This is a genomic window from Lysinibacillus fusiformis (genome assembly GCF_002845985.1).
Classification (GTDB): Bacteria; Bacillota; Bacilli; order Bacillales_A; family Planococcaceae; genus Lysinibacillus; species Lysinibacillus fusiformis_D.
Genome location: NZ_PDFK01000003.1, coordinates 517495 through 632837, shown reverse-complemented (window position 1 = coordinate 632837; position 115343 = coordinate 517495). Strand labels below are relative to the sequence as shown.

Genomic DNA, 115343 nt, shown 5'->3' with positions numbered 1-115343 from the left:
AAAAACGCCTGAAAATCAACAACTAATTGAGGCGGTGAAGGAAATTTTAAACGCACCAGATTTCCAAGCTGAGGTGGCTGCATTAGGTGATTATGACATTTCCCAAATGGGCCAAATTATGTATGAAACACTGTAATCAAAATTTTATATTGAGTTTAACAACGAAATCGATTATAATTTTACTGGGAAATTTTATGGTCGTTATGTCATAGTAATATTGCATAGCTTCTATGGAATTTTGAACGTATATATGGTGAGATGGATAAATTAGTAGGTAAAACTGCTAGAATATTAGCCCATCATAAAATAGCTTGCGTAGTAACCACGCAACTATTTTATGATGGGCTTTTTTATGTATATAGGTATAAAAAAGAGGAGTTGAATCATGTGACCTGGTCAGTATTACATGTCATTGGTATTATTGCTTATGCGATAAGTGGCGCATTTGTTGCGTTACAGGCCAAATATTCTTTTATTGGTATATTTGTGCTTGGACTTACTACATCTTATGGAGGTTCCATTATTCGCAACGTCGTACTGGATATACCAGTATCAGATATATGGGAGCGGCAATCCTTATTAGTTGTTTTAGTCACGCTGACGACTATTTTATTTGTCAAAAGGAATTGGATTCATCACTGGAACCGCTGGGGCTATTTCTTTGATTCGATTGGCCTTGCTTCCTTTGCAATACAAGAAGGATTGTTAGCGCAAAGCCTCCATCATGATCTAGGTATTATTATTCTAGCTTCTATGTTTACTGGTGTTGGCGGTGGCATGATCCGAGATTTGTTAGCGGGGAGAACGCCGCTCGCACTAAGAGAAGAAATCCATGCTGTCTTAACATTTTTGTGTGGGCTTTGCATCTGGGCAGGGTGGAGCAGCCCACTTCAATTGTCAGTCATTGTTATTTTGATTGTGATCATCCGTATGTTATCTGTGAATAATAAATTGAAGCTTCCTTAAAAATTGTTGGACTTGTCCAAGTTTTTTAGCAGGACACTGAAAGTAGGTGATTGAAGGAATGTTTTAAGCTGTTCAATTTAGTATGTTGTGTTTCTTTATGAAGAATATTCTTCTGCTGATTTGTATTGGAAATTAATCTGAGTGATTGAATGTGTTGGGTATAGAAAACTTCCTAATAAACATACATATCAACATAGTATAATTTTGTTTTAAAAGGACTTCTATAGGGAAGAATCCTTTTTTTTTTATGATTTTTAGTAGTTCTAACAAGACTCTATGTAAATACTCATAGACTAAGAACAACGAATGGTAAATATAACATAATTGGTATTTTTTATAAAATAAGGCAGTTTATTTATTGACTATTTATTCCAGGGTGTTTAATATTGTAATTGGAAAATAGATTTATTTTTATAAGTAAATATCCTTTAATGTAATTTTAAGGAATTTTTACTCTGGGGTTGTGGAGAACATTTTGGGGGCGTGATATGTGATAGAAATTTGTTTAATTAAAGTACCTGTACATATTTCGAATTATTCTGAACTAATGAATTTTGTATGTACAAAAAAAGCAAGAAGAATAGAAGCTTACTTAAATAAAATAGATGCATATAGATCCTTAATAGCTGAATTGTTGATGAAATATTTATTGATGAAGCATTTAAAATGTCATCCTTCTGAAATAAATATCCAAACGAATACATATGGGAAGCCATACTGTATCAATGGAGATTATGAATTTAACATTTCTCATTCAGGTGAATGGGTCATATGTGTCATTGGCAATTGTGATGTAGGAATTGATATTGAAGAGATGAAAGCTAATTACGATGATGAAATAATTAAAAATTATTTTTCACGTATAGAATACGCTTCGTACAAACAAACGCCAACTGAAAGGAAAAAAGAACATTTTTATGATTTATGGACTTTGAAGGAAGCTTTTGTGAAAAATATTGGATTAGGTTTAAGCATTCCTTTAGATTCTTTCTCCATAGAGACTAGTAATAATGAAATTTCAATTGAACAAAATATTAGTCCTTATCCTTATTATTTCAAGCAATATAACTTGATTAATGGTTATAAAATTTCCGTATGCAGTAAAATGAATGAATTTCCATCAGAGCAACAACTAAAGATAAAAGAGTTTTCGGCCTTAGAAAAATATTTTTTGAATAATCTGATATTAGAGGAGGATAAATATTATGAGTAAATTAATACCTCAAGTTTTAAATCTTCTTAAAAATAAAGAACTAACAAAAAATGCAGCGAAACAAATCATTGAATCGGTGAATGAAATTAAAAGTGAGTCTAAACCGAAAGTAGATAAAAAGATCGCAATTATCGGAATTTCTGCGGAATTACCTGGTGCTAAAAATTTTGATGAATTTTGGAATGTTTTAAGCAATGAACAGGACAAAATAACAGAATTAAGTGATAGTAGGAAAGCGTTGTGTGAGGGATTCCTTGTTAATAATATGGAAAAACTTAAAATTTCAAAGGAGAAGCCGTTTTGGGATGCAGCATGGCTAGATGAAATTGATAAATTTGATGCTGGATTTTTTAATATTTCAGCTGCTGAAGCAAAAGTGATGGATCCACAACAGCGTAGATTCCTTCAAATTGCATACCAATGTTTTGAAGATGCTGGTTATGCAGGGAGTCGTATAAAAAATTCAAATACAGGTGTTTACATTTCAGCAGCTATGACCAATTACTCTGAAGGATTGGCTGAATTCACACCATTAAGTGTTCCAGGTAATATTCCTGCTTTTACGGCCTCAAGAATTTCTTATATTTTTAATTTAAAAGGACCGTCTTATGTTGTGAATGCTACCTGTGCCTCTTCAATGTTGGCAATTCACGAAGCCTGTGTGGGTTTAATGAATAATGATTGTGAAACGGCATTAGTCGGTGGTGTTAATATTTTTCCTTATCCAATAAATAGTGAAAAACTTTTTATGAATGCTGCGGGTATTATGTCTGAGCAACAAAAGTGTAAGCCATTTGACGACTCAGCAAGTGGGATAGGAAGAGGAGAAGGGGCAGTAGCGCTGTTATTAAAACCTTTAGATCAAGCAATAGAAGATAATGATAATATCCACGCTGTTATAATTGCCTCTAAAGTAAATAATGATGGTACTTCAGCAGGTATTACTGCACCAAATCCTAAAGCACATGCAGATTTATTAGCCGAAACTTGGGATTTAGCTGGCATTAAGCCTGAGCAAATTGACTATATTGAAGCGCATGGGACAGGTACTCATTTAGGTGACCCTATTGAAATACGAGGCCTTCAAGAAGCAGTTGAACGAAGTAATAATGATAAACAATTTTTGCCAATTGGTTCTGTGAAGGGAAATATTGGCCACTTACTTGATGGAGCTGCAGGTTTATCGGGTGTAATCAAAGCGCTACATGTAATAAAAAAAGGAATAGTTCCACCTACAATAAATTTAGTTGAACCAAATACACATATTGATTTTGTCAATTCTCCAGTTTTTATTCCGACATTACCATTTAATATTAAAAAAAATAAAAAAGAAAATGAACCTATTGTAGCTGGTGTAAGTTGTTTTGGCTTTAATGGTACAAATGTACATTTACTATTAGAGGAAGCTCCAACGAAGACTGAAATCCATAAGAAAGATCATAATAAAAAAGCATATGTTATTCCTTTTTCTGCTAAATCTGAATTATCTTTGCGAGGGACTATTGAACATTTCTCCAATTTAACTGGGGATATGATTAATATAAGTGATTTAGCATATACGATGTGTACAGGTAGGGAGCATCATGAAATAAGAGTAGCCATTATTGCTGAGACAATAGACGATCTAATAGCCGCATGTAAAAATTTAATCAATCTTGATATGGCTAATTGGGAAAAAATTATTGATATGACAACCCATGACGATCACAATATCAAAAAATTGGCAGAAGATTTTATTACAGGTGAAAAATGTAGTTGGCATAAACAATTCCAAGATGAGAAGAATCATAAAATTTCTTTACCTACATACTACTTTGATGAGAAATCTTATTGGTTACAGAGTGAGGCTGGCGTAAAGGCTATAGAGGTAAAAGGAAAAACAAATCTTGAAGAAATCATTCGTTTAGCAGAAATAATCCTAGAAACAGAGAATATTAAGCAGACGGATAGTTTTATATCAGTAGGTGGAAATTCTCTTTCAGGGCTACAATTTATTACTCGTTTGAAAAAACAATTTAAGAGAGACTTTGTATTAGATGATGTATTCCTTACATTTGAACAACTAAGTAAACAATTAAACAATGATCATTCAAAATCAACAGAGGAAATACCTCAAATTAGTGTAGAAAATCATGAATATCCATTATCATACGGTCAAAACAGATTAAGCATTATAGAACAATTAACAGATCAAAAAATGGTTTACAATACTCCGTTTATTTTTAAAGTTAACGGGTTAGTTGACATTGAGAGATTACGCCAAACATTCGATTTACTTTCACAGAGACATGAATCGTTAAGAACAGTTTTTGTAAAGCATGAGAATGGAAATAAACAGAAAATACTGCAAAAACCAAACTATTTATTTGAATACAAAGATTTTCATTTAGAAGATAATGCTGAAGCAAAAGCTATGGATCAAATAAATCGTTGGAAAGAAACTCCGTATGATTTGGAAACGGGACCCCTTTTAAGAGTATTTGTATATAAAACAGGAAAAGATAAAAGTCTGTTTGCTTTAATGATGCACCATATTATAGTAGATGGCTGGTCATTATCGCTATTATCGGATGAACTTTTCACTTTGTACAATAGTAATAATATACATGAAACATTGCCACAAATAGAAAATACGTATGTAGATTTTGCTGCATGGCAACGTGAAAATATAGAAAGTGGTAGATTTAAACAACATGAAGATTACTGGCTTCATACATTAAGCGGAAGTCTTCCGATTACCGAAATCACAGGCGATAAATTAAGACCAAGTACTTTCCGCTATACAGGAAAGCTAAAAAGGTTTGATATTAGTGCTACATTAGCAGATCAATTAAGAACTTTTGCTAATACAAATGAAAGTACATTATACATGGTTTTAGTTTCAAGTGTATTTAAACTTATTAATCAGATGACTGGAGATACGGATATGGTGATCGGGACACCAGTATCTGGAAGATTGAATGAAGAATTAGAGAAAATTATTGGTTTATTCACAAATACTATCCCATTAAGGATTAATTATGAAGAACAGGATGATTTCCTTACATTATTAAGAAATGTCAAGACCATGTTATTGGATAGCTTTAAGCATCAAGAATATCCTTTCGATTTATTAGTGGAGAAATTAGATTTACCTCGAGATACTAGTCGTTCACCTTTATTTAATATAAACGTGGCACTTCAAAATTTTAAATTTAAAAATACGACATCAGCTTTTGACGATGCAGAATTAACACCTATTGTTTCTGAACACAAAACTAGTAAATGGGATCTTGAATTCGAATTCGTTGAATTACCAAGTGGAGAGTTATTCTGCAACCTTGAGTATTATGACGGTGTATATTCATCTAAATTTATTGATTCATTAATTGAAACGTATTTACAAATACTAGAAATGGTTTTACATGAGCATGAATTAAATAACACCGATGTAGAAAATAGTAAAAGTGTTATAAATGGTCAATTTGTCGAAGATGGCAGAAACTTTTTAAATACCATTTTAATGATGGCAGAAAAGAACCCACAAAAAACAGCATTAGAAGATAACGAAGGTTCATTAACATATCAAGAGTTGGTAGATAGAAGTAAATCAATAGCAAGAAAATTATTGAACAGCAACAGTGAAATCAAAAATATTGTCATTATTTCTGACAATAATAGAACAGCCATTTTAGGTATTTTATCTTGTTTAATGAGTAATGTCACATTTATACCTGTATCACCTAAAAATCCAAAAGCAAGAATTGAATCTATTATCAAACAAAGTCAAGCTAACGTTATTATTTCAGAAAAGAAATTCTATTCATTGTGTAATAGGCTGTTATTTGAAAATGACAATATTCAAACGGTTATGGTGTTAGGAGAAACAGATTTAGATCAGTGTGCTGTTGTTGATTCAAGTGAATTAATGAACGAATCTTTGTGGAACTATTTTGCAGAAGGGCAGAAAACAGAAATAGAGGCTAGTGGTTGGAATAGTAGTTATACAGGTGAAGCTTTCAGTTCCTTAGAAATGCAAGAGTATGCGGAAAATGCAGTAAACAAAATAAGAAAGTATTTACCTCAAGATTCAAATGTATTAGAGCTTGGATGTGGCTCAGGTTTGACAACTTTTGCTCTTGCTCCATATACGAAAACATATACAGCTATGGATTTATCTTCCTCCATTATCGAGAGGAATAAACAGATTGCCCAAAAATCTAACTTTAACAATATTCAATTTGACATTTCCAAGGCTCATGCCTTTAAGAAGTTTGAAACAGCATTAGATGCGGTTGTCATTAATAGTGTTATTCATTGTTTCCCGAGCTATGGCTATTTAAAGGTGGTACTTCAAAAAGCTATTGACTCTTTAAAAGAGGGCGGAATCATCTTCTTGGGAGATTTATTAAATATCGATAAAAAAGATGAATTTGTCTCTTCTTTACAAGCATTTAAAGAAGAAAATATGGATAAGAATACTAAATTAGATTGGGATACAGATTTATTTATTAATGAAGAAATTTTAAAAGAGCTTCTCAGTGATATCGGTGCTGATATACAAATTGAATGTTCTGAGAAGACATACACTGTAAGCAATGAGCTAAATCAATATAGATTTGATGCTGTCATCATTGTTAAAGAGAAGAGCGAAAAATATAAACAAAGCAGCTCTAAAAATATGCTAAGTGAAGCAATTCATCTAGACGAGCATGTAGAGATTGAGTTAAATTCTTTTGCTAAAACTTCTCCTGCATATATTCTCTTTACATCCGGTAGTACTGGAAAACCAAAAGGTGTAGTTGTTTCAGGTAAAAACCTTAATAATTATTTGAACTGGGCTACTGCATACTATTCATCTACTGGAAGATCGTTAAATATGCCATTTTTCACTTCAATATCTGTCGATTTAACGATTACTTCCATGTTTATTCCGTTAATAACGGGTGGAAAAATAATATGCTGTGAAGGAGAAATCGATCAGGCTTTTGAAAGTGTAGCCAAAATAAAAGAAACAATAACGATAAAAGGCACACCTAAACAGATCCAGTATTTAATTGAGGATGAGAGATTTGCACCAAATGTAGAGTGCTTCATCCTAGGGGGAGAAGCTTTAGATATATCATTATGTAAAACGTTGAGAGATCAATTCCCTTATGCTCGTATCATTAATGAATATGGGCCAACTGAAGCTACTGTTGGAACGATTTATCATGAAGTAACAGAAGAAGATTTACATTCAGATTATATCCATGCGCCAATCGGATTACCGATTCATAACACTTCTGTTTACATTTTGAACAATCAGAATCAGCTAGTCCCTTCATATGGTGTTGGTGAAATCGTATTAAGTGGTGAGAGTGTTGCCCTAGGCTATTTGGGAGAGCCTAATTTAACTAGAACTAAGTTTATAGCTAATCATATTAAACATTTACACTCAGGCTATTTATATAAGACAGGTGATTTGGGGCAAGTATTGCCTAACGGAAAAATCGTTTGTTATGGACGTAAAGATAATATGGTTAAAATTCGTGGCCATAGAGTGGAGCTAGAAGAAATCGAAAGATATTTGCGAGAAATCCCAAGTATTAAAGATGCTGTGGTTAAATTATATAAAAATGAATCTGGTGAACAGCTGTGTGCTTACTTAGTCAGTCAACAAGAGATTAATCAAAGAGATATTGAAAAGTACCTTTTACGATATTTACCAGAATCTTTAATTCCTACGTATTATCAAAAAATAGAACAAATTCCAATGGCTAATAGTGGAAAAGTAGATAGACTTTCACTGCCAAGCCCTGAATTATACGACGACAGAATAGTTCAGACAGATGATATTAGTAGTTTGACAGAGGTTGAAAGAGAGTTGCTGTCTATACTAAAAGGGATTTTAAGTGACCGTCAATTTAACATTGATTCTGATTTCTTTAAAATTGGAGGAGACTCCATCAAGGCATTAAAGTTTATCTCAAAGGCAAAGGAAAAAAATATTAATTTGAAAATTGACCATATCTTTAATTGTAGAAGTATTCGAAAAATCGCTATGAACACTACTAAAGAAATGGACATTCAAAAAGAATGGCAGGAATTAAGTTCTAAGGAGATTCCACTTGCTCCAATGCAAAGATGGTTCTTCCAACAAACATTTAAACATGCCCACTATTGGAACTTATTAATGTCAGTAGAATTGCCTGAGAAAGTGGATGTGGCTGCTTTAGAAAAGTCTTTCCAATCAATTATTTCGGTTAATGAGAGCTTGCTGACATGGTTTGATGTGAACGAGAGCAAACCAAAGGCTTTTGTTGAACCAAGCTTAGTCAACACATTTAAGCTAATTGTGAAAGATCTAAAATTAACACCTCCAAGTATGTTAAAAGAAGAAATTGAAAAGATTCAATTCCAATTACAAAATAACTTTAATTTTGGAAAGGTATTACCAATAGGAGCAGTAGTGTTCCTAACATCTAAGAAGCCTATTTTAACATTCTTTATTCACCATCTAGTCGTTGACGGAGTTTCATGGAGGGTTCTATTAGAGGAATTAGAAAATAATTATGTAGCTATTGTAAATGGTGAAGATAAGATCAGCTTCCCTATGACGCAATTTTCGGATTGGATAGGAGAATTGTATAAAAAAGAATTACACACGAATTATTCTTATTGGGAAAATATAGATGTGGAAAATGTACATCCATTATGCATTCAGCCTGTCAGAAAAGATTATTTATTTAAGGATCGATATCATGTAACGAAAACGCTAAGTGAAGAAAGTACAAAGCAATTTTTAAATGCTAGAAAACATTCAGAAATTTATAAACCTGATGTTCTTATTGCCGTAACATTTGCTCAAGCGTTTAGTCAACTATTCGGTCAAAAAGATGTGTTATTTAACTTTGAAGGGCATGGACGAGATAGTCGCCAATCAGCATTAGATCTTAGTAGAACAATAGGTTGGTTTACTACGATGTATCCGCTACAGGTGACAATAAATACTGTCGAAGAAATGCTTTACACAGTTGGACAAGCATTGAGCGAAATTGGCAGTGGACTGGACTTTATGATAGCAAGGTGGATCAAAGAAAATAACAACATTACGCATATTCAACCATCAATATTGGTCAATTATTTAGGGGATTTTGATAACGATATTAGTACTTCCACAAATAGTAAAAATGGAGGGAACGGAGTGCTACAGTACTCCTCAAATCTTCCTCAGGCCCCTGCTATTCATCCTGATAATGAACTTTCTAATATTTTGGAAATAAACATTTTTATTTTGGATGGAAAACTTAATCTAAGCTTAGAGGTAGATACACAAGTGATTAGTAATGAAAAAGCTCAACATCTCTTATCTAAGTTTGAAGAAGCTTTGGTTGAATGTAGTGGAAATGCAAAGGAGCCCCAAAGTACATGATAACTTATTTTAGCAAACCAACAAACAGAGGATTTACAATCTTTTTAATGGTTGTAGCTACTCATTTTATATCTTTATTAGGTTCTTCTGTTGCAAGGTTTGGGCTTGGTGTCTGGGCTTACCAAAGTACAGGTCAAGTATCTAGTTTTGCGGTCGTTTTAGTTGCGGGATTTCTACCAGCAATTGTGTTATCGCCTTTTATAGGAATTTGGATAGATAGGAAAGGTCCACGATTATTAATATTACTAGGAGATATTATTGGACTAATTATTTCTTCAATAATTTTCTCCTCCCTTTTACTAGGGAATATAAGTATGGTTCATGTAATTGCTGGTGCTATATCTCTTTCTATAGTTAGCTCTATGCAAACACCAGCATTACAAACATTAGCACCTAACCTAGTGCCAAAGGAAAAGTTATCTAGAGCTAATGGTGTATTTTCCATGGCATCATCGACTAGTGATGTTCTGGGTCCTGTTATTGGTGGTGTAATAATGGGATTTGGAAGTATTATCTATATCATTGGGGCAGAGCTAGTTACTTATTGTATTGCCATTCCTATTCTCTTAATACTTTGGACAAAATTAAGCGTGAAAGAGAACAGTGACAATGAAGATAGCAATGAAAATAACTCCATTTTAGGTGATCTAAAAGATGGTTTCAATTATTTAATCAAGCATAAATCACTTCTTACGTTAGTGTTACTATTTACGGTTTTAAATTTTGCACTAGGGTTCAATCAAGTAGTTGGACAGCCGTATATATTGAGCTTTGGAACCGTTGAACAATTTGGTTTACTAAGCTCTATATATGGAGGAGGGATGGTATTAGGCGGAATACTAATGTCATTCATCAAATTGAAGAAACACATCATATGGTTAGTACTAATTTCGAATTTTGGTATTGGTGTTTTTATAACGTTAACAGGGTTATTCAATAATATGCTATTAATTGCCGTTTTTTGGGGTGGTTTAGGGTTATTACTGCCAGTGGTTAATACAGGTACACTAACTTTAATTCAACTTCATACGGAGCCCAATTTATTAGGAAGAGTTTTTTCAATTGCTAGAACATTCGCTTGGATTTCATTACCCGTCGCTTACATTTTAGGAGGAATACTTGCTGATAAATTAGTTGCCTCAAACGTAAATATTATCCCTTATTTAGGTAGTGGAGAACGAGGAGTGTATGGGACACTACTCCTACTAGCTGGAGGCTTAATTATATTAACTGTGGCAATTTTCGCTCAACTAAAATACATTAAAGACTTTGATAGGAGAGAAGAAAATGATGTACAGCACAATGTCTAAAAAAATATTAAGTTTAGTAGAAGAAAATAAGTTGGATACAAATTTAGCATTAAATTTACTAGATGAAATGGAAAAAGAAACAAGTGAACCACTCGCAATTGTTGGTATGTCTTTAAGATTTCCTAATGTCTCAAACCTGGATGATCTATGGACAGGTCTCATAAATAAAAAGGATTTTGTGACTGAATTTTCAAAAGAGCGTTTTGATTTAATTGTTAATTCTAACCCTAAATTGCATGACATGTATAACCATTTGAAAAATAATTTAACGAATGATCCAAGATCGTATGGCTCATGGCTAACGAACATTGAACAGTTTGACCCTGAACAATTCGGATTGAATGAACATGAAGCTCAATTTATGGGGCCAGCGGAGCGTTTGTTTTTACAGGTTGCATTAGAGTCCTTGTACATGGCAGGATACAAGGAAAATCATCTAAAGGATTCAAATACTGGCGTATTTATAGCGCATACTCCTCATCCTGCATTTGATTATTTAAATTTATTTGAAGAAAAAGATGAGCGGGCTTTTATTTCAAATATACCTGCTAATCTGGGCTATCATTTATCATATGCATTCGATCTTAAAGGTCCAGTTATGACAATTAATACGAGTTGTTCCTCTTCTTTAGCCGCTGTTCATGTTGCTAAAAATGCGCTTAAGCAGGGGGATTGTAACTTAGCGGTAGTCGCTGGAGTGAATTTGAATTTATTTCCTTATTGGGAAGAGGAAGCGCCTGATTATGTTGTAAGAAGCACAAAATATAGATGTTCACCATTTGATGAAAGTGCAGATGGAATTATCGGAGGTGAAGGGGTTGCTGCTATTGTTCTAAAGAGATTATCTGATGCCATAAACGACAATAATCACATTCATGCTGTTCTAAAGGGTTCAAGTATAAGTAGCGATGGTGCATCAAATGGGATGCAAGTTCCGAATCCTGACGCTCAATCTAAAGCAATCATGGATGCTCTGGACGATGCAAAGTTATCATTTAATGATATTGATTTTGTTGAGGCGCATGGCGCAGGTACTCAAGTAGGTGATTTACTCGAAGTAGAGGGACTTAAAAAGGCCTATCTACAAAAATCAAATAAGACTGTTGAATGTCAATTAGGTTCAATTAAGTCGAATTTTGGCCATATGGGTGATGCTGCAGGTATTGCAGGATTAATAAAAGCTGTACTATCCATCGAAAAAAGAACAGTTCCAGGTCTTAATCATTTTGTAGCAGAAAATCCTAAAATAAGCTTCAAAGAAACACCGTTCAAAGTCAGCTCAGAAAATAAAACGTTTGATGAGCATAAAATTTTAAGAGCAGGTGTTAATTCAATAGGCATAAGTGGCACGAATGTTCATGTGGTACTAGAGGAGTATCGACATCATAAACAGGAGCAAGTAACTGAAAAACTGACACCGTTGTTTATTTCAAGTAAAACTCGTAGAGCGCTTTGGGATCAAATAAAAACCTTAGCTAGTCATCTTAAAAATAATGAAAATTACAGTATTCAAGATTTAGCCTATACATTAAATAATAGAAGAAGCCATGAACAGTCTAGAGTATGTATTTTTGCAAGCGATTGTCATGAACTACTTCGAAAAGTCGAAAGATTATTAAATGTAAGAACATTTGAAAAGGTCCCGAAGAATTTTTATACACAAGGCATATTTTTAGCTGATGAACATGAAACACAAGTTGATAGTATTAAAAATCTAGATGAATTTACCGCTTCATCATCAGCAGATAAAGCGCTAATGCAGCGATACTTAGAAGGTAACAATGTTACAGAGGAATGTCGCGAATTATTTAAAGATGGGCAATTACTTCCGTTGCCAGTTAGTATTTTTAATACAAGAAGAATATGGCCATCTAGTAAAGAGGCATTCCAAAATCAGACGAAAGAGCTATTTTTCGAAAAGAAATGGTTATATTATCCTTATGATAAGACGACTACTGATGTAGCATTAAAAGCAGGATCAACTTGGCTTTTCTTTGTGAATAAAGATGATGAAAATATAGTTGAGCTAAAAAATAGAATGGCTGCTTTAGGTATAAAAATAATTGAAGTACTTGAATCAGACAAATTTGTAAAATATACAACGGAACAATATGGTATTGACATAAATTCCGAAAAAGATATGTATAAGCTGTTTGAAAATATAGGTGTGGATGAATTAAGGAATTTAAAAGGGATTATCCATTCTTACACATTCAAGCACTTAGATGAAACAATGGAAACAAAAGAAAATATGGAGAAATCCCAAGAAGAAGGTATTTTCTCACTATTCAATATAACAAAGATGTTATTAGAGTTTGAAGTTACACATCCAATTCAATTAAATGTCATGTCGTCATTAACAGAGCAAGTTCAGGACAATGAAAAAATAATTCCTGCTAGGGTAACAACTTTTGGCTTAGCGAAAGTTATCTCACAGGAACAGCCGACTATTTCATCCTATTCGATCGATCATGATTTAGACGGAAGTTCTCAAGACATTGCTACACAATTATTAAAAGAGTTACAACAAGATAAAGATCATCGCCCAGAATTAGTGGCATTTAGAAAATCAAAAAGATACACAAAAGTTATTGAAAGACAAAGCGATGACTTTAATGGCAATGAAATTATAGTAAGAGCGAATGGAAACTATGTTATTGCAGGTGGTACAGGATATTTAGGTGTTCAATTAGGGAAGTTTTTAAGTGAAAAGCAAAATGTCAATATAATTTTATTAGCTAGAAATTTATTACCAGACCGAATGGAATGGGCAAAGATTATTGAGAATAATCAATCAGAAGATGAAATGTTGATTTATAAACTGATGTCAATTATGGAGATTGAAAGTCGAGGTTCTACAGTTACAATCTTGCAGTGTGATGTGACAGATGAACATGCTGTTAAAGAAACATTTGCGAAAATTAGACAAGATTTTGGTGAAATCAATGGTGCGTTCATGTTAGTCAAACAACTTTACCATCTATGGATAAAAGAATTAACGCTTAGTCAATTCAAAAAAGGTATTCATAACCGAGTAATCGGCACTTATTTAGTGGAAAAAGAATTAAATCCAGAGCCATTAGATTTCTTTATCCTATTTTCTTCAATCTCTTCTTTAATGGGTACAAAATCTGCAAGTGAATGCTGCGCTGTGAATCAATATTTAGACTCAATGGCTGGGTATTTGAATCAAAAAGGAATAAACGGTAAAACGATGAACTTTACGTTAATACTAGACGATAAAAAAGATTTTGGGAGTGATACGGCCATACCTCCAATTGATTTTGTAGATTTCCAAAATTCATTGAACTTATTTTTCACTAAAGGCTATGAATGGAGTCTGATTTCACGTTTTGATTTAGAGCAAGTCCATTATCTTAAACCAGTTATTAAAATTCCATTTGGCGAGCGTTTTTGGAACGAAGTAGAGCGCTTTAATCAGTCAAAAAATAATCAAAACGAAAGTATTTCAACGGAAGAAGTAGTAGTGAAAAGTGAGTTTACACTATCTGAGATTGAAGCGAGTATACGTGAAATTTGGAAAACAGTTTTAGGTATTTCAACGATTAAAGAAATTGATAATTTCTTTAGTTTAGGAGGAAGTTCTTTAAGTGCTTTAAGATTTGTTCATTTATTTAAAAATAAATTCATTGATTTAAAATTTGAAATATCTGATTTATATAGTAATCCTACATTCCAAGACCAAATTGTATACTGCGATCATTTTTATAATGCCAAAGATGAATTAAGCGATATTCTTGAGGCATTTGAAAGTGATGACATTTCATCAGAAGAGGCACTATCTCTACTATTGAATAAGCATTGAGTTGAAAGGAAAATGACTATTAACATTGGGAGGGATATCGTTTGAACACTGCAATTGTATTTCCGGGTCAAGGTTCACAATACGATTCTATGGGACAAGAATTATACAAAAATTATCAAATAGCTCGTGATCTGTATAATGAGGCTAGCGATATATTAGGCTATGATTTATTGAAAGCATGTGAAAATAACAATGGAGAACTTCGTAATACGGTAATAGTTCAGCCTGCAATTCTAGTTTATAGCATTGCCTGCTGGGAGATATTTAAAAAAAATAATGATGTAAAACAACTCTATTTAACTGGACATAGTCTAGGTGAACTGTCGGCAGTAGTTGCTGCCGACGGAATCCCTTTTGCCAAGGCAGTTGAATTAGTAAAGCTTCGTGCAACTGCTATGAGTGAATGTACTCAAGATGGTGGTATGGTTGTTTGTTTTGGACTTATTGGAGAAGAAGTAGAGGCAGTATGTCAAAGAATAGATACTGACAATAATCATGTAACTGTTGCCAACTTTAATTCGACAAATCAAATCGTACTAAGTGGTCATAAAAATGCATTGGAGCAGGCCTCCATTGAGTTACAGAAAAAGGGAGCGGTTACAAAGATATTACCTGTTAGTGTTCCTGCTCATAGTAGACTCATGAAGCCAGCAGAAAAAAGATTTCAAGCAGCTCTGCAACAAACACAGATGAATGATTGTCGATATCCTATATTTTCCTGTGCTTCAGGTCAACTATATAGTAGGGCTGACGAAATAGCAGATCAATTAAGTAGACAGCTTACAGAAAGTGTGAGATGGCCAAAAGTTATGGACGTGCTCATTAATAAAGACGTTGGCACATTTATTGAGATGGGTCCTAAAACGATTCTAACGGATATTATGAAGATGGAATATCCTGTCTATCGGGCGATACCGGTTAACGAGAAAAATGGCATCCATTCTATTTTAAATAATCTTAATGAAAATACATTCAAAATAGAAGAAACTATCCACTTTTTACAAGCGTGTTTAAGAGTTATTATTGGGACTCCTTTTAAAGAGAAAATCGATAAGCAGGACTTTGAGAAAGAAATCCATTCTCCCTATCAGATCATTAAACAGGAATTAAAAGAGATGAAAGAGAGCAAACAAATGACAGTGGAATCTCACAGAGTTGCAAGTTTATCTCAACAATTTTTTTCCATTTTAATGCATAAAGGGTTTCATAAAAATGAAACACTGGAATTTCTAAAATTATCAATCGCAAATCCAAATTTATATTCTAAATATCTAAAAATTAATGCTTCTAAATAATTTGTTAGATTGGGGTAATAGAATGTCAAATTTCTATGAAAGTTTTTTTAGTGAAGAAATCAATTACTATGACGAACAAAGCTTATGGTTCAATCAAAATAAATACAGTTTAAAACAACTGGCTAATAAAGCGTTTAAATTAGCAACCGCAATGCAAGAGAAGGGGATTAAACCGGGTGCTGAACAAAATGTTTTGATTGTTCTTAGAAGGTCACCAGCTCTTCTTGTTGCACATTTATCCACATTTATTGCTGGTGGAGTTATTGTTTGTATCGATCCAGAGACACCAAAGGACAGAATCGACAACATCATTGACGATATCAAACCTAGCATAATAATTACGCATCAGGATATTTATAAGGCAAATGCTTTTCAAGATCAGATCACTTTTAAGCTTGATGATGCTCTTCAACATTTTAACTTGGATCATAAGGAAATTAACATAAATATTCATTTTTCTGTAAAATCAGCTGCTTATATTATCTTTACATCAGGTACTACAGGCAAACCTAAGGGTGTAGTCGTTGAGTGGCAATCTTTAAATCGATTAATCGATTGGCATACAAAAACGTTTGATGTGACAAAAGATTCAATAGTATCTTTAACCTCTTCACCTGGATTCGACGCTTCCATATGGGAGATTTGGGGGGCAATAGCTTCAAGAGCATCTATTTATATGACGACAAAAGATGAAAGACTGAACCCAGAGCTATTAAAAAATACTTGGATAAAGCATCAAGTAACGCATTCATTTGTATCTACGCCAATTGCAGAGCGACTAATGGAACTCGACTGGGATCATAGTCATGTAGCTTTAAAATATCTTTTGGTAGGGGGAGATAAACTAACAAAGTACCCTTCAAAAGATTTACCTTTTCATGTAGTAAACAATTATGGACCAAGTGAAGGGACTGTTGTAAGTACTTCTGGAATTGTGGAGAGAGCGGATGGTAAGGCGAAAAAGCTACCTCATATAGGCTCTGCTTTACCTTATGTAAAGTGTTTTATTTTAGATCGAAATTTACAAATCATTCATGAAGTTGATAGAAAAGGAACATTATGGATATCTGGTGAGGGATTAGCAAGAGAATATATTAATTTGCCGCATGAGACAAATGAAAAATTTAAACAGTTAGACATTGACGGTGAAAATGTAAGAGCCTACAACACTGGGGATGTCGTCAGCAGAGATCTTCAAGGGAAGTTCCATTTCCATGGTAGGGAAGATTTCCAATTAAGCATTAATGGAGTGAGAATTGAATTAGGGGATATAGAGAGTACTCTTCAAAAACATAATAGAGTAAGTCAAGCTATAGCATTACCAATACATATAGCTTCAAATACGCTATTGACAGCATCCATTGTATTAGAAGAGGAATCCTCTATTTCAGAACTTGAATTATTTAGCTATTTAAAAGACAAGCTGCCTAACAATATGATACCAGTTCAACTTATTTTTCATAAACATTTACCGTTGACTAGAAACGGGAAAATAGATCGAGAATTGTTGAACAAACAGCATATTGACTATTTCAACAGAAAACAATTAAGTGAATCCTCAACGAATATAAGTGAGTCTTTGCAGAAGATTATTGATATTTTTTCTTCTACCTTAGACTTAAAATGCTCATCACAAACAGATTTGTTTGAAGTTGGAGGAAATTCCTTAGATGCGGCAGAAATTGCTGTGAAAGTGTCAAAAGCGTTTCATGTTGATTGTTTACCATGGCAAGTACAGCAACAGAGAAAACCATGTAATTTATTGGATATTCTTTCTACTTTACCAGCCCTATCAACAAACAATGAACCTACTGTATATAATAAAAACGAGTGGTTCCCTGCAACGAGTATGCAGAAAGGGCTTTGGTATTTATGGAAAACAAATGAAGGAAATCCGTTTTATAATGTAGGTGCTACTTTTCATATTAACGGACTTTTCGATGAACGTAAGTTTTATAGTGCCTTTGTGCAAAACATTAAGAAAAATGCTGCCTTTTTTGTGAATTTTAGAGAAAATGCCTCCTATGGAATTGAACAAAAAATTAGAAATATAGATGATATAGCAGAGCACGTGGATTATCACATTCAAATCTTACAGGTGAAAAATATGGAGGAGGCACGCTCACTTGCAAAGACAATTTATAATCAACCTTTCCAGTTAGAGAGCGATGTATTGTTTAGAGGGGCAGTCATTCATACAGAGAATGCTGGAGCCGTTTTTGTACTTGTCTCTCATCATATTGTATGTGATGGCTTATCTTTAAAAAATATACTTCAAAATATAGCTAAAGTTTATAATGAGGAAATTACTAGAGATGACATCAAATCAAGTAGTTCTGAAAATTTATATAATAATATAAATAAATTGGTTAATAAATCAAAGGATCAAAATTTAAAGGATTTTTGGGTTGAGCAATCTAAGACATTTAAACTCGCTCAACTGCCTATTCGAGAGAAATCCGAAGAATATATAAGAATTGGAAAGATTTTTGAGATTGAAAGCACTAGAGAGCTAGGTAAAAAAATTGATCAATTTTCGCAGGAGATGAAATTGAGTCAGTTTACAATATTACTAACTGCTTGGGCACTAAATTTAGCAAAATATTGTATGCAGGACACAATAACGATAGGAGTTCCTTATCATGGTAGGACAAATGAAAATTTAAATGATGTTGGCATGTTTGTTAATTTAGTTCCTTTAACGCTTTCATTAAATAAAAATGCCTCCTTTAAAGAGCTCCTGCATGAAATCAGTAACACTGTACATGAAAATATTGCTCATGGAGATTTCTCTATTGTTGATATTGCGGCTAACATTGATAAAAGAGAGTATTTTGATGTAGTAAATAATACATTCAGTCTTAAAGTGAATCTTGAAATGGATTTAAAGAATATCAACACAAGTTTTATCGAGCAAGATACTGGTGGATCAAGATTTCCTTTAAGTTGTTTCTTCAATGTGGAGAACGGAGAAGTAAAAGGACATATAGAATATTCATTTGCTCATTTCACAGAAGTAGAGATTCAATTGTTGGCGAAGAATTATTTTAGATTACTTGCTTCATTAATTAATGAACCAGATAATTTGTGGAGTTCTGCATTTACAAAAGGTTCCATTATATCCGCTAACGATAATGGAGGACTAATACAAAAGGCTAAGCCACTACACTGTCAATTTGAAGAGGCAGCGAGAAAATATAAGGATTATATTGCCATTCAAGAGCTGGATAGAGCTTTAACATATGAACAACTCAATGAAGAAGCAGAAAAATATGCTTCATTACTGCTATCAATGGGTATTGCAAAAGGCGATTATGTGCCTATTTATATGGACAGGGGAATTGATGTCATCGCAGTAATACTAGGTGTTCTGAAGGCAGGCGCAGTATACGTTCCTTTAGATACGGAGCATCCTATAGCAAGAACACAGAAATTATTAGCGAGATTAAATCCAAAAGTTTTAATGGTAAATACAATAGATGAAATACCATATGGAGAATGGGAAATTGTAAATACTTTAGAAAAAAATAGCTTTAAAAATAATGTAAAAGCAATGAGGAGTGTCTCTGTCCATGATCCAGCATATCTTATGTTTACTTCTGGATCGACGGGTGAGCCGAAAGGTGTAGTATGTCCACATTTAGGGGCTTCTTTACGTATTGAATGGCAAAAAAACCAAAATAAGATTAAACCTGGTAATAAAACATTGTTTAAAACGCCATATACATTTGATGTATCTGTTTGGGAAATATTTTATACCCTTTGTACAGGTGCTACGTTAGTTGTTGCTCCTAAAGACTTGCATCGGGATCCTTTAGGTTTATTGAATTTTATTAGTGATAAGTCAATTGACTTGTGTCATTTTGTCCCTTCTGTGTTGCAATTAATGCTCAATGAAATGGACTCTCAAAAAGATTACAATTTACCATTAAAATATCTTCATTTAAGTGGGGAAGCTCTGCCAGCTCCATTAGCTAAAAAAATAAATGAGTTGTTACCACAAGTCGAAGCATTCAATTTATATGGTCCAACTGAGGCAGGGATTGAAGTTACTGTTCAACAGGTAACAAAAGATCACTATAATATTGGTTTTCCATTACCTTATGTAGAAATAGAAGTTGTCGATGAAGCTGGGCTACCAGTTCCAAAAGGTTTTCCAGGTGAATTAATGATTGGAGGGCCTTCTTTAGCAAAAGGTTATTTCAAGGATGAAATAGAAACAAGCAAAGCTTTTGTAGAGCGAAATGGTAAAACCTTTTACAAATCTGGTGATTTGGTAAAAATTTCAGCGAATGGCAGTTTAGATTTTCTAGGAAGAAAGGATTCACAAGTTAAGGTAAACGGTGTAAGGATTGAGATAGAAGAAATTGAAGCGTGTGTAATACAGCAACCACAAGTTAATGATGCAGCGGTAGTATTAGGGAATGATCAAAATAACAAACCATGTTTAGTTTGCTTCTACACTTTAAATTTAAAAGATAGTCTAAGTAGAAATGACTTGAAAAAAGCTGTCTCTAAAGATTTACCGGCAACGTATATCCCATCAATGTTCGTTGAGTTAGATAGATTACCATTAACATCTAGCGGAAAAAGAGACAGAAAACTACTTAGCTTAGAAGCTTCACAATACCTTTCCGATGGTGCTCAAAATAATTTCAGAGAGCCAACAACTGAACTGGAAAAATCAATTGTAGAAATATGGGCTGAAGTACTAAAGGTTAATGAAATAGGTATTGATGATAACTTTTTTGAAATCGGTGGAGATTCCATTAAATCTCTTCAAATAGTATCTAAATTGCGTACCAATGGTATTGACATTACTCCGAAAGACTTTTTGAAGCACCCGACGGTATCAGAAATGTCTCTCATACTTAAATAATATGGAAGGAGGTTAGTATAGAATGCTACAAAATGATAAGAAACTCGCGTTAACACCATTGCAGCTAGTTATGTTAATGGAAACGTTAAAGGACCCAACATCAGATGCATATTGGCAAATTTTATCTTATGAAATTCCTAATTCATTTACATTCGAAGAGATTCAAGATGCTTGGTTAAATACTGCCAAAGCCAACCCAGCATTAAGAACAAAATTTGAGTGGCGGCAAGAGATAGAACCAATCCAAATTATTCAAAACAATGTAGAAGACATCAATGTAGTCGAGGTTAATTATTTAAGGATTCAAGATGAATTTATGAATATAGAGAATTGGTTTAAAAGTGAGATTGGTAGGCTACAGCAAACGATGCTGAATAAGACGCAACAATTTTATCTTATTCAAAATTGGAAACCATCTAAAAACTTATTAGTATGGGTGCATCATCATATCATTATGGATGGTTGGTCAATTGCTCAAACACTTGAAGATTTCTTTAAGCTGTTAAATAAGGATGTCACTTCATTAGCCATTCGTCCAGATATAGAACCTTATTTACATTATATTAGTGATCCAATGTATCAAAAAGGACTGGAAAAATATTGGGGAAATGTATTAAGTGATTTAGCTGAAGCCGAAACATTAGCTATAGAAAAGTCACAACATATTACTCAAAAGCCATTATTCATGTATATCGATAAAGAGTTAAGCAAGAGAGCGGCAGAAAATCTTCATGCCTATAGCATAAAGAATAGAGTTACAACTTCAAGTATTGCTTTAACAATATGGGGCGTGTTAATCAATCGATATCAACATACGAATAAGCTATACGTAGGATCGACTTTTGCATTAAGACCATATCAATTAATAGAGTCGAGTGATATGAATGGAATGCTTATAAACACATTACCCGTCAAAATAGATATAGAAGATGAACTAACATTAAAAGAAGTATGTCTACAGACAATGGATCATCTGCAAGATGTTTCTGAAAACAGCGGAGTTCCGTATTCTAAATTATTACAGTTTGGTGGGGTGTCTGGAGATACAGAAATCTTTAAAACCTCTGTTATTTTCCAAAATTTCAAGGGAACTTTAAATAATAAAAAGAATGGTGATTTGGTTCACCAATATGGAACAAGCTCTGATCCATTATCGGTAACATTTGATATTACGCAAGACTCCATATGCTTACGATTAGGTTGGGATCAACAACGTTATGAGAAAACGGAGCTTCTAAGACTTCTAGATTCACTTGAGTATATATTTGAAAATATAGATAACTATAATAATATGTTGGTCCAAAATATTAACTTAACACAAGGCGAAGAGCTATATTTAAAAAATGTTTTGACGACAGAATTTTCTACTACGTCTGAAAATTTTTCAATTCAATCCATTTTAGGAGACCATAGGGATGATTCCTTAGCCATTTCAGATGGTCAAAGAAATTTAAGTTATCGTGATGTGAAAAGATATAGCAATATTGTGGCAAATCAACTGCTCGAAGAAGGAGTACAGAGCGGGGATACAGTTGCACTGGTAGGAAAGAAAAGTATTGAAACAGCAATCGGTATTTTTGCTGCTTGGACAATAGGTGCGGCATGGTGTGCTATTGATACGAGTATACCTGAAGCAAGAACTAAACGTACATTAGACATATTGCAGCCAAAAACATCATTATTCCTAGATAACATTCCAACCATTATTGAACGTAGTATGGATGAAAAAGAAATGATAAGCGAGGCTTACAGATTTAAATCGGAAGATGTGGCATATTATATTTCTACTTCTGGTAGTACAGGGGAACCTAAAATCGTTTCATTAAAAACAGAAGGGTTGTCACAACTAATCCAAAGCTGGAAACAATTTTATGACCTTTCTAGTGAACAACATGTTCTTCAACTAGGGAGTTGGACATCCGATGTTTTTTTAGGTGATTTGCTGAAGGCATGGTCAACGAATGGCTGCTTGTTCGTTTGCGAGGAAGATAAAAGAATTGATATGGCATATTTAGCAGAAATGGCAGCTAAATATAAAATTTCGTTTTTGGAGTCAACACCTGTTTTAGTAAGGGAATTTATTCACTATTTAAATGAGGTAAATATTATCTTAAAAGATTTAAAAACGATAGTGGTAGGTGCTGATACGTTCAGACTTGAAGAAAAGAATGAAATATGTGACATGCTTTGGGACGGCGTCAATTTTTACAATGGTTATGGTCTAAGTGAATGTACAATTGAGTCTCTAGTTTATACGTGTAATAACAATCATGACAGTTCTAAATCCGGACTTTGTCCAATAGGTAAACCATTACCAGGAACAATGGTGAGAATTGTTGATAAATCAGGTAATTCGGTAGCCCCTGGCATGATAGGTGAACTACACATTGGAGGGAAACAAGTAACAAAAGGCTATGTAACCGAGGAGGGTTTAGTTACCTCAAATAGTTATACTCTGAATGATGTTAACTACTTCCGGACTGGTGATTTAGTTAGGTTGAACGCTAATGGAGTGATTGAATTTTATGGGCGCAGTGATCAGCAAGTAAAAATTCGAGGCTATCGATTAGAATTAGGAGAAGTAGAGAACGCGTTATTATCCCTTCAACCAGGTATGGAATGTTTTGTTATCTGTCTTCCAAGTAATAACGGTGAAAATACTTTAATTGCCTTTATAAGTGGAACAGACCAAAGTATTGAGACCATTAATAGTAGTATCTCTAAGATACTTCCGGATTTCGCTATTCCGAATATTATTGTTCCTTTAGAAAGGCTACCCCGCAATACGAATGGCAAGATTGATAGAGTTTTGCTAAGGAAACAAGCTGAAGAATTACTTAATCAGTTAACCGATACATCGACTATCTCAATGTCAGGAGATATGGTTGATATTGTAAGAGAGACATGGGAAGTAGTTTTAGGAAAAAAGGTACAGTTGAATCGTAGCCTATTCGATCAAGGTGGCCATTCTTTAATTGTACTGAAATTATATAACTTACTTAGAAAAGTGTTGCCTTCGTATGAGTTTGTAGTTGGTGATCTTTTCAGATATCCAACGATTAATCGGTTTGTAGAAGAAATTACGGCTAGAAAAGAAGCTGTGCCTATCCAAGAAAGTACTGTTCCATCTTACAGCAAAATTGAAGTACTTGAAAAAGTGAAACAAGGCGAGCTTTCAGTGGAGGAAGCTATGAAAATAATAGGTGGTCATAGATTGTGAAGATGAAACAAGAAAAAGGATATCTAGTATATAACCCAAATCCACATGCAAAATTAAAATTGCTATGTTTTCATCATGCTGGAGGTTCGGCACTTTCGATGGTTCCTTTAGTGAGAGATTTATCTGAAGATATAGAAGTATGTTTGTTCGAATTACCTGGTAGAGGAATGACTAATGATTTACCGTTTCTATCAACATTTTGTGAGGCAAAAGAATATCTTTTTAAAACAGTATTTCATTATATTGATCGCCCAGCCGTTTTATTTGGTCATAGTTTAGGTGGACTATTTGTCTATGCTTTATCAAGTTTACTGGATGATAAAAGTCAATATATTCAAAAATTAATCATTTCAGCTGCTAGGTCCCCTATAACTGTATCTAATAATGCGACGCATCCTGAAGCTCCGTTTACGAGGCGAACGAGGGAAAGTGTCATAGCAGATATTAGAAGGCTAGGTGGAGTGCCAAATGAGCTTGAGTCTGACTCGAAGCTGTTTAATTCAATCGTTGATGTTACAGGCAGAGATTTTCATTTACTTGATACATTTAAATTCGATGACAAAGCATTTATCAACTATCCAATGGAACTTTGGCTAGGTGCACAAGATTCAGCAGTTCCTGATGAGGAAGTGAAGCTATGGGAGAAAATGACGCTCAATGACTATAAGTGTAAGTATTTTAATGGTGGTCATTTTTACTTAAGTGAGAATGAGGAGCCTGCGAAAGAATTGACAAAGGAACTCATGACTATTTATACCAACATCAAAGGAGAGGTGATTCATGCAGACTAAACTTAAACCAGGTGAAAGAAGACATTATAGGGAAATTGAACTTTGGAAAGATATTACCCAAGAGCAATGGGATGACTGGCATTGGCAATTAACGAACACTATTAAAACGTTAGATGATTTAAAGAAAGTTGTAAACTTAACTGCTGAAGAAGAAGAAGGAGTGAAAATTTCTCTACAAACAATACCTTTGAATATAACTCCTTATTATGCATCTTTAATGAATCCAGATGATGTACGATGTCCAATACGCATGCAATCTGTTCCATTATCTGCTGAAATTATGAAGAGTCACTATGATCTAGAAGATCCGTTGGATGAAGATGAAGATTCTCCTGTACCAGGTATAACTCATAGGTATCCTGATAGAGTATTGTTCTTGGTAACCAATCAATGCTCCATGTATTGTAGATATTGTACAAGAAGAAGGTTTTCTGGACAGGTGGGGATGGCAGTACCTAAAAAGCAGCTTGATAGAGCTATTGATTATATTAGGAATAATAAAGAAGTCAGAGATGTTTTATTATCGGGCGGAGATGCCTTATTAATTAATGACAAAATTCTCGAATATATTTTAAGCAGTTTAAGAGACATACCGCATGTTGAAATCATTCGAATTGGTACTAGAGCACCAGTAGTATTTCCTCAAAGAATAACGGATGATTTGTGTACGATTTTAAAGAAATATCATCCTGTATGGCTAAATACACACTTCAATACATCGATAGAATTAACCGATGAAGCGAAAGAAGCCTGTGAGAAATTGGTCAATGCGGGGGTTCCAGTTGGGAATCAATCTGTTATTCTGACAGGCATAAATGATAGCGTGCCAATAATGAAAAAATTAGTACATGATTTAGTTAAAATCCGGGTTAGACCATACTATATTTATCAGTGTGATCTGTCTGAAGGGATTAGCCATTTTAGAGCGCCTATTTCTAAAGGATTGGAAATAATTGAATCTTTAAGAGGACATACTTCTGGTTATGCTGTACCAACATTCGTAGTAGACGCACCAAACGGAGGTGGGAAGATAGCTTTACAGCCAAATTATATACTTTCTCACAGTCCTGAGAAAGTCGTTTTAAGAAATTATGAAGGCGTTATTTCTTCTTATCCAGAGATAAAGCACTATGAGTCAGGTACAGCCGATAGTTATTTCTCTGAAGTGTATGATTTAAAATCATACGAATCAACAGGCGTTTCAAAGCTTTTAGAGGCTGAACCTTCGAAAAGCTTAGTACCTACAAATCTTCCGCGATATAAATTAAGAGAAAGATATAAAGAAGAGGGGGCGGAGACATTAAAGGATAAAAGAGAAAATAGAGATCTTTTAAAACAAAAGAAAATAGTACAAGCACAGAAAATAAATAAATGCTAGATAGGAGACTAGAGATGGTAAGTTTTTATGGTAGTTTATCTACAGAATTATATGATATAGATAAATATATTGGTAAAACATTTGGCGATGTAGAGTATTATTCAGAAAGGTTAGAAGGCGTTAAGGGAAAGATATTAGAGCCTGCCGTTGGTAATGGACGTATCTTAATACCTCTATTGCATAAAGGGCTAAATATTGAAGGTTTTGACCTTTCTGATGACATGTTACGATTATGCAAAAAAAATTGTGCAGAAAGAGAGCTTTCACCAAATCTATATTCATTAAATATGTGCAATTTTTCTTTGGAACAAAAATATGAGGCGATTATTATTCCGACTGGCTCGTTCCTATTATTGCATCAAAGAGAAGATTCTTTAAAAGCCTTAAAGTGTTTTTATGATCACCTAGAGGATGGAGGCCGCTTAATAGTAGATACTTTTCTTCCTGAGTCGTTTGAGAAGGGTTATGTTTCAACTAGAATATTAAAAAATCAAGACGGTGACTCTATAACGTTGGAAGAAGTATTGGTAGATGTGGACTACATTAATCAATTTACTATTACTCACAATAAATATCAGAAATGGCAAAATACGAAACTAATTGACACTGAGTTAGAAGTTTTCCCATTAAAGTGGTATGGAGTAGAAGAGTTTCGAGCAATTTTACAAGATATTGGATTTAAAGATGTTACGATTTCTGCGGATTATGAGTATAATAAATATCCAACAAATGGTTCAGAGGTATTTACGTATGAAGCTATAAAAAAATAGCAGTTAATAACGACTTTAAATTATAGAACCTCAACATAAAAAAAGGTTGTTCTTAAAGCCCTTAAAAGTTCGATTGGAGAACGATTCGTTTTCCAAATCGAACTTTTTCCTTTTCTGCTGAAAGTAGTAGGGACTTCCTATTTTCAGTAGGTTAAGGGCAACAGCATGCGATGGGGCGAGCCTTGAGGTATATCCCGTCAACCAAAACTGCCCATGATGATAGAAGGAAAAACATCTATATTAATTTAGATATTTTACAACAGACAACTTTATTTGGAAAAGAACGTATACATTTAAAAGAGGCGCCCTTATAAAACTAGAAGGCGCCTAAAACATTTGAGGTAAAAATTCCCTCATGAATCGTTGATTTTTACGTAACCATATTTTTAAAATCATACGGTGTGTTAATAATCTATGCCTTTTATTTGTCCTCGTCTTGGCCTCAATTAAGCTTTGTAGCAGAATACAAGTTTCCGTTGTATAAGCTTGAGGTTCTACGAGAACATCCAGCTTGTAATCAATTAGCCGTGCTGCCTGAATCTTTGCTAGTAAATAGGCAAATTGTGTATTCATTGCGGCATAATTTTCTTCTAATTCTAGCTCAATAAGTGAATAGAGTGTTTGTTCTATTTCAGCTTCAAGTTCTTGGAGTTGCTCATTTGATGGCTGTGTCAATACATATCACCTCTTTACACAACAAGATAACCGATAGCAGCAAATAGAATTCCAACTAGCAAGGTACTGGCAATATAGCTAATGGCTTGTCTCCATTTTTGTTGCTCTATAAGCTGTAGTGTTTCAAACCCAAACGTAGAGAATGTCGTGTAGGCTCCTAAAAAGCCTATGCCTATCAATTGCCACAACCAGTCACCGACATGCAGGGCGAATAAAAAACCAAGTGCAAAGGAGCCTGTACAATTAATAATAAAAGTTGCCCATGGATATGGATGTACAAGTAATTTTCCTAAATAGAATCTTGACAAAGCGCCAAAAATTCCCCCAATCCCGACCAAAATCATACCATGCGCCCCCTTGCAAGTCGTATCCCCAGCCATGCACCTGTTAGTCCTCCTAAAACACTTACGGCAACATAAAGTACAGCCTGTAGCCACTCATTATTTTCAAGGAGGAGCAGTGTCTCTAAGGAAAATGTCGAAAAAGTAGTAAAAGCACCACAAAAGCCAGTCCCAAGTCCTACTACAATCGGTGTGCGTTTTATAAAAGTGGTGAAAAGCCATGCTAAGCAAAAGCATCCAACTATATTTATACAAAGTGTTGTATAAGGGAAACCGTTTGTGCTTGGCCAAATCAGATTAAGACCATATCGACTGATTGCGCCAAAAAATCCGCCGATGCTAACTGCTAAAAATGTCTTCAACGTAAAGACCCCTTACTAAAAATGACTATATTGAAAGTGTATCATGAGATGAAAATTTTAGAAATATTTCTTCTGTTAGCCTTCCTATAAAATGATTTCGTGTAATAATCATTTTGTTATGACCAATAGCTTTGTAAAAGAAACGAGCCTTGAGTGCTTGAATCTTGTGAAGGAACTTTCTTTCTCTTTACCCTTTTTGTTCATTTCATCCTTTTGGTCAATATAAGCGACCTAACATTTACTGTAATGTTAAAGTCAATCAACCACTTATGCCTATGCTTTCCTTTTGGTTCTTTTCAATAATTCAACGCTTTAAAGCACTAACTATTTCCTGAAAATGATAAAAAAATAACAGGGTGATAGTTGACAAATATTTCTATAGTGTGATAATCTTCAAGAACACTATAACAAATAAACCAAGGGAGGGCATGACAATGTTAATTTTATTAGTATCAAATTCAATTACAGTTACATACATTGTCCATGCCTAACGCTTATTTAAGATTGCATAAAAAGGTATGGGTTCAATCCTGCCTTTTATAAGAGACACATGCTCTTTTTAGGGTATGTGTCTTTTTTCATGCCAAAAAGGTTGTAGTGAATACTAAAAAGGAGTGTATGTATATGAGAAACACAGTACAACGAATGATTTTCAAAAAGGAATTTCTAGAAAGTGGGTAGTCATCCACAACAGCATGGAAGAAAGAAGGTTATAATGTATGTTTGATGTGTTAAGTAAATTAGGCTGGTTCTTTAAAAAATACTGGAAGCAATATACGGTTGCCATTGTGGTACTCATGATTGCCAGTGGATTAGAGGTCATTCCTCCATATTTATTAGGCTCCATTATCGATTTATTGACTGCAGGAGAAATGACACCAGCTATTTTAACAAAATATGTATTCATTTTTATTGGGATTATTATTGGGGGCTATCTATTAAATTTTGTGTGGCAATTCCGACTATTTGAAGGAGCTATAAACCTTGAGAAAATATTACGTCGAAATTTAATGCAGCATTTTTTACGCATGACCCCAACGTTTTATGAGAAAAACCGTACAGGGGATTTAATGGCACGAGCAACAAATGACTTAAATGCCGTATCCATGACAGCTGGTTTTGGCATTATGACGTTGATTGATTCAACGATTTATATGGGCTTTATCATTTTTGCGATGGGCTATATGATTTCATGGAAGCTCACATTTTTTGCGATGTTACCAGTTCCTATTATGGCCATCCTCATACAATATTTAGGTAAAATTGTTCATGAACGCTATATGAAGGCTCAAGACGCTTTTGGTGAGCTGAACGATAGTGTACTGGAATCTGTTGCAGGAGTTCGAGTGGTGCGCGCCTATGTGCAGGAAAAAAAGGATGAGGCTAATTTTGCGGATATGAGTGAGATTGTGTATGCCAAAAATATTCATACAGCTAAAATTAATGCATTATTCGGCCCGATTACGAAAGTCGGAACAGGTATTAGCTATGTTGTAGCACTCGGTTACGGGGCTCATTTAGTGGCGATAGAGGCAATGACGGTTGGGCAACTGGTCACATTTAATGTGTATTTAGGATTAGCGGTTTGGCCAATCTTTGCGATTGGAGAGCTCATCAATGTTATGCAGCAAGGGAATGCCTCACTGGATCGTGTGCAGGAAACATTGAACTATGATGCAGATGTTCAAAATATTCCGAATCCACAAATGATTGCGACACCTAATGCAATTGGTTTTGATGCTTTAACATTCCAATATCCAATGAGTCAGGTGAAAAACTTACAGCAAATTTCACTTGCCCTGAAAAAAGGTCAAACGCTGGGCATTGTCGGCAAGACGGGTGCGGGAAAAACAACCTTCCTTCGCCAATTATTGCGAGAGTATCCAATCGGACAGGGGCAGCTTTCCATTGACGGTATCGACATCACCTCTCAAACCAAGGAGCAGATTCTTGATTGGATAGGCTATGTGCCGCAAGATCATGTGCTATTCTCACGTACTATTCGTGAAAATATATTATTTGGGAAAGAAGATGCGACACAAGCTGAATTACAGCAGGCGATTCGTGCCGCATATTTTGAAAAAGATTTAGAAAATTTACCAATGGGCCTTGAAACACTTGTTGGGGAAAAAGGTGTATCTCTTTCAGGCGGTCAAAAACAACGTGTATCTATTGCTCGTGCATTGATTAAAGATCCTGAAATTTTAATGCTTGATGATTCGCTTTCGGCTGTCGATGCCAAGACAGAGGCAAGAATTATTGAAAATATTCAGCGTGAACGTCATGGGAAAACGACGATTATTACTACGCATCGCCTATCTGGTATTCAGCATGCGGATGTTATCATCGTGTTGGATGATGGACAAATCGTAGAGCAGGGAACACATGAGGAACTTCTTTCGCAACAAGGATGGTATAAAGAGCAATTTGACCGTCAGCAGCTAGAAGGGGGTGCCTCATGAGTACGAGTCAACGTTTAACACGCTATGCGATGCATTTTAAAAAGCCGATATTACTAGGCTTATTCTTCCTTACAATCGCCGTATTTACGGAGCTTGTTGGGCCATTTATTGCCAAGCATATTATTGATAATTACATGACAATTGGTCATATTGAAATCAAACCGATTACATGGCTACTACTCGTTTATTTACTGTTAGCCATTGCAACGGCTATATTACGCTATTTTATGTATATCTATTTACAAATTGGTGCAAACCGCGTCATTCAAAAATTACGTAAGGATGTTTTTGAGCATATTCAAACTTTACCAATTCAGTATTTCGATAATTTACCAGCAGGTAAAATTGTTGCGCGTGTAACAAATGATACAGAAGCGGTGCGTAATTTATATGTACAGGTGCTATCCAATTTTGTTACGAGCTTTATTTCCATCATTGGTGTATATATCGCACTCTTTATTTTAAACTGGAAAATGGCAATGCTAGCTTTAACGATGATTCCTATTGTTTACGTATGGATGATTTTGTATCGAAAATTTGCCTCAAAGTATAATGATGTCATTCGTACAAAAATCGCGGACATTAATGCCATGATTAATGAATCCATTCAAGGCATGACTATTATTCAGGCATTCCGTCGTGAGCAGCAAATGACGAAGGAATTTGATGACATGAATAATGAGCATTATGCATACGAACGTAAGCTATTAGTGCTCGATTCAGCCACATCCTTTAACCTTGTGAATACGTTAAGGCTAATTATGTTTACGGTCTTTATTTTTTATTTTGGTACGCAATCATTTACAGCTACCCAAGTGATTTCAGCGGGTACTTTGTATGCATTTGTTGATTATTTAACAAAGCTATTTAATCCAATTACGAACATCGTGAACCAATTTTCTCAGCTTGAGCGTTCTCTAATTGCTGGGAAACGTGTTTTCGAGGTGCTAGATACAGACGGTGAGCCTGTCTCTGAAAAAAGCCTCCCACGATATAAAGGCAATGTCGTATTCGAAGATGTTTCCTTTGCTTATAAAGACAATGAATACGTGCTGAAAAACCTATCATTTGAGGCACATCAAGGTGAAACGATTGCCTTAGTTGGTCATACGGGCTCTGGGAAAAGTTCCATTATGAACTTGTTATTCCGCTTCTATGACCCATCAAAAGGCAAAATTACCATTGATGGCATTGATATCACCTCTGTTCCTCGTCAAACGATGCGTGAACATATGGGAATAGTGCTACAGGATCCTTACTTATTTACAGGTACGATTGCTTCAAATGTCGGCTTAAACAACCCTAATATATCATCCGAAAAAATAGAAGCTTCTTTAAATGCTGTAGGAGGCGAACGGGTTTTATCGAACTTACCTAATGGTTATGATGAGCCAGTGATTGAGAAAGGTAGTACGTTATCCTCAGGGCAACGTCAGCTGATTTCGTTTGCGCGGGCACTTGCCTTCGATCCAGCGATTTTAATTTTAGATGAAGCGACATCGAATATTGATACGGAAACGGAAGAAATTATTCAGCATGCAATGGATGTCCTGAAAAAAGGACGAACAACATTTATTATTGCCCATCGACTGTCTACGATTAAAAATGCCGATCGTATCCTTGTACTTGATCGAGGACAAATTATAGAGAATGGCACGCATGATGAACTGCTAGCACTTGGCGGTATTTATAACAAAATGTATCAAATGCAAGCGAATTCCTTACAATAAAATCTATGGAAAGCTCCACTTCATAAAAGTGGGGCTTTCCTATTTAACTTACATACGGAAAGATATTGACAAAAAACAACAGAACGGACAGCACTACAGCAACGCCACCCCCTGCTATGAAAAGCTCAAATAACCAGTAGGGTACATTATCATGCCAAGAAAAAGCAATAGTAAACCAACATTGCAAAACCAGAACTGTGCTTTGGCGAGATTTGTCTTCGCGGCATCTTTATTAGTCGAATAAATTGAACCAATAAATCTAGTAGTCTTCCAACTTACCACACCGATACGTGTCGTTTTCCATTAAAGCTGAACGGTATCGTGCATAAACAAGCCGAAAGCTAAACCAATAAATATATTACTGAAATCTCTCCCCGTATAGCATCCATTATGCACAGCTCCCTTTTTGTTGTATTTTTTCGGTAAACTGAAATATTTAGTAGAAATTTTTTTAATATGTAAACTTTTCATTGAGCTCTGCGTTGTATAGGCAGAAGGGAGGTAGACATGGTAAATCAATCAATGAATGAGTTTCTGCAGCAAGTAGGATCTCTGCTCTACCGTTATTTGAGAAAACGTGGATTAGCCCATGAGGATGCAGAAGATATCGTCCAAGATACATGTTATAAATTTTTATTACATAGAAATGGGATTCAGTCAGATAAAGTAATGAGTTGGCTATATCGTGTGGCAACCAATCAGTTTTATGATCTCAAAAGAAAAGAAAAGCGTCATCCAACAACAGAATTTGATGAAGTTCAGTTGACTTCATTGATTCATATTCCTGATTTTCAGGTTCTAAAAAAGGAAAAATTAAAGGATATACGAGACACACTTGAAACGCTATCCATCTTGCATCAGGAATTATTAATACTGAAATATGAGTTGGGATTGTCATACAAAGAAATTTCTACCTTAATGAATAAAAATGAAAACACACTAAAAACGCATGTCAGACGTGCTAGGGAAGAATTTACTGAACGATTTAAGGAGGATATATATTATGAATAAAGAACAAAATGATTTTTTGTTTGATGAGAAACAGACGAAAAAAATAATGAGAAAGGCGAAGTTTTGGTCCACAATAAAAATTATTAGCATAACACTCATCGTTACACCCCTTGTTCTAATAGTATTGTGGTATGGTCTTAGGCATTTATCGTTAAATAGTGCTCAAAAAGTAATGGATGACATTCATTTATTTAACGAAATAAGTGCTCCAAATATTCAAATTAGTAATCAGATATATGACTATAATTTGTTTGGAGGCAAAATAAAAACAACAACATATAAGGTACTTGGAGATCAGCATAGACCATATATTTGGAAGCCTATCGAAAGTGATTATAATCTATTTGGAACGCTTACACGAAGTTACGGCTCTAGCTCCATCCAAATAGAAAGTTCAGAATCACTAGCAGAAACAAATCAATTCGAACGGTTTAATGACTACACTGGTGATCGAGAAATGTTTTTTTATCATCCAAAGATTTCATACGATAATTATCAAGATAGTATCAGCCAACTGAATCAATTGGAAAAAAATACTTTAGTAGAACTAGCAATTTCTTTTGACAATGCATATAGTTTTGATGAGATTAAAAGCAAGTTACCTATTGATGTACAAGTAGATTGGTGGTGGGTGGATACCTTTACAGAGGATACCATAAATTTTTTGAAGCAAGGACAGAATACGATTGCAGCCAATTATCCGTACATTTATGGGTTTCAATCAGAGCAATCAAAACCAAAAGCTCGACGTTCTTCAAGTGACGAGGTTGACACCTTTATTCGAAACATTGAGCTTCTTCGTAAAAGCAAGAACTTCGAATGGGAAACAAACCAGGTTTATCAAGCTTTAATAGGGGAAAAAGGAACCATTGATAAAAGTGATGTGAAAATGATAGGGGCAGTAGTTACGGGCACACCAGAGCAATTAGAGTCATTACAAGGACAAGCATACATTAAAGGGTCTATATTTGGTGTAATATCAAATCAGAAATAGAAGTTTTGAAAAGAGTAATCGGCACTATCTTGCAGGAAAGATCAATTTTAGAAAAGCCTATTTTGGATTAACCTTTCTCCAAAATAGGCTTTTCTTTTTATTCGTTTAACAAAAAATAATAGCTAGTTGAATGATTATAAAGTGATAGTAGTGACGGATAAAGGTAAAGCAATTTAGTTTAAAATTAAATAGTTTAATGTTAAACTATTTAGGAATGAAAGAAAAGGAGATGTGTTAGCGATGGGTAAACTACAAGACAAAGTGGTTATCATTACTGGGGGAGCAGGCGGTATCGGTAGTGGGATGGCAAAAGCAATGGCAAAGGAAGGGGCTGTCGTTACAATTGTTGATTTAAATGCAGAGGCGGGTGAGGTAATGGCAAAAGAATTGCAAGAAATCTCACCAAAATCTATGTTTTTGCAGGCGAATTTAATGGAACGCGATCAATTACCAAAAATTATTGATACAGTCGTAGAAAAATACGGTAAACTAGATGTGCTAGTTAATAACGCTCATGCTGCGAAACAAGTTACAATAGAAGAAACAACACAGGCAGATCTTGATTTATCGTTTGGGACAGGTTTTTATCCAACCTTCTATTTAATGCAAGCAGCACTCCCACATTTAAAAGAAACGAAGGGCAATATTATTAACTTTGCATCTGGGGCAGGTATTCAAGGCCATGAGACACAGGCAGCTTATGCCGCAGCTAAGGAAGCAATCCGCGGTATTTCTCGTGTTGCCGCAAATGAATGGGGACGTTTTGGTATCAATGTCAATATCATTAGTCCACTTGCGGATTCACCAGGTGTACAGGCATGGGCAAAAGCACAACCAGAATATTATGAAGCGGTTAGAAGTAAAATTCCACTTGGTCGTTTTGGTGATATTGAGCAAGATATCGGTCGAGTAGCTGTTTTCTTAGCTTCTGACGATTCCCAATACATCACGGGTCAAACGATTATGGTGGATGGAGGTTCACTAATGCTTCATTAGTTCTCGGCGTTCGAGGAGGATTTTTTTGAAACAGACAAATATTTTTAAACTCATTCATATGATTGAACAGGTGAATAATGCCAATATTATACGCTTTACAAAAGCGTTTCCATATCCTTTAGGAATTTCACCGATTTTAGTGTTAAACGAGCTACATGTTAAAGGCCCTCAAAAACAAGCAGAATTAGCTGAAACCATTGGCTATACGAAAGGTGCTATGACAAGCATTGCAGAAAAATTGGTTAAGCTTGGATTAGCGGAAAGACTTTATGATCCATCTGACCGTCGCACCATTCGCTTGCAAATTACGGAAGAGGGGAAAGTAGCTTTGGCGAAGGCTCAATCCATCGGGAAAGAGGTCTTTGTACAGCTTTTTGAAGTATTAGATGACAAGGAAATTGCCCAATATTTGCTGATTCAAGAGAAATTAGTACAGGGAATTCAACAGAAAAATGACTAGCTAATTATCAACTCGCCTCTAAGAAATTTTATAGAGGTGAGTTGATTTTTTTGCTGGATATTTATATTAATGTCATAGGTGGTGGAAGTCTATGGCTTTGAACGGATAGGATACTCAAACTGAAGGATAGAACTCAATATGTGAAGGATAAAACGGGAAAACTAGTGGATAGAGCGCACCTTTTGCCCGATAGAATGGCTTTGAACGGATAGAATTACTCAAAGTGAAGGATAGAACTCAATATGTGAAGGATAGAACAGGAAAACTAGTGGATAGAGCGCACCTTTTGCCTGATAGAATGGCTTTGAACGGATAGGATACTCAAACTGAAGGATAGAATTCAATATGTGAAGGATAAAACGGGAAAACTAGTGGATAGAGCGCACCTTTTGCCCGATAGAATGGCTTTGAACGGATAGAATACTCAAAGTGAAGGATAGAACTCAATATGTGAAGGATAGAACAGGAAAACTAGTGGATAGAGCGCACCTTTTACCCGATAGAATGGCTTTGAACGGATAGAATACTCAAAGTGAAGGATAGAACTCAATATGTGAAGGATAGAACAGGAAAACTAGTGGATAGAGCGCACCTTTTACCCGATAGAATGGCTTTGAACGGATAGAATACTCAAAGTGAAGGATAAAACGGGAAAACTAGTGGATAGAGCGCACCTTTTGCTCGAATAGAATCACTCTAAACAGATAGGGCCCCCGAACTCAATATTTTGTTTAAAATCTAATTGTAAAATAGTTGAATTTATTGAAAATTGTCCAGCTTCATTTTATAATCAAGATGCGGTTCTATTATAGAGACAATCGAGGTGTGAAATGACATTAAAAACATTAGATAACTCATTAGAGGTTTTAAAATATTTTAATAAAGAAAATCCTACATGGGGTGTGCGTGAATTAGCAAAGGAGATGAATATTAGTCATTCTATTATTTATCGAATTTTAGTTACATTCGAGAGTCATGGATTTCTGATTCAAAATCCTGAGACAAAAAAATATGAATTAGGGCTTCGTTTTTTAGAGTATGGTCAGATGGTGAAAGATAAATTAAATCTTTCTGATTTTGTTTTGCCAATTATGAAAAATCTTGCAGAAACCATTAAAGAGTCGGTATTTCTAACTTGGCTAGATGGCAAAGATGGCGTCACCGTGGAAATAGCTGAAGGCTCTCAAACAATTAAGTTTTCGGTGTCAATGGGCACACGAACACCACTACATATTGGGGCTTCTTGTAAAGTCATCATGGCCTATCTACCTGAGGATCGGAAGAAGGAGATTATGGAGCATGGTATGAAAAGATTAACCCCAGAAACGATTACTGACCCCGCAGAAATGATAGCCGATTTAGAAAAAATTCAACAACAAGGCTGGTGCTTCTCGACGGGGGAATATGCTCATTCTGTTTTTGGGCTTGGTGTACCTCTTTTTAACAGCAAAAAAGAAGTAATTGCTTCTTTAACGATTGCAGGACCTATTTATCGTAAACCAACAGAGGAAAAGTTACCTGAAATGGTGAATGTTCTTCAATATGGAGCGATGAATATTCAACGTTATTTCGATCAGTATAGCTTTAAGCTGTATCATGAATAAGCTTGAAACAAGGCTCAAGATAGTTAATATCTATCTTGGGCCTTTGCTCTGATTTCCTTCATGAACGATACAGCCGTGTCTATTTCTTCAAACGTATTAAAATAATGTGGGGAAAAACGAGCCATTTGACTAATCTGATTACGTTCCATAATGGCATTGGCCATAAATGTGCCAGCCTCAATAATGACCCCACGTTCTGCTAATTCATTCGTTAGCTCATCTGGAGAAATCCCTTCTATATTAAACGGCGTAATGGATAATCGATGTGCACTATTTTGCGGACCATATAACACAATACCTGGGATGGTTGAGAGCTGTTCCACTAAATAGTTCGTTAATTGTTGTACTCTTTCATAAATAGAGTGAATACCAATAGCGTTGGCATAGTCAATCGCTGCTCCCAATCCCAAAATACTTGGGATGATTGGACAGCCTGGCTCAAAACGTTTCGCTGTTACTAAAAAAGAATACTCATCGTTTTGATAATCCCACTGGGTACTACCCCAGCCAATCATAATAGGTGTGAGTGCTGGGATAAGCGCTTGGCGCACATATAAAATACCTGAACCCTCAGGGCCGCGCAACCATTTTCGGCCACAGGCAACTAAAAAGTCACAGCCAAGCTCTGCAACATGTATCGGTGTTAAACCAACAGTTTGATTGGCATTAATCAATGTTAATACATGGTGTTGCTGTGCCAGCTGACAAATTTCCTTGGCGGGCTGGAGTGCACCAGCAGCATTGGACATATGGGCAAAGGCAATCAATCTTGTGTGTGGCGTGATGAGTTGCTCCAGCTCTTGTAAATCTACTAGATACTCCGCATTAGTTTTCAAAACTTTTAACTGAACACCTTGTTGCTGAAGGGCAAGCCAAGGCACATAGTTACTTAACATTTCTGTATCGAGCACAATGACCTCATCACCTTGTTCCCATTGCAAGCCCCCTGCTATATAATTAATAGCCATTGAACCGTTTGGCACAAAGGCAATTTCTTCTTTTTTGGCGCCGATAAATAATGCGCTTTTCTCTCGTATACGCTCTACCTGTGCATATATTTCTTGACGAAAAGAGGGTAAGTAGGGACCAATACTCGCTTGTTTTTGAAGATAGCTAGTCATTACATCCACTACTGGCTGGGGCATGGCAGAAGCAGCAGCCGTGTTTAAATAAATATAGTGCTCTAGTAGCGGCATATCTTTTTGTATTTTCATCATATTTAACATTGTGCGCACCAGCCTTATAAAATGATTAATTCTTTCGAATAGGTCATTAAATTCTTATAACCATTTTCTGTAACAATTAAATTATCCTCGATACGAACACCGCCGACATCCTGAACGTAGATACCTGGCTCCACTGTAAATGCCATACCAGGTTTTAATACTAGCTGATTATGCTGCATGATATAAGGTTCCTCATGTGCACTTAAACCAATACCATGGCCAAGTCGGTGTGTGAAATTGTCACCATAGCCTGCGGCGTGAATAATGCCTCTTGCTATAGCATCAATGTCATGTGCTGTCATGCCTGGTTTGATCGCTTCTATTGCCGTTTCATTGGCTTGTTTAACAATGCTGTAAATCGTTTTTAAAGTTGGAGAAATCTCCCCTAAAGCTACCGTTCTAGTCATATCTGCCACATAGCCCTTATAAATGGCCCCAAAGTCTATGACGATCAATTCGCCTGTCTCTATTTTTTTCATGCTTGCTCTGCCGTGGGGAAGCGCTCCTCGGTAACCTGATGCCACAATGGTTCCAAAAGGTGTTCCCTCTGAACCACGTCGTCTCATTTCATATTCTAATTGTGCAGCGACTTCCATTTCTGAAACACCAGCTCGTATCGTTGGCAATGTTGCTTCAAGACTTTCTTCTGCAATTTGTACAGCCTGTCGCATCAAGGCTATTTCATGATGCTCTTTTTTCATACGGAGTTCACGAATGGATTCACCGATGTCACATAAATTGTTATATGTAAGGTGTTCGATTGCTTTTTGTTCCTTTACGTGCATCGTGTCAAATTCCACACCAAGTGTTTGCGACGCTCCCAGCTCTTTTTTTAATTGCCAGATGGCCTGTGTCGGTCCCTCTTCATCTGAATAAGATACGATAGCATTCGCACACTCCGTATCAACTTTTGTTAGTTCTACTTGTGGTACTAGAAAATATAATTGATCGTTAGCCGTGATAGCCACTAACGTTAAGCGCTCACTTTGCTTTAACTGGAGACCTGTAAAATAAGACATATTCGACCCAGGTACAAGGATCGCCACATCAATTTGCTGTTGCTGCATATAGGAAACTAGTTTCTCTCTTCTATTTTGAAACATAGGGTCATTCCTCCTAAAATAAGTTATATTAATTGTTTCTATTATAGATACAGTGTATCTTAAAATTATATATTAATAATAATGAATTTTCAATAAATAAAGTGGACGTCAGCCTAATAGGTGGCTCTAATAGGAAGGGAATTTACAAATGAGGGAATAGTATGCTGTTAATTTAGTAAATACTAGTGTACGTCTTTTTTTCGTCCATTATGCATATAAGTAGACTAGATAAACTTTTTTCCAACTTAATACGTCAAAAAGAGGGGCAAAATTGTTAAGCAAGAAAGGACTAATGTATGGAAAAAAATATGAAACGCTCAAAAGAGAAAAAGAGCAAGAAAAAATTATGGCTGTGGATAGTCGGTAGCCTACTAGCAATATTTTTAATTTTTATAGGTGCTGCTTACTTTACCATCCAAAAAACTATGAATAAAATAAATACACCACTTATTCAAACAACGGATGCTGCACAACTCGAAGAAAAAACAGTGATCAAAAAAGAACCATTCTCGGTTCTCATGCTTGGGGTCGATGAACGAAAAGATGATAGCGGCCGTTCCGATACTATGATTGTGATTACTGTGAATCCTGAAAAACAGACAATGAAAATGCTTAGTATTCCCCGTGATACACGTACAGAAATTATTGGTCATGATACCGTTGATAAAATTAATCATGCCTATGCCTTTGGTGGCGTTCCGATGGCTGTAGATACAGTGGAAAATTTTCTAAATATACCTATTGATTATTATGTGTTTATTAATATGGAGGGTTTTCTACAAATTATTGACACGCTTGGGGGCGTAACCATCAATAATGATATGGATTTAACTTTTGATGAATATCATTTCCCAGAGGGAGAAATTACGTTAGACGGTAATGAGGCACTGATTTTTTCACGTATTCGTTACGAAGATCCGCGCGGTGATTTTGGTCGCCAAATTCGTCAGCGCCAAATTATTGAAGCTGTAATGAAAAAAGCTTCTACACCATCTACGTTATTAAAAGCAACAGATATGCTGAATGTTCTAGGTGATAATGTGCGTATGAACTTTTCTGTCAAAGATCTTATTCAGCTGCAAGGTCTTTATAAAAAGATGGATGCAGATATTGAACAGTTGTCATTTGACGAGGGGGATGGTCAAAGGATTAACCATATTTGGTACTACATTCCGAATGAGGTAGAGCTTGAAGAAATACAAACGGATTTAAAAAATCATTTACAAAAAAGTAAGTAAGTTAGCTATAACTTTGGGCCATGAAGGGAGGGAGATGAATGAATGGGAGGACCCAGGTGCTTAGGTATACAGCACTGAATCATTGCATGCAAAGCTATGTACCTAAACGTAAAGTGCGAAAAAATCCAGTCCAATCAGCGATAAGAGGCCTACAAGTATTGTGTTTAAAATTGTTTATGTAAGAGATAAAAAATCATTCAGGTAGGGCGCATGCCTAGTTGAATGATTTTTTTATGGCTTCATCAATCATTTTTCAATATTTCTTGAGATATCAGAAAATTAAGTGTATACTGACATTAGAAATGGTTAAAGGAGTGATTGTGATGATTATAGGCACAATTTTATTAGCATTTGCATTACCAGTAGGTATCGTATTAGCAGCAGATTTATTAAACGAGCAGCGTCACTCTACTACACTATCTAACCATTCATAATGACCAAACAACTAAAACGTTCATTTTTAGACAATGCTACCTTGTAGCCTTGTCTATTTTTTATGTTATTTCAGCAGGTATCACAGGTTCATTTTTACTCGTCAGCATGAAAAAATCTGGACGCAATTATACGAAAGCTTAGTCGATAAATTGGAAACTATTTATGTGATTCATTCGTCAATAGTATAGAGAAAATGTTATACTATATAAAAAAACAGTATCGGGGAATGAGCATGCAAGAGGAAAAAACATCTAATTTTAAAAAAGAAATACTATCCTACATTAAAATTATTGTCATTACAGCAGTTGTCGTTTTTGGCTGTAAGCAATTTTTATTTGCGCCGATCAAAGTGCAGGGAGCATCGATGTATCCGACGTATCATGATAAGGATATTATTATTGTAAGTAAAACAAGTAAAATCGAACGTTTCGATCAAATTGTTTTCCAATCACCTGTAGAGGATGAGTTATATATTAAACGTGTAATTGGTCTTCCAGGAGATAAAGTCGAAATGAAAGATGATGTATTGTATGTCAATGGCAAAGCGTACAAAGAAGATTATGTCAATCGCCAAACAGAGGATCCTAATCAATTACGCATTACGGAAAACTTTACGTTGGAACAATTAGTGAATGAACAAGAAGTGCCAAAGGGAATGTTTTTTGTGCTTGGTGACAATCGCCTAAAAAGTAGTGATAGTCGCCATTATGGTTTAATTTCCGAGGATGCAGTTTACGGTGAATCAAAATTAATACTATATCCATTTAGCCATTTTCATATTGGTTCAAAATGATGAAAAAGAGGTCACTCCCTTGAGTAGCCTCTTTTTAATTTTGGGGTAAATCTGTACAGCTTTTATACGTGGGATAATAGACACAAATTCTTGAATTTTCAACAGTTTCTTTAATGGGCGACGGCCTACTTTTTGCTGGAGAATGGATTGCTGGTTCTTCAATCGTGAACTCTTCTACTACTAATTCTACGCCATAAAATAGTATTAAAAAATAGCAAACAAATCCTACTATGCGCAAACAATCACCTCTTAAAATAGTTATTGTATGTTAATATGTATGGTCAAATTCGTCGAAATATAAGCAGAAATTCAAAATTTTCTCTCGATTCCACGGTTTTATGATGGCGTTCATTCTATGAAAAAAATCTATTGTCAATGAAATTTTGATGTGCTACTATAGCTAAAGTAAATATTTGATCTGTATAACCTCAATAATATGGATTGAGGGTCTCTACCAGGAACCATAAAATCCTGACTACAAAACTTTGCTTCATTTTTGTAGTCAGGATTTTTTTATTATGTTTAAAAAAAATCTCCTACAAAAATGGAAGTGTAATGAAAGGGAGATTACGATGAATTGGAGAGTTTATATTCTTGCAGTGACAACCTTCGCAGTAGGCTTAGTTGAATTAATTGTTGGTGGAATCCTGCCAAATATTGCAGAGGATTTACATGTATCATTAGCAACAGCAGGACAATTAATCACAATTTTTGCACTGGTTTATGCGATTTCTGCGCCAGTCCTACTATCCTTGACAGCCAAGGTGGAACGGAAGCGCTTATTCCTTATTTCTTTATTTATTTTCACGTTAGGGAATCTAATGACCTTCTTTAGTACAACGTTCATCATTGTGCTAATTGCTCGTATTTTCACAGCGATGAGTACAGCGTTAGTCATCGTATTATCATTAACGATTACTACTAAAATCGTAGAGCCTCGCCACCGTGCCAAAGCATTAGGGCTTGTTTTTATGGGCGTAAGTTCCGCGCTTGTAATCGGTGTGCCAATGGGTATTTTTATTACAGAAGCGTTTGGCTGGCGTGCTGTATTTTTAGGTATTAGTATCCTGTCAACGATTTCAATGGTTTTAATTGCCTTATTGCTTGAAAAAATGCCAATCGGAGAAGTAGTGCCACTGAAGGCACAAATCAAATCATTGGCGAATTTGAAAATCCTAACTGCACAGTTAACTACGCTGTTTATGTTAGCGGGTCATTACATGCTCTACGCTTATTTAACACCATTTTTAGTAGAAGCATTTGATCTGAGTGCCTCATGGATTAGTATTTGCTACTTAATTTTCGGTATTGCCTCTGTTAGCGGGAACGCTATAGGAGGCTGGGTGAGTGATAAAATTGGCACAAGCAAGGCTATTATTTTAATCGTCTCTGCCTTTGCCATTGTGTTATTTACTATTCCTTATACAGTTATTGCCCTGCCACTGTTTTTAGTATTTACGGTTTTATGGGGGGCGTTGAGCTGGGCTTTGACACCACCATTACAAAATTATTTAATTCAGGCAGATCCTCAATCATCTGATATTCAGCAAAGCTTAAATACAGCTGCCCTGCAAATCGGGATCTCCATCGGATCAGCAGTAGGAGGCGCCATGTTTGCTTGGACAGGGTCCGTTATGCACTTAGCAAGCTTTGGTACGATTCTAGTTCTCTGTGCATTAGCTTGTGCCATCTTCTCTATCAAAAGAGCACCTCTTGGTCAGGAGCAGCACGTAGATTATTCATCAGCACATCATAACTCGTAATAGAACAACTGCCTGTAAGGTATTGGGAAAGCCATCCCAATACCTTTTTTTGAATCTATTTTCGAATCGTTTCAAAAATTAAATTCTCTATGGTTTCTTAGCATACTCCAATTCTCTATGGAATAGATTGTTGTAGTTAATGAATTTACAGACTTGAGGAGTTTGAGATTTAAGTGTAAATACTACTTTTTAAAGGAAACCTTCAAATCTTGTAAATGGAAGGAGAACCCAATGACTGAATATCATCAACAATCATCTGCTGAAGTCATGAAAATATTGAACGTCACCACACAAGGCTTGACCGATGATGACGTCAAAAAAAGACAACAAATCTATGGCTATAATGTATTAGAGGAAGGGAAAAGAACAAGTACATGGGCTGTTTTCATGGGTCAATTTAAAGATTTATTGGTCATTATTTTACTCGTTGCGGCCTTCGTTTCCTTTCTACTAGGAGAAGTGGGAAGCACCATTGTGATTATGATCGTGGTCATTTTAAATGCTATTTTAGGCACGGTGCAGCATGTGAAGGCAGAGCAGTCACTAGATAATCTGAAAGCATTGACCTCTCCGATTGCCAAAGTCATGCGTAATCATCAACTAGTGGAGATTTCTTCTGAAGAAATTGTGGTAGGCGATCTTCTGATGTTGGAGGCAGGCGACTACATCAATGCGGATGGCAGGCTACTGGAAAGCCATAATTTACACATCAATGAAAGCTCGCTCACAGGCGAATCGATTGCTGTAGCAAAAAGTACGGACCCTATTCGGAAAAATAATGTAACGATTGCGGATAAGAAAAATATGGTGTATTCAGGAAGCTTTGTGACTAATGGACGTGGCATCGTGATGGTTACTGCGATCGGAATGCAGACCGAAATCGGAAAAATTGCGAATTTACTCGATACGGCCAAGGAGAAGAAAACACCATTACAAATTAGTCTTGATCAATTCGGTGAAAAATTAGCACTAGGCATTACCCTAATTTGTTTAGCTATTTTTACGATTGACCTTATTCGAGGAAGGGCCTTAGTGGAATCCTTTATGTTTGCTGTATCCCTTGCTGTTGCAGCGATCCCAGAGGCATTGAGCTCCATTGTGACCATTGTATTAGCTTTTGGCACCCAGAAAATGGCGAAGGAAAATGCGATCATCCGCAAGCTTTATGCTGTTGAAAGCTTAGGAAGTGTATCGGTTATTTGCTCTGATAAAACGGGTACCTTAACCGAAAATAAAATGGTCGTACAGGAAGTTTTCGTCGACCAGAAAAAGATTCCACACGATTGGCTGAATCCAACGAACCCAGTGGAAAAAGAGCTGATGGTAAAAGCGCTTCTATGTAGTGACGCTGTCGAGCGTGAGCAAAAAGAAATTGGTGACCCTACAGAAATCGCCCTCGTGAAATTAGGGAAACAATATGGTTTAGATGAATTGACAGTTCGCGAGCAATATCCTCGACTGGCTGAAATTCCATTTGATTCAGCGAGAAAGCTCATGAGTACTGTTAATCAGATGGACAAGCAACCTATCATGATTACTAAAGGGGCTTTAGATGTACTTTTACCAAAAGTGACACGAATCAAAACAACAACTGGTATTTTTGAGATGACTGCGCAGCATCGCCAGAAAATTGAAGCAGTGAATCGTGATTTTTCTATGAATGGTTTAAGGGTGTTAGCTATTGCTTATAAGGAGGTATTGCCTCTACAAAAAGTCGATACAAGAGCTGAACGAGATTTAATCTTTGTTGGCTTAGTAGCGATGATGGACCCTCCAAGAAAAGAGTCGAAAGAGGCTGTGGAAAGCTGTATAAAAGCAGGTATTAAGCCCGTCATGATTACAGGGGACCATAAAATTACAGCAACAGCTATCGCTCAACAAATTGGTATTTTACAAAATCCAGCAGAAGCTATAGAAGGACATGCACTCGAAGGTTTAACCGATCAAGAGCTACAAGAAAAAATACATGATTATTCTGTGTATGCTCGTGTTACACCAGCACAAAAAATTCGAATTGTCAAAGCCTGGCAGGATAAAGGGCATGTTGTCGCCATGACAGGGGATGGTGTCAATGATGGGCCAGCCCTGAAACAAGCCGATATTGGTGTAGCAATGGGCGTGACAGGCACAGAGGTTGCGAAAGATGCCTCGTCCATGATTTTAACTGATGATAATTTTTCGACGATTGTCAAGGCAATTGCCAATGGTCGTAGCATCTATACGAATATTAAAAATGCGATTCTGTTTTTATTATCAGGAAATGCGGGTGCTATTTTTGTCGTGTTATATGCCACTGTTTTAGGCTTACCTGTTCCTTTTGCACCTGTGCATCTATTATTCATTAACCTATTGACAGATAGTCTACCAGCAATCGCAATCGGTTTAGAGCCAAATAATAAGAAAACAATGAAGGACAAGCCTAGAAATATCCATACTCCTTTATTAAATAAAGCCTTTACAACACAAGTAGTGCTTGAAGGTATATTAATCGCCATTTCCACCATTATTGCGTTTCAAATCGGTTTATCGACAGGTGATACGTTAACAGCCAGCACAATGGCCTTTACCACATTATGCCTATCAAGATTAGTGCATGGCTTTAACTCCAGATCCAAACAATCAATCTTTGCTATTGGCGTATTTTCGAATAAATATACTTGGCTTGCCTTTATCATCGGTGTATTTAGCTTACACATTGTCTTGTTTATGCCAATGCTCACAACAGTTTTTGAGGTAGCTCCATTAACGACAGCTCAGCTAGGCTTTATTTATAGCTTATCGGTATTACCATTCCTAGTGAACCAATGGTATAAGCTACTGTTCGTGAGAAATCGATAGTAGGTCAAAAAAGAAGCTTCCGTTAGATAAAACGGATGCTTCTTTTTAGCTTTGAGGTGCTACTATCCAACCTTTACGCTTACTGAGGTCAATCAATTTTGCCCCTAATAGTGCATAACGCATATGAAGTTCACCATATTTAGTTAAGTGGAGCTTTTTTACTGACAAATCCAGTGCTTGGCTTACAGCAATTAAAGATGAGGCAATATTCATGGATAAAATAGCACTAATTTCGCCATCATTAATAGCCGATTTTCCACGAAGATCCGTTAGTTTCATCTTACTGTACTCGATTGCTGTAGTGGGTGCCAACATGCCATTTTCCTTTAATAATAATGTCAACTGCTTATTTTCCTCTTTTAAACATTGAATAAACTCCAAGATCATGATTTTTAAATGTTTATCACGTGTATGCTTAAAAAAGGCATGGCTTGAAGCAATATAGCTTTGATTGACACCAAGCTGTGACCAAAGCTTGAAAATTTCCTTAAATTGTAACGATGCTAGATTGTCCTTTATCATTATGGCACTTCCTAACTCTTAGTTTATCTAAGATTAGGATGGACAGGAAATGACATTCTATTCATCTTTTACAATAAAAGTTTACTAACGAGCTTTTAATAATAGGTGCCATAAGGAGACATGTGAGGATTAGGGTAGCGATATGGATAAGGGTATGGACATGGCTTCATGTAGTGCTGCGGCATTGTTTGTTTTGACGGAGTTTGATCGGTTGCTGACTGGACACGATGACAGCCTTTTGGTGGTCCGATATAAGTGGATGGAACAATCGGTGCAATTGTTTTCTTCCATTGTTCTTCATCTAAACAATACGTATGCGCCATAATATTTGCTGGTGTAAATTTCAAGATATCGGAACCTAAAATGACCTCTGGCGTTGGTGCATCAAAAATCGCAAGTAAATGAGTATTATCTGCTGTTGCTATTTCATAATGCCACCAGCCTTGCGGTATATTGGCAACTTGCCCAGGTCTAATGGGATAGTTTTGTATTTTCTTTGTAAAGGGATTCAAGATGGAAACCGTCGCTGCCCCAGCGATACAATAGACGAGCTCAGCGGCATTTTGATGGTAGTGTGGCTCAACGATATTTTCTTTACTCAAAAAAATATCGAGTAAAGATGTATTTTCTACTGTATTTAATTGTTCCACACTAAGAATATTAATGTAATTTTGTGAATCCTTTTTAAAAAGCGTACTTTTATTAACATCAAAAGTGAATTCTGTAGAGGGAGAGGTATAGTCGATATTTGAGCTAATACTTACATCCTTTCTCATGAAAGTGGGATATTCATCATCATAGATTATGTTTCAACAGCATATAGGCTTACACAGATGCCTAGAGACCAGCTACGGAACGTATCTTTTTAAAAATTAGCTAAAATTACCACCTCTAATTAAGAATGTATGTACGTGTAAAGAAAAGTAGATATTTGTTCTTTTTATATAAAGTATTGTAAATGTGTAAAAGGCATATGCAGAGCTGTAAAGGGGCGTTCAACAGGAAAGAATCGGTAGCGTCACCAAATCGTCCATATGATGTAGATAGAGAAATCAGGTGCCATTACAAAAAGGTGTGTAAAAATCATCAACATAACAGGTGAATCTTTTACTTTACAAGGCAAGAGGGGTGTACGTTTCCTATAAACAATATTTTAGCCATGCTGCCCATTTTACAGCGAGAGTCTAAGGTCATAAAAGATATTTTTTATATTGATGTGGAATGTTTTTATATGGAGTAGTTATAGTATTCTATGGATATTATAACTGCTCTTTTTTTACCTATACACCTCTTCTATGATTCACCTATCCAATCATGAAATTTACACTGCTCTTATAGGGCATAGAAGGAATCTAGATAAACAAAATACCGTTCTTATTACTGTAAAACTGATGCACTTGATCCACAATCTATTAGCAGGCGGCCTTTTTAAAACAGTCGCTGGCTATTTTAATTTCCTAGATTACATATAAACCGACCCTTCCAATCCCTCCTTTTACAGCCCTCCTAATTTTCTATAAGCAACTACATCACTGACTGTATCTGCCACTGATGCCTTGATGGGGTTAATTGGAAATATTATGAATTACTGTGAGTTATTTATGGTTTGAAAGTTCTGTTTTTTTATACAATTACTAGGAAAATAGATTTAATCTATTTTTCATAAATTGATACAAATTATCAATATTTCAGAATATTTAAATATTCCGATTCTCGAATTAGTTCCATTGTGATAAATTGGAAATATCACACTAAACTGAAAAGTGTGACAATTAAAGGAAGAGGAGGAAATGAGATTTGAAAAATTTTAAGTTTATGAAGTTTTTAAGTAGTATTCTAGTTTTCGTTATGGTGCTTTCTCTATTAGTTCCATTGTCGAGTGCTAGTGCTGAAGAATCGAAACCATTCAAGCAAGATAGTCAAAGTGAAAGTATAATTCAACTAAAGGCGGCTATTGCTGAACAGCTAAGCTTGTCTAAAGATGGTCCAACCCTCCATGAAAGCTTAGAAAATGTATCAGGCAATCAAAAGGTTGCAGTCATCGTTCATTTATCCGAAAAGCCTGTTGCATTAGAGCAAGGAATAAGTGAAGTCAAAGGCCGAAAATTCTCTAATGCCCAAGCAAAAGAAGTTCGTTCCAATGTAAAAGTACAACAAGCAGAAGTTAAAAAAGAGTTAGCTATTAAAAATGTGGAGATGACTCAAGGTTACACATTTGATACTGTTTTAAACGGTTTTGCAGCAACTGTGAAGGCAAAGGATCTCCCAAAACTGCTTACAGTTGATGGAATTACATTAATTGAACCTGATGCAATTGTTTACGCATCAGAAGATAATACGATGAAATCATCGGAACTTATGAAGAAAGATTCAGTAGAAGCTCAAATGAATACAAGTAATTCTTTCCTTGGTATCGAACAGCTTTGGAAGGAAGGAATTGAAGGACAAGGAATAAAAGTAGCAGTATTAGATACTGGTATTGATGCAGATCACCCTGAATTCGCTGGAATTTATAAAGGCGGAAAAAACTTTATTCCAAATTCTTCTACTTACACGAAGCCTCGAGCAGATAACGATGCATCGGAAACATTACCTTCAGAGCGTCCAGTCGGGACACCTGAATTTAATGAAAAAGGAAGCTCGTTCTATACTTCTCATGGTACACATGTTGCTGGAACAATTGCAGCAATCGGCGCTAACGAATTTGGTATTAAAGGAATTGCGCCAAAAGTAGACCTTTATGCTTACCGTGTTCTTGGAGCATACGGAAGTGGAGCTACATCTGGTATTGTTAAAGCAATTGAAACTGCTGTAAAAGAAAAAATGGACGTTATCAACCTTTCACTTGGCGGGGGAGCCAATTCTGAAACGGATGCTGGTTCTTTTGCTATTAATAATGCAATGATGGCTGGAACAATCGGAGTAGTTGCAACAGGAAACTCTGGTCCAAATCGCGGAACAATGGGTACTCCTGCAACAGCTCGTTTAGGCATTGCTGTTGGTAACACAACAAATCCTGAAACAATGTATAACGGGGAAGTGAATGTTACAGTTGGCAATTACAACTTAACAAAACAGCTTCCATTAATGGGAACGACTTTTGGGAAAGATGTAGCAAAACAGCTTCAAGGAGAATTTGACCTAGTTGCTGTTCCTGGAAACGGAGAAGTAAAAGACTTTGAAGGAATTGATGTAGAAGGGAAAGTGGCATTGATTTCCCGTGGCGGTATCGCATTTGTTGATAAAATTGCGAATGCAAAGGCAAATGGAGCTGTCGCAACAATAATTCATAACTTTGCTGGCGGAACAAATGCACCGGACATTTCAGGCACATTCCTTGGTGATTCATTTGAATTTCTGCCAACATTCGACATGTCTCAAACGGATGGTAATGCAATTCGCGCTGCATTAGCAGGCGGAACTGGAAAAGTAAGTTTTAGTAAATTCGCTTCCACAAAGACACTGGGGGATGAGGTAAACTCTTCCAGTTCGCGCGGACCATCTACACCAAACTTTGATATTAAACCAGATGTAAGTGCACCTGGAACAAATATTATGTCAACGATTCCAATGTATAAAAAAGATTTCCCTGATGCAGATTATGGGGAAGCTTATGGTCGTAAAACAGGAACATCTATGGCAACACCGCATATTGCAGGTATTGTTGCATTAGTTAAACAAGCAAATCCTAGTTGGAACGCGTTCGATGTAAAAGTGGCGCTTTCTAATACAGCACAGGTTTTAGATACAACAAAATACGATGTGTTTTCTCAGGGTGCAGGGCGTGTAAATGCTTATGCAGCAGCTCATCCAGAAATTCTTGCCTATGCACTTGATAGCGCAATTTTGGATGGTACGGGTGCAGTTACAGAAAACTTGAAAGGGACAGTTACTTTCGGTCCACAATCATTGAAAGATCAGGATATTTCTGTAACGAAACAAGTTTTAGTAAAAGATATTAAAGGGAACGGCGGCAATTATAACGTATCGATTGATGTGACAAAAACATTTGGTGATGCAACTGTTACAGTAGATCAGCCGACATTTAATCTAGTTGGTGAGCAAGTGTTAAATATTACATTAACTGCTTCACAAGCTACGGCACCAAATGGCTCTGAAATATTAGGGTATATTTATATCAATGGAGGATCTACAGAAATTTCATTACCATTTGCAGCTGACTTAGGTGGCGAGGCAGTAACGGAAATTAAAGATTATAAGATTACAGAAACAGACCTATCCTTTAACGGCGATGGAGTGAAAGATTCAGCTGTACTTTCATTCACATTAACTGGAGACGTAACAACTAACTATATCGAGCTTTGGGATATTATGAATCCTGAAGGTGGAGAATACGAAGACGGCTACATTGGTTATCTACATGCAGGTACTGCGCTAGGAAAAGGCTCTTATACGCTAAATGTTGGTGGGCAGTACAAACCATGGGGATCAGAACCTGCCACAACGATTCCAGATGGCCTGTATACAATTGACTTCACTGGTCTTGCAGCATCAGGAGCAGTTTCCGATTATGTTGGGCCAATTGTTGTGAAAACAACTAAACCAGAAATTACAGGTTCAGTAGCTAATGGTGTCGCTACAGGACAGGTAACAGATAAGTATATCGACTACAATGAAGAGTTAGATTTATATGATTTAAATTATAATTTAAATGATAAATTAAAAGCTTCCTATATTTCGACGATAAATGGTGAAGTACAAGCACCAGTTCCTTTTGAATTAAATCAAGACGGTAGCTTTACATTCCCAGTAACAGCAGAAACTAATGCTGTATCAGTAAAAATTACTGACGCTGCCGGAAATGTTGGTGAAGCAAAGATATATGAAAATGAAGTAGTAACAGCACTTTCTGTAAATCCAACTGAGCTAGACCTAAAAGCTGGAGAAACTGCACAACTGACGGTAACAGAAACGTCAACGCCTGCAAAAGGTGATGCAACAGAGGAAGATGTAACTACAAAAGCTACTTATGTGGTTGGAGATGAAAACATTGCAACAGTAGCAAATGGATTAGTCACTGCAGTAGGTGAGGGCACGACTACTATTACTATTTCATATGGTGATAATAAAGTTACTGTAAATGTTACAGTTAAAGCACCTGTTGTAGAAGTAGTAACACTAGAAATTGACCAATCTCAGGTTGAAACTAGTATAGGTAAGGAAGTTGCCGTGAAGATTACTGAAGTAACTACTTTTGATGGGAAAACAACAGAAAAAGATGTTACAAAGCTTGCAACCTATGAAGTAGCGAATGATAAAATAGCTACTGTAAAAGCAGGGGTGGTAAAAGGAAAAGGTCAAGGTAATACGACGATTACGGTAACGTATGGTGAGCATACACTAACATTTGGTGTGTTTGTAAAGCAAGGTGATGACAACGGAAACGGTAATGGAAACGGAAACGGAAATGGAAACGGAAACGGAAATGGAAACGGAAACGGTAATGGAAACGGTAATGGAAACGGAAACGGTAATGGAAACGGAAACGGTAATGGAAACGGAAACGGTAATGGAAACGGAAACGGTAATGGAAACGGAAACGGTAAAACGGAAACGGAAATGGAAACGGAAATGGTAATGGAAACGGAAACGGAAACGGAAACGAAACGGAACAAACCGGAAACCGGAAACGAACCAACGGAAAACGAAACGAAAACGGAAAATGGCAAAACAGAAACGGAAATGAAACGAAACGGAAAATGAAAAGAGAAATGGAAACGAACGAAACGGAAATGGAAACAAAACGGAAATGAAACGTGAAAACGGAAACGGAAACGAAACAAACGGAAAACGAACGAACGAAACGGTAACCATACGAACAGTCACCGTGGATTGATCTGAGGAAGAGACCTAGTCCGAGTAAAGAGAAACTGCACCTCGCACCTCCTCCGATCAGTTCCACCGATAGTCCACCCTGATATTTTTGGTCTTTCCATTTTATTTTCAAGATCGGTAATATATTTACCAAATTCCAATATACTCTCTGATTTAGTTACTCTCTGCCATTTGCCATGTCCAAGTAGCCAGTTCTTTGAATTCATATATAGTAAAGTAAGCATCGCCTGTATGGATAATTTTTTTGACTCTTAAGGTTGTCCATCGCATACCATGCTTTTCTTTTGCATCGGCAAAGACACGCTCAATCGTTTCTTTGCGCTTTGCATAAATTTGTTTGATGTCATAGGAATGTAAATGTTCTAGCTTCCTCCACATATGACTCCCAAATATGGCGTTGAATGAGTTTTTGATGATGCTTACTTTCTGTACATTGGGAAAGGCTTGGATAATTTGAAATAAACTGGGGGGCAGATCTGATTTATACTGGTTGAGCATCCTTCCTTCAATGTTACTGCATACTTCTAACATCTGCCCTTGGGCAAAAGATACAATGAGGCTCTGCTGTATGTATACTCTGTGCTTTCTGGGGCAATCCATCTTCTGCTCTTAGACGTGGCATAAGAATAGGCAACATTTGACTTACCAAAAGCTCCACCGCTGTTTTATAGGGCTGCATCTGCAAATAGCTGATTGCCTTTTGAAATCGTCGAATGACCTTCCATGCATTGTAATATATGGCTTAATGTGCATATCGAGCCATAATGGTAATGGTGATAAAGCCTTTCTGTCCGTGGCTGCGCTTTGAAAAGAATACATGCAACTGTTCTGCATGTTCATCCTTCCATGGCCAGCCAATTTCAGGATCTGTCAGCTTCCTCATTCTTCCATTCTTCCTTTCTAAACTTCCCCGGGGAAAGGGCTTTTCCCGTCTCTATGATCCATATATTTAACTCCCACCAGCTCTCTATAAGCCCGTGCTCTCTTTTCTTTCGCATGACTTTTGACTATAATGCCTATTCCGCATCATTTCATAATGCGTAGAATCGATAAATAAAATGGTCTGCATGGAGGAGTCCTGATGTACACCTTTAAAATACGGGAGAATATCTGTCTGGGGTTATAATGCGTCTTGGTGCTGATTAGATATAATTTTTACTAAGGTAGAGGAATGTGACTCTGGGTACAACTTAAAACCATGATACGCCTATATCTGTTCTAATTAATTCTTCGATCGTTTGATGCATGGAGCAAATGCCAAAAAACATACTGGAAATAAACGCTACCTTGTGACACAGACAATAATTTGGATGCCCATTAGGAGAATAGAGATGTTCTGTTTAAAGGATAGATAAACTGGAAAAAATCAAGCAGTACCTAGCCTTCTACCAAATGATCGTTGGGAACGAATTGATCAATCGTGTTACATTTCTGAATTGTCTTACGTCTACTAAGGATTTTCGTCATCATGTCATCACCTCTGCAAGTTTCATTTTCAAATAATTCTATGAGATAGAGTATCTTATAGTTGATTGAACGAAGGCGACTCCTATGGAAAAGGAAAGCCGAGATCCTGACTGACATGAGGCTGGAGTCTGATCTCTTCTGCCCATGAAAAGGCCCACCCGCAGTGGAAATCAACGGCCTTTAATTTATTCTCCATTGTAAGAAAAGATCGCAGGCAAACTCAAAATTCATCGAGTTTGTCTACAGTCTGAGAGAAATTGCACCTCGCAATTTCTCTTTTTACTATTTATAAAGAAGTTCCTTTAAAAAAATTATCTCCTACTAAACTAACTGTGACATATTCTTTCGAATTTTCTTGCCATATTTGATATAAATCAGTTCCTCTTTATTTCTCCCATTCATAGTTCACTTCTTGATCAAGATTTTTTTACCTATTCCCTAATCACAGATGATACAACATTTCCAAAAAGGGCTCACTGGCACTGATAGAATATCAATGCTAGATGGCTGCTTAGTTTTTTACAACTTTCTACTTGACAGGGATAAATTTGAGTACTTGGTCTTTTTCCAAAAATTGAACATTGCCAAGGTAAGAACATTCGTTCTATTATGTATACAAACAAATGTTCCTACGTAATATAGGTAAAAGGGAAAATCATTGTGCTAATAATAAATAACAATCATTTCAAAAAATTACGAGAGGCAATGGGAGGAAACTAAGATGAGAGAACAACTGATTAAAGCTATGCAGCATAAACAATTAGTGAATATGATGTATATAGCAAAAGATGGCTCCATAACAAAAAGGCGTGTAAAAGTCATTAAAATTGTTGGTGATTCATTCCAGGCGTTTTGTTTTACAAGACATGCAAAACGTACTTTTTTGATTAGGAATGTTCTAGCTGTTATTCCTTTTGTTAGTAAGGGACGTGAAGTTATATGAATTATGAGGGTATGCCCAATAGACCAATTATGTGTATCGATATGAGATGCTTTTATGCCAGTATCGTGGCGATGTTACATGGGCTAGATGTTTTAAAAACGCCAGTTGCCGTAGTAGCAAATTTTGACCAACCAGGTAGCGTAGTGCTTGCGGCATCACCATTGATGAAAGAGAAATTTAAAATCAAAACTGGAAGTAGACGTTATGAGATACCAAAACATCCTGACATTAGATTGTTTGAGCCTAAAATGAGTTTCTTTATTCAAATGTCGATGACGATTACTAAATTAATCTCTAATTATGTACCAGTTGATGCGATACATGTGTATAGTGTGGACGAAAGTTTTGTTGATTTAACTGGCACTGAAAAGCTTTGGGGTTCACCTGAGGAAACGGCTAAGGAAATACAAAGAGCTATTCTTGACCAATTTAATATACCTAGTGCAGTAGGTATGGGACCAAATATGTTAATAGCCAAATTAGCTTTAGACCTTGAAGCAAAGAAAACAGGTTTTGCTAAATGGACATATGAAGATATTCCAAAAAAATTATGGCCAGTTCAACCCCTTTCTGAAATGTGGGGGATCGGTAAACAGATGGAAGCAAATCTAAATGCTATGGGGATACAAACAGTCGGTGGTTTGGCTAATACAGATTTAAAAGAATTAGAAAAGCGCTTTGGTGTAATGGGCAATCAACTCTATTACCATGCATGGGGAATAGATCTATCCAAATTAGGGGAGCCGTTAATAACAAACGGAGCGTTAAGTTTTGGGAAGGGCCAAATGTTGATGAGGGATTACCATACACGTAAAGAAATCTCTGTAGTACTTCTTGAAATGTGTGAGGACGTAATGAAGCGAACGCGGGATGCAGGTTATGTTGGTCGTACAATTAGTATTGGTCTTTCTTATAGTCGAAACGCTATGACCAAAGGATTCCATCGATCTAAAACAATTGCAGTACCGACAAGCGAAACACTTGTGATGTATAAAACTTGTATTGAATTACTGGATAAATATTTTACAGGTGAACCAACTCGGCAAATAGCTGTCCGAATCTCCAACCTGGAAAGAGAGCATAGTATCCAATTAGATTTATTCGATGATCGTAAGCCACAGCGTCAAATAATCGGTCCTACAATGGATGCAATACGCAACAGGTTTGGAGCTACTTCAATATTAAGAGCAGTTTCTTTCACAAAAGCTGGGACGGCTATTAAGCGCGATCGCTTAGTTGGTGGTCATTTGGCATAGGAGTGATTTATTAATGATACAAGACAGAGGTCATATTAAATGGGCGTCGATGATGTTGCCGGAGCATTTAGAGCTTCTTAGAGAGTATAAACAAGAGCATCCAGAACAGCCAAGAGAATTGACTGAGTGGGAACTGGAAGAACTACAAAAAGCAATTGATCAAGCTTTTAATCAGCAATTGCACATAAAATTAGAAGTGTGGGAGGACTACAAAATCACACAATGGACTGGAATAATTAAATCGATTAATACTAATGAACTCATACTTGAAACACTACTTATAACGAAACGTATTCCAATTCAAAGTATTCAATCAGCTCAACTGGATGCTGATTATTATGATTAAAGCCAACGAAAGACAGTTACTGCATAAATATCTTTTGTTAGAGCTAGCAGTTAAATCATTACAGGTTGACTACTGTAGATTGGAGCAGTTTAAAATGAAAACGGTATTTCTTCCAATGATGGATTCATTGCTAAAGGATCTAAGACAGGAATATTTTCACCTCAAAGGAGAACTTGCACAAAAACGTATACGAGTAGTAGGCTGGCAACTAGTAGATGAATACTTTAGTGACGTACAAGTTGCCACTGCAGGTAATGATGTAGTACTTCGTTATGCAAATCAAGCTCTGAAATCACAGGTGGAAAAATTGTTGATGCATCATATACATGTAGCTTTAAAATAAAGATTGATTAAAGAAAATTTTTCCTTCATTTATCAGCAAACGTAAAAACACTCCATTTTGAAAAAATATTGATCAAAATGGAGTTAAGTATGAGATTTTTATTTGATTAATTAAATGAGCCTTATTCAACTAAAGCTCTGTTAGTTGAATAGACAAAATTCACCTAAATTTTCAGAAGGGAGTGTTTATGCTCAATTCTTATCCTGAAATGGTTCATTATTCGTATTTGTTCTTCAGTTAATTTTTCTATGTCCCAATACATATGCATTAAACTGTATTCAAAAATTTCCTTTAATTTTATAAATAGAGGGAGTTTTTCTAACATCTCTGATGATATAGAATTTTCTTCCTGATACCCTTCAATTATTGCGTTAGATATAGAACGACCATAGTCAACAATATTACTGTTTCCTACAAATGAATATTCCATCGCACTATAGATTGGAACAGCTAAATCAAATATATAGAAGTTTTTTTCGCAATCTTGAAAATCAATCATCGTAAAATTATTATGACTATCTACCAATATGTTTTCTAACCATAAATCACCGTGTATCAAACCATAATCTGACTGTTTTTTCGGAATATCCTTTATTGAGGATAAAACCTCATCTGCAATTTCTCTAATTATATTTTCTTCTTTAGGGATATATTTCAGAAAAGCATATTCTTCATTCTCATACCAATCGTTAATGTATTTAACGGTCTCTATATTTTCAAATGTTTTTGATAGGCGATGTAAACGACCAATTTGTCGACCTAATTCTTTTAAAACCTTTGCATTCCATTGACTTCTATGCAAGTGTGCACCTGAAGCACCCTTATATAGAACAGTTAGAACTTCACTTTTTAATGTCATTTTTTCAATTAATTTTCCGTTTAATGATTGTATTATGGGGGATACTCCAAATCCTTCGCTATACAAAAAATTAGTATATTTAATTTCTTCTAACTGTTCATCATATGTTTTATAGTTTGTTATTCTTGCAAAATAGTCCCCATGTTCTGTAATACATCGAAACATTTCATTAGTCACTGATTCGACTGCCATAATATTAACTGGATAAATTTTGTTAAGTGATTCAAGTATCCTTTGTTCCATAATCTTTTACTCCTCCTTTTATCTTTAATCCCATTAGACATTGTCAAACTTGTCATTAGGATAAAAAACACTGTATATTCCCTGATTATACCATATGAAAAAATCCCTTTTATTTAACTTAATTGCAAAAATATGTAAGTCAATTTAAATACAATGGGCATCCAAACAGTTGGTGGAATAGCCCATGCAGATGTAACGGAATTAGCAAAACGCTTTAGGGAATCAATACTATTATCATGCATAAGGCATTATTTTCTACATTGGGTGAGCCAGTAGTGAGCAATGCGCTGGATGGGAGCTTGAAAAATTACAACAGACGATCACACATGCATTCGTACAACATAACGATATTATGTTAACTATATGGGAGCAGGCTAATTATGAACAATGGGGAGACACCATTCAAATGGGGCAGGGAAAACCACGCTTTGTAAGGTATTAGTGAGGCTATACAGACAGCAAAAAGGACAAATTCTTTTAAAGGATAAAGTGTTATCACCATCAAAGCGAAGTAAGCTAACCTATTTTGTCATGCAGGACCCAGACTATCCACTTTATGCGGCAAGTGTTGGGAATGAAATCATGTTAGGTCGGCAAGTAACAGAGACTCTAAGAAACAAGGCAATCGAAGCACTGGAAAATTTTTTGCTTGTCCCACTAAAGGACAGACACCCTGCATCACTATCAGGTGGAGAAAAACAGCGTGAAACACTAGCAGCAAGCAGTATTCTGTAGCTGATGCACAAATTGTACCACTGGATGAGCCTACTAGCGGGTTAGATGGGGCAAAAATGGGTGTAGCACATGGCAAATCAAAATAAATTTGTTTTTATCATTACACATGATTAGGATTTTATAGACATTATTTGTGATGAAGTGTTAGTTCTATAAGGAAAGGACCATAAAAATAGCAACGTCACTCATTTGAACAATGCAAATGAGTGACGTTTACTTCAAAGCGGCAAGTTCATAACGATTTGCTCACCAATAGGGCCTATTCTTCTTTCTCCGTGGTCCACAAAGCCAACTTTGGCATATAGATGCTGGGCAGCCGTGTTTTTATGATTGACAACTAACACCACTTCGTTACATTCTTTAAATTCCTGTTTGACAAAATCAGCTAGTGCAAACATGGCCTTTTTAGCATAACCTTTACCTTGCTGTTGATAATCGATAGACAAAGCGGTTAGTAACATTGCTTGGGGATTACTGGAATATTCTTTTACTCTATCCGTTGCATGAAGAACAAAAAAACCAACTGGCACATGATTACTTAAAATGACAATAGGATATTGTCCAACCTTTTCGATCGTAATTTCTTTTGGAAGGGCTGTAAACTGGTGTTGTTCTTCAGGTAGTTCAAAGCTGTTTAATTGCTCCGCATAGTCTTCAGAGAAATGTACTAATTCAATGCTCGTTGTTGTTTGCATAAAAAAGCCTCCTTTTTTATTATTTTAACTACAGAACAAATGTTCGTCAAGGAGGCTTGTATAAAAATAATGCAAGTTTGGACTTTTTAACTTAATAAGTGACCGAAAAATAAAATGAAAGAAATACTAATAATCAAAATAAGTGTGATAACCATTGTCAATATTCCCCGAAGCAAGGTCGTTAAATTTCTTACATCTTTCATGCCCATAAGGCTAAGATAGAAACAGACAATGGACAAAAGTAGTGTCAATGTCAATGGATGAACATGAAGGTAGGTGTCAAAAAAGTTTTTCAATGTGCCTGATAGAAAAAATAGTAGGGTACAACCTAAAGAAAAAATAAATGACCAAAAGTTTAAATTAATTCCCATTGTTTCCCTCCTTCCTACAAAAACGAATTTGTCGTATCGATGTGCCAATGATTCCGTTTGATAGGGTAAAAGGATGAAACAAACAAAAGGGTAGGTGTAAAAGGAGGTCACTTGGACGAAAGTGACCTCAAGTACCATAAAGGAGTATAACGTAAAGTTGAAAGAACTTTACATTACTATTAGTATGCCTGAGCTAGTTGTTGAAGATAGTTATCTATCTCAGACACTAGCTTTTAATTATAAGTCCATATAAAAAAGCTAGAAAAACCTAAGAGAAGGCTGCGGGAGTTGTTTCCTTAGCCTTCTATAAAGGAATAGAAGCTAAAAAACATCCTAGACGGATGTTTTTTAGTATAACGGCTGCTGACAAGGGGGAAAGCTGTTGACATCTTGAATCATATGAATATCATATTGCTTTAAGGCGAATTGACTTTGATATAAATATTCAAGGACAAGTAGTTTCCCATCTGAAACACCACAGAGGACACCTGAAGTACCTTGACCATTTGTCAAAGAAACACCGACAGGCTGACCGATTAAGTAAGCAATTTTATGTTGCCAAGGCACAATAGCCACTCCTTTCATTATAATATATGAAGGTGGTGGCTAGAGGTTCTTGCCAATAAAGTGACTTACATTAAAACGTAGCCTCTGTTATTTGTTAAATTGCCATTATCCTAAAGGAATAGGAGTTATAATTGGGTTTCTGATTTTCAGTGGGAATATTGATTTACATAAAAAAGCAAGAGGGGGTTCTTTTAAGTAAAGATAAAAACTATTCACAGAAGAAAACAAAGCAGCAAGGAAGTTACTGATAAAATTCAACTTTATAAGAAGAAGGCCATTTAAGACAATATGAATGCAACCGTGTTACTGAAGAATGTAGTGATATGTTGATCTATTCTTTATTGCATACAAAAGGGATAGCATTGTACAAAAACATCTTGGGGGCGATGTTAAAGGTGCTATCCCGCCATTAATGTATGTGTAAACGGTTATAAACATTACCACTGTGTGTAAATTAGAAAAAACGAAAAATTTTCTTTAAAGTAATGATGTCTTTTGATGATTACTGTAAGTAAAAAAGGTTAATCGCGACCAGCCTCCTACCATAGCTGGTCTAATAATCTCCCACCATACACAGAGACGCTTTTTTACTAACGACGCAGTTAGTTAAAGAGCGTTGCTTGACTTGTGTTCAACAATCGGACCATAATGTGACATAATAAAATTTGTCATTATTTTAATGTGTAATAGACTTAGTAATTACATTTGTTCTTCCTATATAACTTGAAATGAATTTTTTTAAATAAAAAGGAGAGTCAGTATGGAGATAGTATATTTTGCAGGTGGATGTTTATGGGGAGTACAAGCTTTTATAAAAACTTTACCTGGAGTTACGTTTACAGAAGCAGGAAGAGCTAATGGCACAGGTCATACACTGGAGGGTGATTATGATGGGTACGCCGAATGTGTAAAAACGGAATTTGATCCGACCATTGTCACAATCAGGGAATTAATGGGATATTTTTTTGAAATCATTGATCCATACAGTTTGAATCAACAAGGACAGGATATTGGCGAGAAATACAGAACGGGAGTATATAGTGAAAAGCCTGAACACTTACAAGAGGCGAAGGCGTTTCTTGATGAGAGAAATGATTACGATCTTATAGTTGTTGAAGTATTACCTCTTACAAACTATGTAAGAAGTGCAGAAGAACATCAAGATAGGTTAGCTAGATGTCCAAATGATTATTGTCATATTCCAAAAGAAATATTAAATAAGTATAAGTATTGAAGAACATTGAGTTGCATCGGCAGCTCTTTTTTTTCTTTTAAACTAATAGTGCACGTTAAATAATATATGCCCGTTTTATAAATGAATATAATTTAAGCATGATTAGTTCTATTATTATTTTTGGTATTGCAGGCATACTCTATACTTTGGTGGAAAATTCTTTCAAGAGAAATATAAAATTTGCTTAAACTAACGGGTAGCAATTGTTCAATTTAGTACACTCGCTTCCTGTGCTAAAGGGGCAGATTAGAAGTACTTAATTTGGATATTAACAATATACACTTGTTTTTGAACATCGTCCTCCAAACAAATTTAGAAAAACGTTTTCAAGATTTATCATTTATTCAATGTGCTTCTTGGAGTTATCCATCTAGATAGATTTATCAAAAAATCACTCATGCCAATATCATGAGTGATTTTTAATGGGTAACCTATTAAATAACGCCATCAGCTTTGGTTTTTTGTGTCATTTTTTTTATTTCTAAGTATAAATGATGTCAGGAATAAGAAGCTTGCCACCCATAACGAATAGAAAAGATTTTCAAGCAACGCCCAATGCCCATTTTTAAAATAATCCCATCCTGTTGATAATAAAAATACAACGATAATGAATGTGATATATATAGATTTTCCGAATGTAGTCAATTTAAACACCTCTATTTGTAATGTATGTAAATTGTAGCGTCAGTGAAAGTAGCAGGCTAAAATCAAAGAAGTCCCATTATTATTAGCTATTACAGGTCATTTTAAACGAGATAATGAGAGATCCGAAAAAAGAATGATCAGTGAATAGGTGTTTTTAGTTATAAAAAGATTTTTTAATATAATAATTATGCAAATTTAACAACCGGAAAATTGTATAATTATCCCACTGGTATAGCATAATGAATGAGCATGGAACAGTGTATAAATGCTTTATCGAGATGGAGCTATGTAATTTGTAGATACTGTATAATTCCTTTTTAAAAAAGGGTTTTTTGAAATGATTTATAAAAATACAAGAAGATGTGATGTCAAATGATACGAGCATCCATTTAGGAGACATGCTATCGAATTTGAATTTTTTGTTAATTTATCTTTCTTTTTCCCATTTAGGTGCCAATGAGTGTTATTCTATATTGGAATAATAATTATGGAGGCGATATTATGTATTACAGTAATGGTAATTATGAAGCTTTCGCACGTCCGAAAAAACCCGAGGGTGTCGATGAAAAATCAGCCTATCTGATTGGTTCGGGGCTTGCCTCACTTTCAGCCGCATGTTTTTTAATTCGTGATGGCCAAATGAAAGGTGAGAATATTCATATTCTTGAAGAGTTAGATATTTCAGGCGGTAGTCTTGACGGAATTTTAAATCCGACAAGAGGGTTTATTATTCGTGGTGGTCGAGAAATGGAAGATCACTTTGAATGCTTATGGGATTTATTCCGTTCCATTCCATCATTAGAAATAGAAAATGCTTCGGTTTTAGATGAATTTTATTGGTTAAATAAAGAAGATCCTAATTATTCAAAATGTAGATTAATGGAGAATCGAGGACAAAGATTAGAGGATGACGGAAAGTTCACATTATCCGATCAATCGTCTGAAGAAATGATTAAATTATTCTTTACGCCTGAAGAGAAGCTAGAGGATAAAAAAATTACAGATGTTTTCTCTGATGAATTTTTTGAATCGAATTTTTGGCTGTATTGGTCCACGATGTTTGCCTTTGAAAAATGGCATTCTGCTATGGAAATGCGTCGTTACATTATGCGCTTTATCCATCATATTGGTGGATTACCAGATTTATCTGCACTGAAATTTACAAAGTATAACCAGTATGAATCCCTAGTACTTCCGATGATCAACTATTTAGAAAAACATAATGTTGATTTCCAATATAATACGGTTGTCGAAAATGTTCTAATTGACAATGTTGGAGATAAAAAGGTAGCTCATACATTAGTGTTAAAGCAAAATGGTGAGAAAAAAAATATAGAGCTAACCGAAAATGAATTGGTTTTTGTGACAAATGGTAGTATTACGGAAAGTACAACGTATGGAGACAATAACACACCAGCCCCTGAAACAACTGACTTAGGAGGAAGCTGGTCTCTTTGGAAAAACATCGCTGCCCAAGATGCTGCGTTTGGAAGACCAGAAAAATTCTGTGATAATTTGCCGAAAGAAAGTTGGTTTGTTTCAGCAACACTCACTACATTAGATGATCGAGTAGCACCTTATATTGAAAAGATTAGTAAAAGAGATCCATATGCGGGGAAGGTCGTTACGGGTGGTATTGTAACAGCAAAAGATTCGAATTGGATGCTAAGCTATACATTGAATCGACAACCTCATTTTAAAAATCAACCAAAAGATCAATTAGTTGTTTGGATTTATGGTTTACTATCTAATAAGCCAGGGGATTTTATTAAAAAAAGTATTACGGAATGTAGTGGCAGTGAGATAGCACAAGAGTGGTTGTACCATATGGGTGTACCTGTTGAGGATATTCCAGATTTAGCGCAAAATTCTTGTCAGACAATCCCATGCTATATGCCATATATCACATCTTACTTTATGCCGAGAGCAATAGGCGATCGTCCGTTAGTTGTCCCAAAAGGATCTGTAAACCTAGCCTTTATAGGGAATTTTAGTGAAACTGAAAGAGATACCGTATTCACAACAGAATATTCAGTAAGAACAGCAATGGAGGCGGTTTATCAATTATTAGCAATTGACCGAGGGGTTCCTGAAGTATTTGCTTCTGCCTTTGATATTCGTACGTTATTAGCGTCAACGGCTCGCTTACTAGATGGTAAAAAATTGACAGATATAGATGCGCCATTTATCTTAAAACAAATCGGTAAATTAGGTATTCATAAAACAAAGGATACAATCATTTATGATTTACTAAAAGAAAGTAAATTGATATAAAAAATAGCTCATCCTAACAATTTGAATCAGCACAAAAAAATAATAGACAAAGTCGAAATTCGGACTTTGTCTATTATTTTTTTAATTATTTAGCTTATCGGAAATATTTCTTAATATTTCAGTTTGTTCCTTTTGTAAGTTAATAAATTTAAGTAAGAACCAAACAATGAAAACAACTGGGACAAGATAAAAAAATAATAGCAGAAAAACAGGGATAATGCCGAGTAATAATTCCATAATTGTATGAAAACCTCCTTATTGGTTTATTATACCATAATAATTATGGGGGAAGCGGCCAATTTTTGAAGATAGCTCAACCTACTAGCAACCATATTTATTACATAGTACAATGCTTTAAACTAGAATACTGAAATAGCGAAATAAGAAAAAATAAAACACCCAAAAAAACAAAGAGGAGGGTACTTGGCAGAACAAGACTTAATCCAGAAAACATACCACCGATTGCCATACCTGAATAGCGAATAAAATTAAACAGTCCTAAGGCAGCTCCTCTATATTCGCTATATTCATTACTTATAATCGTTGAAAATAGTGGAGGGGCAAATCCAATTGCTAAGCCATACACAAATAACAGGGTACTTAATACGATAATTGATTGAGTATGTAGGAAACCAAAAGCTATAATTAACAACGGGAAGAAAAATAAAACAGTGATAAATAGCTTTTTCAACGTCACTTTCTTCTGTATTTTTTTAAAGATAACACTCCCCAAAATCATACTAACAGTTAAAGGTAAGTATAATAATCCAATGTTTTGTAACGATATATGATAATGATCGTGGAGCAAGATCGGTAAAAATACTAGAATGACAAAGTAAATAAAGAAGACAAAAAAGCTTACCGTCATCGTCATTAAACCGACACGATTCAAAAAAATGGCTCGATAGATTTGGATAAAGCTACTAGCATTTTCTTGACCGTTATTTCTTTTTCCGTTGTTAGGAAATGCCAGCATAATAAACACAAGTAATAGGGTTGCAATAAGAAATAGACATAAAAAAATACCTTGGTAGCCATAATATTCGCCTAATATTCCACCTACTATTGGAGAAACTGCTGGGGCCAGGGAAAGTAGTATTTGATACGTCCCCATTGCGCTCCCCCTTGCTTCACCATCAAATAAGTGTGAAATCATATTTATCGTAACCAAGGGAATAACACCAGCTCCAATGGCTTGAACAACCCTAAAGACCATAAATACTAAAAAGTTGGTTGTAAATGCACAGACGATGGTTGAGATACTAATTAACAAGAAACTAAAGATCAACAACCGTTTTTGATTTTGGGTATCTATTACTGCACCTAAAAAAATTTGAACCATGGCTATGATAAAAATAAAGCTACTGACAGTGAAATTCACCCAATTAATAGATACGCTAAATGAATCCCGAATGAGTGGAATGACAGGCGTATAAATATTTTGATTTAAAGAAGCGAAGAAACTGCTTATACTTAACAAATACAATGCAAGTATTTTCGTTTGAGCTAGTCGAGACATATACATTCTCCTTTTACAGCTTTAATGTGACTTCATGTTTTCGGTAATAGCGTTTAAAAATCGAATAATTGTCTCTAATTCCGAAGTGTTAAAATCATTAAGGATACTTAAGTAACGATTTTTTGCCTGCTCATGTAATTGATGGTGGATAAGCGCAAGCATCTCCCCTGATTTTGTTAGCATATAATATACTTCCTTTTTATTATCTTCTTGCTGCATTTTTTCAAGGATATTATGCTCTAATAGCTTTTTTACTGCTTTTGTAATCGCTGGTTTCGAAACATTTAAAGTTTCTGAGAGTGTGATGTTATTCGCCTTTCCTTTCTCTTTAATTGCTGCAACAATGTGTAATTGTGTCAATGTCCAATCTGAAACAATTGCTTCCTCCTGACTGACTTTCATTCCTTTTCTTCTTCTGTCAGCCGATTCTCTTTCTGTAATTAATCGTTGCAAAGCTTCTATAACATCATTTTTTTTCTCCATTTGTGTCACCTAGCCTTATTTTATTTTAGTTAACTGGTTAACAATTTCAATTTTATATTTTATTTTTATTTATGTCAACAGGTGTATTTAACGAGGTTATTTAATAGTTAATCAGTTAATAATAAGGTTGATATTAGCGATTTGACCGTAGCTATGCCTAGTGAAACTTGGATGTAGTGCAGTCAACTAAAATAAAATGAAGAAATTCATTGTAGTTATAGTTCAACTTTATGGTTCACTGCATCTGAGTGACTTTAGAATTAGTTAGTGAAAATGGTCTACTTTGGTTAATTCCTACATATCAAAATTCAATATTAAGTAAGGTTGAATACTTTTCTTTTATTATTAATGATCAATTTTGGGTTTGTGATCCTAACTGCTATCGTATTCATGTTATTGATGAGATGAATTTTTCGTATATTGAAGACTTATTAACCCAGCCAATAAATAAAGTGGTTGTAAACAATTCGAGTACAGGAAAAGATTTGAATAATAACACTTTTGAAGTAATAAATAAAACAAAAGTATTTTCAACCTTAGATTCAGCAATTTGTTATACGGCAAACTTAAAAAATATAACCGAGGACTCTGCGGTTATTTTTCAAATAATTAACCCAGAAGGAAAATTGCATTTTGTGGACTGTGAGTGCTTAATGAGGAATAAAAAAATGGTGAACGAATTTATTATGCAGGATTAAAAATTACGCCTAATTTATTAGAAGGTACCTGGACCTTTCAACTGATTCATCAAAATAAAATAATAGATTCAAAAGCCGTTTTATACAAAATCTATAAAATTAACTATGGAAAAGATAAGAATAGTCATTTTACGAAAAAAAATTTCAATTTTAATTTAGAAATTTGAACGATATTAATTTTAGGAAGTGATTTTTATGAGTACTGGTAGGCAAATAGCTTCAATTTTTATATTACTATATTTTGTAGTTTTTTTTATAGTTTCAAAAACCTTTTCATTATCATCTACATTCAATTACATAGTTTGCGGAGCAGGATTAATAATTTCTGTTATTCTACATATGTATTTTAAATTTAAATATGAAAATATTAAAAAACCAGGTTCTCGTTAAATTGAGTACCTGGTTTAATTAATTCCATAAATTTTATCTTGCTAATACATATTCTATCGTATGTGCGAACGAACATTCTATGTAAGGGAGATGAACTCAACTTAGAGGAAATCGCAACCGCATTAAGTCTCCAGATTCCAAATATACCCCACATAAGAATACAATTAAATTCATATAAATAAAGGTAGTAAAAAAATCATAGAAATCTTGATTTCAACGTACCTATTCAATTCTAAATACACCCCCATAAAACTAAATCTTAAGAAAAACTTCAGGTTCTACTAAGGAAATATTTAAGATTCGTTGTGTATACTTATTAAAAAAAGGAAATTCACGAAACCATTTGAAGATTTAAAACGTATTGGTAGTAGGAGAGAGAATATTGGAGTAGGTGAAGATATGGCACATACGATTTACATAGTATTAACTAAAACAGGGACATTACTATCGAAAGCGATAGGCATGTATACGGGCAAAGAGATGAATCATGCATCCATAGCCTTTGATGAGGGGCTTTCTGAGATGTATAGCTTTGGTCGAAGGCAATTAAACAATCCGTTAAGTGGGGGCTTTTTACGAGAGGATGCAGAAAGAGGCCTATTTGAGTCTGCCGATTGTGTCATTTATCGTTGTCGGATATCCCATTATCAATATTTAGAGATGATGAAAATTGTGCGCTATATGTATTGGAATCGGGATCGCTATAAATATAATTTTATCGGTCTTTTTGGTGTGGTGATGCAAAAGGAAGTGAGACGTGAGCGTGCTTATTTTTGTTCCCAATTTGTAGCGACGCTATTAAAAGTGGGTGGTCTAAAAATCTATCAAAATCCAGCATTAATGACGCCTCATTGCCTAGCACAATTACCATATTTAGAAAAAGTGTTTGCTGGAAAACTAGCAGACTATTTACAAGCTACTCGTGAGCCAGTTATGCTGTATGGCTAACGAAGACATACTCCAATCTATAAATGCCTTTCATTACGTATTAATATCAATATATTGAATCAGGTAGGCAATCTTCCATTTTATTTTTTCGTAAAATAGAAGATTGCCTGCTGATTTTTTATTAGTAATATTTACCTCATATAGGATGACCATACACCTAATTGCTGGAAAGCTGAAAATAAGTCCTATTCCTGTTAAAGTACTACCATAAAATTGCTATCATAAATACTAGGTACGTATGTGTAACGATTGAATCATCAGCAAGGAGGATATATAGATGAGTGAAGAACTAACAGCAGTTGGTTGGGATGCGATTGATCAGGCATTAAGACAGGTGTATAGTGAGCAGGAGCCAATGCATTACGGAACCATGATTCCCTACTCGCTAGGAGGACAAGATCCTTTAGATGGGATAAGTGCATATAAAAGTGAAACCCCGATTCCGCATTGGCATTTTGTTACATATGGTTTCTCGGAATTATATGAAAAAGAATTTGACAATCAAGAATATAGTGGGTATGGATTTGAGCTGACATTTCGCTTAGTACGCAACGAGAATGAAGAGGAGCCACCTGCTTGGGCTTTAAATTTACTGCAAAATATGGGCAGATATGTCTTTAATAGTGGCAATGTTTTTAGAGCAGGGGATTATTTAGATGCAAATGGACCCATCTGTCTTGATGCTGACACGCAATTAACCGCACTCGCCTTCACATATGATCCACAGCTTGCTGAAATAAATACACCAAATGGAAAAATGGAGTTTATTCAAATGGTTGGTATTTCAGAGGATGAGCTAGAAGCGATGCAGACGTGGAATACACTTGGGGTGCTAGAGGCTGGTATTGAGCAAATACCAAGCTATATTACGGATTTAACACGTAATTCTCTCCTGCAAAATCAAGAAGTTGTCGCAGCAGTTGAGCAAGGAATGGAGGAAGATGGCTCCAATACGGGTTTTCTTTTTGTAGACCAGCTCGCTTGGGAGATTGGGAAAAAAGGTTGGTTTAACAAACAGTCCAATGTTATTCAACTCGGGGCGAAACAGGCAGAGGTCATTAGTAAATTACTACGTGGGCGTATTTTAAAAGATAAAAACCTAAGCTTAGTCGGACAACAAATAACAATCCAATTTAAAGCGGATTCCCAAGTTGGCTATCGTGAGGATGGACAGGAAATTACCATTTCATTGAACAGGGCAGCGGTAGAAGAATTAAGTCAAAAGCTAGTGCCACAAGAAAGCCAATTCACTGTGTCTTCTTTAGCAGGTGTAAGCTTTCAAATTTTGAAAACACATATTAAAAATCAAGAAGGAGCGGTTGTGAAAACAATCGGATAAGATTGATCTCTCGCTAAGGCTTTTTAGCGGGAGATTTTTCTCTAAAAGTAGAAAGGGAGGGTGAGACATTGCAACAGTGTGTAGAACATTTTCTAGCAGCTGTGTGGGAACAACTCACAGCTGTTTATCAACAAGAAAGTAAACGGATAATGGACTTAAAAGAACAAAGTAAATTACAAGCAGGTGTCTTTCATTATTTAAAAGTTGCCTGGAAAAAAGGGAAAAGTCCTAATGGCAATATCTTTATTGATGTCTATGAGCCATTTAGTTGGAGTGATAGTGCCTATAGGGTAGAAGCAGGTCCATACATACAGGAGTTTACCAAAGTAAATCAGATAGAGGAGCTTTTTTCGGCTCTCTGTACAAAAATGGAGACGTTGTTTCAATCCGAGCAATATGGTTTCCGATTTTTTGATTACCATTTTCAAGTAGTCCTTGAATTTGAGCATGACGGGACGATGCTTAGCTATCAGAAAAAGCTTCTCCATGATCATAAGCTAGCGTTAGTGAAAGAGCAGCTGGCTACATTTATTGAAACAAAGGTAATGGCTGAGCTACCTATACGACCAAGTGATCATGATGAATTTTTCTTTGCACAGTATTTAGTCAATCCGCATTTTTTTCATCAGTCAGCCAGTGAAATCGAACCACTTATTTGTCAACTAGAAGTAAAACATCGTGCCAATAAAGAGCGTCTAGACCAATGGATTCATTATTATACAATGGCGTTTAAGCACTGGGCAGAGAAACAATTTTTACCGTACTATTTTAAACAAACAGGGGATTATATCCAAGAGTGGGTGCTGAAAACTGAGGATATGGTACAGCAACTGGAGCAGGAAAGGCTAAATTTCTTTCTTTATGTAGCATTGAAAATTGGTCAAAAAGATCCAGCTACCTGTTTAAAGTATCTTGAGCTTGCCAAACAGCTGGGCTCACAGCAAGCTGTTGATTATTTGCAAAAAGGAAGCGGTCGTTTTGAAAGTATGCGGAAGCGTGAGATGTTCCAAGGGCAAGCAAATGATGTTTTACAAACAATTGATATACGAGTAATAGTTGAAGAGGAAGCGGCTTATCGTGAAGCGCTTCATTATATCATTCAACTGTTGCAGGAAGGTTTTCCAAAGGGCTATAAGCTAACCTTCAAGAGTAAAGTGAAAAATTACCTTCCTGTTAAAAAGTTAGCCAAGTCAAAGCTCCATCAGTTTTTTGCCAATTGCCTTGAATATCCTAGCCTTTTTCCGTTAGTAGCGGATTATGCACAGATTGCTATGGAGGAATTTGCATGGTATCAGGATGTCGAGCCGAGCGAAAAATCAGCGATGCCTGGCACCTACGCGGTCTTTGGTTTAGGTCTTTATAGTAAGGCTTATTTCCCGCTCGTTGAACATTATATGGCACTAGTGGATACAGAGCATCAATCTGTGCAGGATGCTTATGCCGAGGCTTTTCAGGAGGTACATGGCCTAGCAGTGGAGGTGATGCCTGTGTTCGTAGCTATTCTATTAGGTGGGAGTGAGTCGGCTAAGCCATTAAAGGGCATGGACATCAAGGGGTTAGACTTACTTACGGCACTTGTGCAAGAACTGGAGAAAAAAGAAGACTACCAGCGTGCATTTATTTTATATCGAATATTTGGTAGTTCCAAGAAGATCGCACAACGTCTAAAGCAAGAAGAAGCACCGATGAAAAATGAGCTGCAGAAATTATTGCAATGGATGGATTTATGAAAGGAGGGCAGTTAAATGGAATGGGCGAAGGTGTGTAAAACTAAGGATATTGAGCACGTGCGAGAGGCGGTAAGCAAGCTGGATGTCAATGAGCGGGATGTACGTGGTAGAACACCGTTAATGCTTTTCCTAACAAATCGAATGCCACTTGAAGGAATCAAGCTGCTATTGGCACAAAATATTGATTTAGAGGCACGAGATAAGCTAGGTGATACGGCGCTTAAAAAGGCTGTAAAATTTAAGCAAGCAGAGGTACTTTCATTACTGCTTGCTGAAGGTGTAGATTTACAGGCGCCTGAGGGGATTACCGCTACAGCTTGGTATGCAGCAAGAGACCATAGAGGGATTGCGGATTTATTGCTGGATACGCCTGGAGCCATTCGACTGACCTTGCAGGCAGCAGAACAGCTGCAAGTGGAGTCCATTTTATATGAGGAATCCCTTGATACAATGTGCCATGAAATAAGTAAGGTGTCATCAGCTGTCATTTTGCATGCCATTGTGAATGGCTATAATTGGGATGATGGACCAGAGCCCATGCTTGCAGCGTTAGCCAATCCAGTATGTGCACCTATAACCATGGTGGACATGTTTGAACTGATGGAAGGCGAGTATTGGCTAGAACAAACAGAAGAAGAACTAGCGAGCTCCTATTGGAAACGACCATGGAAAGAGATGGCAGAAATACTACAGGAAAAGTTGAAATTCTGTGATAGATAGTGAGGAATGTGCAATGGATCAGAAAGCAAAAAAAATTTTAATGCAAACCTATTGGCAATCAGGTAGATGGCGGTCAGGCGGATATACTTATACAGAAGAAGATTTTCAGTATGCCAAAAGTAAGGGCTTGATGTTTGACCGATTAACCATTACTCATGATGAATGTGTACAGAGGTTACGACATCTTCATGAAGAAGGTGTAACAAAGGAGCTTGTGGTGACAGCATTTTTGCATAGCTTATCGACGCGTAAAGTATATTTGCGCAGTGCCTTATCCAGCTGGGCTCTTACCCATGACCTACTAATCCACACGTATCATGAGCGACCTGTTACATTAGTATCCTATAGTGGCTGTGGGTACTGTAATGAGCAGAAAATCATGTCAAATGAAGAATATGTAAATGAAGATTTAAATGTGCTTAATTTTGAACGAATGAAGTGGGGAGGTGTTCGTCTCAATTGGCTCTTATATTGTTTGCTAGATTTAGAATGTTTAGTGAAAGAACAAGAGACGTTTACGGTGTGTGAGGAAGATATAATGATAGTAAAACAGATGATAGCGGCAATAGAATCCTGTAATGAGACGGATGCAGCTAGACAGCTGGAGAAGCGTTGGAAGGATGTTTTTAAGTCCAATCAATATGAACGAGATGCTGTGATGGAAATCTGGGGCTATGCTGGTTTACTAGTATCACAGGATGATTATCGCAAGGAGCGTGGACGTGGAACGGATTTTATGTCAATGGCTACCTGGAGAGGACAAGATGGCTATTCGCAAGATAAGATGCAGTTTTACTTTGGCTCCTATCTGTAAATTTGGACTAGCTACGCCAACTCATAAGACAATATTCTGTTAGACAATCCTGATAGCGCAACCATATGGAACGAGCTCTAGCATGCTTCTAATTTGATCGTTTGCTGTGGACATGTTCATTGGGAGACGCCCCCTAGTAATGTGCGCTGATGGTGTGCTAATTTTAAATACAAATGGTTGCGAAAAGCTTTAATTAGATAGATGAAGGGAGAAGTGTAGGGAAATGGGTGCATGGGGATACAAAGCATTGGAAAGTGACGAAGGTTTGGATGTAGTGGGCTTTTTACAAGATTTTATGAAGCATCACAAAGAATCGAGTCAGATTACCTTGTGGAGCATTGTCCAGATGATGAAAAATAAAGGCTTTTTTGGAGACAACTTTGAGGATATCGATTTTTTCTACGATATTAGCGCTATGGCACTGGCAGAGCTTTATTGCCAATATCTTGATACAGGTCAAATCTATGGTTACGAAAGTAAGAATGTACAAGTGCACTGGACAGCAAATGAAGACTCTTTGACATTTATTTTACAGTATCTAAAGGACATTCAAGATGAAAAGCCTGATCAGCATGGAGGGAGAGAAATGACAGAACTATGGAGAGAGTCCGAGAGTTGGCTAGAATGGCAGTCGAATCTAGCCTATCTTATACAAAGGATTGAACAAGAAATCAGCTGTTTGCAGCAATAAAAAAGGGAGGTCATTGGAAGTGACCTATGATTTTTGGATAATGGCTTCCATCATGGAATTGCTTGACTATCCAGATGAGGAAAATGATCATTATATTCCTCAGCCAACATTGCAAGCCATTATGGATGTGCTTAATATCCAAGTGCCAATAAAAGAAATTTACGAACGTTTTTTTGATCAGTCCATTCATACAGGGCATGTTTTAGTATTTGCTAATAAGCATCTGCCGCATGCCTGTATTGTACTTGATACTTATCGTGATCCACTAGATCAGCAGGATTTAATTCGATTTGGCTGGAGGGTGGCAGCGAAGGATGTTTGTCTAGTAAGACAGTTATCTCGGAAACTATTTGACAATTGTGATGAGGGCATTCGCTACGAGGAAGGTCAATCTATTCTCTATCAGGTACTGCAGGAACAAAGCTATCCTCGTAAATACTACTACGAGACGGTATTTGAGCAAAAAATGAAGAACTATATGGTGTGACCAATCATAAAAGGATTCGTGACACTTCCTATAGAAAGTGCGCGAATCCATATGAAAGACATTATACAAAGAAAAAACTAAATAAAGATAAGATGATGGAAATGCCAACAATAGGTCCAATCATTTTCATATGTCGTTTTCGTCCCATCACAACAATCGCCACATACTCACGAATCATGGCATTTGGCCAATAATAAAAGGCTGTCTTTGATCCTATGCCTTGACTATTCAAGCCCGCAAGTCTTGCATAAATACCAGCGCGAAATAGGTGGAAGTTATTCGTCGTAAAAATACTGTTATAGTCCTTACCTTGTTTCCGATCATCCATCAGTTGTTTAGAAAATAACATATTTTGATAGGTATTGACAGAGCGGTTCTCCTGTAAAGTATGCTCAATTGGAATGCCTTTTTCAATCGCATATCGTTGCATTGCTTCAGCTTCAGGTAGATTCTCGTCATGACCTTGTCCACCAGAGAAAATAATGGTCGGTGGCGTAGTAACAGCTGCTTGCTTATGGTAGAAATCCATTGCTTTTTGAATTCTACTAGCTAACAGCGGCGGTACTTTGTCATTGATCAAGCCACTTCCTAGCACGATGATAAAATCTTGATTCAGCTTTGGTCGATTGAATTGATAAAGAAAATAGGCGGACAAAAAATTAGATAAATGGATAAAGAAATAAAACGTGATCAGCGAGATCCCACCAAAGATCGGTTGGAGGTGGATTGAAAACACACTCGCTGGATAGATAATCGGTAAGAGGATAAATAGCAATATGCCTATGGCGACCAGTAATGTTAAAGAATTGGCCAAACGTCGACCTTCTCGCTTCATCAATACTCTCGCATTTAAAAATAAACCAAACATTAAGGCAAGAATGCCAAAAGGAATCAAGATAAATAGGGCAATAAAAGGGATAATAACAATGAGCCTTAAAAAGTAATGGTCAGATGCTAAAGATGCGATGACGCAGAATAACAGAAAAGAACAAATAAATAGATTAAATAATAGTCCATTGATCATTTTTCTTGGGTCTTTTAAATAAGAAATGAGAAAAATGACAAAAAGAATGAGTGGAATAATGCCAAAATACATACAAAATGCACCTCTAGTGATGGAGTGGTTGATGATATCTTTATATTATAAGTCATAATTGGGCGAAATCAACCATCGACAAAATGACAAGAGGGAGCCTGACGATACTCCCTCTATTTTTTGTGTGAGCGATTTTCGGATTTATGGAGATAATGAAGATATTCATGACGCGTTAATCCGCCAGTTTGACGATTAAATTCATCATAAGTAATATCTGCTGGTAAGCCAAATTCAGCGAATGCCTGTTGATGTTCTTTATGATAGTACGGATGAGCCAGTGATCTAGATGCATTTTCTTCCTCTGATTTCAACCAATCAATTGCAACGCCTGCAGAGACACCGTGGTTTGTAAAACGATTGCCTGTTTGAAATGTAGTGATAGATGCTGGCTTGCTAATCGTTCCTGTGCCCCATGAAAGACGGTAACGAGGCTCCTTCCCATAGTGGAGAGTCTGTCCGTAACCTAGAGGGAATAAAATATCGTCTTCTGTTAACGTTTTATGACCAAGCTTTTCATAGCAGCCCCTCATAAAATAGTCGTCCATGACGATTTGTGTTTGGGAAGCTAATGGAGCAGAGGTAATTTCCTCAAGAGAAGGCAAACGCTCTGTCGTGGTCAACAGATAAGGACGAATAAATAAAGGCATAGTCATCACATTATGCCAAATACTATCTTCTGCAAATAACTGATCTTTTTGCATTTGCCGTAAATCGCCAATAACCAGCACATAGCCGTTGACGAATAGATCAATCTCTACACGAAAAATATCGCCTGGTATAGCCTTATAACGTAAACTTTTCATCTTTGTCAGCTTTTTTAGCTTGTCTGCGTAATCTGTAGGAAGCTGAGTCGGAAATTGCAGTAGCCAATCCATGATCGCCGACTTAGTCGTTAAATGCTCAAAACCTGTAAGCGGAAGCTGATAATATGTTTTTGCATTGCGAGCTGTAATATAGCTTGATGGTTGGTGTTCATTGCCTAGACCAGCAGAAAAAATAACACCTGTTGCTTTCACGGCAGAAATCGTTGTGTAATTTAATTTCTTTTCCTTTCCACGTGCGGTTTGTGGGACAATCATTTCACGATTACGTGTTAAAATGTCCACATCAGCTTCCTGATAGCTATGCTCATTAACGAAAATTCTTTTTTTAATCACATCCCCCTCGAAGCAAATAAAGTAATCTTCTCGAATTTGATGTGTGTCCCAATGATTTTCTAGCATATGTAGACCGAAATAAGGGCGTAGTGAATTTGTTAGCCAACTAGTAAATAATGTCAATAAGACTTCCTCCTTACGTATGTTTGTTATGTGGGTCAAGTATACTGAATTTGACGGATGACGAAAATAGGATGGGTGAAAAATGGTTAAAATAGTTGCTTTTATGTGATAGCAACGATTGCTTTCGGAGCAGAAGGCCGCCTTTTTCATCAGGCTATAGAACTGTTATAATGACAGACAGAGGTGATGAACATGCATATTTTGACGATTGAAGGCATACCCTATGCTTGGCTTGAGCCATTACAGGAAATTCATGCTCACGTCTTTGACGGTGCCAAACTGCCAGTCGAAAAGCTAGAAAAGAAAGAAGGTCTTCTTTGTTTATTGGCAGTTGAAGATGAGGCGCTATTCGGCTTTAAACTGGGCTATCCACATCCAGATGGTGTTTTTTATAGTTGGTTGGGTGGTGTTCATGTGACAATGCGGGGGCGAGGTATTGCTAGTCAATTAATGAAGGCGCAGCATGCGGCTATTCAGGAAGTAGGATTTCAAAAAGTTCGTACATATGGTAGAAATACACGCAAAGCCATGCTCATTACCAATCTCAAACATGGCTTTGATATCGTTTCAACATTTATTGATGAAAAAGGAAGACATAAAATTATATTTGAAAAAACATTCGATTAAGGAGTTTTAAACATGAAAGCATATTTAGCAAACGGATTATTTTCTTTAGGAGATCGCTTCGTCAATGAGCAATTGGCAGCAGCTATTCGGGAGGCCGTGCCAGACATCGCTTTATACGTACCACAGGAAAACGATGCTATCAATGATAAATCAGCTTATGCAGATAGCTTAGCCATTGCCCAAGCAGATTTAGAAATGCTGCAAAATAGTGATGTATTGATAGCTGTATTGGATGGGGTTGAAATTGATTCAGGTGTGGCCGCTGAAATTGGTGCGTTCTCTATGCTGAATCGTCCTATTATTGGTGTACTGACAGATGTTCGTCAGCAAGGACGAGACAATATGCAAAAAATAGAGGCGCTAATCCGAGATGGGCTAGAGAATCAGTTCGTTTATCGTAATCTATTTGTTGTGGGGTTAATTAAACGTAATGGCGTTATAACGTCTTCCATTGAAGAGGCTGTGGAAGCCGTACAAAAATTGAACAACGAGGAGGCATAATCATGCTGTTAGCTACATCAGACGTGATAGCAGGAAAAGACATTATTAACACTTTAGGACTAGTGCGAGGAAATTCTGTTCAATCAAGAAACATCGGCCGAGACATGATAGCTGGTCTTCGTAATATTGTGGGTGGCGAGATGAAAGAGTATGCTGAGATGCTTGTGCGTTCTCGCGAAATCGCCACACAGGCAATGATAGAGGAAGCCCAACAAATGGGAGCAGATGCCATTGTGGGTGTCCGTTATGCGACTTCATCTGTAATGGATGGCACATCAGAAGTGTTGGTATATGGAACGGCTGTGAGATTTAAATAACAGTTTCAGACTGGGGGATAGAAGCCATCGAGAAGTTTGATATGCTCTCGATGGCTTTTGTCATTTTTTTCTCTCTTTCATATTCAATATTTGGTAAACTATTACCAAAGGAGCGCTTGCATGAACATTTTTTTAGACCACTTAAAGTTACCCATCGCATCCGTAAAACCATGCTCAATGGTTTCTTTGATTTGTTTGATGTTATAGAACTATCGTAAATGTTCAGCTTCCTTCACATAGAATTCCCAAATAGGAAGTTGAATGAGTTCTTACTTTCTGTACATTATAATAGGCTTGGTCACCTCAAACGCTTGCTTTTCATCAACATATGTAGTTGGAGTTCTTTATCTAGAAGCTGATGGAATGAAGAGCGCTGACTTCTGCGGGAGAAGCGGAAGTTGAGATTCTGGACTGAGAGGATGTTTTCTGTGCGAAAGCGAAGCGGAGGGAAATAGCTTGACTGCGCCTGTAGCGGAAATCAATGGCTTTACTTTATTTTATTGCAAAAATGCTGCGTTTATCGAATTTATTGTAAAATTTTAGTTAATTATGTTAGAAATACAGTCTATTGTGCTGCTTTAATGATGTTTTATTATAAGATGCGTATAATACCTATTATACAGATAAGGTATAATGGTTATGGTAGTAAAGGTTAATGATGCCCAACTTAGAATCTGTTGGGCATGATAGAAGAAAGAGTGGGATATATGGTAGATTCACAACAAAGCAAAGGCTATCGTGTTCTTTCGATATTTGATCGATTGATGGATGGCCAAGGAATCAACAAGAAGCAGGAAGCATTGACACATCAGGTTGGTGAAAAAACCATACAACGGGATATCGACGAAATTCGTACATATCTGAGAAAGGCTAAACTCAATTGCCGCTTACAATATGTCCGTACAGAAAAAGTATATAAACTAATACAAACAGATCATCATCGTTTATCTAAAGAACAAGTATTAGTTATTATTAAAATACTAATTCAATCAAGAGCATTTAGTAAGACTGAGATGAATGAACTGTTGGAGAAGCTTATTTCTATTGTGGCAGCAAATCAGGATGCTCAAATACTATTAAAGGAAAAATCGGTAGAGGTAGATGTACAACATAACCAATCCTTAGTACCATTCATTTGGAGCATTTCAGAAGCCATTCAAAAGAACAAGGTCATGACAATTGATTATGTAGCTGAGGGAGAAAGTATCTCCACCGAAAAGATGGTGAAGCCTCTAGCTGTGATCTTTTCAGCACCCTATTTTTATGTTCTAGCAGATAATCAAGATAGTCCAACTGTTTACCGAATGGATCGTATTCAGCATCTTCGTGAACAGGATAAAACATTTCAAATAGGTGAGCTCCACAAGGATCAGCCATTGATTGATGTTAGTGAGCCTATACGATTTCTCTATAGAGGAAAGTACCCCCAAACTGTTTTCAATCGATTTCCGACAGCCAAGCTCGTATCGCAAAATGATCATGCCTACTTATTTGAAGCAAATGTGTTTGGAAACGACATCAATATGTGGTTTTTAAGTCAGGGAGCAGATCTAGAGATATTGGAGCCAATCGAGCTGAGAGAAGAGATGATAGAAACTATACAGGCAATGCAGCAAAATTATCATTGTATTTAAAAACCCGCGCAATTTTAAGCACGGGTTTTACTATTACTGAAAAAGTTGTTCAATGAATGTCAAATCGACATCATGATTGAGCTTGTAATCTTTCATATAATTTTCTTCATATAAATAAACGAATAAATGGTGATTATCATCTATACGTAAACCGATTTCCCTGTCATCATTGATCGATAACGTCAGCCAATAAGCTTCTTTAAAATCGGATTTAGCAAACCATACTTTTTTTAATGGCAGGTCTTTTAATGGCTGCATTATTTGGTCGATTTCTGCTTTATTTGTAAGCATGATCGTTTTTTCATCCGAAGAACGAATGACTTCAATTTCATGAATTTCCTTCAAATCGAGACGCTCTGTTACCTCTGTTGTAAAATCGGTGTCCCTTGTTAGTAGCATCGTTGAGATATACAGAATAAGTAATGGTAGTAAAATGCCTAGAAGTAGTTTGTATCTTTTTTTCATACTCGTCTCCTTAAATTCTAAAAATTCGCACATATGTATTCTTTTCCACGCTATAATTGAGCATATACTGAAATGATAAAGGAAGGCAATAAAATGACATATAATTATGCAGAAAAAGAACTATTTTATCCAGATAGAACTATTATGTATCGAGGCGGCGTCAAAAAAAATGATTTTGGCCATGATATCTATGATGGGAAAGGCATGCTTTTTGATCAAGATGGCGAGCTCTTATTCGAGGGGGAATTCGTCAATCATATGAAGCAAGGCAATGGCATCATGTATTTAAAAGGGCAACTTATTTATCAGGGAGAATTCATTCAAAATAAAAAACAGGGTCATGGCATTTTATATAAGGATGGTCAAAAGCATTATGAGGGTCATTTTCGCAATGATTTAATGGATGGCTATGGCATCTTATATTATGAAGAGGATGTGACGGCTCCTTATCAAGCATTGCGGGCACAATATCCTCATTTAAATCAGCCACAGTATGAGGGTGATTTTGTACATGGCATGAAAAAAGGAAAAGGCAAGCAGTATTATCCAAATGGGTTTTTACAATATGAGGGTGATTTTATTTGGCATCATATGCAAGGGGCTGGTAAGCTCTATTATCCGACAGAATCACCAACGGCTGAAGAGCTTGCCCGTGGTGTCACAACATGCCACTATGAGGGTCATTTCTTTGAAGATCTGAAACATGGCAAAGGGAAAGTTTTTTCTAGGCAGGGTATGCTGGAAGCGGAAGGACAGTTTAAAGAAGATAAGATGACAGGGCATGGAACGCTTTATTATGCCAATGGACAGGCTTCCTATAGAGGGGAATTGGTTCATGGCAAAAAACATGGACGAGGCGATTATTTTAATGAAGATGGCAAAATCATTTACAGTGGTGAATTTATCAATGATGAACGATTGCGCATTACACCTGAAATCGAACAGGAGATTACTAAACTACAAAAGCAATTGGACAGTCTTGTAGGATTGCCGAACGCAAAAAAAGAATTACATAATTTAATAAACTTCATTAAAATCCAAAGCCTGCGTGTCGATCATGGATTAACAAGCTTTCCAATTACGTATCATCTTGTTTTCTCAGGCAATCCAGGGACAGGTAAAACAACAGTGGCACGCATTATTGGCCAAATCTACAAGCATCTTGGCGTGTTATCAAGCGGACATTTTGTTGAAACAGATCGCGCAGGATTGGTCGCTGGATATGTAGGGCAAACAGCACTTAAGGTTCAGGAAGTTGTTAACAAAGCAAAGGGGGGGGTTCTCTTTATTGATGAAGCCTACTCATTAATTCATGATAAACAGGATGCATTTGGTAAGGAAGCGATTGACAGTTTATTAAAAGCAATGGAGGATCTACGTGATGACTTAGTAATTATCGTTGCTGGGTATACAGAGCTTATGGAGGAGTTTTTACAAGCTAATCCAGGCTTTAAATCTCGCTTTAATCATTTTGTCCAGTTCGATAATTTTAGCACCGATGAACTCTTTGCTATTTTTGCTATGCTTTGTCAAACGAATGATTATCAATTCGGAGAAGCATTTGCCCAACATATGAAAGTGCAGCTACGCCAAATGCCAATTGAAACAATTCCTAATTTCTCGAATGGTCGCTATATTCGAAACCTGTTTGAAAAATTGGTGACGATCCAATCAAACCGATTGATTCAACAGGCAACAATCTCGAAAGAAGAATTGATGACTTTTGAGGAGCAAGATATTTTACAGGGCCTATCAGAAAAGCTTTTTGATAACACTTTTTAAGATAAGGAGTAGACGAATGAAAAAATGGTTTGCCATTATTTTAGTGTGTGCTTGTATTTTACCACGGATAATAACGATTCATGTTACAGTAAATAATCATATAAATGTCCATAAAAACAATAAAAGTTAATGAGTTATGCTTGATATGGTAATATAATACAAAATATACGATATCGTTAACGAACACGGATGCCTTTAATTGGTATTTTCGTGCACCGGATGGAGAAAGTTATGAGACTGTTGTGCGCAGACTAACATCTTGGCTTGACGGGATTCAACAATTCCCAAAAGTGATTATTGTCTCGCATGGTCTGACTGGGCGAATTTTACAGGGTGTCTATGCAGGACTTAATAAAAAAAGGCACTCAAGATGTATTATTCAAGTCAACCAATAAAGAAATCTCAAGAATTTGTTCTAATATCGAAGATGATTAGTACATATAAAGATATTTGAGTTCATCACATTGTTCTCAAGGAATATTCAGAAATGCCACCTATTATAATGTGTAGGAGGCGTTTTTTTATGAAAAAATGGATGTTATGTTGTTGTATTTGTATCGTGGTTTTCTTATTTTATTATACAAACAAAATATATGAACGCGCTCAGCTAGAACTGCCATCATTACATAGTCATAATGCTTTATTGCTCAATGAACAAGGCGAAGTATTATACGAAAAAAATGCAGATGCTATTATTTATCCAGCTTCCTTAACCAAGATTATGACAGCCATCGTTGCCATAGAGATGACAGAGGATTTACAAAGACAAACAATTGTAGAACCTCAAATTATTGCCAACTATACGGCCCAAAATGCTTCGATGGCAGGCTTTCAAGCAGGAGACTTTGTAACAATGGAGGATTTATTATATGGCACACTCCTTGCCTCAGGTGCCGATGCAACAGGAACTCTTGCAGATGCTATCGCAGGCAGTGAGGACAAATTCGTCACTTTGATGAATAACAAGGCGCAGGAATTAGGCATGCATGATACATATTTTGTTAATACCAGTGGCCTACATGATGAGGCACATGTATCTAGCGTGCGGGATATCAGTAAGCTTCTACGCTATGCGTTAGAAAACCCTATCTTTTATCAAATATTTACCTCGAAAAGCTATACAACCCATGTGCCTAATGAATTAATTATCACAAACTCGTTGTTTACAAAAGTGCCTAGTGTAGATGGCCCCATACTAGGAGGGAAAACAGGATATACACCAGAAGCAGGGCTCTGTCTGGCGTCCATTATCGAAAAAGAAGGAAAATCATTTCTTTTCATTACAACCAATGCCCCGACCTATGTTTGGACGCCACCCCCTCATATCGAAGATGCTTTAACTGCCTATGATGCCCTGTAAGTGGAAAAAAGATGAAAACATCTCAACTTTTTCATCGTTTCCAACGTCTTATTTGAAAGGAAGACATTTCTTGTTTTGCGATGGTGCTAGATAATCCATTTTTGAGGGAAGTCTCTCCTGGATCAAGCAAAACGATTACTTTTTGTAGCCCTTTGCTTATTGATGCGGGGAAGATGCCCTCATGGTTGGGGAAGCTCTGGGGAATTCGCTCCAAAATAGGAGCGAGCCACTCAATCACTCCACAAAAAGGAGGGCTCAACATGTCATTATCATAATTTACGCATAGTTTTATAGAAAAAAGGGAAGGAGAAATGTAGTAAGGTTAATATTATACAGATGTGAAGGGTCTTGGAAGATGGAATCTAGTCGATTACTACTATTTTCTGGTCTGAATGGTTACTCTATAATGATAGTTAATTCTTAGCATTTTTTTAGCAAACGACATGGGAAGACATCTAAGGACGGTGAAGAACAATGACAAAATTTTTACCCTATGCAATCGTGTTGACATTGATGATGTGTTTATTTGCTGGGCAATTGTCAGCAAGTGCTGAAGGGCCAGTGGTAATTCAAAAAGTGATGAAGGATACGGTCATTTATGAAAAGCCTTCCAAAACTAGCAATGAGATGGGGGAATTGGCGAAGGGACACTTTGTCACAGTGACGCAAGCAAGCAAAGGGTGGACACATATTCAAACGCCAGAGCAGGCAGGCTTTGTGCCATCTGATGTTTTAGTCAAGTTGAAGTCTGTCGGCTATTTAGTCATTCAAAAGGGTGGTGCGACGCTATTTACTGCGCCAAGCCAAAATGCACAGCAGGCAGGATCGCTTTATGAAGGACGCATGATTTATGTGTATGGCACAGCACCTGGAGGCTGGTCTTTCGTCCAATATGGGCAGGATATAGGATATGTGGCAACAAATGCTTTAAAAAAACCTGTTCCAACGAAGAAACGAATCAACGCTGTGGCTGGTGCTGAATTACGTTTAACTGCTAGCCCACATGGAGAAGTTCTTGGTACACTTGCCAATAATACAGCTGTCCAGTATTACATAACGCTTGCAGGCTGGGCCTATGTAGAAGCGGGCGACCAAAAAGGGTATGTCAAAGCTTCTGAGCTAGCCAATATTCAGCTAACCGATAATAAAGTGTATAATAAAGGTGTGCCAGTAGTGAAGGGTGCTAAAAAACGTGTAGCTTTAACATTTGATGATGGGCCTAACGCCAAGGTAACACCGCAAATATTGGCGACTTTAAATAAATACGATGCGAAGGCTACATTCTTTATGGTAGGAAAAAATGTGTCAAGAAATGCTGCTATCGTCAAGCAAGTCTATGAGGCTGGGCATGAAATTGGCAACCATACCTTGAATCACAAAAAATTAACGGCTTTATCCATAGCGGAGGTTAAACAAGAAGTCAATGGCACAAGTAATGCGATTTATACAGCCATTGGCCAATACCCAACCGTTTTCCGTCCACCGTATGGGGCGACAAATGATCAAGTGCGCTCGTTCATGACGATCCCTTCGATTTTATGGTCGATTGATACACTAGATTGGAAACATCATAATGCGGATAAAATTTTAGCGTATGTGAAAGCCTCTGTAAAAGATGGCAGTATCATTTTAATGCATGATATTCATCAAACGACAGCGAATGGTTTAGAAAATGTCATTCTTTATTTACAGAAACAAGGCTATGAATTTGTTACAGTGAGTGAGATATTACAATAAATAATAGAAAAGCTGTGCAATTGTCTTCTAGAGACCACTGCACAGCTCCTTTTATTTAAATAAATTAATGGTTGTAATAATAATAGGAATCCCAAACACGTCGATTAAAAAGGCGCCGACAATTGGTACAACAAGAAAGGCTTTTTGAGAAGGTCCGAAGCGTTGCACAACAGCTGACATATTTGCCATGGCATTTGGCGTTGCCCCTAAACCATGTCCTGCAAAACCAGCTACCATCACAGCTGCATCGTAGTTTTTGCCGAGTAGCTTAAACAAAACGAAGATACTAAATACGACAATAAAGAATACTTGCACAAAAACGATGATGAATAATGGTAGCGCTAAATCAGCAATTTCCCATAATTTGATACTCATTAATGCCATTGAAAGGAACACGCCTAATGTTACATCCCCAATTAATGAAATGCTTTTCATATTAATTGCTTGAGGTTTAACTTTATCCATAATATTACGTACTAATACAGCCACAAACATTGCGCCTACATAGCCTGGTAGGACGAAGCCTGTTGCTTCTGAGAATAATGTCCCAACATATGTGCCGACAGCCATGCTGAACGTAATCAATAAGACTTGTGTAAAGAACGAGTCAGATGTAATTTGTTCGTGTTTATTTTCATATTCGACTGCTTCAGCTTCTTGTTCATCAGGTGTTAAATTGTATTTACCGACTAAATATTTGACAATCGGACCACCAATTAATCCACCAGCAACTAGACCACAAGTTGCGGCAGCAGCCCCAATCGTCATGGCTGAGGAAATGCCCAAATCTTCTAATGTTTGTCCAAATGCGGCAGCAGCCCCATGACCACCTTCCATGGAAACAGCACCAGCCATCATTCCGATTAAAGGATGAATCCCCATGAGGGAGGCAAGTGATACCCCAATGACATTTTGCATTAAAGCAAGGAAGCCACAGGCTAGCCAATAAATAACTAATAATTTTCCTCCGAGTCTCACTAACTTAAAGCTTGCCCCTAAGCCAATCGTTGTGAAGAACGTAATCATAAATAAGCTTTGCAAGGACGTATCGAGCGATATTTCTAGAACACCAGTTGTTTTTAAGATGGTAGCGAGAGCAGCGAACAATAAACCACCTACCACCGGAGCTGGAATACAAAATCGCTTTAAAAATCCAATTTTATTAATAAGAAAGCTTCCCAATGCAAAGAGTGCGACGGCTAAAAACACCGTTGTTATTTGATTAATTTCGATCATGAGCCTTGCCCCCTAAGTAAGTTGTTCAGTGCTTCATACACAAAATAAGCACCTAATTTAACCGTTCGTCCATTTTCATCTAATAACGGATTGACCTCACAAACATCAAATGAATGTGTATGAGGATGTGCAGTGACTTTTTGTAGGATCGTGCGTACCGTTGATGGGTCAAGCCCAAACGGTGAAGGTGCACTTACACCTGGAGCAAACGCTGCATTCAAGACATCCATACATAAGGTTAAAAGAACATAATCATGTTGATCCATATAGTGTTGTAGCTCATCCAATAATTGCTGTTGGTTGGCTACTGTCATGTGATCTTCAAACACATACTTTACCTGTAATTCATCCGCTTTTTCGAATAGTTCTCTTGTATTGCCATAGCGTTGAATACCGACAACAAAATAATCAGCATATGGATCCTGTTCTAAAATTTGACGGAACATAGTACCAGAAGAAGGCTGTTCATCGTATGGTCGTAAATCAAAATGAGCATCTATATTAATAATGCCGATTTTAGCATCCTTTGATAATGCTGAGCGAACACCTAAATAATGGCCATAAAGTGTTTCATGACCGCCGCCAAGCACAATACATGGACATTTTTTTTGCAATACTGTTCCGACAATTTCACCAAGCTCACGCTGCGCTTCCTCTAAATTATGATTAAGACAAACGATGTTGCCAACATCAATGATTTGTTGATCATCTTCAAATGTCCACGGTAAACTAGCTAGTCCTTCCCGTAGTGCGTTCGGTCCATTGGCTGCTCCTAGACGACCTTGATTTCGACGTACCCCTTCATCGCAAATAAAACCAACGAGTGCAGCCCTTTTCTTATCTGAAGCGCTTACATCATTAATCGCCAATCTTTTTACTTGTTGATGTAAACGAAAACTGCTTGTATTTGTCGTTGAATCTATACGGCCTTTCCATTGTTTTTGATCTGTCAGTGTGTACATAATCCTATTCACCCCATTGTTAAAATTATTGTAGAAAAAGTATTGTTGTAATTCATTATATATTCACATAATTATAATTACTAATATATAATTAATATTAACTTATAGCTTTTAACTATAAATGAAGGAGGATTATATAAGTGGATATTAAACAACTACACTATTTTATTGCTGTTTCAGAACAAAGAAATTTCTCGAAAGCCGCAGAAAGACTGCATATTTCGCAGCCTTCCTTAAGTAATGCTATCAAAAAATTAGAACAAGAGATTGGTTCCCCCTTATTGGAGAGAAATACTAGAAATCTGCAATTAACAGAAGCTGGAGAGCTACTTTTTGAACGGGCAAAAGTTATTGTGAAAAATATGGAAGTATTGAAAATTGAAATGGATGAAGTCATTGTTCATGGCACGAGGGACATCACCATTGGTGTTATGGAATCGATCAAGCATTGGTTGCCTAAAGTAATCGCTAACTATAAAAAGGATTATCCACAAATGAAGATTCATTTAGTCGATATTTTAGGCAGTAAACGTGTGAAGAAATCGTTAAAAAGCTATAAAACCCATTTAATCATAACGAATCAGTTAATGGATGATCCAGAGTTGGAAGTCCAAACCTTATATGAAGAGAGGTTGGTTGCAGTGTTACCCTTACACCATCCGTTAGCCAGGAAAGAGACTTTAACCATCTCGGATATTAGTGAAGAGCCATTTATTATTAGTACCGAGGGCTTTCAAACAAGACACGATATTTTAACGATGTTTGAAAAGGCTGGGAAAAACATCAACATACAATTTGAAATCGAACGTTTTGAAACGGCTGTCTCACTAGTGCGTGAACAGTTAGGGATAACGATATTACCTGAAAACTATTTGCAAGGACCAACAGCCAAAACCATTGTAAAAAAAGAGATTGAAGGTGCAAATTTAAGTCGCAATGTTTATTTAGTATCTTTAAAAAATCGTCATTTACCATTGGCTATCCGACAATTATTGAAAGATATTTTGCATTCTTTTGAAAATAAGATGCTATAACATGCAAGCAATCCTTAAGACATATTTTTTCTGTTTTATTAGAAAATTCATAATAGAACATTGCTTTACTAGAAAAATAGCGGTAACATTTAATGTAAGAATGAAAATGAATATTCATTCATTTTATGTTGTTGAAATAAGATTATGGCAATAGCAGAAAAAGACTTTTTGGCAAGGCGAAGGGTTGATTTCCGTTCCGCCAGCGTCCTTTCCAGCGTGCGTCCGATGAGCCGCTTCACTCACTGCATTCTCTCTAGGGTCTCACCTGTGACGTTAGTGACGCTAGCTCCACTAAAATCAACCATGTGGTAAAAGTGTCTTTTCCTTCTCTTTCATACGAGCCGTAGTGAACAAAATAGCCCTTTATTTTCAATGTGAAGAAGTGGTAAGTGACAACACATCTCCATAAAGGGTAGTGAATAACTTCACTTTAGTTGAAAACCTTGCTAAAAAGAAACATTTATATGAATTGGAGTGGAAGGGGGATAGTGAGACAGGCGAGCCTCTAAACGGAGCGGAAGCGGCTCGTCGCTCGCCGACAGGAAAGCAAGTAGCCTGCAACGGAAATCCATTTTCACCTTTCACAAAAATGCTATGGATGGTTTTGTTTTTCAACACGATGAAAATGAATTTTCATTCATTTTTAAAGTTCAAGCAAAGGGGGTATCTTCCAATGAATTTTTCTTATAGTGAAAAAGTTGTGAAGTTACAGGACAAGCTAACGAATTTTATGGAGCAATACATTTATCCAAATGAGGCTGTTTATGCAGCGCAGGTAGAGGCTATGGAGGATCGTTGGGGAGCGATTCCACCCATTATGGAGGAATTGAAACAGAAGGCACAACAGGCGGGATTGTGGAATTTATTTTTGCCAGATAGTGAATATGGGGCAGGATTAAGCAATTTAGAATACGCCCCTTTATGTGAAATTATGGGACGTTCACTACTGGCACCAGAAGTGTTTAATTGTAATGCACCAGATACTGGAAATATGGAAGTGCTTGTACGTTATGGCTCAGCACAACAAAAAAAGCAATGGCTTGAACCATTGTTACGAGGAGAAATACGGTCATGCTTTGCGATGACGGAGCCCGCTGTTGCATCTAGTGATGCTACCAATATAGAGGCGAGCATTGAGCGAGATGGCGATGAATACATTTTAAATGGCCATAAATGGTGGACGACAGGTGCTGGGGATCCTCGCTGTAAAGTGGCCATTTTTATGGGTAAACATAAGGATACAACTGCCCCTATCCATGAGCAACAGTCTATGATTCTCGTACCGATGGATACACCAGGGGTAAAAGTAGAGCGTATGCTGACTGCTTTTGGCTACGATCATGCACCAGAAGGACATGGTGAAGTTACCTTTACCAATGTACGTGTACCAGTGGACAATATTTTATGGGGAGAAGGAAAAGGGTTTGCCATTGCTCAAGGTCGACTAGGACCGGGAAGAATTCATCACTGTATGCGTCTCATCGGTGCTGCGGAGCGCGCATTGGAGGAAATGTGTGTGCGTGTTCAGGAGCGACAGGCGTTTCATCGACCGTTGGCAGATCAAGGAGTAATGCGTGAGCGTATTGCTGAATCTCGTATGGATATTGAGCAAGCAAGACTTTTAACATTGAAAGCGGCCTATATGATGGACACAGTAGGCAATAAAGAGGCTAAAGCTGAAATTGCTATGATTAAGGTAGTGGCACCAAATATGGCACTAAGGGTTATTGACCGAGCCATCCAAGCATTTGGTGCGGCTGGTGTTGGGCCAGATACGACGCTTGCTGCACAATGGGCAAACTCACGAACATTACGTTTAGCAGATGGTCCTGATGAAGTACATCGTAATACCATTGCTAAATTAGAATTGAAAAAGCATGCGAAAAAACAAGAGGAGCTGATGAAATGACGGTCCTAGAGTTATTTAGCTTAAAAGGTAAAACAGCGATAGTGACAGGTGGGGGACGGGGACTCGGAGCGCAAATTGCTCAAGGATTTGCAGAGGCTGGGGCCAATGTCGTCTTATGCTCAAGAAAAGTGGAAGCGTGTGAGGAGATTGCCATAGCACTTGAAAAGCTAGGTGTTCAAACATTAGCACTAGCCTGTGATGTCACAAAACCAGAGGATATTGCTAATGTGGTGGCTAAAACGATTACTACATTCGGTAAAATAGATATTTTAGTCAATAATAGTGGTGCTTCATGGGGGACACCTGCCATTGATATGCCCTACGAAGCCTGGCAAAAAGTATTTGATGTCAATGTCAACGGGACCTTTTTGATGAGCCAAGCAGTGGGCAAAATTATGCTGGAGCAGAAAAGCGGCAAAATTATTAATATTGCTTCCATCGCAGGACTTGGGGGCACACTTCCCGCCTTTATGGATACCATTGCCTATAATGCGAGTAAAGGGGCCGTTATAACCTTAACGAAGGATTTAGCTGTTAAATGGGGACCACACGGTGTCAATGTCAATGCGATAGCACCTGGATTTTTCCCAACGAAAATGTCCAATGTTTTAATTGAACGAGGACAGGACTATTTGATGGACGTTACACCGTTAAAACGTTTAGGCTCAGAAAATGATTTGAAAGGTGTGGCGTTATTTTTAGCAGCACCAGCTTCAGACTATGTAACAGGTGATGTCATTGTTGTAGATGGGGGCATGAGCTCTATCATTTAGGGAGGGAATAAAATGGATACGATGCAAGTAAGGGCAAGTGAGCGTTTAGATGTGGACAAATTACATGCCTTTTTGGCAAGCTATTTTCCTGAGCTACCACAGGGTGAACTTGAAATTTCGCAATTTAGTGCAGGGCATTCCAATTTAACGTATTGTTTAAAAATAGCTGATTTCGAAGTCGTTCTTCGTCGTCCACCGCTTGGACCAGTAGCCAAGAAAGCACATGATATGAAGCGTGAATTTACAATTTTATCAGCATTGCATCCGTTTTTAACAGCGGTTCCAAAGCCATATGTCTATGTAGAGGATCGAGATGTTATTGGTAGCGACTTCTTTTTAATGGAGCGCAAAAAAGGTATTGTTCTCGATACGCATTTTCCAAATGGGACAGAGCCAACAGAGGAGCTAGCCCGTCAGTTGTCCGAAATGATGGTAGACTCTTTAGTGGCGCTTCATGCCATTCCCTACCAAGACACAGCGTTAAAGGATATGGTGAAGCCTGATGGATTTATGGAACGACAAGTTCATGGCTGGATAGAGCGCTATGAAAAGGCCAAAACAGCAGAGCATGCGGAAGTAGCTATTTTGACAGAGTGGTTAAAAAATCATATTCCTTCCAATAATGAGGCAACCATTATTCATTATGACTATAAATTAAATAATGCGATGTTTTCTGAGGACTATGCCGAAATGATTGGCCTTTTTGATTGGGAAATGACGACGGTAGGGGACCCATTAGCCGATGTCGGTGTAGCAATGAGCTACTGGATGCATGCGGATGACCCGAAAATGTTGTTATATGCACTGGGAGAACCACCAGTAACCATTTTACCAGGCTTTTATACGCGACAACAGTTTATTGAACGATATGCGGAGAAAAGTAAGCGAGATGTTTCGACTATTCATTATTACTGTACATTTGCTTATTTCAAATTAGCCGTTATTTGTCAGCAAATTTATTATCGTTATGCTAAGGGGCAAACACAGGACGACCGCTTTGCTCAGTTGGATAAAATGGTCGCTGCACTCATACAACAGGCTTCTAAATCGATATAAATTCTAAAAAACGGTTACTTTTTACTAAGTAACTGTTTTTTTATTGCTCTCAATAACAGATTATCCGACATTATAAAATATAATTATTTATAGCTACTCGCACCAGCCCTTCTTAATAGCCAAAACAACACACGTAAAAAAAATTAAGAGAGATGGAATGTATGTTCTTATTTTATCACATATGCCTTCTTTTTGCGAAAAAAAGGATTTTATATAAAACAACAATATTTTATTGTTTATCGATAAATAATTGTTGACTTAGAATGTGTATAAAGCTATTATAACAATAGTGAATAGGTGTTTGATAATTGATCAAATACAAATTTAAACAAATAGATGGAGGAAGCAACAATGAAAAAATATTTACTAGCTACAATTCCAATGGTACTTGGGGTTTTATGTTTATTTATAAAGGGGATTATTGGTGATGAAATATTAGCGGATGGAACGATCGTGGAGAAGAATTTCTTTTTCATTCCATTAAGCTATCTATTTTTCTTTAGTGGCATACTGACATTCTTATTTATGGCCCTTTTTTCAAAAATAAAAAATATGAATGTCGCAAAATAATGCTAAAACAGGCCCTAAATAGGAGCCTGTTTTTTTACGACCATATTTGATCAAGTTTATCGCTGTAATAGTGAATAGCTTTTTTATAATCTTGAATGCCCTGATGATTGGTTGTGCGTAATAATGTCTGAAGTAATGTCTCCATCGATTTTACATGGTTGCCAAGATTGTAAAGTGTCATGGCATAGAAGACCTTGACATGCTCGGCTTCAGGGAATTCGTGAATGGCTTGTATAAAGATTTGTTCGGCTTGCTCATATTGCCCTAATGTCCGATAAGTGCTACCTAAACCAAGATAAGCATCTATTAAAACATCTGGTTCCAGTCCTAATTTAATCGCTTTTTCATAATGGGGGACTGCCTCCTTTTCTTTTCCTAAAGAATCAAAGGTCCAGGCACATTGAAATTGATAGTAAGCATTTTCAGGATGTTCCTTGACTAGTCCCACCATCAATTGATTTGCTTCCTCAAGCTGTCCGTTTTTTCTCAATGTGATAAGATGTGCTATTTGTTTATCCATATTATTAACCCTCTCGTTATATTTTATAATAAATTACCATTCGCGAAAATAATCTTCAATCAACAATTCGAATGAATCTACTAATAGCCTCATTTCTCCCGAATCATGATAACAAATGAAAACCTTACCTGATGAATCGATAAAAATGGGATTGCCCTCACCATCCATTGAAAAGACATAGCTAGTGTCTAGAATGTTTGGAGATAGAACATCTTTGTATTGGTGACGAAAATCCAGGGTTAGTTATAATCGACAACGGTTTCGTTTCCAATATTAGAGCCATTAGAAAAAGCATGAACTGCTATTCCAGCATAGGCACCCCCAAATATTTCAATGAATGTTACATAATCAGCATGAAATTGTACATGAGGTTGCTGCTGATCAGCTACAATTTCTTCTTGGCTAGCTGGAGTGCCTACTAAGGAATGCTGATCCTTTTGTTTATTATACATGATCTCGAATTGCTAGAAACCTGTAGGAATGGTATTGTTTATGTCATAGTAACATTCATGAGGTGATAGAATGCTAGAGCGTTCAATGGAAAAGACACGGGAACATCAAGAGGAAAGGAAGTGATTAAACAAAACAAGAAAAGAGGATTAAGATGATGACTTATCAAAAAATAATTTGTGATGGATTTGAATTAAATTATTGTATAAAAGGGCAAGGTCAGCCGATTTTGGTGGTGGGTAGCAGTGTTTATTATCCGCGTTTGTTCTCTGAAAACTTTTCCCAACATTTTCAGCTTATTTTTTTAGATCATCGAGGATTTGGCAAGCCAACTCGTGCATTTAAACAAGCTGATTATACATTGGATAAAATAGTGGAGGATATAGAGCATGCAAGACAAATCCTAAAGCTAGATGACTTAATTATTGCAGGGCATTCGGGGCATGCATTTATGGCGGTGGCGTATGCCAAAGCCTACCCTCAGCATGTTCAAAAAATGATCCTATTAAATACAGCAACAACGAATAGCCAAAAGAGACAGCAACAAAGTTTGTCTTATTTTGAGGCATATGCAAGTGCGAAGCGTAAACATCAATTTCAGCAGGATATTGCTTTATTGGAACAGGATCTAAAGAGAGAACCTGAACGACGTTTTGTTCATATGTGTATTCGGATGGGTGCACATAGCTTTTATGATTACACATTCAACGCTACCTCTACATGGGATGGCGTGTATCCAAATATGGAAATCATTGATTATCTTTGGGGTGTAGCTTTTGCTGAGCAGAACCTTTTACAGCAAATACATCACTTAAACATGCCGATTTTTGTCGGTCTAGGTAGGTATGATTATTTAGTTGCGCCTGTATCATTATGGGATGCAATGGAGTGTACTCCTCATGTAAAGAAAGTTATTTTTGAAAAAAGTGGTCATAATCCTATGCTGGAAGAACCTGAATATTTTGATGAACAATTAATTGCATGGATAAACGAAGGATAGTTATTTTTGGCTGGTGATGCTTTTATAGCAAATAACCAGCCTTTTTCCTTTCTTTAACCATAAAAAAGGCTACTCCCAAAAGGGAAGAGCCAAAGTATTAGCTTGCAGAACAAGCTTTGCGTATCGCATCAATTTGTCGACAGTCAATCATCACAGGAACGGCTTGATCATCTATTTGAAGGAAATACCCACAGCAACTTTGCGAATCAAGATAGATAAAGTAAATACTTAAAAATTGACAGCCGTTCGAGAGGTATACATCGACTAAAGTTCCAAGTTTAAAATATTCTAAATGATGGCAAATACAACTGTCACACTGCTTTTTGGCTTGCTCCTTCTTCTTATATGTTTTTTCATATTGGGGGCTATTATAGTATTTGATTGTATATGACTCTTCCTCATCCACATGATGATCGATGTCAGAATAGTAACCTGAGCAAAAATTCTTTGAGGCACAATAGCATTTAGCAAACTTATGATAATTATTAAACTCCCAATTCATTCGTGTTAAAGATCTGTTTTCATCCATTCCTTAAACGCTCCTTTATGGTTTGAATGTCTTGCTAGCACGAGGCACCTATTTCTAATCTATGTCAAAGAGCATTTGGGAGATGGTAAAATGTCCAATTGTTTGTAGAATAAAAGAAAAGACTAGACTCACAAGTAGAGTCTAGCTTTGCAGATCATGTTTGCAATCGCCTTGCAATAAACTATATATTTCTAAATCGACAACTCCTTTACCAGACCATAATGAAGCTTGTCTCAATAGACCCTCTTTTAAAAAGCCATTTTTTAGCAGGACTTTTTTCGAAGGCTCATTTAACGGCATGACCTCAGCTTGAATTCGATTAACATTTACATCCTCTAATAAAAATTTCACAATGATTTCGACTGCCTCTGTAGCGATGCCTTTGCCCCAAGATGTCTCAGCTAAATAGTAACCAATTGTTACCATATCTACTTTTTGATTAAAGTCCATTGCTTCGATAATACCTACTAGTTTTTCACTTTGTGATTTTTCGAAAATACCCCATTTAATTCTGCTTTTCTTCGAATAATCTCGTTCAAAATGAGCAATCATTTTTTGAACAGTTTGTAAGTTGTGTTTTGGGATGATTCCGCAGTACTCAAATACTTTGTCATTATCATAAATGGCAAATAATTCTTGTAAATGGGATTCTTCTATTTTTTTTAATTCCAAAGTTGTTGAATGTAAGATTGGGAATTGTTTAAATACTTTTTCAATAATCATTGATGTTGCTCCTTTTTATTCTTTAATGGGAATGTATATTGTCATCTTCATATCATGTGGATAGATAGATTGCATGACATCGGTTATTTCAAAATCAGGGCCTGCATCTCGCTCATAATTAGAGTTTGGTAGCCATACTCCGTAAATGTAACGTCTTGTATTTTGAATTCCTTCCGCAGTGCTATTCAATGTGAATTCCGCATATTTACCAGCAGGAATTTCAAGGTGAACGAAGCCTTTCTCTAATTGCTCCTCAAAGCAATGAACTTCCTCTCCTACAATAAAGGAAAATTGACCATCCTCTTGAAAACCTGTAGAAATGCCATATGCCATATTAGGGGCTACCTTATGTGAGATTCGCTCATAATACTGCTGTTGGCCAAAATCTAAATAAAAGCTTGGGATGTCTGCATAATACTGATCGTTTTGTAAGGACGTTTTGTATTCATAGCCAGTGATACATTTTTTAGGTAATTGAAGTATTTCTGGTCGCTGCATAGGGAGTTCTCCTTCCAGTTTATAATCCAAAAAGTTCATTTTGGTTAGAAGTGGTATGGAGTTGGCTTCTTTTCGGTACTTAGCAGGTGTGACGCCAAAATATTGAACGAATGCTCGTGTAAACGCCTCTTGAGAACCATATTGAAAGTTGATCGCAATTTCCAGTATGTTCTTGGGAGTAGTTACTAATAGAGAGGCCGCTTCAGAAAGCCTTCTGTTGCGAATATACTGCTGTACCGAAAATCCTGTAATAGCTTGAAAAAGTCGTTGGAAATGAAATGCAGAAAAGTAAGATTGGGAAGAAATAGCTGTGATCGTTAACTTTTCCTGTAGATTGTCCTCAATAAACTCTATGGCGTTTTGTATTCTTTCAAAATAATCCATACCATCATCCTTTCTCGACTTAATAGTACTGTTTCAGCGAAAGTATTTTTTGATAATTTGTGCTAATTTGTACATTAAATGGTCATCAACATGAAATCAATAGAAATATTGAATTAAACGTTCAATTCAAATTTACAAGATAATGATAGTTAGCTCTATGTTCCCATTTTTCTTTGGCATAATATGTTCAGCGAATTACACGTATCTTAAAACAACCTAATCAAGAAACGTCACTCATTACATTTGAAGCGGCTGTTAATGGAAATGACCAGCACTCTGAAAAAGAGTCTGGTCATTTTTGGTTGCTTAATTTAGTTTTAATTTTGTAGCAGTCCCGATTCCTTTTGTATGAACATCGACCTTAATACGAACGATTAGCTCGGGATAAAGGGTTGGCCAGTCTTTTTTTATTCGATTCCATGCATGGTAGTCCTCTCGGTGTAGCACTTCACTAAATTTTAAAATGTCGGCTTGATAGGTTTGTTGGATCGTATGAAGCGTGCGTTCTAAGCTCTCTTTAATTTGTCTACTCGTCTCTTTATTTAATGCATCGATAGTTTCAGGTTTCGTTAAATCCAGATGACAACCTACCTCAGCTATGTTTTGGTCAATATCAAGTTGAATCGTAATGGAAGGGCTGTCATTTTGAAAATGGCCCGTCACTTTTGTTGAAGAATTGATAATTTCTGTCGATATTTTTCCTTGCTCAGGGCAGGCAATATTTTCAAACGTGCTTTTTATATGATTGTTTAAAAAATTATAATCTCTGCTTTCTTGTTCGGTTAAAAAGCCAATTAGCTTATAATTTTTAAAAACGGCCATTCCACCATATTGTAATTGTACAGGGCTCTCAATTTTTTCTATATTGCTAATAGATTTTCCAATATCCGCATCTCCGAGTATTTGAATAGAAGGTAATACGGCACTATGATCAATACCACCTAAAGATTGGACTAAATCATCTAAAATTACAGATTCTGTCGTTCCCCATGCAGCTTCTGAAACCTTTAAGGATTTAAACATTTTACTGGCAGGAACATCCTCTAGCGGTGTTAAAACACTTAAAATTTCTTGTGCAGTCGATTCTTGGGTAACGATAATGTTAAATTCGCTCCGACCCTCAGCATCTCTTTGAAATAAATCCAAAATGCTATTCATTCCTTCTTTAGCCATTTCCTCTCCAATAATAATGATCTGAGCATGTGCATAATAAGGCTTCCTTGGCGTTAGCGTTGTTAATTTTCGAATGGCATCAAATAAGGATTTTCCCTTTGCGTGATAGGTGAAAACAGGAACTTGAAAGCTGGTTGCTTTGTTCGAGGCTACTTGACTAGGGTTAACGATTTGAACGGAGATTTCAACAAGCTCGTCTGATTTATCGACCCCAACAGCCGTAACAATGGCTAATTCGTTTAACTCTCGTTTATTCCAACAGCCACCTAGCAAGAGAATCACGCTAAGCAGTAGGATGAAAAATAGTGTGTGTTTGATGATGGGCACCTCCTCTAGGAAAAGGGCTAAGTCATTTCCGATACTATTAAGGATAAGCAAAAGCCATGCAAAATAATCGATATCGACGAGATTCTTTTTGGAGGAAAGTAAAGTATGGAAAGGGAACCTGTATGTATAAAAGCGAGGAAATGGAGGAAATGGCAATGAAGGAAATAGTAATAGGTGTAGAAGCTATTTTTATCTCGAACCCAAATTATCGGCAAAATGGTATGAGGACATATTGCTTTTAAGCTTCTATATAGGACGGGGCAGCTGTCATGATAATCGCTAAACAATGTCCAACCGTCACTTGCTTAGTAAAAGCAAAGGAACATCAGCCATGATGTTTTCCAGAGAAATATTTTGGGTTGGTAATTTTAATTACATGTCGCGCAATATTGAAGAGACCTATCAATTTTTAGTGGATCATGATGTGAAAGTCAATGCTCTAGGAGGGGAGGGAAAAACAAAAGATGGAAATCCTTTAGGGGTTTATCAATCATAAGCGGGTCACTGCATGAACAGTGACCCTAGTAACAAGTCTTGGAGGTGTAAGGCTAATTAGCTTTACACTACTATAGTATACTGATTCTCTATATTGAAGTAGTTAATTGCCTGGGAAATAGAGAGAAAATTGAGAATTATGAAAAATGCTGTTCAACCCCAAAAAAAGGAAGTAGCAGTGTACCATAGGCTTTCTATAAATTATGTGATGGAACAACTGGAAATGGTGAGTTTCATGACACCTTTTATAGTAACCATTCACCAGACAAGCTAGGCATTCAATACAGTGTGAAAAATAAAGGCACACAACAATTTAGTTGGAAAATGATTGACTCAGATGGCAAGCTATGGGCTCAAGGGACATTAGCAGCTGGAAAAGCACATACGGCAATACTGGAAAAAGGAAGCTATACTATGCCAGAAGGAATGTATTCTATGTCCATTATTACGATAGATGGTGCGGAGGGCATGTTTGATTTTGTTGTAAAATTGGTGGAATAAAAACTTTTTAAAATAGATGTAACTTTTTTAAAACATCACTCGTCTAACTCATTAGTAGAATACAAAAACTAAAGCAAACTAGTAACATTCACTTTTCACAAAGGGACCAGGAGCACATTTTTCGTGTTTTCCTGGTCTTTTTGTGTAGCATTATCGATTTTTAACGAAAAAATGAAACCTTTATGGAATTTAGACGTATTCTTAATTGAATCAAAAGCTAAGCAAAATTAGTAAGATTCACTTTCACTAAAAAGGCTAGGACCCACATGAGGATGTAGGGATCTAGTCCTTTTTGTATATTTGTATAGTGATCAAGGAGATTTTCATAGTGTTGAAAAACAAAACAAGCAATAGAATTTTAGTAAAATAGCATCTTTTTCAACAACATGAGAGGACCAGCGCTCATGGAGAGTGACTGGTCCTTTTGTTTACTTGCTCTGCAAAGTATTTTATAGAATGAACACTATAAAATTTGAAAGGGCAATTTATTTTCTCGAAAAACCATTAAATTCCCTTAAAAGTTTATTGGAAAATATTTTAACTTGTTCAGTGCTCCAACTTATCGTAGTATTATAACGAATCAAAACTAAGCAAATTAGTAAGATTCACTTTCACAATAAAACCAGATGCTCCTCAAAGATGAGCACCTGGTTTTTTGTTTTAGGGTCAACTATTCATATTAGCTGAGATTTTTAATTTGTAGTAAGCATACAGACAACAAATCAATCCGTCAGAAAATATGATGCCTCCGATCATTCTAAAACAGGCTATACAGCTTTCCATCATATATATTGTCTGCTGGCAGCTATGTTTTGATTGACAAGTATAGGGGTCTTATTCTTCAATGGTTTCTTCATACGTTTTACGACCCGGGTTTATTTTTGTTACTTGGATCGTTATGTCCCCAATGGAATCCTTTGTTAAAGGGATTTTTCCATCTTTCTCTAACTTTTTCCACGTCTTGACGTTGGAGCGATAGAGATACTCTGAAAAACGATAAATATCAACGTCCAACTTTAAACCTTCCTCATAGGTTGTCAATATTTGTTTTTTTACTTCTTTTATAATATTGGCTCTCACCTCATCAGAGTTTATTTTTCCCTTAAATCCATTCAAGGTAGCACGCAAATGAATCGTAATATCAAATGTCACTTGGTTATTCTTAATGACAGGCTTCACTTTGACATCTAATTTATCTAAATCAGCGGTTAGATAATCTCTTTCGCCACCTTCTAATTTAAAGGTGACCTCTCCGCGACTAGTTTCATTATGCATCCATTGATTGCCTTTTGCTGCAGAATTCTTAATAAAGCCTTTAAAGCCATCCTTTGAGAGAATTCCTACACCTGAGAACGTTGTTTCTTCAACTTCTTCATCCATCGTTTCCCAATCTTTCATGATGGACACGTAGGGGATACTGACCTCATGGCTCGGTTCATTTAAACCAATAATTAAATTTCTTAAGTTTTGAGGCTCAATAAAGGATTCTTGTTGCGTTGTATTGACAGGATTACTTAATTTTGAAGAAGTCAGAGAATTTCTTAAAATCGGTGTGATAAGCATGACATCTTTAATAGGGTCCGTTGTACTGTAGACCCAAATATGATAACGAGTCTCTCGAAAACGAATGAACGTATCAATCACAGGGATACTTCGTTCATTTTCCATGGCTCGTTCTGTAAAGAGCAAATACCTCATATGCCCCCAAAAAATCTCCTGGTCAGAGGAACGATACAATTTATAAATTGCTTCTTCCACGGTTTTACCTTCAGCAAAGCCTACTTCAGCAGGTGCAACATTGCCACTAGGCTGATCGGATTTCGCTACATCAGCAAAATTAATAATTTGTAGATAAACCTTGTACTGATTATCCTCATAATCTACCCCAACGGCATTGACATAATACATTCTTTGAGGCTCCGTCACATCCCAACAACCGGTCATAAAAAAGGCAGACGTTAAAATGAATAGGAGAAATACGATATGTTTTTTTGTCATCATGTCCCTACTTTTATATTTGGTTAGTTATCAAATAGTTTTGACAAAAATATAAGGATTTATAAGTATGAATGTTGAATAGAGAATAGGCTATGACGGATGTGAATATTCGCGGAGAGAAGTGAAATACTCGCGGAGAGGAGTGAAATACTCGCGAAGAGGAGTGAAATACTCGCGGAGAGGAGTGAAATACTCGCGAAGAGGGGTGAAATACTCGCGAAGAGGAGTGAAATACTCGCGGAGAGGGGTGAAATACTCGCGAAGAGGGGTGAAATACTCGCGAAGAGGGGTGAAATACTCGCGAAGAGGGGTGAAATACTCGCGAAGAGGAGTGAAATACTCGCGAAGAGGGGTGAAATACTCGCGAAGAGGAGTGGATTCTCACGAACGGAGTAAATAACTTATAGCGCGGTACAATATAAGAGAATGTGTTAATGTAAGTCGCATTAACACACATCGTTTACTTATTTATTCTCTACTAATATGATTAAAAACATGGGTCTCCATTAGTTTATCCTACATTGCAAGAATATATTAGTATGTCCTCTGGTTCTTCCATGAAACTGATTATTAATACTGTCTGAAGTAAGCAGTGGAATGCATGGACAGTGTAAGATGATATTTTCGGTAACTTCACGACACATTATCACAGAGGAACATTCGTTTTTCCTGAACCTTTTGCAGCATTTTTCAGAAAGATCCTCAGCTAGTACAAATTTTTTATACACTACAAACCCAGTAAAATAGCTCCCATCTCTAAAAAGGTAGATATGAGAGCTAAATTCCTATGGTATCGCAGCAGTTGTAACCCAGTTAAGTTATGGCTATTTGAAAAATTCAAGAGATATTATGAACGCTCCAACTAACTCAATTGAATAATGGACAAGGAACGATTCGCGTAGTTAGCGATTGGATTGGCCGATGAGGCACTTACTCCTACTAGATCGCCTGCGGATAATGAAGCTTGAACAACATAGGTAGAACTGCTTCTATTTAACACATTAAAAATAGCGAGACCATCTAGAAAAATGGGTTGTCCGTTGACGGTAATACTAACTGTAAAATAGGATTGTAATGGATCAGGTTCTACTGTCGTTTGAGCATTTATCGATATCGCAATTTGATAGACGCCATTGCTTTGCACTACTAATTCATTTCCAGATGGACTTACTGTTACATTAGATAAAGGGCCCACTTGCTGAAATGGAATAGGTGCCGCAATAGGGGATATAATTTCTAAGGTGTCACCTCTTATGGATCCATAACTTAAGACACCAATATTGGGTGTGGGAACAGGACCAGGAATAGCAATAATTTTGGGGAAAGAGTTTGTTTCTTTTTGACAACAGCCCATATTTATATGTTTATAAGACATTAACTACCCTCCTTTTTATTTACTAAAGGTAGTATATTCGACACTTAATTCAGTAATTGGACGAACACCTAAAGCCCAGTTACTCATATTCGAGCCTGGGCTTTTCTCATGTTTGGAGAATATAAAAAGCTATTTTCTTGCCTGAATCAAGGTGAACCAGCTTTTGCCATTCAATGTTCCGGAAACATTGTAAACAGGCTGATAGAAACCTTTTGTATCATACATATGCGTAAGCTCTATTAATTCTATAGACAGTTGATCGCCTTTTTTTATTGTAAGTTCTTCGTCTGTTACGAGTGCATTATATTTTATTTGCGGAAATTCGCCATTCTTAATACGTTCATACACTTCTGTAGGGGACAAAATGTTTACTTCCGTTATAAATTGATGGTTACGTAGATTAGATGATAAGGAATATACATCGCCATCTGGTTTCAGCCCAAGACTTACTTCCCCAAGCCAATAATCTTTGTTGATATTAGCGCGATCTGGAAGTGTCCATTCTAATTCACCATTCTCCCATACAGTAAACTCTGCCTCTTGAGGGAGGAGAGCAAGTTCGTCCATTATTGCCTTCGCCTTGTTAACAGAATCTTGTCCTGCTGCTGTAGTTTGGTCAGGTGTATACAGATTCTCTGTTAATGACCAATTGCCCTGTGAACTGATAAATAATGTATAAGGATTACCTGTGTTGTCTGCCAATAAAATTTCGCGATCCCCTCTATTTTCCGTTGTACTCGTTACGGATAAACCTAGTTTTTTTTGCAGCAAGGTTTCAACTTCGTCATTCTTCATTATTTTCTTATACACGGGGGCAACTGTGGGTGCTGTACTTAAGTCCAATGAAGTGGAGACATCAACACCTGACATATTCGATTTTGTATAGGCATTTATTGCAAGATGACCAAACTCTTGTTGGTTGTAGACAATCATCATCCCAACAAAAATCAAACCCATTATGAGTGGGATGGCCAGATTGCCAATTAGACTTTTTATTTTTACTTTTTTATGCTGAACAATGGAAGCCACAAGTCTATATAACTGGTATCCGATAATCCCACCAATTGAGTTGTTGATTAAGTCATCAAGCTCGAAAATTCCCGCTCCTGTAAGTGTTTGATATGTTTCAATGGATAATGTAGCACTGACGACTACGAGAAAAAGCCACTTGAATAGTTTAAATTTAGGGAAAAGCAGGGGCAAGAAAACGCCTAATGGTACAAACATTAAAATATTAAAAATACAATTTTGAAGATCTCGTAACGAATATTTTTTCCATGCATCGATATAACCACTAAATGGTTGGAGATTCATCTGCAGAAAATGAGAAGAGCCTCGGCCAATAATTGTTAACTCACAAACAAAAACAATATAGCCGATGAAGAGTGCTCCAAGCATAAGTTTTTTTACGTGGTTTCGTTTCCGAACGGATGGTTCCTTTTTATTATAAAAGAAATAATAGAATGCAATGAGTAAAAACTCAACACCAATAATAATCATTACTGGCAGCATTAAAGATTGAATGTTATTGATAATTTCTGTTACGCCCAATTTAAAACGCTCCTAACTGATGATTTAGCTTTTCTTGATGTAATATTGTCGACTTTCCTTATTGTAAATGGAAATTATTAATAATTATTGAGAATATTTATGAAGATTTCTTAAGATTTTGCATCAGCTATACAGGCTTAGGGTGCTGATTTTAATCCCCTAGTGTGGCGTCGTTAATATAAGAGCAAAAAAGGCAGAAGTCAAATTACGTTTGTCATAGCAATAAACCACTTTCATTGCTGTATAACTCTGTAATTATTATAATGAATAGCAATAACTGGTAAGGAGATGGTGGAATGAGTAAGAATTTCATTATATTTGGAGCGAGTCAAGGACTGGGTGATGCATTTGTCAAAGGTTTACCCGTCATGGGAGACTCTGTATGGATCGTGTCACGTTCTCGACCTAAAAGCTTAAATCTCAACGATGGTGTCAATCGTCATTGGCTCGCTATTGATTTGTCCAATCAGCAATCAATTCCAACTTTAAAAGAGAAGGTAAAAGACATTCCTTTCGATGTATTAATTTACAATGTTGGCGTATGGGAAAAGCGTGGATTCGAGGATGACTATACATTTGATTTGGATGAGGTCGTAGATATTTCAAACATAATCAATATAAATTTAACTTCTACAATTACATATATCCAAGCGCTTTTACCAAATTTAAGACAAGCGGAAAATGGAAAAGTGATTTTAATTGGCTCAACAGCGGGCTTAGATCACACGAACAATGCACAAGTTTCATTTGTTACATCTAAATTCGGCTTACGTGGCATTACCAATGCCCTTCGTGAACATTTAAGAAAGGATAAAATTTCTGTCACATGTATTAACCCAGGGGAGCTAGCAGCAGAAGTACCTTATGAAGAAGGGGCAGAGAAAGCAATTCATTTATATGAAGGGACTCGTATTCCTGTACAAGATATTGTATCAATTGTGCAATGTGTCATCCATTTATCACCTGTTTCATGTGTAAAGGAAATTACTATTCCTGCAATAACGGATTTGAATGCTTGATGATCGCCTGTTGCTCAGAAAGCATTGTAGCGGGAGTTAATCTTCTATTTGCAATCGAATAGGGCGAATAGAGGATATTGCCGATGCAGTAACGTTTCTGGCTTCCACTGATAGCAGCTGGATAATAAATGTTTCTGATGATTTTCGTTTATAAAACGCAATAATACTGTGAAGTTCCGATAAGGGGAAAAAACATTGCTTTTCATGCCTAACCTCAAGAAAAAATGGATATTCCAAAATTTAAACAGTTTAGGACTAGACAAAGGTGATTTTACATGGTATATTGTATTCAATAGAATCATCCGAAAAAAAAGATGCAATGAATTCACATATTACAAAAAGTAATCGTGTTTTGATAGATGCTTTTTGTGATATGTGTTTTTTTATGAATGTGATTTTATTTAATTTGATTAATGGAGGTCATTTACATGACACAAGGTACAGTAAAATGGTTTAACGCAGAAAAAGGTTTTGGTTTCATCGAAGTTGAAGGCGGACAAGACGTATTCGCTCACTTCTCAGCTATTCAAGGTGAAGGTTTCAAATCACTTGAAGAAGGTCAAAAAGTTGAATTCACAGTAGAAGAAGGTCAACGCGGACCACAAGCTGCTAACATCGTAAAACTTTAATTTTTAATGAAACATACCACTCTTAATTGAGTAGTATCAGACTGCTGACAAACTCAAATTTGATGTTTGTCAGCAGTCTTTTTTATAAACGAAACTAAAATCGTGAAGCAGCTATCTTTTATCAACTATCTTACCTCTGCTAAATACTCCTCTTCAATCAAAAATCCCTTTTTATGTAATTTCGCTATTTCTTCTAAAGTTGAAACACACAAATTCTTAAAAGTTTATGAATTCAGGACAATTAACAAAAGAATAAAATAAATAATTAATGAAATAAAAATGGAAAATCGTCTTTTTTTCAGGTTGAATCGATGTCTTGAATTAGTACTCATATCTCGTACAATGCCGTTTTCTTTAAACATGTTACAATACTCGCATTTCTCCAGTACTGAACCTTCTCTAAATTAAGCAATATCATATTCTGAGACGTGTCCCATCACAGAATCCAGCAAGCGAAACAATCCACTGTTAAATAAGAAAATTTTTACGTCGTTATTATATTTCGGAAATTTCAAATAAATGAATGACCAACACCTAATTAAGTGGTAAAGTATAGAAAAAATGAATGGAGAATGATCTTATGGAAAAATGGAAAAGGGTTGAATTAAAGCATTTTTCAAGTGAATATATGAAAGAATTGAACTCTTTTGTACTTACAGAAGAACAAAAACAATTTTCTGCCCTTCCAAGCAAATTTGGAGAAATTAATGAAGGACAGTATCGTATTGTCATTTTAAGTGATAATACACCAGTGGGTTTCTTCCTTCTCAATGCAAATGAAAGAGTAAAGAAATACTCTACTAATTTGAATGCCATGTTATTAACTGCATTATCAATTAACCATACAGAGCAAGGAAAAGGTTACGCAAAACAGGGAATGACCTTACTAGTTGAGTTTGTGAAAGCAGAATTCCCTAATTGCGATGAAATTGTTTTAGTTGTAGACAAAGATAATATACCAGCACAAAAACTATATTTTAAAGTAGGATTTGAAGATACAAATGAGAGACTAATAGGACGAATCGGCGAAGAAATCATCATGAGACAATTAATAAAATAAAGTTAGATCACAAATAAAATCGTCACCAGAGCTGATTTTATATTTGAGGATTAAATTTTTTAAAGTTTGCGAAAAGATTTCCCTCCCTTGATATTTTTTATGACTTTAATAGTAGGGAAAGACAGACGATTGTCTACATAGGTAAACTTTCAGCGAAGAAATGACAACATGGCCGACCCAGAGTTGCTGTGTTTCTGGGATTACGGAAAAATATTGAAATGTACCGATTTGCTGCTTATGATGGAGGTGAGTATGAGATGTATAGTAATACGGCAAATATGCTTAAACAGACGACAAATCTTATCAATGCATTGAATAAAATAAAACAAAACCTATCTTTTGTAAAATTGTATATTAATAGCGATAGAACACTGGCAATCTATTTTTTAAGTAATGCATATAGTGACTTTAATCTATTCAAAACTATCTACTTATCTGTAACACCTGGTGATCAAACAATTGATGAGTTTTTAGAGAAATATGAAAAATTCTTTGTAGAAGTAAATAAATATTTAGAGGTTTTTACTGATAATAGCGTAGTTGAAGATAGACTTCATAAGGAAGTATTGTTTGCAATCAATGAATTAGAAAGATATCTGTTAAATCTGTTGGATTTGTATAGATAAATACTTAGACATTCCTTACACAGAGGGATGTCCTTTTATTTTGCAAAGCAATTAGTATATTGGCGTAGGGAGATAAAGCAAAATATAATTTTATTATTAAGCAATCACATGTCTATGCTTTATCTACCCAGTAACATTGAGCAGCAAATGCAGGAGCTAAATATGAGAAATGAATAGAAAGATTTGCTTTTGGAATAATGATACATGGAGATTTTGCAGGATTAAAACTCATTATCGTTTAAAGAAGTAATTTATTTTGAAATCAAATATATAAATAGAGAAAGGAGGAAAAATATTGTTACATATATCTAAAAAAATAGGAATAGTAAGTTGGGTTGTGACCATTTTATATTTTGTGATAGAGCCTATTTTTATTATGACTGCACTTGTACCCTATAATTTTATGCAACAAGCTATGAGTGATCTAGGAGTAACATCATGTGGGAAGTATACATATTCAATTGCACCTCATCATTCTTTTGTTTTTCTTTCCATTGCCAGCAGGTCTATTACAAAGACTTTATTATGGTGTGATTTTCTTGTGGGGTACTGTGCTCACAATTTTATTAAGTTCATCAGAATAAATTATAAAGCCCAGATATTCAGTTAACGTACCGTAATTGTTAGGTAGTGTCTAGCAATTGAGGATAGTTTAAATGAGTACCTGGGCATGTTTAATGATGTATTGATTTTATAAGGAATAATGGTAATCAGTAAAATTGCAACCTTTCTGTAAGGGACTTGCGGAGTGCTCACTATTTAAAAGGTTAACATTAACTCACTTTTCCATTATCGATTTATTTTTTGTATTCCACATTTTATAAAGCTCTCTATCAACAAGGACTAATTCCATACCTAATTCACTTGCATATTTAGTTAAGGTTAAAGAGGATGGAATAGAGCTAAAGGTTTCCATTCTCGAAATAACACTTTTGGATAGACCAGTTCTCTCAGCCATTTCATCTTGACTAATATTTTTTTCTATTCTTTTATTTAATAAAGTAAAAGCCAATTTAATTAGCTGTTTTTCATCTTGAGAAATCATTTCATCTTCTATTAATTCATAATAGCGAAGAAAAATTCTTGGTATTATTCTCATTGAGTAATTTTCCAATTGCTACACCTCTTTATTAATCTCTACTATTTATAGAGTGGTTAATATTAGACATTTTAGCTCGTCTAATAAATGAATTTTAGTAATTCTTTATAGTAAAAGGATTACTAAAAAAATTATATCCATTCATTTATAATATTTCTATATATTGTTTTGTAAATATTGGATTAAAAAGTATTTTTTCCTAAATCGTAAATTAGAGAATAGGTTATTTGTAGCATCCTGTGTCTATGGTAGTGATTCTATATAATTATATTAATGCTGATAGGAATTATAAGTATTATATAAAAAATTAATTAAGGCTTTCGAAATAAAGCCGATAAAATCATCTCGTTAGTTCTTAGAGGTGATCTTGCTGTTGAGTATGTATGCTAAATTGGCTTTGTGTAAAAATTAAAAACATGGTAAAATAAACCATATAAATCATAATAAAAAATTGGTTTGATAGGGGGATTGTATGAATGATAAGAAAAGTGGGAAATTACAAGTCTTGGTCATAGTATTCATGATATTATTATTGGTTGCAGCGTTTGTGTTATTTTTCTTAGGCCATTACATGATAGGGTTTATTTTATTTGGAATATTTATGCTGGTTTTGAATGCTATTAGTAATTGGACAAAAATTAAAAATGAAGAATATGTTTATTTAAAAAATCATAAAAACAATGAGTATTGGTAATTACATTTAGGAACGCTTCATGTAGTTAAACAAACGGGTAATTAGTTCAACAAGCATTTGGGGATCAACACAATAGAAAGTGATCGAAAGGGGGTATTGCTAAATGAATAATAACTTTATTGAAATCATTCAGTCGCTTTATTCTGACCTTTCCATTGAAGACTTTTATCCTAATGAAATTGGACAGAATAATGATGTGTTCATTGTAAACAAATCTTTGGTTTTTAGATTTCCAAAATATAAAAATGGAATCAATCAATTAAGAAGAGAGACGGAAATTTTAAAATACATTAAAGGTATCATCTCAACCCCTATTCCGAATCCAATTTATCAGTCTTTTGAAGAGTTAAAACCAGGTAAAGTCTTCACCGGCTATAACCTAATAGATGGTGTTCCTTTGTGGAAGGAGAGCTTAACAGGTGTTAATAGTGTTGAATTGGTTAAGGGGTTGGCCAAACAACTTGTTTCTTTTCTTGTAGAACTCCACTCTATTTCAGGGGAAAAAGCAAGTCGAGATTTGAAACTAAAGGTTCGTAACCCACTTGAAGAGATGTATAGCCTGTATGATAAGATTCAAAATAATGTATTTCCTTTTATCAGAAGCGACGCTCAAAAGGAAATTTCACAATCTTTTGAAACGTTTCTAGGGAAGGCATTCTCAAATTTAGATATAACATTTATACACGGAGATTTTGGAGCATCTAACATATTATGGAATCCAGAAACAAGTATGATTTCAGGGATAATAGACTTTGGTGGTTCGGGTTTAGGAGATCCAGCGTATGACTTTGCTGGAATACTCTCTAGCTATGGCGAGGATTTTTTGGATATGTGTATTAACCTATATCCTAACGGTGATGAAATATTTGAACGGGTTAAATTTTATAAAAGTACATTTGCTTTACAAGAGGCATTGCACGGAATTGAGAATGGAGATAGACAGGCTTTTGAAGATGGCATTAAAGATTATAGATAGATTACTTGCTCAACTAATAGGTGCTTTAGTACAACAAGGGCTTCAAACTTCTACATATAGTAAGAGCGTGTTTTGGACAGTTTTTATTTTCAAAACACGCTCTTTATTGTTCTCATATTAAGGTTTATTACAAATTTATAGCACGAGAAGTTAATGCTAAGTTTGTGATCAAGCCATTTATTTTATCGCTCAACCACATGTTCGAAATGTACGCCCTTTTCCTATGACATCCAATAAAGAAAGTATTGAGCGTGTCTTTGTGGATGCAAAGGAAAAGTGTGGAATATGATGGACAAGCTTAAGAGGTCTTAATAAATTGTCCAGGTAGGCGATGCTTATTTTTGCTGCCATGAATTTAAAGAAATTGGCTAGGCAAGTTGTTTAAAAGAGTTCTTTTGCTTGAAGAGTCTGTTTTATTGGGTGGTATATTATCATATTTAAACATAATGAAAGAAGATAAAAGGAATCGAGGGTGAACTTTTCGATTCCTTAAGTCGACAGTCTGAGATCACCCTATAATAGGTGAACCTGATGTTTTTTATTTACCAAATGAAAGGGATTAGCTTTTTAGTTTTTTGTTTATATATTGTAAATTGTTCTCCGTACTTATTTTGTAAGTAATTATCTGATTTTGGGATATAGCCAAAAACAAATACGAAGAATAAACTAAGAGGGATAAGCAAACTATAAATATTGTTTGAGATTAGTGCTAAGCCTAGTACCCAAAGGCAGTCTCCGAGGTAATTAATATGAATCGCATATTTAAATAAACCTCCCGTATAGAGCTTACCTTTGTTTTCAGGATTGTCTTTGAAAGGTTTTCTAAGTAATTCTGAAACTGTGTTTAATATACTTCCTCCTAAAAATAATAGCCAGCCTACAATTAGCATTGTTATGTTTGGATCCTGTTTGCTCGTAATCATTAAAATGGGAAAGCCCAAATAATAAATCCCAAAGGCTATACTGTTCATGATAGCTTCCTGCATTGCAATACCTCTAGGTAACCAAATAAACATCATAGCTGTTAATCGCAAAGCTGTAATAATTAAAGCAATATAAAGCCCTAGAGAAATGGCAGATTTTCCATATGTATTGAAAAGTAAATAATATGCAATAACTAAATAGATAATCTCAGCAACTAAAATGAAGATTTTTTCTTTTATCGTAGAATTATTTATACCGTACAAAGTAAGACACTCCTTTGTTATTTATATTTAATAGGAAAAAATACGTCTGTGATATTATTATCCTCTTGTGTACTATAGGGATCTGTTTGATAAACTTCGAACGGTGCACCATTTAGTTTATAGTTATGTTCGGTTATCCAAACATGTAGTTTTGTATGGATGGAAGGTAGTTTATCATAAGAACCAATAAGCGTAGCCATTGCACAAAGACCAGGATTAAATAATCTTGTTTCATTCGTGGCGGTTGTAAGTGGTATGGCCATTTCTACATCATAATTATCAGGTTCATATTCGGCACTATGGAAAATAGCAAGTGGTTTTGCACTAGGTAATAAATTATTGAACATAATTTTACTAAACAACTCATTAAAGTGTTTTAGAAAATCATCGGTATTTATTGTCTTTCGCTGAGATAAGATATCATATGGTAAGTGATCCACAAGTTTAATCTCAATCTCATTTAAATAGCCCATGATACTTCCCTTTTTATCAAGCTCATGAATATCAAGTTTTAATTCATTTAACAATGAAGCATAAAATGTAAGTTGTTGTGTAAGAATTTCTTGTTTTGTTTTCAATTTAGAACTAAGAAGTTCGGTATCATCCCAATTAGTTAAAATAAATTTGATTTCTTCTAAAGAAAATAAATAGTTTTTCAATCGCGAGATGGATAAAGCAGTTTCTAATTGAGGAACATTGTAATAACGATAGTTATTTCTAGCATCAACAAAAGCAGGCTTTAAAAGTCCGATTTCATCGTAGTAGCGAAGCGTTTTCAGTGTAAGATGAGATATTTTCGAAAATTCACCAATGGTCAGCATAACAATCACCTCCTTATAAATTACTTTAAATATAAAGCATCCTGTAAGGGGAGGGTCAAATCAATAAACTAAGCTTTCTTAAAGTTTTTGGCATTCAACATGGGCAACATGACTGCATCGAAAAAATATTTTAGAAGTTAATAAGAAATCTAAGAGCCTAGCCAGGTTGGCCTAAGCATTCTAGTATTAAATAGTTTGAACCTAAGATGAGTTTCTTTATTAAAATATCTATGATTCTCACACCACCACATACCACAAGTTTATAGTCAAAAGCTATTGGCACTGAAAAGCTTTAGCCATGATAATACGGTGCATGAGTCGATAAAAGTAGCAATTTAAAAATTGTAATAGAATCCCATTCATTATATATGTATATTTATATAGGAGGAGGGATATTGGTGAAAAAAGTTCTTCATCTAATAGCTATTACATTAGTTGGATTTTATTTCTTGTACGGCTTAACTAACATGTTTTTAAATAGCAAAGGATATGAAGGTGCTGACTATCTAGTTTCTATCATTTTATTGGTACTTATTGTTTTATTTGAGGGATTTCTAATTAAACTTTATAAACGAGCCTATAGCGCTGAAGCTATAGAAGCACGTAAACAAAGAGAAGCTGCGAAAAAGAAACAACAGTTCGAGGCAGAGAGTAAAGTACTTGGTTCTAAATCTCGACAACAGCTATTCAATGCAGATCTATGTATTAAAGTAAAACATATGGCTGGATTACCAGTTGCCGAAGGTGCTGAGATATTTGTTTACAGATGCAAAGATAAAATCGTGTTTGAAAGAAGTCAAGCCACAATTGAATTAAATATAAATAAAGTGATTGATATTCTAATAAAAACAGATGTTGAAATTCAAAAAAGTTGGGTAAGTGATGCTGGTAAAGCTATAGCAGGGAATAATCTTTTTGGTTCATTAGGTGCTATAATTGGTGGAGAGGCAAAGGAAAAAACGAGCACGATCATAGAGAAGTATTTAATTTTTGCTTATGAAAAGAATGGTGAAATAAAATATATATCTATGGAAGTCACGAATGAACCTAATGCAAATTGATTTAATTCAAATTATTACAATCTCTCCAATAACGAAAGAAGATTTACAAGTCTTTAAAGAGCGAATTAGCAATTATAGATTGTAGACAAATGATCACTAATTTTGTGAATATAGTGGGGCTATCATTGAATAAACACAACATAATTGAGTGTACTGTCATTATCTGCCACTCAAACAGATAGGTAAGCATTATTTTAAATTTCATTTTTTAGAAGGAAATCATTCAATTTTGCTGAACTAATAAATGGAAGAGAGGGGAGTAAAGTGAGGCAGTATGCAAACAAGGAAGAATTGATTAGTACGATTAACGACAAGTATAAAAAATATATTGCAGAATTTAATGATATACCAGAAGTCTTGAAAAACAAACGGATTGAGGAAGTGGATAAAACTCCATCCGAAAACCTTTCTTATCAACTTGGATGGATAAATCTTTTGCTTCACTGGGAGCAAAAAGAACAACAGGGAGAAGAAGTACACACGCCAGCAGAAGGCTATAAGTGGAATAATCTAGGTGGATTGTACAATTCTTTTTATGAACAATATGGAGCGTACTCTTTGAAAGAACAACAATCAATGCTTGATGAAGCGGTCACTAATTTATGTGAGTGGTTAAATATTCTATCTGAGAAGGAATTATTTGAGGTTGACCAAAGACGATGGGCAAAAACACAAGCTAATTGGCCTGTTTGGAAATGGGTTCACATTAATTCAGTTGCTCCATTTACAAACTTTAGAACCAAAATTCGTAAATGGAAGAAGATTAACCTTTAAATATTTTTGAAAAAGAAGTGATGTTCTTTTGTACATATTGATTAGTAACAGGCGGTATGGATATTCTTTAGCCTTCCACAAACATGGAGGGCTTTTATTATGCGCTATGATTATTAATGGAGATGGGCAACGGTACACAATATTCTCGATTTGCCTCATGGCTTTTTACTTTCAAAAAGGGCAAAGATTGTAGATAAATGGAACAAACATTTAAGTTTACTTAGCACAGTAGGCGGCTGAGGTTTATGACAGTACATTTTATTTTAAATGCAATCGATTTTATCTGG

At 36.0% G+C, this 115343-nt stretch carries 94 protein-coding genes, 2 pseudogenes and 1 riboswitch (1 of these 97 running past the window's edge); of the genes and pseudogenes, 64 read left to right on the top strand and 32 right to left on the bottom strand.

Annotation, left to right across the window (positions count from 1 at the left end; all coding sequences use genetic code 11):
- The 12 genes from CRI88_RS13695 to CRI88_RS13640 form a co-directional block, all read left to right on the top strand.
- On the top strand, positions 1-136 hold the end of the coding sequence (locus CRI88_RS13695; protein WP_036120596.1) for a helix-turn-helix transcriptional regulator. It extends 785 nt beyond the left edge of the window; the window shows 136 of its 921 coding nt (coding positions 786-921); its start codon lies off the left edge, out of view; the stop codon is at positions 134-136.
- A gap of 251 nt (positions 137-387) precedes the next feature.
- Complete coding sequence (locus CRI88_RS13690; protein ID WP_101966743.1) at positions 388-966, top strand: trimeric intracellular cation channel family protein; 579 nt, start codon at positions 388-390, stop codon at positions 964-966.
- 490 nt (positions 967-1456) lie between these two features.
- Positions 1457-2179, top strand: a complete 723-nt coding sequence (locus CRI88_RS13685) for a 4'-phosphopantetheinyl transferase family protein (RefSeq protein WP_230593783.1) — start codon at positions 1457-1459, stop codon at positions 2177-2179.
- Positions 2172-9572, top strand: coding sequence for a condensation domain-containing protein (locus CRI88_RS13680; RefSeq protein WP_089932621.1), 7401 nt, complete (start codon positions 2172-2174; stop codon positions 9570-9572). The genes CRI88_RS13685 and CRI88_RS13680 overlap by 8 nt, the downstream gene beginning before the upstream one ends.
- On the top strand, positions 9569-10882 hold the full coding sequence (locus tag CRI88_RS13675; RefSeq protein WP_058844580.1) for an MFS transporter: 1314 nt from the start codon (positions 9569-9571) through the stop codon (positions 10880-10882). Before CRI88_RS13680 ends, CRI88_RS13675 begins: the two co-directional genes overlap by 4 nt.
- Positions 10860-14708 carry a beta-ketoacyl synthase N-terminal-like domain-containing protein gene (locus CRI88_RS13670; protein ID WP_257982907.1) on the top strand — a complete coding sequence of 1283 codons (3849 nt, stop codon included), beginning with the start codon at positions 10860-10862 and terminating at the stop codon, positions 14706-14708. Before CRI88_RS13675 ends, CRI88_RS13670 begins: the two co-directional genes overlap by 23 nt.
- A gap of 41 nt (positions 14709-14749) precedes the next feature.
- Positions 14750-16003, top strand: coding sequence for an ACP S-malonyltransferase (fabD, locus tag CRI88_RS13665; RefSeq protein WP_058844581.1), 1254 nt, complete (start codon positions 14750-14752; stop codon positions 16001-16003).
- Positions 16004-16025: 22 nt separating this feature from the next.
- Positions 16026-20882 carry a non-ribosomal peptide synthetase gene (locus CRI88_RS13660; protein WP_180957809.1) on the top strand — a complete coding sequence of 1619 codons (4857 nt, stop codon included), beginning with the start codon at positions 16026-16028 and terminating at the stop codon, positions 20880-20882.
- Positions 20883-20904: 22 nt separating this feature from the next.
- Positions 20905-24102: an AMP-binding protein gene (locus tag CRI88_RS13655; RefSeq protein ID WP_101966741.1), complete on the top strand. Its 3198-nt coding sequence runs from the start codon at positions 20905-20907 to the stop codon at positions 24100-24102.
- Between the two features lie 2 nt (positions 24103-24104).
- Positions 24105-24893: a thioesterase II family protein gene (locus tag CRI88_RS13650; RefSeq protein WP_058844597.1), complete on the top strand. Its 789-nt coding sequence runs from the start codon at positions 24105-24107 to the stop codon at positions 24891-24893.
- Positions 24883-26271, top strand: coding sequence for a lysine 2,3-aminomutase (gene ablA, locus CRI88_RS13645; protein WP_036120568.1), 1389 nt, complete (start codon positions 24883-24885; stop codon positions 26269-26271). Before CRI88_RS13650 ends, ablA begins: the two co-directional genes overlap by 11 nt.
- A gap of 14 nt (positions 26272-26285) precedes the next feature.
- Entirely contained in the window at positions 26286-27041 is a 756-nt protein-coding gene (locus CRI88_RS13640) for a class I SAM-dependent methyltransferase (protein WP_036120565.1), read from the top strand.
- A gap of 327 nt (positions 27042-27368) precedes the next feature.
- Here CRI88_RS13640 and CRI88_RS13635 read toward each other — a convergent pair whose 3' ends face one another.
- Genes CRI88_RS13635 through crcB (CRI88_RS13625) form a run of 3 tightly spaced genes read right to left on the bottom strand, consistent with a single transcriptional unit; the run spans position 27369 to position 28419 of the window.
- Entirely contained in the window at positions 27369-27716 is a 348-nt protein-coding gene (locus tag CRI88_RS13635) for a hypothetical protein (RefSeq protein ID WP_036120563.1), read from the bottom strand.
- Between the two features lie 14 nt (positions 27717-27730).
- Complete coding sequence (gene crcB / locus CRI88_RS13630) at positions 27731-28060, bottom strand: fluoride efflux transporter CrcB (protein WP_036120561.1); 330 nt, start codon at positions 28058-28060, stop codon at positions 27731-27733.
- Positions 28057-28419, bottom strand: a complete 363-nt coding sequence (crcB, locus tag CRI88_RS13625) for a fluoride efflux transporter CrcB (protein ID WP_036120558.1) — start codon at positions 28417-28419, stop codon at positions 28057-28059. The genes crcB (CRI88_RS13630) and crcB (CRI88_RS13625) overlap by 4 nt, the downstream gene beginning before the upstream one ends.
- Positions 28420-29138: 719 nt before the next feature.
- On the opposite strand from crcB (CRI88_RS13625), the gene CRI88_RS13620 reads away from it, so the two are divergent.
- The 7 genes from CRI88_RS13620 to CRI88_RS13585 all read left to right on the top strand — a co-directional run bounded on the left by CRI88_RS13620 (position 29139) and on the right by CRI88_RS13585 (position 37676).
- Complete coding sequence (locus CRI88_RS13620) at positions 29139-30881, top strand: ABC transporter ATP-binding protein (protein ID WP_036120555.1); 1743 nt, start codon at positions 29139-29141, stop codon at positions 30879-30881.
- A complete protein-coding gene (locus CRI88_RS13615) occupies positions 30878-32611 on the top strand; it encodes an ABC transporter ATP-binding protein (protein WP_058844584.1) in 1734 nt (577 codons plus the stop codon). Before CRI88_RS13620 ends, CRI88_RS13615 begins: the two co-directional genes overlap by 4 nt.
- Before the next feature lie 507 nt (positions 32612-33118).
- Positions 33119-33622 (top strand): RNA polymerase sigma factor, encoded by a 504-nt coding sequence (locus tag CRI88_RS13605; RefSeq protein WP_058844585.1) that lies wholly within the window; start codon positions 33119-33121, stop codon positions 33620-33622.
- Positions 33615-34616: an anti sigma factor C-terminal domain-containing protein gene (locus CRI88_RS13600; protein WP_058844586.1), complete on the top strand. Its 1002-nt coding sequence runs from the start codon at positions 33615-33617 to the stop codon at positions 34614-34616. Before CRI88_RS13605 ends, CRI88_RS13600 begins: the two co-directional genes overlap by 8 nt.
- 240 nt (positions 34617-34856) lie before the next feature.
- Complete coding sequence (locus CRI88_RS13595) at positions 34857-35612, top strand: SDR family NAD(P)-dependent oxidoreductase (protein ID WP_036120550.1); 756 nt, start codon at positions 34857-34859, stop codon at positions 35610-35612.
- 25 nt (positions 35613-35637) lie between these two features.
- Complete coding sequence (locus CRI88_RS13590; RefSeq protein WP_036120548.1) at positions 35638-36072, top strand: MarR family winged helix-turn-helix transcriptional regulator; 435 nt, start codon at positions 35638-35640, stop codon at positions 36070-36072.
- Between the two features lie 830 nt (positions 36073-36902).
- Positions 36903-37676: an IclR family transcriptional regulator gene (locus tag CRI88_RS13585; protein ID WP_058844176.1), complete on the top strand. Its 774-nt coding sequence runs from the start codon at positions 36903-36905 to the stop codon at positions 37674-37676.
- Positions 37677-37699: 23 nt separating this feature from the next.
- On the opposite strand, the gene CRI88_RS13580 is transcribed toward CRI88_RS13585, so the two are convergent.
- Positions 37700-38902 carry an aminotransferase class V-fold PLP-dependent enzyme gene (locus tag CRI88_RS13580; protein WP_058844177.1) on the bottom strand — a complete coding sequence of 401 codons (1203 nt, stop codon included), beginning with the start codon at positions 38900-38902 and terminating at the stop codon, positions 37700-37702.
- Between the two features lie 14 nt (positions 38903-38916).
- Positions 38917-40005 (bottom strand): M24 family metallopeptidase, encoded by a 1089-nt coding sequence (locus tag CRI88_RS13575; protein WP_089932629.1) that lies wholly within the window; start codon positions 40003-40005, stop codon positions 38917-38919.
- 296 nt (positions 40006-40301) lie between these two features.
- Between CRI88_RS13575 and CRI88_RS13570 the strand changes: the two genes are divergently transcribed.
- From CRI88_RS13570 to lepB, 3 genes are all read left to right on the top strand, one after another.
- Complete coding sequence (locus CRI88_RS13570; protein WP_058844179.1) at positions 40302-41243, top strand: LCP family glycopolymer transferase; 942 nt, start codon at positions 40302-40304, stop codon at positions 41241-41243.
- A 323-nt stretch (positions 41244-41566) separates the two neighbouring features.
- On the top strand, positions 41567-41677 hold the full coding sequence (locus tag CRI88_RS13565) for a hypothetical protein (protein ID WP_036129103.1): 111 nt from the start codon (positions 41567-41569) through the stop codon (positions 41675-41677).
- A 233-nt stretch (positions 41678-41910) separates the two neighbouring features.
- On the top strand, positions 41911-42471 hold the full coding sequence (gene lepB, locus CRI88_RS13560) for a signal peptidase I (protein WP_036129105.1): 561 nt from the start codon (positions 41911-41913) through the stop codon (positions 42469-42471).
- 34 nt (positions 42472-42505) lie between these two features.
- On the opposite strand, the gene CRI88_RS13555 is transcribed toward lepB, so the two are convergent.
- On the bottom strand, positions 42506-42709 hold the full coding sequence (locus tag CRI88_RS13555) for a hypothetical protein (protein ID WP_036129108.1): 204 nt from the start codon (positions 42707-42709) through the stop codon (positions 42506-42508).
- Between the two features lie 160 nt (positions 42710-42869).
- A riboswitch (purine riboswitch) is annotated at positions 42870-42969 on the top strand.
- 74 nt (positions 42970-43043) lie between these two features.
- On the opposite strand from CRI88_RS13555, the gene CRI88_RS13550 reads away from it, so the two are divergent.
- On the top strand, positions 43044-44234 hold the full coding sequence (locus CRI88_RS13550; RefSeq protein WP_036129111.1) for an MFS transporter: 1191 nt from the start codon (positions 43044-43046) through the stop codon (positions 44232-44234).
- Between the two features lie 231 nt (positions 44235-44465).
- Entirely contained in the window at positions 44466-47072 is a 2607-nt protein-coding gene (locus CRI88_RS13545; RefSeq protein WP_058844180.1) for a cation-translocating P-type ATPase, read from the top strand.
- A gap of 45 nt (positions 47073-47117) precedes the next feature.
- On the opposite strand, the gene CRI88_RS13540 is transcribed toward CRI88_RS13545, so the two are convergent.
- Both CRI88_RS13540 and CRI88_RS13535 read right to left on the bottom strand, forming a co-directional pair.
- Positions 47118-47594, bottom strand: coding sequence for a DUF3231 family protein (locus CRI88_RS13540; RefSeq protein WP_058844181.1), 477 nt, complete (start codon positions 47592-47594; stop codon positions 47118-47120).
- A 95-nt stretch (positions 47595-47689) separates the two neighbouring features.
- Positions 47690-48370: a cupin domain-containing protein gene (locus CRI88_RS13535; RefSeq protein ID WP_036129120.1), complete on the bottom strand. Its 681-nt coding sequence runs from the start codon at positions 48368-48370 to the stop codon at positions 47690-47692.
- Positions 48371-49391: 1021 nt separating this feature from the next.
- On the opposite strand from CRI88_RS13535, the gene CRI88_RS13525 reads away from it, so the two are divergent.
- Positions 49392-53318 carry a S8 family serine peptidase gene (locus CRI88_RS13525; protein ID WP_257982906.1) on the top strand — a complete coding sequence of 1309 codons (3927 nt, stop codon included), beginning with the start codon at positions 49392-49394 and terminating at the stop codon, positions 53316-53318.
- A 303-nt stretch (positions 53319-53621) separates the two neighbouring features.
- Here the strand turns inward: CRI88_RS13525 and CRI88_RS23285 are convergent.
- Together CRI88_RS23285 and CRI88_RS23280 are read right to left on the bottom strand one after the other, a co-directional pair.
- A pseudogene (locus CRI88_RS23285) lies at positions 53622-53928 on the bottom strand (transposase); the annotation flags it as partial.
- A gap of 264 nt (positions 53929-54192) precedes the next feature.
- Positions 54193-54333 carry a hypothetical protein gene (locus CRI88_RS23280; protein WP_445352027.1) on the bottom strand — a complete coding sequence of 47 codons (141 nt, stop codon included), beginning with the start codon at positions 54331-54333 and terminating at the stop codon, positions 54193-54195.
- A gap of 1305 nt (positions 54334-55638) precedes the next feature.
- Between CRI88_RS23280 and CRI88_RS13515 the strand changes: the two genes are divergently transcribed.
- From CRI88_RS13515 to CRI88_RS13500, 4 genes are read left to right on the top strand one after another with little or no spacing between them, the layout of a single operon-like run.
- Entirely contained in the window at positions 55639-55860 is a 222-nt protein-coding gene (locus CRI88_RS13515) for a transcriptional regulator (protein WP_036129126.1), read from the top strand.
- On the top strand, positions 55857-57116 hold the full coding sequence (locus CRI88_RS13510; protein WP_036129128.1) for a Y-family DNA polymerase: 1260 nt from the start codon (positions 55857-55859) through the stop codon (positions 57114-57116). Before CRI88_RS13515 ends, CRI88_RS13510 begins: the two co-directional genes overlap by 4 nt.
- Before the next feature lie 13 nt (positions 57117-57129).
- The gene (locus CRI88_RS13505; RefSeq protein ID WP_058843639.1) at positions 57130-57462 is read left to right on the top strand and encodes a YolD-like family protein; all 333 of its coding nucleotides are present in this window, start codon (positions 57130-57132) and stop codon (positions 57460-57462) included.
- Positions 57455-57805, top strand: a complete 351-nt coding sequence (locus CRI88_RS13500; RefSeq protein WP_036116956.1) for a YhjD family protein — start codon at positions 57455-57457, stop codon at positions 57803-57805. The genes CRI88_RS13505 and CRI88_RS13500 overlap by 8 nt, the downstream gene beginning before the upstream one ends.
- Positions 57806-57968: 163 nt before the next feature.
- On the opposite strand, the gene CRI88_RS13495 is transcribed toward CRI88_RS13500, so the two are convergent.
- Positions 57969-58907 carry a phosphotransferase enzyme family protein gene (locus tag CRI88_RS13495; protein WP_036116955.1) on the bottom strand — a complete coding sequence of 313 codons (939 nt, stop codon included), beginning with the start codon at positions 58905-58907 and terminating at the stop codon, positions 57969-57971.
- A gap of 441 nt (positions 58908-59348) precedes the next feature.
- On the opposite strand from CRI88_RS13495, the gene CRI88_RS13490 reads away from it, so the two are divergent.
- Positions 59349-59642: an ATP-binding cassette domain-containing protein gene (locus CRI88_RS13490; protein ID WP_180957808.1), complete on the top strand. Its 294-nt coding sequence runs from the start codon at positions 59349-59351 to the stop codon at positions 59640-59642.
- Positions 59643-59860: 218 nt separating this feature from the next.
- Here the strand turns inward: CRI88_RS13490 and CRI88_RS13485 are convergent, their stop codons facing one another.
- Positions 59861-60337: a GNAT family N-acetyltransferase gene (locus CRI88_RS13485; protein WP_036116951.1), complete on the bottom strand. Its 477-nt coding sequence runs from the start codon at positions 60335-60337 to the stop codon at positions 59861-59863.
- A 719-nt stretch (positions 60338-61056) separates the two neighbouring features.
- Positions 61057-61275, bottom strand: a complete 219-nt coding sequence (locus CRI88_RS13475; RefSeq protein ID WP_036116948.1) for a hypothetical protein — start codon at positions 61273-61275, stop codon at positions 61057-61059.
- A 760-nt stretch (positions 61276-62035) separates the two neighbouring features.
- On the opposite strand from CRI88_RS13475, the gene CRI88_RS13470 reads away from it, so the two are divergent.
- Both CRI88_RS13470 and CRI88_RS13460 read left to right on the top strand, forming a co-directional pair.
- Positions 62036-62509: a peptide-methionine (S)-S-oxide reductase gene (locus tag CRI88_RS13470; RefSeq protein ID WP_036116946.1), complete on the top strand. Its 474-nt coding sequence runs from the start codon at positions 62036-62038 to the stop codon at positions 62507-62509.
- A gap of 1146 nt (positions 62510-63655) precedes the next feature.
- Positions 63656-65428 carry an oleate hydratase gene (locus CRI88_RS13460; RefSeq protein ID WP_036116942.1) on the top strand — a complete coding sequence of 591 codons (1773 nt, stop codon included), beginning with the start codon at positions 63656-63658 and terminating at the stop codon, positions 65426-65428.
- A 337-nt stretch (positions 65429-65765) separates the two neighbouring features.
- Here CRI88_RS13460 and CRI88_RS13455 read toward each other — a convergent pair whose 3' ends face one another.
- Together CRI88_RS13455 and CRI88_RS13450 are read right to left on the bottom strand one after the other, a co-directional pair.
- Positions 65766-66947, bottom strand: coding sequence for an MFS transporter (locus CRI88_RS13455; RefSeq protein WP_101966740.1), 1182 nt, complete (start codon positions 66945-66947; stop codon positions 65766-65768).
- Positions 66948-66968: 21 nt separating this feature from the next.
- Positions 66969-67430, bottom strand: coding sequence for a MarR family transcriptional regulator (locus CRI88_RS13450; RefSeq protein WP_058843643.1), 462 nt, complete (start codon positions 67428-67430; stop codon positions 66969-66971).
- A gap of 248 nt (positions 67431-67678) precedes the next feature.
- On the opposite strand from CRI88_RS13450, the gene CRI88_RS13445 reads away from it, so the two are divergent.
- The 8 genes from CRI88_RS13445 (at position 67679) to CRI88_RS13410 (ending at position 75247) form a co-directional block, all read left to right on the top strand.
- On the top strand, positions 67679-68128 hold the full coding sequence (locus CRI88_RS13445) for a hypothetical protein (RefSeq protein ID WP_089932674.1): 450 nt from the start codon (positions 67679-67681) through the stop codon (positions 68126-68128).
- A gap of 789 nt (positions 68129-68917) precedes the next feature.
- Positions 68918-69466, top strand: a complete 549-nt coding sequence (locus CRI88_RS13440) for a hypothetical protein (RefSeq protein WP_036116978.1) — start codon at positions 68918-68920, stop codon at positions 69464-69466.
- A 277-nt stretch (positions 69467-69743) separates the two neighbouring features.
- Positions 69744-70805 (top strand): suppressor of fused domain protein, encoded by a 1062-nt coding sequence (locus tag CRI88_RS13435; RefSeq protein ID WP_101966739.1) that lies wholly within the window; start codon positions 69744-69746, stop codon positions 70803-70805.
- Between the two features lie 68 nt (positions 70806-70873).
- The gene (locus CRI88_RS13430) at positions 70874-72535 is read left to right on the top strand and encodes a DUF6138 family protein (protein WP_101966738.1); all 1662 of its coding nucleotides are present in this window, start codon (positions 70874-70876) and stop codon (positions 72533-72535) included.
- Positions 72536-72550: 15 nt separating this feature from the next.
- On the top strand, positions 72551-73255 hold the full coding sequence (locus CRI88_RS13425; protein ID WP_101966737.1) for a DUF4274 domain-containing protein: 705 nt from the start codon (positions 72551-72553) through the stop codon (positions 73253-73255).
- Between the two features lie 13 nt (positions 73256-73268).
- On the top strand, positions 73269-74069 hold the full coding sequence (locus CRI88_RS13420; protein WP_036116923.1) for a hypothetical protein: 801 nt from the start codon (positions 73269-73271) through the stop codon (positions 74067-74069).
- 223 nt (positions 74070-74292) lie between these two features.
- Positions 74293-74760, top strand: coding sequence for a DUF4259 domain-containing protein (locus CRI88_RS13415; protein WP_036116920.1), 468 nt, complete (start codon positions 74293-74295; stop codon positions 74758-74760).
- A 19-nt stretch (positions 74761-74779) separates the two neighbouring features.
- A complete protein-coding gene (locus tag CRI88_RS13410) occupies positions 74780-75247 on the top strand; it encodes a hypothetical protein (protein WP_036116918.1) in 468 nt (155 codons plus the stop codon).
- Positions 75248-75308: 61 nt separating this feature from the next.
- On the opposite strand, the gene CRI88_RS13405 is transcribed toward CRI88_RS13410, so the two are convergent.
- Complete coding sequence (locus tag CRI88_RS13405; RefSeq protein WP_101966736.1) at positions 75309-76343, bottom strand: YdcF family protein; 1035 nt, start codon at positions 76341-76343, stop codon at positions 75309-75311.
- Between the two features lie 113 nt (positions 76344-76456).
- Positions 76457-77623 (bottom strand): immunity 26/phosphotriesterase HocA family protein, encoded by a 1167-nt coding sequence (locus CRI88_RS13400; RefSeq protein WP_101966735.1) that lies wholly within the window; start codon positions 77621-77623, stop codon positions 76457-76459.
- A 192-nt stretch (positions 77624-77815) separates the two neighbouring features.
- On the opposite strand from CRI88_RS13400, the gene CRI88_RS13395 reads away from it, so the two are divergent.
- The 4 genes from CRI88_RS13395 (at position 77816) to CRI88_RS13375 (ending at position 80702) form a co-directional block, all read left to right on the top strand.
- Positions 77816-78250, top strand: a complete 435-nt coding sequence (locus CRI88_RS13395) for a GNAT family N-acetyltransferase (protein ID WP_101966734.1) — start codon at positions 77816-77818, stop codon at positions 78248-78250.
- Positions 78251-78262: 12 nt separating this feature from the next.
- Positions 78263-78751, top strand: a complete 489-nt coding sequence (locus CRI88_RS13390; RefSeq protein ID WP_058843648.1) for a nucleoside 2-deoxyribosyltransferase — start codon at positions 78263-78265, stop codon at positions 78749-78751.
- A 2-nt stretch (positions 78752-78753) separates the two neighbouring features.
- On the top strand, positions 78754-79068 hold the full coding sequence (locus CRI88_RS13385; RefSeq protein ID WP_101966733.1) for a YbjQ family protein: 315 nt from the start codon (positions 78754-78756) through the stop codon (positions 79066-79068).
- A gap of 707 nt (positions 79069-79775) precedes the next feature.
- Positions 79776-80702: a helix-turn-helix transcriptional regulator gene (locus CRI88_RS13375; protein WP_101966731.1), complete on the top strand. Its 927-nt coding sequence runs from the start codon at positions 79776-79778 to the stop codon at positions 80700-80702.
- 33 nt (positions 80703-80735) lie between these two features.
- Here the strand turns inward: CRI88_RS13375 and CRI88_RS13370 are convergent, their stop codons facing one another.
- On the bottom strand, positions 80736-81167 hold the full coding sequence (locus CRI88_RS13370) for a hypothetical protein (RefSeq protein ID WP_036117138.1): 432 nt from the start codon (positions 81165-81167) through the stop codon (positions 80736-80738).
- Between the two features lie 93 nt (positions 81168-81260).
- Here CRI88_RS13370 and CRI88_RS13365 point away from each other — a divergent pair, with 93 nt between their 5' ends.
- The 4 genes from CRI88_RS13365 to CRI88_RS13350 all read left to right on the top strand — a co-directional run bounded on the left by CRI88_RS13365 (position 81261) and on the right by CRI88_RS13350 (position 86046).
- Positions 81261-82949 carry an AAA family ATPase gene (locus CRI88_RS13365; RefSeq protein ID WP_089932690.1) on the top strand — a complete coding sequence of 563 codons (1689 nt, stop codon included), beginning with the start codon at positions 81261-81263 and terminating at the stop codon, positions 82947-82949.
- A 242-nt stretch (positions 82950-83191) separates the two neighbouring features.
- Entirely contained in the window at positions 83192-83344 is a 153-nt protein-coding gene (locus tag CRI88_RS22945) for a hypothetical protein (RefSeq protein ID WP_230593738.1), read from the top strand.
- Between the two features lie 128 nt (positions 83345-83472).
- Positions 83473-84309 (top strand): D-alanyl-D-alanine carboxypeptidase family protein, encoded by an 837-nt coding sequence (locus CRI88_RS13355; protein WP_101966730.1) that lies wholly within the window; start codon positions 83473-83475, stop codon positions 84307-84309.
- A gap of 474 nt (positions 84310-84783) precedes the next feature.
- Positions 84784-86046 (top strand): polysaccharide deacetylase family protein, encoded by a 1263-nt coding sequence (locus CRI88_RS13350; RefSeq protein ID WP_101966729.1) that lies wholly within the window; start codon positions 84784-84786, stop codon positions 86044-86046.
- Between the two features lie 51 nt (positions 86047-86097).
- On the opposite strand, the gene gltS is transcribed toward CRI88_RS13350, so the two are convergent.
- Together gltS and hutG are read right to left on the bottom strand one after the other, a co-directional pair.
- Positions 86098-87282 carry a sodium/glutamate symporter gene (gene gltS, locus CRI88_RS13345; protein WP_058843652.1) on the bottom strand — a complete coding sequence of 395 codons (1185 nt, stop codon included), beginning with the start codon at positions 87280-87282 and terminating at the stop codon, positions 86098-86100.
- The gene (gene hutG, locus CRI88_RS13340; RefSeq protein ID WP_101966728.1) at positions 87279-88244 is read right to left on the bottom strand and encodes a formimidoylglutamase; all 966 of its coding nucleotides are present in this window, start codon (positions 88242-88244) and stop codon (positions 87279-87281) included. The genes gltS and hutG overlap by 4 nt, the downstream gene beginning before the upstream one ends.
- Positions 88245-88384: 140 nt before the next feature.
- Between hutG and CRI88_RS13335 the strand changes: the two genes are divergently transcribed.
- The 5 genes from CRI88_RS13335 to CRI88_RS13310 all read left to right on the top strand — a co-directional run bounded on the left by CRI88_RS13335 (position 88385) and on the right by CRI88_RS13310 (position 93586).
- A complete protein-coding gene (locus CRI88_RS13335; RefSeq protein ID WP_101966727.1) occupies positions 88385-89278 on the top strand; it encodes a LysR family transcriptional regulator in 894 nt (297 codons plus the stop codon).
- 673 nt (positions 89279-89951) lie between these two features.
- Entirely contained in the window at positions 89952-91187 is a 1236-nt protein-coding gene (locus CRI88_RS13325; protein WP_036117120.1) for an acyl-CoA dehydrogenase family protein, read from the top strand.
- Positions 91184-91960: an SDR family oxidoreductase gene (locus CRI88_RS13320; protein WP_036117118.1), complete on the top strand. Its 777-nt coding sequence runs from the start codon at positions 91184-91186 to the stop codon at positions 91958-91960. Before CRI88_RS13325 ends, CRI88_RS13320 begins: the two co-directional genes overlap by 4 nt.
- A 12-nt stretch (positions 91961-91972) precedes the next feature.
- Positions 91973-93016: a phosphotransferase family protein gene (locus CRI88_RS13315; RefSeq protein WP_036117116.1), complete on the top strand. Its 1044-nt coding sequence runs from the start codon at positions 91973-91975 to the stop codon at positions 93014-93016.
- A 351-nt stretch (positions 93017-93367) separates the two neighbouring features.
- On the top strand, positions 93368-93586 hold the full coding sequence (locus CRI88_RS13310) for a DUF3955 domain-containing protein (RefSeq protein ID WP_036117114.1): 219 nt from the start codon (positions 93368-93370) through the stop codon (positions 93584-93586).
- Between the two features lie 34 nt (positions 93587-93620).
- On the opposite strand, the gene CRI88_RS13305 is transcribed toward CRI88_RS13310, so the two are convergent.
- Entirely contained in the window at positions 93621-94106 is a 486-nt protein-coding gene (locus CRI88_RS13305; RefSeq protein ID WP_058843653.1) for a tetratricopeptide repeat protein, read from the bottom strand.
- A gap of 239 nt (positions 94107-94345) precedes the next feature.
- Positions 94346-94558 carry an SMI1/KNR4 family protein gene (locus CRI88_RS23225; RefSeq protein WP_371327982.1) on the bottom strand — a complete coding sequence of 71 codons (213 nt, stop codon included), beginning with the start codon at positions 94556-94558 and terminating at the stop codon, positions 94346-94348.
- 152 nt (positions 94559-94710) lie between these two features.
- Between CRI88_RS23225 and CRI88_RS13295 the strand changes: the two genes are divergently transcribed.
- Complete coding sequence (locus tag CRI88_RS13295; protein WP_036117103.1) at positions 94711-95556, top strand: alpha/beta fold hydrolase; 846 nt, start codon at positions 94711-94713, stop codon at positions 95554-95556.
- 97 nt (positions 95557-95653) lie between these two features.
- Here CRI88_RS13295 and CRI88_RS13290 read toward each other — a convergent pair whose 3' ends face one another.
- From CRI88_RS13290 to CRI88_RS13275, 4 genes are all read right to left on the bottom strand, one after another.
- Complete coding sequence (locus CRI88_RS13290; RefSeq protein ID WP_036117101.1) at positions 95654-96085, bottom strand: hypothetical protein; 432 nt, start codon at positions 96083-96085, stop codon at positions 95654-95656.
- 141 nt (positions 96086-96226) lie between these two features.
- Positions 96227-96808, bottom strand: coding sequence for a GNAT family N-acetyltransferase (locus CRI88_RS13285; RefSeq protein ID WP_036117099.1), 582 nt, complete (start codon positions 96806-96808; stop codon positions 96227-96229).
- Between the two features lie 15 nt (positions 96809-96823).
- Positions 96824-97690, bottom strand: a complete 867-nt coding sequence (locus CRI88_RS13280; protein WP_036117097.1) for an AraC family transcriptional regulator — start codon at positions 97688-97690, stop codon at positions 96824-96826.
- Positions 97691-97996: 306 nt separating this feature from the next.
- Entirely contained in the window at positions 97997-99241 is a 1245-nt protein-coding gene (locus CRI88_RS13275; protein WP_257982905.1) for a Ger(x)C family spore germination protein, read from the bottom strand.
- Between the two features lie 732 nt (positions 99242-99973).
- Here CRI88_RS13275 and CRI88_RS13265 point away from each other — a divergent pair.
- Positions 99974-100186: a hypothetical protein gene (locus CRI88_RS13265; protein WP_089932695.1), complete on the top strand. Its 213-nt coding sequence runs from the start codon at positions 99974-99976 to the stop codon at positions 100184-100186.
- An 834-nt stretch (positions 100187-101020) separates the two neighbouring features.
- Here CRI88_RS13265 and CRI88_RS13260 read toward each other — a convergent pair.
- The 3 genes from CRI88_RS13260 to CRI88_RS13250 form a co-directional block, all read right to left on the bottom strand.
- A complete protein-coding gene (locus CRI88_RS13260; protein ID WP_036117094.1) occupies positions 101021-102184 on the bottom strand; it encodes a Ger(x)C family spore germination protein in 1164 nt (387 codons plus the stop codon).
- An 862-nt stretch (positions 102185-103046) separates the two neighbouring features.
- A complete protein-coding gene (locus CRI88_RS13255) occupies positions 103047-103559 on the bottom strand; it encodes a hypothetical protein (protein WP_101966725.1) in 513 nt (170 codons plus the stop codon).
- Positions 103560-103688: 129 nt separating this feature from the next.
- Positions 103689-105110: a VanZ family protein gene (locus CRI88_RS13250; protein WP_101966724.1), complete on the bottom strand. Its 1422-nt coding sequence runs from the start codon at positions 105108-105110 to the stop codon at positions 103689-103691.
- 296 nt (positions 105111-105406) lie between these two features.
- On the opposite strand from CRI88_RS13250, the gene CRI88_RS13245 reads away from it, so the two are divergent.
- From CRI88_RS13245 to CRI88_RS13230, 5 genes and pseudogenes are all read left to right on the top strand, one after another.
- Positions 105407-106129: an SDR family NAD(P)-dependent oxidoreductase gene (locus CRI88_RS13245; protein ID WP_101966723.1), complete on the top strand. Its 723-nt coding sequence runs from the start codon at positions 105407-105409 to the stop codon at positions 106127-106129.
- Positions 106130-106169: 40 nt separating this feature from the next.
- A pseudogene (locus tag CRI88_RS22940) lies at positions 106170-106283 on the top strand (short-chain dehydrogenase); the annotation flags it as partial.
- Between the two features lie 274 nt (positions 106284-106557).
- Positions 106558-106758, top strand: a complete 201-nt coding sequence (locus CRI88_RS13240) for a cold-shock protein (RefSeq protein WP_004225195.1) — start codon at positions 106558-106560, stop codon at positions 106756-106758.
- A gap of 580 nt (positions 106759-107338) precedes the next feature.
- The gene (locus tag CRI88_RS13235) at positions 107339-107818 is read left to right on the top strand and encodes a GNAT family N-acetyltransferase (RefSeq protein ID WP_101966722.1); all 480 of its coding nucleotides are present in this window, start codon (positions 107339-107341) and stop codon (positions 107816-107818) included.
- A 218-nt stretch (positions 107819-108036) separates the two neighbouring features.
- Entirely contained in the window at positions 108037-108444 is a 408-nt protein-coding gene (locus CRI88_RS13230; protein ID WP_257982904.1) for a hypothetical protein, read from the top strand.
- Between the two features lie 778 nt (positions 108445-109222).
- Here the strand turns inward: CRI88_RS13230 and CRI88_RS13220 are convergent.
- Positions 109223-109558 (bottom strand): helix-turn-helix domain-containing protein, encoded by a 336-nt coding sequence (locus CRI88_RS13220; protein ID WP_036117079.1) that lies wholly within the window; start codon positions 109556-109558, stop codon positions 109223-109225.
- Between the two features lie 457 nt (positions 109559-110015).
- Between CRI88_RS13220 and CRI88_RS13215 the strand changes: the two genes are divergently transcribed.
- Both CRI88_RS13215 and CRI88_RS13210 read left to right on the top strand, forming a co-directional pair.
- Complete coding sequence (locus tag CRI88_RS13215; RefSeq protein WP_101966721.1) at positions 110016-110237, top strand: hypothetical protein; 222 nt, start codon at positions 110016-110018, stop codon at positions 110235-110237.
- Between the two features lie 103 nt (positions 110238-110340).
- Positions 110341-111213 (top strand): phosphotransferase family protein, encoded by an 873-nt coding sequence (locus tag CRI88_RS13210; RefSeq protein WP_101966720.1) that lies wholly within the window; start codon positions 110341-110343, stop codon positions 111211-111213.
- 542 nt (positions 111214-111755) lie between these two features.
- Here CRI88_RS13210 and CRI88_RS13205 read toward each other — a convergent pair.
- Both CRI88_RS13205 and CRI88_RS13200 read right to left on the bottom strand, forming a co-directional pair.
- Entirely contained in the window at positions 111756-112400 is a 645-nt protein-coding gene (locus tag CRI88_RS13205; protein WP_058843659.1) for a methyltransferase family protein, read from the bottom strand.
- Between the two features lie 17 nt (positions 112401-112417).
- Positions 112418-113221 (bottom strand): MerR family transcriptional regulator, encoded by an 804-nt coding sequence (locus CRI88_RS13200; protein WP_036117073.1) that lies wholly within the window; start codon positions 113219-113221, stop codon positions 112418-112420.
- A 398-nt stretch (positions 113222-113619) separates the two neighbouring features.
- Between CRI88_RS13200 and CRI88_RS13195 the strand changes: the two genes are divergently transcribed.
- Positions 113620-114282: a hypothetical protein gene (locus CRI88_RS13195; protein ID WP_145991316.1), complete on the top strand. Its 663-nt coding sequence runs from the start codon at positions 113620-113622 to the stop codon at positions 114280-114282.
- A gap of 264 nt (positions 114283-114546) precedes the next feature.
- Positions 114547-115056, top strand: coding sequence for a ClbS/DfsB family four-helix bundle protein (locus CRI88_RS13190; RefSeq protein WP_036117070.1), 510 nt, complete (start codon positions 114547-114549; stop codon positions 115054-115056).
- Positions 115057-115343: the final 287 nt, after the last annotated feature.

Bases quoted from the DNA above. Each gene is read 5' to 3' on its own strand.
- CRI88_RS13455 (WP_101966740.1), bottom strand. From the start codon at position 66,947: ATGTCTCGACTAGCTCAAACGAAAATACTTGCATTGTATTTGTTAAGT.
- CRI88_RS13680 (WP_089932621.1), top strand. From the start codon at position 2,172: ATGAGTAAATTAATACCTCAAGTTTTAAATCTTCTTAAAAATAAAGAA.
- CRI88_RS13405 (WP_101966736.1), bottom strand. From the start codon at position 76,343: ATGTATTTTGGCATTATTCCACTCATTCTTTTTGTCATTTTTCTCATT.
- CRI88_RS13255 (WP_101966725.1), bottom strand. From the start codon at position 103,559: ATGTCTTATAAACATATAAATATGGGCTGTTGTCAAAAAGAAACAAAC.
- CRI88_RS13235 (WP_101966722.1), top strand. From the start codon at position 107,339: ATGGAAAAATGGAAAAGGGTTGAATTAAAGCATTTTTCAAGTGAATAT.
- CRI88_RS13515 (WP_036129126.1), top strand. From the start codon at position 55,639: ATGAGAGAACAACTGATTAAAGCTATGCAGCATAAACAATTAGTGAAT.
- crcB (WP_036120561.1), bottom strand. From the start codon at position 28,060: ATGATTTTGGTCGGGATTGGGGGAATTTTTGGCGCTTTGTCAAGATTC.
- CRI88_RS13570 (WP_058844179.1), top strand. From the start codon at position 40,302: ATGGAAAAAAATATGAAACGCTCAAAAGAGAAAAAGAGCAAGAAAAAA.
- CRI88_RS13595 (WP_036120550.1), top strand. From the start codon at position 34,857: ATGGGTAAACTACAAGACAAAGTGGTTATCATTACTGGGGGAGCAGGC.
- CRI88_RS13365 (WP_089932690.1), top strand. From the start codon at position 81,261: ATGACATATAATTATGCAGAAAAAGAACTATTTTATCCAGATAGAACT.
- CRI88_RS13315 (WP_036117116.1), top strand. From the start codon at position 91,973: ATGGATACGATGCAAGTAAGGGCAAGTGAGCGTTTAGATGTGGACAAA.
- CRI88_RS13600 (WP_058844586.1), top strand. From the start codon at position 33,615: ATGAATAAAGAACAAAATGATTTTTTGTTTGATGAGAAACAGACGAAA.
- CRI88_RS13370 (WP_036117138.1), bottom strand. From the start codon at position 81,167: ATGAAAAAAAGATACAAACTACTTCTAGGCATTTTACTACCATTACTT.
- CRI88_RS13435 (WP_101966739.1), top strand. From the start codon at position 69,744: ATGAGTGAAGAACTAACAGCAGTTGGTTGGGATGCGATTGATCAGGCA.
- CRI88_RS13385 (WP_101966733.1), top strand. From the start codon at position 78,754: ATGCTGTTAGCTACATCAGACGTGATAGCAGGAAAAGACATTATTAAC.
- CRI88_RS13260 (WP_036117094.1), bottom strand. From the start codon at position 102,184: ATGACAAAAAAACATATCGTATTTCTCCTATTCATTTTAACGTCTGCC.
- CRI88_RS13585 (WP_058844176.1), top strand. From the start codon at position 36,903: ATGACATTAAAAACATTAGATAACTCATTAGAGGTTTTAAAATATTTT.
- CRI88_RS13305 (WP_058843653.1), bottom strand. From the start codon at position 94,106: ATGGATAAACAAATAGCACATCTTATCACATTGAGAAAAAACGGACAG.
- CRI88_RS13350 (WP_101966729.1), top strand. From the start codon at position 84,784: ATGACAAAATTTTTACCCTATGCAATCGTGTTGACATTGATGATGTGT.
- CRI88_RS13325 (WP_036117120.1), top strand. From the start codon at position 89,952: ATGAATTTTTCTTATAGTGAAAAAGTTGTGAAGTTACAGGACAAGCTA.
- CRI88_RS13355 (WP_101966730.1), top strand. From the start codon at position 83,473: ATGAAAAAATGGATGTTATGTTGTTGTATTTGTATCGTGGTTTTCTTA.
- gltS (WP_058843652.1), bottom strand. From the start codon at position 87,282: ATGATCGAAATTAATCAAATAACAACGGTGTTTTTAGCCGTCGCACTC.
- CRI88_RS13215 (WP_101966721.1), top strand. From the start codon at position 110,016: ATGAATGATAAGAAAAGTGGGAAATTACAAGTCTTGGTCATAGTATTC.
- CRI88_RS13420 (WP_036116923.1), top strand. From the start codon at position 73,269: ATGGATCAGAAAGCAAAAAAAATTTTAATGCAAACCTATTGGCAATCA.
- CRI88_RS13415 (WP_036116920.1), top strand. From the start codon at position 74,293: ATGGGTGCATGGGGATACAAAGCATTGGAAAGTGACGAAGGTTTGGAT.
- CRI88_RS13615 (WP_058844584.1), top strand. From the start codon at position 30,878: ATGAGTACGAGTCAACGTTTAACACGCTATGCGATGCATTTTAAAAAG.
- CRI88_RS13510 (WP_036129128.1), top strand. From the start codon at position 55,857: ATGAATTATGAGGGTATGCCCAATAGACCAATTATGTGTATCGATATG.
- CRI88_RS13290 (WP_036117101.1), bottom strand. From the start codon at position 96,085: ATGGATGAAAACAGATCTTTAACACGAATGAATTGGGAGTTTAATAAT.
- CRI88_RS13200 (WP_036117073.1), bottom strand. From the start codon at position 113,221: ATGCTGACCATTGGTGAATTTTCGAAAATATCTCATCTTACACTGAAA.
- CRI88_RS13395 (WP_101966734.1), top strand. From the start codon at position 77,816: ATGCATATTTTGACGATTGAAGGCATACCCTATGCTTGGCTTGAGCCA.
- CRI88_RS13580 (WP_058844177.1), bottom strand. From the start codon at position 38,902: ATGTTAAATATGATGAAAATACAAAAAGATATGCCGCTACTAGAGCAC.
- CRI88_RS13450 (WP_058843643.1), bottom strand. From the start codon at position 67,430: ATGGAGAAAAAAAATGATGTTATAGAAGCTTTGCAACGATTAATTACA.
- CRI88_RS13285 (WP_036117099.1), bottom strand. From the start codon at position 96,808: ATGATTATTGAAAAAGTATTTAAACAATTCCCAATCTTACATTCAACA.
- CRI88_RS13230 (WP_257982904.1), top strand. From the start codon at position 108,037: ATGTACCGATTTGCTGCTTATGATGGAGGTGAGTATGAGATGTATAGT.
- CRI88_RS23225 (WP_371327982.1), bottom strand. From the start codon at position 94,558: ATGTATAATAAACAAAAGGATCAGCATTCCTTAGTAGGCACTCCAGCT.
- CRI88_RS13470 (WP_036116946.1), top strand. From the start codon at position 62,036: ATGGAGATAGTATATTTTGCAGGTGGATGTTTATGGGGAGTACAAGCT.
- CRI88_RS13460 (WP_036116942.1), top strand. From the start codon at position 63,656: ATGTATTACAGTAATGGTAATTATGAAGCTTTCGCACGTCCGAAAAAA.
- CRI88_RS13390 (WP_058843648.1), top strand. From the start codon at position 78,263: ATGAAAGCATATTTAGCAAACGGATTATTTTCTTTAGGAGATCGCTTC.
- CRI88_RS13440 (WP_036116978.1), top strand. From the start codon at position 68,918: ATGGCACATACGATTTACATAGTATTAACTAAAACAGGGACATTACTA.
- CRI88_RS13245 (WP_101966723.1), top strand. From the start codon at position 105,407: ATGAGTAAGAATTTCATTATATTTGGAGCGAGTCAAGGACTGGGTGAT.
- CRI88_RS23280 (WP_445352027.1), bottom strand. From the start codon at position 54,333: ATGAGGAAGCTGACAGATCCTGAAATTGGCTGGCCATGGAAGGATGAA.
- CRI88_RS13425 (WP_101966737.1), top strand. From the start codon at position 72,551: ATGGAATGGGCGAAGGTGTGTAAAACTAAGGATATTGAGCACGTGCGA.
- CRI88_RS13280 (WP_036117097.1), bottom strand. From the start codon at position 97,690: ATGGATTATTTTGAAAGAATACAAAACGCCATAGAGTTTATTGAGGAC.
- CRI88_RS13565 (WP_036129103.1), top strand. From the start codon at position 41,567: ATGATTATAGGCACAATTTTATTAGCATTTGCATTACCAGTAGGTATC.
- CRI88_RS13295 (WP_036117103.1), top strand. From the start codon at position 94,711: ATGATGACTTATCAAAAAATAATTTGTGATGGATTTGAATTAAATTAT.
- CRI88_RS13550 (WP_036129111.1), top strand. From the start codon at position 43,044: ATGAATTGGAGAGTTTATATTCTTGCAGTGACAACCTTCGCAGTAGGC.
- lepB (WP_036129105.1), top strand. From the start codon at position 41,911: ATGCAAGAGGAAAAAACATCTAATTTTAAAAAAGAAATACTATCCTAC.
- CRI88_RS13675 (WP_058844580.1), top strand. From the start codon at position 9,569: ATGATAACTTATTTTAGCAAACCAACAAACAGAGGATTTACAATCTTT.
- CRI88_RS13495 (WP_036116955.1), bottom strand. From the start codon at position 58,907: ATGGAACAAAGGATACTTGAATCACTTAACAAAATTTATCCAGTTAAT.
- CRI88_RS13660 (WP_180957809.1), top strand. From the start codon at position 16,026: ATGTCAAATTTCTATGAAAGTTTTTTTAGTGAAGAAATCAATTACTAT.
- CRI88_RS13375 (WP_101966731.1), top strand. From the start codon at position 79,776: ATGGTAGATTCACAACAAAGCAAAGGCTATCGTGTTCTTTCGATATTT.
- CRI88_RS13240 (WP_004225195.1), top strand. From the start codon at position 106,558: ATGACACAAGGTACAGTAAAATGGTTTAACGCAGAAAAAGGTTTTGGT.
- CRI88_RS13320 (WP_036117118.1), top strand. From the start codon at position 91,184: ATGACGGTCCTAGAGTTATTTAGCTTAAAAGGTAAAACAGCGATAGTG.
- CRI88_RS13485 (WP_036116951.1), bottom strand. From the start codon at position 60,337: ATGCAAACAACAACGAGCATTGAATTAGTACATTTCTCTGAAGACTAT.
- CRI88_RS13670 (WP_257982907.1), top strand. From the start codon at position 10,860: ATGATGTACAGCACAATGTCTAAAAAAATATTAAGTTTAGTAGAAGAA.
- CRI88_RS13655 (WP_101966741.1), top strand. From the start codon at position 20,905: ATGCTACAAAATGATAAGAAACTCGCGTTAACACCATTGCAGCTAGTT.
- CRI88_RS13650 (WP_058844597.1), top strand. From the start codon at position 24,105: ATGAAACAAGAAAAAGGATATCTAGTATATAACCCAAATCCACATGCA.
- CRI88_RS13500 (WP_036116956.1), top strand. From the start codon at position 57,455: ATGATTAAAGCCAACGAAAGACAGTTACTGCATAAATATCTTTTGTTA.
- CRI88_RS13310 (WP_036117114.1), top strand. From the start codon at position 93,368: ATGAAAAAATATTTACTAGCTACAATTCCAATGGTACTTGGGGTTTTA.
- CRI88_RS13540 (WP_058844181.1), bottom strand. From the start codon at position 47,594: ATGATAAAGGACAATCTAGCATCGTTACAATTTAAGGAAATTTTCAAG.
- CRI88_RS13605 (WP_058844585.1), top strand. From the start codon at position 33,119: ATGGTAAATCAATCAATGAATGAGTTTCTGCAGCAAGTAGGATCTCTG.
- CRI88_RS13545 (WP_058844180.1), top strand. From the start codon at position 44,466: ATGACTGAATATCATCAACAATCATCTGCTGAAGTCATGAAAATATTG.
- CRI88_RS13505 (WP_058843639.1), top strand. From the start codon at position 57,130: ATGATACAAGACAGAGGTCATATTAAATGGGCGTCGATGATGTTGCCG.
- CRI88_RS13210 (WP_101966720.1), top strand. From the start codon at position 110,341: ATGAATAATAACTTTATTGAAATCATTCAGTCGCTTTATTCTGACCTT.
- CRI88_RS13640 (WP_036120565.1), top strand. From the start codon at position 26,286: ATGGTAAGTTTTTATGGTAGTTTATCTACAGAATTATATGATATAGAT.
- ablA (WP_036120568.1), top strand. From the start codon at position 24,883: ATGCAGACTAAACTTAAACCAGGTGAAAGAAGACATTATAGGGAAATT.
- hutG (WP_101966728.1), bottom strand. From the start codon at position 88,244: ATGTACACACTGACAGATCAAAAACAATGGAAAGGCCGTATAGATTCA.
- CRI88_RS13620 (WP_036120555.1), top strand. From the start codon at position 29,139: ATGTTTGATGTGTTAAGTAAATTAGGCTGGTTCTTTAAAAAATACTGG.
- CRI88_RS13575 (WP_089932629.1), bottom strand. From the start codon at position 40,005: ATGTTTCAAAATAGAAGAGAGAAACTAGTTTCCTATATGCAGCAACAG.
- CRI88_RS13535 (WP_036129120.1), bottom strand. From the start codon at position 48,370: ATGAGAAAGGATGTAAGTATTAGCTCAAATATCGACTATACCTCTCCC.